At 72.1% G+C, this 112,923-nt stretch carries 101 protein-coding genes and 6 pseudogenes (2 of these 107 only partly in view); 49 read left to right on the top strand and 58 right to left on the bottom strand.

Annotation, left to right across the window (positions count from 1 at the left end):
* The 6 genes from BLV72_RS41095 to BLV72_RS41070 all read right to left on the bottom strand — a co-directional run.
* Window positions 1–588, bottom strand: partial view of an AMP-dependent synthetase/ligase gene (locus tag BLV72_RS41095; protein ID WP_093468857.1) — the 5' end (the start) only. Its footprint begins 1,245 nt before the window's first position; 588 of the gene's 1,833 nt are visible here — the first part of the coding sequence; its start codon is at window positions 586–588; the stop codon falls past the left edge of the window.
* Between the two features lie 407 nt (window positions 589–995).
* Entirely contained in the window at window positions 996–1,241 is a 246-nt protein-coding gene (locus tag BLV72_RS41090; RefSeq protein WP_086708648.1) for a DUF397 domain-containing protein, read from the bottom strand.
* Window positions 1,242–1,334: 93 nt separating this feature from the next.
* Window positions 1,335–2,501: a thiolase domain-containing protein gene (locus tag BLV72_RS41085; RefSeq protein WP_093468855.1), complete on the bottom strand. Its 1,167-nt coding sequence runs from the start codon at window positions 2,499–2,501 to the stop codon at window positions 1,335–1,337.
* On the bottom strand, window positions 2,498–3,565 hold the full coding sequence (locus BLV72_RS41080) for a thiolase domain-containing protein (RefSeq protein ID WP_093468854.1): 1,068 nt from the start codon (window positions 3,563–3,565) through the stop codon (window positions 2,498–2,500). The genes BLV72_RS41085 and BLV72_RS41080 overlap by 4 nt, the downstream gene beginning before the upstream one ends.
* On the bottom strand, window positions 3,566–4,525 hold the full coding sequence (locus tag BLV72_RS41075; protein ID WP_093468852.1) for a Zn-ribbon domain-containing OB-fold protein: 960 nt from the start codon (window positions 4,523–4,525) through the stop codon (window positions 3,566–3,568). It lies immediately after the preceding gene.
* Window positions 4,526–4,584: 59 nt separating this feature from the next.
* Window positions 4,585–5,391, bottom strand: a complete 807-nt coding sequence (locus tag BLV72_RS41070; protein WP_093468851.1) for a crotonase/enoyl-CoA hydratase family protein — start codon at window positions 5,389–5,391, stop codon at window positions 4,585–4,587.
* A gap of 165 nt (window positions 5,392–5,556) precedes the next feature.
* Between BLV72_RS41070 and BLV72_RS41065 the strand changes: the two genes are divergently transcribed.
* Together BLV72_RS41065 and BLV72_RS41060 are read left to right on the top strand one after the other, a co-directional pair.
* On the top strand, window positions 5,557–7,203 hold the full coding sequence (locus BLV72_RS41065) for an acyl-CoA synthetase (protein WP_093468849.1): 1,647 nt from the start codon (window positions 5,557–5,559) through the stop codon (window positions 7,201–7,203).
* Between the two features lie 9 nt (window positions 7,204–7,212).
* Window positions 7,213–7,770 carry a GNAT family N-acetyltransferase gene (locus BLV72_RS41060; protein WP_425288483.1) on the top strand — a complete coding sequence of 186 codons (558 nt, stop codon included), beginning with the start codon at window positions 7,213–7,215 and terminating at the stop codon, window positions 7,768–7,770.
* Between the two features lie 8 nt (window positions 7,771–7,778).
* Here the strand turns inward: BLV72_RS41060 and BLV72_RS41055 are convergent, their stop codons facing one another.
* The 8 genes from BLV72_RS41055 to BLV72_RS41020 form a co-directional block, all read right to left on the bottom strand.
* Window positions 7,779–8,381: a chorismate mutase gene (locus BLV72_RS41055; RefSeq protein ID WP_093468846.1), complete on the bottom strand. Its 603-nt coding sequence runs from the start codon at window positions 8,379–8,381 to the stop codon at window positions 7,779–7,781.
* A 217-nt stretch (window positions 8,382–8,598) separates the two neighbouring features.
* On the bottom strand, window positions 8,599–10,155 hold the full coding sequence (locus tag BLV72_RS41050) for an acyl-CoA synthetase (protein ID WP_093468845.1): 1,557 nt from the start codon (window positions 10,153–10,155) through the stop codon (window positions 8,599–8,601).
* A gap of 90 nt (window positions 10,156–10,245) precedes the next feature.
* Entirely contained in the window at window positions 10,246–11,349 is a 1,104-nt protein-coding gene (locus tag BLV72_RS41045) for an NAD(P)H-dependent flavin oxidoreductase (protein ID WP_093468843.1), read from the bottom strand.
* 120 nt (window positions 11,350–11,469) lie between these two features.
* Window positions 11,470–13,026, bottom strand: a complete 1,557-nt coding sequence (locus tag BLV72_RS41040) for a phytoene desaturase family protein (protein ID WP_093468842.1) — start codon at window positions 13,024–13,026, stop codon at window positions 11,470–11,472.
* A gap of 318 nt (window positions 13,027–13,344) precedes the next feature.
* Window positions 13,345–15,519, bottom strand: coding sequence for a serine/threonine-protein kinase (locus BLV72_RS41035; protein WP_093468841.1), 2,175 nt, complete (start codon window positions 15,517–15,519; stop codon window positions 13,345–13,347).
* A gap of 22 nt (window positions 15,520–15,541) precedes the next feature.
* A complete protein-coding gene (locus BLV72_RS41030; RefSeq protein ID WP_093468840.1) occupies window positions 15,542–16,513 on the bottom strand; it encodes an oxygenase MpaB family protein in 972 nt (323 codons plus the stop codon).
* Window positions 16,514–16,575: 62 nt separating this feature from the next.
* Complete coding sequence (locus tag BLV72_RS41025; protein WP_059145481.1) at window positions 16,576–16,992, bottom strand: VOC family protein; 417 nt, start codon at window positions 16,990–16,992, stop codon at window positions 16,576–16,578.
* Window positions 16,993–17,001: 9 nt separating this feature from the next.
* Entirely contained in the window at window positions 17,002–17,430 is a 429-nt protein-coding gene (locus BLV72_RS41020; protein ID WP_093468839.1) for a helix-turn-helix transcriptional regulator, read from the bottom strand.
* A gap of 121 nt (window positions 17,431–17,551) precedes the next feature.
* Here BLV72_RS41020 and BLV72_RS41015 point away from each other — a divergent pair, with 121 nt between their 5' ends.
* Together BLV72_RS41015 and BLV72_RS41010 are read left to right on the top strand one after the other, a co-directional pair.
* Window positions 17,552–17,962 carry a VOC family protein gene (locus BLV72_RS41015; RefSeq protein ID WP_093468838.1) on the top strand — a complete coding sequence of 137 codons (411 nt, stop codon included), beginning with the start codon at window positions 17,552–17,554 and terminating at the stop codon, window positions 17,960–17,962.
* Window positions 17,963–18,084: 122 nt separating this feature from the next.
* The gene (locus tag BLV72_RS41010; RefSeq protein ID WP_093468837.1) at window positions 18,085–20,487 is read left to right on the top strand and encodes an ATP-binding cassette domain-containing protein; all 2,403 of its coding nucleotides are present in this window, start codon (window positions 18,085–18,087) and stop codon (window positions 20,485–20,487) included.
* Window positions 20,488–20,572: 85 nt separating this feature from the next.
* Here the strand turns inward: BLV72_RS41010 and BLV72_RS41005 are convergent, their stop codons facing one another.
* Together BLV72_RS41005 and BLV72_RS41000 are read right to left on the bottom strand one after the other, a co-directional pair.
* Window positions 20,573–25,003 carry a caspase, EACC1-associated type gene (locus tag BLV72_RS41005; protein WP_093468835.1) on the bottom strand — a complete coding sequence of 1,477 codons (4,431 nt, stop codon included), beginning with the start codon at window positions 25,001–25,003 and terminating at the stop codon, window positions 20,573–20,575.
* Window positions 25,000–25,401, bottom strand: a complete 402-nt coding sequence (locus BLV72_RS41000) for an effector-associated constant component EACC1 (protein ID WP_167746504.1) — start codon at window positions 25,399–25,401, stop codon at window positions 25,000–25,002. Before BLV72_RS41000 ends, BLV72_RS41005 begins: the two co-directional genes overlap by 4 nt.
* A 405-nt stretch (window positions 25,402–25,806) precedes the next feature.
* On the opposite strand from BLV72_RS41000, the gene BLV72_RS40995 reads away from it, so the two are divergent.
* Entirely contained in the window at window positions 25,807–26,928 is a 1,122-nt protein-coding gene (locus BLV72_RS40995) for an FAD-dependent oxidoreductase (protein ID WP_093468832.1), read from the top strand.
* Between the two features lie 356 nt (window positions 26,929–27,284).
* Here BLV72_RS40995 and BLV72_RS40990 read toward each other — a convergent pair.
* Window positions 27,285–28,462: pseudogene (locus tag BLV72_RS40990) on the bottom strand (acyl-CoA dehydrogenase family protein).
* A 135-nt stretch (window positions 28,463–28,597) separates the two neighbouring features.
* The gene (locus BLV72_RS40985) at window positions 28,598–30,703 is read right to left on the bottom strand and encodes a pyridoxamine 5'-phosphate oxidase family protein (RefSeq protein WP_093468831.1); all 2,106 of its coding nucleotides are present in this window, start codon (window positions 30,701–30,703) and stop codon (window positions 28,598–28,600) included.
* A gap of 142 nt (window positions 30,704–30,845) precedes the next feature.
* Between BLV72_RS40985 and dhaK the strand changes: the two genes are divergently transcribed.
* From dhaK to BLV72_RS40945, 9 genes are all read left to right on the top strand, one after another.
* Complete coding sequence (dhaK, locus tag BLV72_RS40980) at window positions 30,846–31,838, top strand: dihydroxyacetone kinase subunit DhaK (protein ID WP_093468829.1); 993 nt, start codon at window positions 30,846–30,848, stop codon at window positions 31,836–31,838.
* A 58-nt stretch (window positions 31,839–31,896) separates the two neighbouring features.
* The gene (gene dhaL, locus BLV72_RS40975) at window positions 31,897–32,532 is read left to right on the top strand and encodes a dihydroxyacetone kinase subunit DhaL (protein ID WP_093468828.1); all 636 of its coding nucleotides are present in this window, start codon (window positions 31,897–31,899) and stop codon (window positions 32,530–32,532) included.
* Window positions 32,529–32,945: a PTS-dependent dihydroxyacetone kinase phosphotransferase subunit DhaM gene (locus BLV72_RS40970; protein WP_093468826.1), complete on the top strand. Its 417-nt coding sequence runs from the start codon at window positions 32,529–32,531 to the stop codon at window positions 32,943–32,945. Before dhaL ends, BLV72_RS40970 begins: the two co-directional genes overlap by 4 nt.
* A gap of 695 nt (window positions 32,946–33,640) precedes the next feature.
* Window positions 33,641–34,720, top strand: a complete 1,080-nt coding sequence (locus tag BLV72_RS40965) for a polyprenyl synthetase family protein (protein ID WP_093468825.1) — start codon at window positions 33,641–33,643, stop codon at window positions 34,718–34,720.
* Window positions 34,717–35,640 carry a terpene synthase family protein gene (locus BLV72_RS40960; protein WP_093468823.1) on the top strand — a complete coding sequence of 308 codons (924 nt, stop codon included), beginning with the start codon at window positions 34,717–34,719 and terminating at the stop codon, window positions 35,638–35,640. The genes BLV72_RS40965 and BLV72_RS40960 overlap by 4 nt, the downstream gene beginning before the upstream one ends.
* A gap of 14 nt (window positions 35,641–35,654) precedes the next feature.
* Window positions 35,655–36,317, top strand: a complete 663-nt coding sequence (locus BLV72_RS51270) for a cytochrome P450 (protein WP_280143040.1) — start codon at window positions 35,655–35,657, stop codon at window positions 36,315–36,317.
* A complete protein-coding gene (locus tag BLV72_RS51265) occupies window positions 36,314–37,015 on the top strand; it encodes a cytochrome P450 (protein WP_280143063.1) in 702 nt (233 codons plus the stop codon). Before BLV72_RS51270 ends, BLV72_RS51265 begins: the two co-directional genes overlap by 4 nt.
* 82 nt (window positions 37,016–37,097) lie before the next feature.
* Window positions 37,098–38,459 (top strand): cytochrome P450, encoded by a 1,362-nt coding sequence (locus tag BLV72_RS40950; RefSeq protein ID WP_093468822.1) that lies wholly within the window; start codon window positions 37,098–37,100, stop codon window positions 38,457–38,459.
* A gap of 265 nt (window positions 38,460–38,724) precedes the next feature.
* The gene (locus BLV72_RS40945) at window positions 38,725–39,405 is read left to right on the top strand and encodes a TetR/AcrR family transcriptional regulator (protein WP_093468820.1); all 681 of its coding nucleotides are present in this window, start codon (window positions 38,725–38,727) and stop codon (window positions 39,403–39,405) included.
* 161 nt (window positions 39,406–39,566) lie between these two features.
* On the opposite strand, the gene BLV72_RS40940 is transcribed toward BLV72_RS40945, so the two are convergent.
* Together BLV72_RS40940 and BLV72_RS40935 are read right to left on the bottom strand one after the other, a co-directional pair.
* A complete protein-coding gene (locus BLV72_RS40940) occupies window positions 39,567–40,529 on the bottom strand; it encodes a quinone oxidoreductase family protein (protein WP_093468819.1) in 963 nt (320 codons plus the stop codon).
* A 57-nt stretch (window positions 40,530–40,586) separates the two neighbouring features.
* Complete coding sequence (locus tag BLV72_RS40935; protein ID WP_093468817.1) at window positions 40,587–41,351, bottom strand: SDR family NAD(P)-dependent oxidoreductase; 765 nt, start codon at window positions 41,349–41,351, stop codon at window positions 40,587–40,589.
* A gap of 253 nt (window positions 41,352–41,604) precedes the next feature.
* Between BLV72_RS40935 and BLV72_RS40930 the strand changes: the two genes are divergently transcribed.
* Window positions 41,605–42,201, top strand: a complete 597-nt coding sequence (locus BLV72_RS40930) for a TetR/AcrR family transcriptional regulator (protein WP_093468816.1) — start codon at window positions 41,605–41,607, stop codon at window positions 42,199–42,201.
* 195 nt (window positions 42,202–42,396) lie between these two features.
* Window positions 42,397–43,806: an MFS transporter gene (locus BLV72_RS40925; protein WP_093468814.1), complete on the top strand. Its 1,410-nt coding sequence runs from the start codon at window positions 42,397–42,399 to the stop codon at window positions 43,804–43,806.
* Here the strand turns inward: BLV72_RS40925 and BLV72_RS40920 are convergent.
* The 3 genes and pseudogenes from BLV72_RS40920 to BLV72_RS40910 all read right to left on the bottom strand — a co-directional run bounded on the left by BLV72_RS40920 (window position 43,800) and on the right by BLV72_RS40910 (window position 47,416).
* A pseudogene (locus BLV72_RS40920) lies at window positions 43,800–45,829 on the bottom strand (helix-turn-helix domain-containing protein). The gene BLV72_RS40925 and the pseudogene BLV72_RS40920 overlap by 7 nt on opposite strands.
* Window positions 45,830–46,074: 245 nt before the next feature.
* Window positions 46,075–46,881 (bottom strand): 3-hydroxybutyrate dehydrogenase, encoded by an 807-nt coding sequence (locus BLV72_RS40915; RefSeq protein WP_093468813.1) that lies wholly within the window; start codon window positions 46,879–46,881, stop codon window positions 46,075–46,077.
* A 55-nt stretch (window positions 46,882–46,936) separates the two neighbouring features.
* Window positions 46,937–47,416 carry an NUDIX hydrolase gene (locus BLV72_RS40910; RefSeq protein WP_093468811.1) on the bottom strand — a complete coding sequence of 160 codons (480 nt, stop codon included), beginning with the start codon at window positions 47,414–47,416 and terminating at the stop codon, window positions 46,937–46,939.
* 231 nt (window positions 47,417–47,647) lie between these two features.
* On the opposite strand from BLV72_RS40910, the gene BLV72_RS40905 reads away from it, so the two are divergent.
* Both BLV72_RS40905 and BLV72_RS51665 read left to right on the top strand, forming a co-directional pair.
* Window positions 47,648–48,424 carry an O-antigen ligase family protein gene (locus tag BLV72_RS40905; protein WP_342030708.1) on the top strand — a complete coding sequence of 259 codons (777 nt, stop codon included), beginning with the start codon at window positions 47,648–47,650 and terminating at the stop codon, window positions 48,422–48,424.
* Window positions 48,421–48,645: a hypothetical protein gene (locus BLV72_RS51665; protein ID WP_342030707.1), complete on the top strand. Its 225-nt coding sequence runs from the start codon at window positions 48,421–48,423 to the stop codon at window positions 48,643–48,645. Before BLV72_RS40905 ends, BLV72_RS51665 begins: the two co-directional genes overlap by 4 nt.
* 133 nt (window positions 48,646–48,778) lie before the next feature.
* On the opposite strand, the gene BLV72_RS40900 is transcribed toward BLV72_RS51665, so the two are convergent.
* Together BLV72_RS40900 and BLV72_RS40895 are read right to left on the bottom strand one after the other, a co-directional pair.
* Entirely contained in the window at window positions 48,779–49,336 is a 558-nt protein-coding gene (locus tag BLV72_RS40900; protein WP_093468810.1) for a hypothetical protein, read from the bottom strand.
* 98 nt (window positions 49,337–49,434) lie between these two features.
* Complete coding sequence (locus tag BLV72_RS40895) at window positions 49,435–50,229, bottom strand: glutamate racemase (RefSeq protein WP_093468808.1); 795 nt, start codon at window positions 50,227–50,229, stop codon at window positions 49,435–49,437.
* Window positions 50,230–50,309: 80 nt separating this feature from the next.
* Here BLV72_RS40895 and BLV72_RS40890 point away from each other — a divergent pair, with 80 nt between their 5' ends.
* Window positions 50,310–51,551 (top strand): glycosyltransferase, encoded by a 1,242-nt coding sequence (locus tag BLV72_RS40890; protein WP_208906105.1) that lies wholly within the window; start codon window positions 50,310–50,312, stop codon window positions 51,549–51,551.
* A gap of 25 nt (window positions 51,552–51,576) precedes the next feature.
* On the opposite strand, the gene BLV72_RS40885 is transcribed toward BLV72_RS40890, so the two are convergent.
* Window positions 51,577–52,983: a TerD family protein gene (locus BLV72_RS40885; RefSeq protein WP_093468805.1), complete on the bottom strand. Its 1,407-nt coding sequence runs from the start codon at window positions 52,981–52,983 to the stop codon at window positions 51,577–51,579.
* A 239-nt stretch (window positions 52,984–53,222) separates the two neighbouring features.
* Here BLV72_RS40885 and BLV72_RS40880 point away from each other — a divergent pair, with 239 nt between their 5' ends.
* The gene (locus BLV72_RS40880; RefSeq protein ID WP_093468804.1) at window positions 53,223–53,717 is read left to right on the top strand and encodes a DUF6643 family protein; all 495 of its coding nucleotides are present in this window, start codon (window positions 53,223–53,225) and stop codon (window positions 53,715–53,717) included.
* Between the two features lie 414 nt (window positions 53,718–54,131).
* On the opposite strand, the gene BLV72_RS40875 is transcribed toward BLV72_RS40880, so the two are convergent.
* Together BLV72_RS40875 and BLV72_RS40870 are read right to left on the bottom strand one after the other, a co-directional pair.
* On the bottom strand, window positions 54,132–54,824 hold the full coding sequence (locus tag BLV72_RS40875) for a response regulator (protein WP_086711097.1): 693 nt from the start codon (window positions 54,822–54,824) through the stop codon (window positions 54,132–54,134).
* Window positions 54,825–54,947: 123 nt separating this feature from the next.
* Entirely contained in the window at window positions 54,948–55,397 is a 450-nt protein-coding gene (locus tag BLV72_RS40870) for a cyclic nucleotide-binding domain-containing protein (protein WP_043236595.1), read from the bottom strand.
* A gap of 210 nt (window positions 55,398–55,607) precedes the next feature.
* Between BLV72_RS40870 and BLV72_RS40865 the strand changes: the two genes are divergently transcribed.
* From BLV72_RS40865 to BLV72_RS40845, 5 genes are all read left to right on the top strand, one after another.
* Window positions 55,608–56,066 (top strand): ATP-binding protein, encoded by a 459-nt coding sequence (locus BLV72_RS40865; protein WP_093468802.1) that lies wholly within the window; start codon window positions 55,608–55,610, stop codon window positions 56,064–56,066.
* 79 nt (window positions 56,067–56,145) lie between these two features.
* Window positions 56,146–57,105, top strand: a complete 960-nt coding sequence (locus BLV72_RS40860) for a universal stress protein (protein ID WP_093468801.1) — start codon at window positions 56,146–56,148, stop codon at window positions 57,103–57,105.
* 114 nt (window positions 57,106–57,219) lie between these two features.
* Window positions 57,220–58,977 (top strand): GAF domain-containing sensor histidine kinase, encoded by a 1,758-nt coding sequence (locus BLV72_RS40855; RefSeq protein ID WP_093468799.1) that lies wholly within the window; start codon window positions 57,220–57,222, stop codon window positions 58,975–58,977.
* An 80-nt stretch (window positions 58,978–59,057) separates the two neighbouring features.
* Window positions 59,058–59,660 (top strand): Rv1733c family protein, encoded by a 603-nt coding sequence (locus BLV72_RS40850; protein ID WP_093468798.1) that lies wholly within the window; start codon window positions 59,058–59,060, stop codon window positions 59,658–59,660.
* A gap of 212 nt (window positions 59,661–59,872) precedes the next feature.
* Window positions 59,873–62,311: a right-handed parallel beta-helix repeat-containing protein gene (locus BLV72_RS40845; protein WP_093468796.1), complete on the top strand. Its 2,439-nt coding sequence runs from the start codon at window positions 59,873–59,875 to the stop codon at window positions 62,309–62,311.
* On the opposite strand, the gene BLV72_RS40840 is transcribed toward BLV72_RS40845, so the two are convergent.
* Window positions 62,281–64,665 (bottom strand): hypothetical protein, encoded by a 2,385-nt coding sequence (locus tag BLV72_RS40840; RefSeq protein ID WP_425288482.1) that lies wholly within the window; start codon window positions 64,663–64,665, stop codon window positions 62,281–62,283. The genes BLV72_RS40845 and BLV72_RS40840 overlap by 31 nt on opposite strands.
* Window positions 64,666–64,868: 203 nt before the next feature.
* Between BLV72_RS40840 and BLV72_RS40835 the strand changes: the two genes are divergently transcribed.
* Both BLV72_RS40835 and BLV72_RS40830 read left to right on the top strand, forming a co-directional pair.
* Window positions 64,869–65,714 carry a DeoR/GlpR family DNA-binding transcription regulator gene (locus tag BLV72_RS40835; RefSeq protein ID WP_086711399.1) on the top strand — a complete coding sequence of 282 codons (846 nt, stop codon included), beginning with the start codon at window positions 64,869–64,871 and terminating at the stop codon, window positions 65,712–65,714.
* 24 nt (window positions 65,715–65,738) lie between these two features.
* Window positions 65,739–66,212 (top strand): SRPBCC family protein, encoded by a 474-nt coding sequence (locus BLV72_RS40830; RefSeq protein WP_093468795.1) that lies wholly within the window; start codon window positions 65,739–65,741, stop codon window positions 66,210–66,212.
* A 43-nt stretch (window positions 66,213–66,255) separates the two neighbouring features.
* Here BLV72_RS40830 and BLV72_RS40825 read toward each other — a convergent pair whose 3' ends face one another.
* Window positions 66,256–67,377 carry a PLP-dependent cysteine synthase family protein gene (locus BLV72_RS40825; protein WP_093468793.1) on the bottom strand — a complete coding sequence of 374 codons (1,122 nt, stop codon included), beginning with the start codon at window positions 67,375–67,377 and terminating at the stop codon, window positions 66,256–66,258.
* Window positions 67,378–67,556: 179 nt separating this feature from the next.
* On the opposite strand from BLV72_RS40825, the gene BLV72_RS40820 reads away from it, so the two are divergent.
* Entirely contained in the window at window positions 67,557–67,892 is a 336-nt protein-coding gene (locus tag BLV72_RS40820) for a hypothetical protein (protein ID WP_059145517.1), read from the top strand.
* A gap of 185 nt (window positions 67,893–68,077) precedes the next feature.
* The gene (locus tag BLV72_RS52260; RefSeq protein WP_425288481.1) at window positions 68,078–68,782 is read left to right on the top strand and encodes an ATP-binding protein; all 705 of its coding nucleotides are present in this window, start codon (window positions 68,078–68,080) and stop codon (window positions 68,780–68,782) included.
* Between the two features lie 174 nt (window positions 68,783–68,956).
* On the opposite strand, the gene BLV72_RS40810 is transcribed toward BLV72_RS52260, so the two are convergent.
* Complete coding sequence (locus BLV72_RS40810; RefSeq protein WP_093468790.1) at window positions 68,957–69,250, bottom strand: SHOCT domain-containing protein; 294 nt, start codon at window positions 69,248–69,250, stop codon at window positions 68,957–68,959.
* A gap of 239 nt (window positions 69,251–69,489) precedes the next feature.
* Here BLV72_RS40810 and BLV72_RS40805 point away from each other — a divergent pair, with 239 nt between their 5' ends.
* On the top strand, window positions 69,490–70,077 hold the full coding sequence (locus tag BLV72_RS40805; RefSeq protein ID WP_093468789.1) for a DUF4865 family protein: 588 nt from the start codon (window positions 69,490–69,492) through the stop codon (window positions 70,075–70,077).
* A gap of 21 nt (window positions 70,078–70,098) precedes the next feature.
* Here BLV72_RS40805 and BLV72_RS40800 read toward each other — a convergent pair whose 3' ends face one another.
* Window positions 70,099–71,328 carry an ROK family protein gene (locus BLV72_RS40800; protein WP_093468787.1) on the bottom strand — a complete coding sequence of 410 codons (1,230 nt, stop codon included), beginning with the start codon at window positions 71,326–71,328 and terminating at the stop codon, window positions 70,099–70,101.
* Window positions 71,329–71,345: 17 nt separating this feature from the next.
* Between BLV72_RS40800 and BLV72_RS40795 the strand changes: the two genes are divergently transcribed.
* The 5 genes from BLV72_RS40795 to BLV72_RS40775 are packed head-to-tail and all read left to right on the top strand — an operon-like array spanning window position 71,346 to window position 75,122.
* Window positions 71,346–72,599 carry an MFS transporter gene (locus tag BLV72_RS40795; protein ID WP_093468786.1) on the top strand — a complete coding sequence of 418 codons (1,254 nt, stop codon included), beginning with the start codon at window positions 71,346–71,348 and terminating at the stop codon, window positions 72,597–72,599.
* Between the two features lie 53 nt (window positions 72,600–72,652).
* Entirely contained in the window at window positions 72,653–73,390 is a 738-nt protein-coding gene (locus BLV72_RS40790) for a maleylpyruvate isomerase family mycothiol-dependent enzyme (protein ID WP_093468784.1), read from the top strand.
* Between the two features lie 53 nt (window positions 73,391–73,443).
* Window positions 73,444–73,968: a DUF4442 domain-containing protein gene (locus BLV72_RS40785; RefSeq protein WP_244321262.1), complete on the top strand. Its 525-nt coding sequence runs from the start codon at window positions 73,444–73,446 to the stop codon at window positions 73,966–73,968.
* 6 nt (window positions 73,969–73,974) lie between these two features.
* The gene (locus tag BLV72_RS40780) at window positions 73,975–74,217 is read left to right on the top strand and encodes a DUF6332 family protein (RefSeq protein ID WP_093468781.1); all 243 of its coding nucleotides are present in this window, start codon (window positions 73,975–73,977) and stop codon (window positions 74,215–74,217) included.
* Window positions 74,217–75,122 (top strand): DUF2797 domain-containing protein, encoded by a 906-nt coding sequence (locus BLV72_RS40775; protein ID WP_093468780.1) that lies wholly within the window; start codon window positions 74,217–74,219, stop codon window positions 75,120–75,122. The genes BLV72_RS40780 and BLV72_RS40775 overlap by 1 nt, the downstream gene beginning before the upstream one ends.
* A gap of 70 nt (window positions 75,123–75,192) precedes the next feature.
* Here BLV72_RS40775 and BLV72_RS40770 read toward each other — a convergent pair whose 3' ends face one another.
* From BLV72_RS40770 to BLV72_RS40760, 3 genes and pseudogenes are all read right to left on the bottom strand, one after another.
* Entirely contained in the window at window positions 75,193–75,858 is a 666-nt protein-coding gene (locus tag BLV72_RS40770; protein WP_093470833.1) for a response regulator transcription factor, read from the bottom strand.
* A 23-nt stretch (window positions 75,859–75,881) separates the two neighbouring features.
* Window positions 75,882–77,111 (bottom strand): sensor histidine kinase, encoded by a 1,230-nt coding sequence (locus BLV72_RS40765; protein ID WP_093468778.1) that lies wholly within the window; start codon window positions 77,109–77,111, stop codon window positions 75,882–75,884.
* Between the two features lie 267 nt (window positions 77,112–77,378).
* Window positions 77,379–78,583: pseudogene (locus tag BLV72_RS40760) on the bottom strand (geranylgeranyl reductase family protein).
* Window positions 78,584–78,751: 168 nt separating this feature from the next.
* Here BLV72_RS40760 and BLV72_RS40755 point away from each other — a divergent pair.
* Window positions 78,752–80,113, top strand: coding sequence for a dipeptidase (locus BLV72_RS40755; protein WP_093468777.1), 1,362 nt, complete (start codon window positions 78,752–78,754; stop codon window positions 80,111–80,113).
* A gap of 63 nt (window positions 80,114–80,176) precedes the next feature.
* Here BLV72_RS40755 and BLV72_RS40750 read toward each other — a convergent pair whose 3' ends face one another.
* The 4 genes and pseudogenes from BLV72_RS40750 to BLV72_RS40735 all read right to left on the bottom strand — a co-directional run bounded on the left by BLV72_RS40750 (window position 80,177) and on the right by BLV72_RS40735 (window position 84,541).
* Complete coding sequence (locus tag BLV72_RS40750) at window positions 80,177–81,211, bottom strand: NUDIX hydrolase (protein WP_093468775.1); 1,035 nt, start codon at window positions 81,209–81,211, stop codon at window positions 80,177–80,179.
* Between the two features lie 206 nt (window positions 81,212–81,417).
* Entirely contained in the window at window positions 81,418–82,335 is a 918-nt protein-coding gene (locus BLV72_RS40745) for a carbohydrate ABC transporter permease (protein WP_093468774.1), read from the bottom strand.
* Window positions 82,332–83,246: a carbohydrate ABC transporter permease gene (locus tag BLV72_RS40740; protein WP_093468772.1), complete on the bottom strand. Its 915-nt coding sequence runs from the start codon at window positions 83,244–83,246 to the stop codon at window positions 82,332–82,334. The genes BLV72_RS40745 and BLV72_RS40740 overlap by 4 nt, the downstream gene beginning before the upstream one ends.
* A gap of 12 nt (window positions 83,247–83,258) precedes the next feature.
* A pseudogene (locus BLV72_RS40735) lies at window positions 83,259–84,541 on the bottom strand (ABC transporter substrate-binding protein).
* Between the two features lie 171 nt (window positions 84,542–84,712).
* Between BLV72_RS40735 and BLV72_RS40730 the strand changes: the two are divergent.
* Window positions 84,713–86,812 (top strand): NPCBM/NEW2 domain-containing protein, encoded by a 2,100-nt coding sequence (locus tag BLV72_RS40730; protein WP_244321261.1) that lies wholly within the window; start codon window positions 84,713–84,715, stop codon window positions 86,810–86,812.
* Window positions 86,813–86,922: 110 nt separating this feature from the next.
* On the opposite strand, the gene BLV72_RS40725 is transcribed toward BLV72_RS40730, so the two are convergent.
* A complete protein-coding gene (locus BLV72_RS40725; RefSeq protein WP_143059854.1) occupies window positions 86,923–87,795 on the bottom strand; it encodes a hypothetical protein in 873 nt (290 codons plus the stop codon).
* Between the two features lie 140 nt (window positions 87,796–87,935).
* Entirely contained in the window at window positions 87,936–88,913 is a 978-nt protein-coding gene (locus BLV72_RS40720; protein ID WP_093468768.1) for an ROK family protein, read from the bottom strand.
* Between the two features lie 145 nt (window positions 88,914–89,058).
* Between BLV72_RS40720 and BLV72_RS40715 the strand changes: the two genes are divergently transcribed.
* Window positions 89,059–90,120, top strand: a complete 1,062-nt coding sequence (locus BLV72_RS40715) for a LacI family DNA-binding transcriptional regulator (protein WP_093468766.1) — start codon at window positions 89,059–89,061, stop codon at window positions 90,118–90,120.
* Between the two features lie 152 nt (window positions 90,121–90,272).
* The gene (locus BLV72_RS48440; protein WP_167746279.1) at window positions 90,273–90,725 is read left to right on the top strand and encodes a hypothetical protein; all 453 of its coding nucleotides are present in this window, start codon (window positions 90,273–90,275) and stop codon (window positions 90,723–90,725) included.
* A 71-nt stretch (window positions 90,726–90,796) separates the two neighbouring features.
* Here the strand turns inward: BLV72_RS48440 and BLV72_RS50665 are convergent.
* Window positions 90,797–90,871 (bottom strand): annotated as a pseudogene (locus tag BLV72_RS50665) (SHOCT domain-containing protein); the annotation flags it as partial.
* 246 nt (window positions 90,872–91,117) lie between these two features.
* Here BLV72_RS50665 and BLV72_RS40705 point away from each other — a divergent pair.
* Complete coding sequence (locus tag BLV72_RS40705; protein WP_244321260.1) at window positions 91,118–91,372, top strand: hypothetical protein; 255 nt, start codon at window positions 91,118–91,120, stop codon at window positions 91,370–91,372.
* Between the two features lie 13 nt (window positions 91,373–91,385).
* Here BLV72_RS40705 and BLV72_RS40700 read toward each other — a convergent pair whose 3' ends face one another.
* From BLV72_RS40700 to BLV72_RS40675, 6 genes are all read right to left on the bottom strand, one after another.
* Window positions 91,386–92,597: a hypothetical protein gene (locus BLV72_RS40700; protein ID WP_093468765.1), complete on the bottom strand. Its 1,212-nt coding sequence runs from the start codon at window positions 92,595–92,597 to the stop codon at window positions 91,386–91,388.
* A 312-nt stretch (window positions 92,598–92,909) separates the two neighbouring features.
* Window positions 92,910–94,199 carry a DUF6986 family protein gene (locus BLV72_RS40695; protein ID WP_093468763.1) on the bottom strand — a complete coding sequence of 430 codons (1,290 nt, stop codon included), beginning with the start codon at window positions 94,197–94,199 and terminating at the stop codon, window positions 92,910–92,912.
* Window positions 94,200–94,380: 181 nt separating this feature from the next.
* Window positions 94,381–95,343 carry an electron transfer flavoprotein subunit alpha/FixB family protein gene (locus tag BLV72_RS40690; protein WP_093468762.1) on the bottom strand — a complete coding sequence of 321 codons (963 nt, stop codon included), beginning with the start codon at window positions 95,341–95,343 and terminating at the stop codon, window positions 94,381–94,383.
* A gap of 84 nt (window positions 95,344–95,427) precedes the next feature.
* A complete protein-coding gene (locus BLV72_RS40685; protein WP_093466541.1) occupies window positions 95,428–96,213 on the bottom strand; it encodes an electron transfer flavoprotein subunit beta/FixA family protein in 786 nt (261 codons plus the stop codon).
* A 239-nt stretch (window positions 96,214–96,452) separates the two neighbouring features.
* On the bottom strand, window positions 96,453–96,959 hold the full coding sequence (locus tag BLV72_RS40680; protein ID WP_093468760.1) for a flavin reductase family protein: 507 nt from the start codon (window positions 96,957–96,959) through the stop codon (window positions 96,453–96,455).
* Window positions 96,960–97,153: 194 nt separating this feature from the next.
* Window positions 97,154–97,519, bottom strand: coding sequence for a TlpA family protein disulfide reductase (locus BLV72_RS40675; protein ID WP_425288480.1), 366 nt, complete (start codon window positions 97,517–97,519; stop codon window positions 97,154–97,156).
* A gap of 175 nt (window positions 97,520–97,694) precedes the next feature.
* On the opposite strand from BLV72_RS40675, the gene BLV72_RS40670 reads away from it, so the two are divergent.
* Entirely contained in the window at window positions 97,695–98,426 is a 732-nt protein-coding gene (locus BLV72_RS40670) for a lysophospholipid acyltransferase family protein (RefSeq protein WP_059149404.1), read from the top strand.
* A gap of 55 nt (window positions 98,427–98,481) precedes the next feature.
* Here the strand turns inward: BLV72_RS40670 and BLV72_RS40665 are convergent, their stop codons facing one another.
* The 3 genes from BLV72_RS40665 to BLV72_RS40655 are packed head-to-tail and all read right to left on the bottom strand — an operon-like array spanning window position 98,482 to window position 101,773.
* Window positions 98,482–99,543, bottom strand: coding sequence for a threonine aldolase family protein (locus BLV72_RS40665; RefSeq protein WP_208906103.1), 1,062 nt, complete (start codon window positions 99,541–99,543; stop codon window positions 98,482–98,484).
* A complete protein-coding gene (locus BLV72_RS40660; RefSeq protein ID WP_093468756.1) occupies window positions 99,540–100,322 on the bottom strand; it encodes an SDR family NAD(P)-dependent oxidoreductase in 783 nt (260 codons plus the stop codon). The genes BLV72_RS40665 and BLV72_RS40660 overlap by 4 nt, the downstream gene beginning before the upstream one ends.
* A gap of 53 nt (window positions 100,323–100,375) precedes the next feature.
* Window positions 100,376–101,773, bottom strand: coding sequence for a DUF6421 family protein (locus BLV72_RS40655; RefSeq protein WP_093468754.1), 1,398 nt, complete (start codon window positions 101,771–101,773; stop codon window positions 100,376–100,378).
* Between the two features lie 308 nt (window positions 101,774–102,081).
* On the opposite strand from BLV72_RS40655, the gene BLV72_RS40650 reads away from it, so the two are divergent.
* Window positions 102,082–102,765 carry a glycerophosphodiester phosphodiesterase gene (locus tag BLV72_RS40650; RefSeq protein WP_093468753.1) on the top strand — a complete coding sequence of 228 codons (684 nt, stop codon included), beginning with the start codon at window positions 102,082–102,084 and terminating at the stop codon, window positions 102,763–102,765.
* A 42-nt stretch (window positions 102,766–102,807) separates the two neighbouring features.
* Here BLV72_RS40650 and BLV72_RS40645 read toward each other — a convergent pair whose 3' ends face one another.
* The gene (locus tag BLV72_RS40645) at window positions 102,808–103,368 is read right to left on the bottom strand and encodes a GNAT family N-acetyltransferase (RefSeq protein WP_093468751.1); all 561 of its coding nucleotides are present in this window, start codon (window positions 103,366–103,368) and stop codon (window positions 102,808–102,810) included.
* A gap of 107 nt (window positions 103,369–103,475) precedes the next feature.
* On the opposite strand from BLV72_RS40645, the gene BLV72_RS40640 reads away from it, so the two are divergent.
* On the top strand, window positions 103,476–103,868 hold the full coding sequence (locus BLV72_RS40640; protein WP_093468750.1) for a VOC family protein: 393 nt from the start codon (window positions 103,476–103,478) through the stop codon (window positions 103,866–103,868).
* Between the two features lie 110 nt (window positions 103,869–103,978).
* On the opposite strand, the gene BLV72_RS40635 is transcribed toward BLV72_RS40640, so the two are convergent.
* On the bottom strand, window positions 103,979–104,398 hold the full coding sequence (locus BLV72_RS40635) for a PPOX class F420-dependent oxidoreductase (RefSeq protein ID WP_093468748.1): 420 nt from the start codon (window positions 104,396–104,398) through the stop codon (window positions 103,979–103,981).
* Between the two features lie 215 nt (window positions 104,399–104,613).
* Between BLV72_RS40635 and BLV72_RS40630 the strand changes: the two genes are divergently transcribed.
* The 5 genes from BLV72_RS40630 to BLV72_RS40610 all read left to right on the top strand — a co-directional run bounded on the left by BLV72_RS40630 (window position 104,614) and on the right by BLV72_RS40610 (window position 108,864).
* Window positions 104,614–105,276, top strand: coding sequence for a DUF5134 domain-containing protein (locus BLV72_RS40630; RefSeq protein ID WP_093468747.1), 663 nt, complete (start codon window positions 104,614–104,616; stop codon window positions 105,274–105,276).
* Window positions 105,277–105,385: 109 nt separating this feature from the next.
* Window positions 105,386–106,336, top strand: a complete 951-nt coding sequence (locus BLV72_RS40625; protein ID WP_093468745.1) for a M56 family metallopeptidase — start codon at window positions 105,386–105,388, stop codon at window positions 106,334–106,336.
* Between the two features lie 131 nt (window positions 106,337–106,467).
* The gene (locus BLV72_RS40620) at window positions 106,468–107,157 is read left to right on the top strand and encodes a phosphatase PAP2 family protein (RefSeq protein WP_093468744.1); all 690 of its coding nucleotides are present in this window, start codon (window positions 106,468–106,470) and stop codon (window positions 107,155–107,157) included.
* Window positions 107,154–108,122: a pirin family protein gene (locus tag BLV72_RS40615; protein WP_093468742.1), complete on the top strand. Its 969-nt coding sequence runs from the start codon at window positions 107,154–107,156 to the stop codon at window positions 108,120–108,122. The genes BLV72_RS40620 and BLV72_RS40615 overlap by 4 nt, the downstream gene beginning before the upstream one ends.
* A gap of 25 nt (window positions 108,123–108,147) precedes the next feature.
* Window positions 108,148–108,864: a GNAT family N-acetyltransferase gene (locus BLV72_RS40610; RefSeq protein ID WP_093468741.1), complete on the top strand. Its 717-nt coding sequence runs from the start codon at window positions 108,148–108,150 to the stop codon at window positions 108,862–108,864.
* 104 nt (window positions 108,865–108,968) lie between these two features.
* On the opposite strand, the pseudogene BLV72_RS50660 reads toward BLV72_RS40610, so the two are convergent.
* Window positions 108,969–109,070, bottom strand: a pseudogene (locus BLV72_RS50660) (hypothetical protein); the annotation flags it as partial.
* A gap of 101 nt (window positions 109,071–109,171) precedes the next feature.
* Between BLV72_RS50660 and BLV72_RS40600 the strand changes: the two are divergent.
* Entirely contained in the window at window positions 109,172–109,387 is a 216-nt protein-coding gene (locus tag BLV72_RS40600) for a hypothetical protein (protein ID WP_143059853.1), read from the top strand.
* On the opposite strand, the gene BLV72_RS40595 is transcribed toward BLV72_RS40600, so the two are convergent.
* The 4 genes from BLV72_RS40595 to BLV72_RS40580 form a co-directional block, all read right to left on the bottom strand.
* Window positions 109,388–109,900: a copper chaperone PCu(A)C gene (locus BLV72_RS40595; protein WP_093468738.1), complete on the bottom strand. Its 513-nt coding sequence runs from the start codon at window positions 109,898–109,900 to the stop codon at window positions 109,388–109,390.
* Window positions 109,901–109,970: 70 nt separating this feature from the next.
* Window positions 109,971–112,259, bottom strand: coding sequence for a heavy metal translocating P-type ATPase (locus BLV72_RS40590; RefSeq protein WP_093468736.1), 2,289 nt, complete (start codon window positions 112,257–112,259; stop codon window positions 109,971–109,973).
* Window positions 112,259–112,510: a hypothetical protein gene (locus BLV72_RS40585; RefSeq protein WP_093468735.1), complete on the bottom strand. Its 252-nt coding sequence runs from the start codon at window positions 112,508–112,510 to the stop codon at window positions 112,259–112,261. The genes BLV72_RS40590 and BLV72_RS40585 overlap by 1 nt, the downstream gene beginning before the upstream one ends.
* A gap of 145 nt (window positions 112,511–112,655) precedes the next feature.
* On the bottom strand, window positions 112,656–112,923 hold the 3' end of the coding sequence (locus BLV72_RS40580; RefSeq protein ID WP_093468733.1) for an L-tyrosine/L-tryptophan isonitrile synthase family protein. The gene runs 668 nt beyond the window's last position; the window shows 268 of its 936 coding nt (coding positions 669–936); the start codon falls outside the window, past its right edge — the gene reads right to left on this strand; its stop codon occupies window positions 112,656–112,658.

Raw genomic sequence — 112,923 nt, 5'->3', positions numbered from 1 at the left:
GGGCTGTCCGGTGGTGCCCGAGGTGTAGCAGATGACCGCGGTGCAGCGCGGTTCCACGAGCCAGCGCCGCTCGGTGACCAGTTCCTCGTGGACGTCGGCGCCCCGCCGCCACAGCTCCGCCACGCACCCCTGGTCCATCTGCCAGATGGAGCGCAGCCAGGGAAGGGCGTCGCAGACGGCGCCGACCGTCATGGCGTGGTCCTCGCCCTCGACCACCACGGCCACGGCCCGGGTCTGGGCCAGGATCCAGCGCACCTGCTCCGCCGAGGAGGTGGGGTAGACGGTCACCACCTGGGCCCCGACCGACCACAGGGCATAGCTGAACAGCGTCCACTCGTACCGCGTCCGCGCCATCAGGGCCACCCGGTCCCCGAACCGCACGCCCTCGGCCAGCAGGCCCTTCGCCAGCGCCAGCACCTCGTCCCGGAAGGTCCCGGCGGTCACCGGAGTCCACCGGCCGCGGTCGGTGGCGTCGCGCCGGGCGAGCTGGGCCCTGTCCGGTTCGCGGTCCGCCAGTTCGTAGACCGAGTCCGCGAGCCCGCCCGCGCGCAGAGGTTCCACCATGTGAGGGAGACTGAATTCGCGCACGACACCCCCTGTTTTCGGCCGACTTGCCGCCCGCGCAACGGGGAAGTGGGAGGGAAAACTACCCGCCGGGGCCGGGGCTGCATAGAGCGGTGGACGATTCTGTTCCGGCTCGCGGAGACCTACCGCGACCTGCCGCTGTTACCGTGAGTCACCCTCACGTTTCACCACGGGACGTGAAGGAGCCGTGAACCTCCGGTGAACACACGGAAAAACGGGCCTCACGGTCGTGCCCGGCGAGGCATGGATCCATCAGGGCGTTCCGCGTCCCGATTCTGGCCGATAACGCACACCCCGCCGTGGCGCCGGGCGCCGCGGGGCCGGGGCCGCGGCGTGCTCTTCCGAGGGGCGACATGCCAGGGGCGGGCGGGTCCGGCCGGACCCGCCCGCCCCTGATCGGCGGTCCCGGTTCAGGTGAGGTCGAACTCGCCCTCACGCGCGCCCAGGACGAAGGCGCGCCACTCGGCCGGGGTGAAGATCAGTGCCGGACCCTCGGGACGACGGCCGTGGCGCATCGCGATGAAGCCCTCGACGAAGGCGATCTCCACATCGCCCACACCCTGGCTACTCGACTGCCACTGGGCGCCCGAGAGGTCGAGATCGGGCTTCTCTGCGCTTCCTGTCAGTGGCTGTGCGGTGGTGGTGGTGTCGGCCACGTCAGCTCATCCTCCCGGATCGTCGTCCGCGCCCCACCCTAGCGATCGTGACCGGTGCCGCACAGGCCACGAAAGAAGGACTGAGGAGGAGACTCAATTGGCGGGCGGCGTGTCCGCGACCACCCACATCGAGAAGAACTGTGAGCCCCCGCCATAGGCGTGGCCGAGCGCCTTACGGGCGCCGTCGACCTGGTGTTCGCCCGCCCGTCCGCGCACCTGGAGCGCGGCCTCGGCGAACCGCAGCATCCCGGACGCGCCGATGGGGTTGGTGGACAGCACCCCGCCCGAGGGGTTGACCGGAAGCTCGCCGTCGATCTCGGTCACCCCCGACTCGGTGAGCTTCCAGCCCTCGCCCTCGTCCGCGAAACCCAGGTTCTCCAGCCACATGGGTTCGTACCAGCTGAAGGGCACATACATCTCCACCGCGTCGATCTCCCGGCGCGGATCGGTGATCCCGGCCTGGCGGTAGACGTCGGCCGCGCAGTCCCGGCCGGCCTTCGGCGAGACGCAGTCCTTCCCCGCGAAGAGCGTCGGCTCGCTGCGCATGGCGCCGCCGTGCATCCAGGCCGGCGGATACGGGGCACGGTCCGCGCCGGCCCGGTCGGTGAGCACCATGGCGCAGGCGCCGTCCGAGGAGGGGCAGGTCTCCGAGTAGCGGATGGGGTCCCACAGCATCGGGGAGGACCGCACCTTCTCCAGTGTCAGATCGTGCTCGTGCAGATGCGCGTAGGGGTTGCGCAGGGCGTTACGGCGGTCCTTGTAGGCCACGAGGGCGCCGATACCGTCGGGCGCGCCGGTGCGCCGCATGTACGCCCGTACGTGCGGGGCGAAGAAACCGCCCGCTCCGGCCAGCAGTGGCTGCTGGAAGGGGATGGGCAGGGACAACCCCCACATGGCGTTCGACTCCGACTGCTTCTCGAAGGCGAGGGTGAGCACGGTCCGGTGGACACGGGAGGCAACCAGGCCCGAGGCCACCAACGCGGTGGAGCCGCCGACCGAACCGGCGGTGTGCACGCGCAGCATCGGCTTGCCGACCGCGCCGAGCGCGTCGGCGAGGTACAGCTCGGGCATCATGACGCCCTCGAAGAAGTCGGGGGCCTTGCCGATGACGACCGCGTCGATGTCCGCCCAGGTCAGCTCGGCGTCGTCCAGGGCCCGTACGGCGGCCTCCCGGACCAGCCCGGCGATGGAGACGTCCCGGCGTGCGGCGGTGTGCTTGGTCTGGCCGATCCCGACGACGGCCACCGGCTCCTTAATCACAGGACATCCCCTTCCAGGACCGCCACCAGGTTCTGCTGCAGACACGGGCCCGAGGTGGCATGGGCCAGAGCCCGGTCGGCGGCGCCGCGGTGGATGGCGGCGGCCGCCTCGCCGAGGCGGATCAGCCCGGCGGCCATCATGGGGTTGGCGGCCAGCGCCCCGCCGGACGGATTGACGCGTACGCCCTCCCCCAGCCCCAGCTCCCGGCGGAGGATCAGCTCCTGCGAGGTGAACGGCGCATGCAGCTCTGCCAGGTCGGCGGGGGCCTCGAAGGCGCCCGCGCGCTCGGCGGCGAGCCGGGTGGACGGGGAGCGGGTGAGGTCCCGTACGCCGAGGCTGTGCGCCTCCGTCCGGTGGTCCATGCCACGGATCCAGGCCGGGCGGCGGCAGAGCCGGCGCGCGGTGTCCCCGGCGGCGAGCACGACGGCGGCCGCGCCGTCGCCGACCGGCGGGCAGTCGTGGCGGCGCAGCGGCCGCACCAGATACGGGTCGTCCAGCAGGGCCTCGGGCGGCGGTGAACCGGTCACCTGGGCATGCGGGTTGTCCTCGGCCGCGGTCCGGCTGCGCGCGGCGACCGCGGCCAGCGCCCGCTCGTCGGCGCCGCTGTCCTCCGCGTCGAGCAGCGCCTGGGCCTGGAGGGCGGCGAGGGAGACCGAGTCCGGCCACAGGGGCGCCACATAGTACGGGTCGAGCTGGCGGGTCAGGACCTCCCGCAGATCGCCGGGTGAGGACTTGCCGTAGGAGTAGACGAGGGCGGTGTCCGCCTCGCCCGTCAGCAGCCTCGTCCACGCCTCGTACAGCGCCCAGGCGCCGTCCATCTCCACATGGGACTCCGAGATCGGCGGCCAGGCGCCGACGCCGTCGAGGGCCATGGTGAAGGAGAAGGCCCGGCCGGCCAGATAGTCGGAGGAGCCGGAGCAGGTGAAGTCGATCTCGCCCGCCCGGAGTCCGACGGCGTCGAGCACCTGGTGGAGGACGGGCATCAGCATCTCGACCTCGGAGACCTCCGCGCTGTCGCGCCGGTGGTCGCTCTGGCCGAAGGCGACGATGGCAACCTCTCGCATCTACAACAGCTCCTTGTAGGTGTCGTAGTCGGCGTCGGGTTCGCCGGTGGGGCGGTAGTGGTCGGGGTAGCGGCTGCCCTCGCTCCATACGGGCTCCACGCGCAGCCCCATGCGCACCTGGTCGTAGGGGATGCCGCCGACGCGCCCGTGGAGGGCCAGACCGGCGCCGTCCAGGGCGATATGGGCGTAGACGTAGGGCACTTCGATATCGAGATTGCGGGCCTTGATGTTCACGATGCAGAAGGTGGTGACCGTGCCGCGCGGGCCGACCTCCACCTGCTCGTCGGTGGCGACCCCGCAGGTGGGGCAGGCGCCCCGGGGCGGGACGTACACCTTGCGGCAGGACGGGCAGCGCTCCCCTTGGGTGGTGCGGTCACCGAGGGCCCTCAGATAGCGCGACTGGGCGCGGCCGGGTGCGTAGGTGTAGTCGAGGCGGGCGGGGGCCACGATGCCGGTGACGGGGTCGGTGAACTCCCCGCTGTGCGGCACGGCTTCGCCGCCCTCGGCGCCGTCGTACGGCTCGAAGCAGGCGATGTCGGTGATGGCGCCCACGCGCTCCCCGGCCCAGCGGACCCGCACCCGCATACCGGTGCGCACCGCGTCGGGGCCGGGCGCGTCGAGGGCGTGGAGGAGGGCGGTGTCCGCGCCGTCCAGCCGCACCAGCACCCAGGCGAAGGGGGTATCCAGGGGCTGGCCGCGGCGCGGCGCGGGGTTCCAGGCCCAGGTGGTGACGGTGCCGGTGGGGGCGACCTCGACGAGGTCGGACAACTCGTCGGCGGTGACCGGGTCGTATTCGACGGGCGGCACCAGCACCCGGCCGTCGGTGGTGCGCACGCCGAGCACGGTGCGTGTCCGCAGTCCGGTGAGGAAGGCGCTCTGCACCGGGCCGAGGGAGCGGGTGAAGGGGAACTCGACGACCAGAGGCGCTTGGAGCACCTCGGGTGAGGGAGCCGGGGTCATGGGGGGTGCGTCTCCTTCCGCGCGGCCGGCGTGGGGCGGCGGCCTGAGGTGTTGGGGGATCACGCCCGGCGGTAGACCGGCGGCCGTTTCTCCGCGAAGGCTTTCGAACCCTCTTTGGCGTCGGCTGTGTCGAAGACCGGCCAGCCGCGTTCGAGTTCGGACTTCAGACCGTCGGACTCGGTCATCTCGGCGGTCTCGTAGACCGACGCCTTGACCGCCTCGACGGCGAGCGGACCGTTGGCGTTGATCAGCTCGGCGATCTCCAGGGCCTTCTCCAGCGCCGTGCCGTCCGGGACGACATGGCCGATCAGCCCGATCCGCTCCGCCTCCTCGGCCGGGTAGGGGCGCCCGGTGAGCAGCATCTCCAGGGCGTGGGTGCGGGGCAGCTGGCGGGCCAGCCGTACGGTGGAGCCGCCGATGGGGAACAGCCCGCGCCGGACCTCGAAGAGCCCGAAGGTGGCGCCGCGGCCCGCGACCCGGATGTCGGTGCCCTGGAGGATCTCGGTGCCGCCCGCGACACAGGGGCCCTCGACGGCGGCGATCACCGGCTTGCGCGGCCGATGGTGGCGGAGCATCGCCTTCCAGTGCAGATCGGGGTCGGCCGCGAGGCGGTCGCGGACCTGCTGCCCGTCCATCCGGCCGCCGGCCGCGAGCGCCTTGAGGTCCATTCCCGCGCAGAAGGCCCCACCGGCGCCGGTGAGCACCACGGAGCGCACGGCATCGTCCTCGTCGGCCTCGGTCCAGCCGTCGTACAGCCCGACCAGCATCGGCAGCGAGAGCGCGTTCCTGGCCTCGGGCCGGTTCAAGGTGAGCACCAGGGTCGCGCCGACGCGCTCGACGATGAGGTGTTCGGTCCCGCTTGTCACGACGTCCTCCCGTCTCGAGACCTAGAACAGGTTGCAGCAGGGGAAGGCCGACTTCAAGAGAAATCTGATGCTCAGTCAGATTTCTTCGACCGGGGGCCTTCCCACCTCACCCCGGCGCGGCTCTAATGAGCGCCGAGCCGCCGGATCGAGGGGTCAGGAGGAGTCATGGAGTACAACCTTGCCGACCTGTTCGAGTCGATCGTCGACACGGCGCCAGGCAGAGAGGCGCTGGTGTACCTGGACCACCCCGGCACCGGGGCCGAGCGGCGGCTCACCTACGCCCAGCTCGACGCCGCCGCCAACCGGCTCGCCCACCATCTGCGGGACAGCGGTATCGCTGCGGGCGAGCATGTCGGGCTGCATCTGTGCAACGGCGTCGAGTACCTCCAGACCGCTCTGGCCTGCGTGAAGATCCGGGCGGTGCCGGTGAACGTCAACTACCGCTACGTGGAAGAGGAGTTGGTCTACCTCTACCGCGACGCGGACCTGGCCGCGCTGGTCTACGACGCCGAGTTCGGCGAGCGGGTGGCCGCCGCGCTGCCGCACACCGACAGCCTGCGCCATCTGGTGCGGGTCGGCACCGGGGACGGCCCCCGTACGTCCGTGGCGTTCGCCGACGCCGAGGCGTCCGGATCGCCCGAGCGCGGCTTCCCGGCGCGGTCCGCCGACGACCGCTTCATCATTTACACCGGCGGCACCACCGGTATGCCCAAGGGCGTGATGTGGCGGCAGGAGGACCTCTTCTTCTCCGGGCTGGGCGGCGGCGCCCCGACCGGCCGGCCCGTCGGGCGCCCGGAGGAGCTGGCCGAGCGGGTGGCCGCGGGCGGCGAGGGGCTGGTCTTCTTCCCCACTCCGCCGCTGATGCACGGCACCTCCACCCTTACGGCCTTCATCGCGTTCAACTTCGGTCAGAAGGTGGTGCTGCACCGAAAGTTCGTGCCCCAGGATGTCCTGAGGACGGTCCAGAGGGAGAAGGTCACCACCGTCTCGCTGGTCGGCGACGCGATGCTGCGGCCCTTGGTGGACGCCCTGACCGGCCCCCTCAAGGGCACCGACCTCTCCTCGCTGCTCAGCGTCAGCAGCTCCGGCGCGATCCTGTCGGAGACCGTACGCGCCCAGTTCGCCGAGCTCGCCCCGCACACCCTGCTGCTGAACAACTTCGGCTCCTCGGAATCCGGGTTCAACGGCACGGCCACCGACGACTCCGGCCCCGAGAAGGGCTTCCGGCTGCACGTCAACGCCCGTACGACGGTGGTGGACCCGGCGACCCTCGCCCCGGTGGCACCCGGTGAGCCCGGCCGGATCGCCCAGCGCGGCCATGTGCCGCTCGGCTACTACAACGACGCGAAGAAGACCGCCGAGACGTTCTTCGAGGCGGACGGCGAGCGCTGGGTGCTGCTCGGCGACATGGCCACCGTCGACGAGCAGGGCGTGATCACCGTCCTCGGACGCGGTTCGCAGTGCATCAACACCGGGGGCGAGAAGGTCTATCCCGAAGAGGTCGAACAGGCTCTGAAGGCCCATCCGGACGTGTACGACGCGCTGGTGGCGGGCGTCCCCGACCCCCGCTGGGGCCATCGCGTCGCGGCCGTCGTCCAGCCCCGGACACAGACCTCCGGGCTCACCGCCGACGCTGTCCGCGACCACTGCCGGGAGCGGCTCGCGGGCTACAAGATCCCGCGTACGGTCGTCTTCACCGACCGCATCCAGCGCTCCCCCAGCGGCAAGGCGGACTACCGCTGGGCGCGGGCGGTCGCGCAGGAGGCGGACCGGGACACCGCACACCACGGAGGAACCGCCGGCGCCGACTAGGCTGACCGGGTGAACCTTCCTGCTGTGCCCCTCGCCGACGGGATCACTATGCGGATCCCCGTCCCGGATGACGCCGAGGCGCTCGCTGACGCGTACACGCGCAACCGTGAGCATCTGCACCCCACCAGCCCACGGCGGGAGGAGAGCTTCTTCACCGCCGACGGCCAGGCCGCCCGGCTGCGGGACCAGCTGGAGCAGTGGGAGTTGGGCCGGATGGTCCCCTGGGTGCTGGCCGGTGCCGAGCGGATCCTGGGCACGGTCACGCTGTCGCATATCGTCCTCGGGCCCTGGCGCAACGCCCATCTCGCCTACTGGCTCGACACCGGGCACCTCGGCCGCGGGCTGACCACCCTGGCCGTGCGGTCCGCGTGCCGGGTGGCCGACGAGCAGCTCGGGCTGCACCGGATCGAGGCCAGCACACTGGTGGAGAACGTCCCGTCCCAGCGCGTCCTGCTGCGCTGTGAGTTCACCCGGATCGGCATGGCGCCGGACTATCTGCACATCGCCGGCGCCTGGCGGGACCATCTGCTCTTCCAGCGCGTCCTCAACGACCGCCCCTCGGCCTGACGGGCACCTTACGGCGCCGTCCGCGCGCACACCGACGGCAGCGACCGCCCCAGCGCCACACTGTGCAGCGCGTCCAGCTGCCGCCCATGGATCACGGCCGCGGCCCCGGCCGTGAGCCGCCCCACGCAGGAGGGAGCCTCCCGCACGGCCGCCGAGTCCGCGATGGCGCGCACGAGTTCGCCGTTGATCCGGTTGATCTCCAGCCGGATCCGCCCGAGGTCGGGACGTTCGGTGGGCGCCTGCGAGGGGTCGGCGTCCCAGCGGCGGTAGAGGCCGCGCTGGACGACCTTGCTGGCCTCGATCTGGTCGCGGAAGATCCTCGACGTCGCCACGGGGTCGGCGCCCAGCTCCTCGGCCTGCCGCGCCACCGCGTCCAGCACCTCCCGCTCCCGCGCCGGGTCGTCGATCGGGCTGTCCGTGCCCCACTTCGCGGCGGCGACCTCGTCGGCCACCAGCACCCGTTGCGCGGACAGATCGACCAGCGGCCGCAGGGTGCCGTGGACACGGGCCGGACCCGCCGGAGCGGCGAAGGCGGCGGTGGCCCCCGTGGCCAGCACGGCGGTGGTCAGCGCGGCGATCAGCGCATGACGCGGGGAGGGATGCGGTCGCATGGGCGGGGGTTCCTCTCTCGCGGGACGGGCGGCCCGAGGCGTCGCCCCGGTGGCCCGAGGAGCGCCCGACGGGTTCTGGAACGATAGGACGCCGCACCGCCGGCACGCCACGGGGCCGGTCCCGCGGGACAGCGGAACCGGCCCCATGGCGCATTGGCCTGATGCGCCGACACCACTTGGCGCTACTGGCGTTCAGCAGTCCGCCCCCACACCCTCACTACTGCGCCCCTGCACCCTCCCAGTACGGCGCGCGCAGCCGCCGCTTGTAGAGCTTGCCGTTGGGGTCACGCGGCATCTCGGCGATGAACTCCACCGACTTGGGGCATTTGTAGCCCGCCAGCCGGGTCGTGCAGTGGGCGAGGATCTCGGCGGCCAGCTCGGGCCCCGGAGCATGCCCCTCGGCGGGTTCCACGACCGCGATGACCTGCTCGCCCCAGTCCTCGTGGGGGATTCCGAAGGCGGCGGCGTCGGCGACGGCCGGGTGGGTGAGCAGCGCGGCCTCGATCTCGGCGGGGTAGATGTTGACCCCGCCCGAGATGATCAGGTCGATCTTGCGGTCGCGGAGGTAGAGATAGCCGTCCTCGTCCAGGAGGCCGAGGTCGCCGACGGTGAAGAAGTCGCCGATGCGGTTCTTCTCGGTCTTGCTCTTGTCCTTGTGGTAGGCGAAGCCCCCGGTGCTCATCTTCATGTAGACGGTGCCGAGTTCACCGGCCGGGAGCCGGGTGCCCTCGTCGTCGAAGACGGCGAGCTCGCTGATGGGCCAGGGACGGCCGACGGTCCCCGGCTTCTTCAGCCAGTCCTCGGCGGTGGCGAAGGCGCCGCCGCCCTCGCTGGCCGCGTAGTACTCCTCCACACAGCCGCCCCACCACTCGATCATCGCGCGTTTCACATGGTCGGGGCAGGGTGCGGCGCCGTGGATGGCGTGGCGCATCGAGGAGACGTCGTAGGACCGCTTGACCTCGTCGGGGAGGGCGAGCAGCCGGTGGAACTGGGTCGGCACCATATGGGTGTGCGTACAGCGGTAGGTGTCGATGAGGCGCAGCATCTCCTGGGGCGTCCACTTGTCCATGAGCACCAGGGGATGGCCGATGTGCAGCGACGAGCTCGCGAACTGCAGTACGGCGGTGTGGTAGAGCGGTGAGCACACCAGATGGACGTGGTCGGGCTCCTCGGAGCGCGGGGTGATGCCGAAGAAGCGCAGAAAGCCGCCGAGGTGGCTCTCCTCGGGGAGCTTTCCGGTCAGCGCACGGCGGATGCCGCGCGGACGGCCCGTGGTGCCGGAGGTGTAGTTCATGACCCAGCCCAGCTCGCGGTCGGCGGGCGGCTCCTCCGGCTGGCCCTCGATGAGCTCGGCGTACGGGCGGAAGCCGTCGATGGCGCCGACCGCGTAGCGGTGGGTCGCCGGCAGCCCCGCCTCGTCGGCGGCCGCCGCCGCCTGCTCGCCGAAGCGCTCATGGGCGATCAGCACCTTGGCGCCGGAGTCGGAGACGATCCAGGCGATCTCGGGGCCGACCAGATGGTGGTTGACCGGCACCAGATACAGCCCGGCCTGGGTGGCGGCGAGGGCGGCGACGAAGAACTCCACCCCGTTGGGCAGGACGACCGCAAGTGCGTCGCCGCGCCGCAGCCCGGCGGCGCGCAGCCCGGCGACGAGCCGGTTGCACGCGCTGTGCAGCCGTCCGGCGGTCCACTCCTCACCGTCCGGGGCGATGAGCACGGTGCGGTCGGGCTCGAGCGCGGCCTGGGCCCAGAAGCCGTTGGGTGTAGGGGACATGGCGGTCCGGTCCTCCTTCTGACGGCGGTGTCAGGCGGTGTGGGACGAGATCAGGCGGGTTTTGACTGGCGGGAGCGCGGGCGGGCCCGGTCAGGCGCGCTTGGCGATGCGGATGACGCGGTCGATGGCGCGCTCGAAGCCCCGGGTCAGATCGTCGAAGACGGCCTGGACCGGGCGGACCTCGTCCATCCGGCCGACGATCTGGCCGACCGGCGTGCCGAGCAGCGGTTCCACCTCGTGCTTCTGGATGCGGGAGACGGCCTCGGCGACCAGCAGCCCCTGGAGCGGCATGGGCAGCGGGCCCGGGCCGTCCGGGTCCTCCCAGGCGTCGGTCCACTCGGTGCGCAGCTGACGGGCGGGTTTGCCGGTGAGGGCGCGGGAGCGCACGGTGTCCCCGGATCCGGCCGCCAGCAGTTTGCGGATGAGGACCGGCGAATGCAGTTCGGCCTCCTCGGTGGTGAGCCAGAGGGAGCCGATCCAGACGCCCTGGGCGCCCAGCGCAAGCCCGGCGGCGATCTGCTCACCGCTGCCGATGCCGCCCGCGGCGAGCACGGGCAGCGGGTCCACGGCCCGCACCACCTCGGGGGTGAGCACCATGGAGGCGATCTCGCCGGTGTGGCCGCCCGCCTCGTACCCCTGGGCGACGATGACATCGAGCCCCGCCTCCTTGTGGTGGAGGGCGTGGCGGGCGCTGCCCGCGAGGGCGGCCACGAGGATGCCGTGGTCATGAGCGCGGGCGACGACATCGGCCGGGGGTGAGCCCAGGGCGTTGGCCAGGAGTTTCACGGGATAGTCGAAGGCGACGTCGAGCTGGCCGCGGGCCACCTCCTCGAGCCAGCCGGTGATCCGCCAGCCGGACGCCTCGCCCTCGGCGAGCTCGGGGACGCCGTGCTTGGCGAGGGTGTCCCGGACGAACGCGCGGTGGCCTTCGGGGATCATCGCCTCGATATCGGCCTCGGTGACCCCCTCCACCTTCTTCGCGGGCATCACCACGTCCAGGCCGTAGGGCTTGCCGTCGGCGTGCTCCTCCATCCAGTCGAGGTCGCGGGCCAGCTCCTCGCCCGCGCCGTAGCGGACCGCGCCGAGCACACCGAAGCCGCCGGCCCGACTGATCGCCGCGGCCACGGCGGGGAACGGCGTGAATCCGAAGACGGCGTGCTCGACACCCAGCCTTGCGCTCAGCTCCGTCTGCATGGTCGGCAGGATGCCGCAGGGGGGCGGACGAGGGAAGAGTTTTTCTGACGCTACGTCAGATTGGGTGGAAGAAAAGCGCCCCCAGGGCCGTCGGGAGGACTCGCCGAGGGCTTTCGGACGTCACTTCCCCAGCACTGCCATGGCCGCGTTGTGCCCGGGGATTCCGCTCACCCCGCCGCCGCGCACCGCCCCCGCGCCGCACAGCAGCACATTGGCGTGGTGCGTCTCCACGCCCCAGCGGCCGGTGCCCTCCTGGGCGTACGGGAAGGCCAGGTCCCGATGGAAGATGTTGCCGCCGGGCAGCCGCAGCTCGGCGTCCAGGTCCAGCGGGGTCTTGGCCTCGATGCACGGCCGGCCGTCGGCGTCATGGGCGAGACAGTCGGTGATCGGCTCGGCGAGATGCGCGTCCAGCTCCGCGAGGGTGGCGCGCAGCAGGGCGGTGCGCGCCGCGTCGTTGTCCTCGGTGAACAGCCGGGCGGGGGTGTGCAGTCCGAACAGGGTCAGGGTCTGATAGCCCTCGCGGGCCAGCTCAGGACCGAGGATCGACGGATCGGTCAGCGAGTGGCAGTAGATCTCCGACGGCGGCCGATGCGGCAGCTCCCCCGCGGCCGCCTGGCGGTACGCGTCCTCCAGGGCGCCGTACCCCTCGGCGATGTGGAACGTCCCGGAGAACGCCTCGCGCGGGTCCACCTCGCGGTCGCGCAGCGCGGGCAGCCTGCGCAGCAGCATGTTCACCTTGAGCTGCGCCCCTTCGGCGGGCGGGGCGGGCGGCTCCTCGCCCAGCAGCCGGGCCAGCTCGCGCGGCGCGGCCCCGACGAGCACATACCGGGCGGCCGCGGTGGACTCCCCCGCCTCGCCCTCGTACCGCACCTCGGCCGAGGTGCCGTCGGCGGCGATCGCGGTGACCTCGCACCCGGTCGCGATCCGCGCGCCCGCCGCACGGGCGGCGTCGGCCAGGGCATCGGTGAGCGCGCCCATGCCGCCGACGGGGACGTCCCAGTCGCCCGTACCGCCGCCGACCACGTGGTAGAGGAAGCAGCGGTTCTGACGCAGCGACGGGTCGTGGGCCCGCGCGAAGGTGCCGATGAGCGCGTCGGTGAGGACCACGCCCCGGACGAGGTCGTCGTCGAACGCCGCCTCGACCGCCTCCCCCAGCGGCCGCTCGAACAGCGCCTGCCACGCCGCGTCGTCCCCGATCCGCGCCCGCAGCTCCTCCCGGGTGGGCAACGGCTCGGTCAGCGTGGGGAAGACGCGCTCGGCGACGCGCTGGGTCATGCCGTAGAAGCGCTGCCAGGACTCGTACTCCCGCTCCGAGCCGGTCAGCCGCGCGAACGCGGCGCGCGTCCGGGCGGAGGAGCCGGCATCCACCAGCAGCCCGGTGTGGCGCCCGCCCCGGACCTCGGGCGTGTACGAGGACACCGCGCGCTTGCGCACCGCGAAGCGCAGTCCGAGGTCGTCGACGATCCGCCGTGGCAACAGGCTGACCAGGTAGGAGTAGCGCGAGAGCCGTGCGTCCACGCCGGGATAGGGCCGTGTGGAGACGGCGGCGCCACCGGTGTGGCCGAGGCGCTCGAGCACCAGCACGCTCCGCCCGGCGCGGGCGAGATACGCGGCGGCGACCAGACCGTTGTGACCGCCGCCGACGATGACGACGTCATACGCATCGCTGTGAGACATGCCCTCTGGTTAGCACGCGCTGATCGCCGGGGCCAGGGCGCCGCAGGTCACCCCTGCCGCGCCCGCCGCACCCGCCGTCCCGGCGCTTGGGCCATAGCCGCCGCCTGGGCCGTCCCGGCCGCCTGGGCCCGCTCGGCCGCCTCGGCCGTCCCGCCCGGCCCCGCCGCCTGAGCCGTGGCCGCCGCCCAGGCCCGCTCGGCCGCCTCGGCCGTCCCGCCCGGCCCCGCCGCCTCGGGCGTGGCCGCCGCCCAGGCCCGCTCGGCCGTCTCGGCCGCCTGGGCGCTCGGCCCGCTCGGCCGCCCAAGCCCGCTCGGCCGCCTAGGCCGTCTCCGTCGTCTCGGCGCGCCGGCCCAACCGCTCCAGGCAGTGGGCCTCGTCGCCGCGGCTGACGAGGGTGTCGGGATGGTCGGGACCGAGGACGCGGGCGCGGGCTCGGGTCACCCGGCGGTAGCCGTCCAGCGCGTCGGACCAGCGGCCGAGCCAGCCCAGGGCGACGGCCACCTCGCGGCGGCTGACCAGGGTGTCCGGATGGTCGGGGCCCAGGGCGCGCTCGCGGACGTCGCAGACCTCCCGCGCCTCGGCGAGCGCCTCCTCCCAGCGGCCCAGCCGGCCGAGGCTGACGCCGAGGCCGTGCCGGGCCCGGAGGGTCTCCGGATCGGCCGGGCCGTGGGCGCGGATGCGGTCCTCGACGAGGGCGCGGTAGACCGCGAGGGCCTCCGCGCCCCGGTCCAGCCGCCCCAGGCCGACGCCGATCTCGTAGCGGGCGGCGAGGGTGTCGGGATGGTCGGGGCCGAGGGTGCGGGCGCGGTCGGCGGCCACCTCGCGGAAGATGTCCAGGGCCGCCCGCCAGCGGTCGAGGCGGCCGAGGGCGTACGCCACCTCGTAGCGGGTGACCAGCGTATCGGGGTGGTCGGGGCCCAGCACCCGGGCGCGGTCGGCGGCCACCCCCTCCGCCATGCGGTACGCCTCCTCCAGGCGCCCCAGGCAGCCCAGGTTGAAGGCGAGATTGTGGCGGCAGCGCAGGGTGTCGGGGTGGTCGGCGCCCATGGCGCGCTCGCGGGCGGCGAGCACGGCCACATAGAGGTGCTGGGCCTCGGGGTAGCGGCCGAGGCGGCCCAGGGTGTACGCGGTCTCCTGGCGGGCGGCGAGGGTGTCCGCGTGGTCGGGGCCCAGGGCGCGCTCGCGGCCCGCCGCGACCCGCTCGTACTCGCGCAGCGCGTCGCCGGGGCGGCCCAGGATCCCGAGGGCGAAGGCGGCCTCATAGCGGCTGGCGAGGGTGTCGGGGTGGTCGGCGCCCAGTGCGCGCTCGCGCTCGGCGGCCACCGCGCGGTGGGTTGCCACGGCCTCCTCCCAGCGGCCCAGCCGCCCCAGGTCCAGCGCGGCGCGGTGCCGGTCGGCGAGCCGGGCCCGGACCTCGGGCGGCGGCGGTGCGGGCAGCGCGCTGACGCGGCGTCCGGTCCAGGCGCCGGTGAGCGCGGCCGTCGCGTCGGGCGGGGTCGCCGACAGCAGTCCCACGCCGCCGGTGTGCGCCTTGGACCCGGTGGTCATGTCCTGGGCCCAGGCCGGAAGTCGGGGGGCCGGGGGTCCGGCGGCCGGTAGCGCGCCGCGGGGCCCGGGGAGCGGCGGCGCCGTCGGCCACCGGGGCGCGCGCTCCGGGGCGATCCGCTGGGCGAGCTCGGCGGCGTCGCGTGGCCGCCCCTCCGGGGTCTTGGCCAGCAGATCGAGGACGGCGCGCTCGAACCGCTCGGGGAGTTCGGGCCGGTGGCCGCGCGGCGGGGCGGGCTGGGTGTGGCGGTGGCCGACGAGGACCGCCCATGCGTCGTCGAGGGCGAACGGCGGTGCTCCGGTGGCCAGTTCGTAGAGCACACAGCCCAGGGAGTACAGATCGCTGCGGTGGTCGACCGGGCCGCCCGCGATCTGCTCGGGCGACATGTAGTGCGGGGTGCCCATGGCGACGCCGGTGCCGGTGAGCCGGGAGGTGAAGCCGACGTCATGGCCGAGGCGGGCGATGCCGAAGTCGCAGAGCTTCACGGTGCCGTCGGTGAGCCGCATGATGTTGGCCGGCTTCAGGTCGCGGTGCACCACGCCCTGGTCATGGGTGTAGGCGAGGGCCGCGGCGACCTGCTCCGCGATGTCCAGCACCTCGGGGACCGGCAGCGGGCGGCGCTCGTTGTCCTTCAGCAGCTGGCTGAGGTTACGGCCCTCCAGCAGCTCCATGACCAGGTACAGCGCGCCCTCGTACTCGCCGAAGTCATGCACCACCGTGACCCCGCGGTGCTGCAGCGCGGCGGCCACCCGCGCCTCCCGGCGGAAGCGCTCGCGCACCACACCGGTGAACGAGGGGTCGTGGCGCGACCCCAGCGGTTTGAGGCATTTGACGGCGACGCGCCGGCCGAGCGACTCGTCGCGCGCCCGCCACACCTCGCCCATTCCCCCGCGCCCGATCCGGTCCAGCAGCCGGTACCGGCCCTGGATCAGCCTGGTGTCCGCCATGCTCCCCCTGCCTTGGCGGAAGTCAGCTTCCGCCGCCCCCGTGGAGACCGGCCGCGTGCGGCCGAACCCCCGTCGCATCCCCGCTGTCCAGTATGGCCGCGTTTCTGCGCAGTTTGTAGGGCGAGGGGCGGCTGCCCGGTCCGAGCCGCTCGACCGCGCGCATGATGTGCTTCGGCGGGAGCTGCCAGCGGGCCGTGGGCGGGATGCAGCGCAGCGCCCTGCCCATCGCCCGCAATCGGCGGGTGACCACGGCGGGCGGGGGCGCGGGGCGCCCGTACAGTTCGTGGGCGTACGGGGGCAGGGACCCGTAGGCGAGCGCGGCGAAGCGCCCCCAGATCGCCTCACGCGCCGGGACGAGCAGGACATGGACCGGGGGCCGCCGCAGAAAGGCGTCCACCTCGCGGGCCTCGGGGGTGTTGGCGAGTTGGGGGCGCACCCTCGCGAAGTACGCGGCGAGCGCCGCCGTATCGGCCGGTACGGCGGCGGGGTCGAGGCCGACCAGCCGGGCGGACACCACGTTCTCGGCGACATAGGCGTCCGCCTGGGCGTCGGTGAGCGGATAGCCGGAGCGGCGCATCACATGGAGGTACGAGTCGATCTCGGCGCAGTGCACCCACAGCAGCAGCTCGGGCTCGTCGACGCCGTGCCGGACACCGGTGACGGGGTCGGTCAGGGAGAGCCTGCGGTGAATGCCCCGGACCTTGGCGCCCGCCCGCTCGGCGGCCTCGGTGGTGCCGTAGGTGATGGTGGCGACGAACCGCGCGGTGCGCAGCAGCCTTCCCCAGGCGTCCTTGCGGAAGTCGGAGTTCTGGGTGACGCCGCGCACCGCGAGTGGATGCAGGGCCTGGAGGTACAGGGCGCGCACCCCCGCGATCCACATCACCGGGTCGCCGTGCATCTGCCAGGTGACCGACCGGGGCCCGTAGAGCCCCGGGTCGGCGTCCGATCCGCCCCGCCGTATGGCCGATCCGCCCTGCCGTATGGCCGCCGCCATGGCCACCACCTCCCGACGGCCAGCCTAGGCGGCGACGGCCCCCTGGGCGGGCCCCGAAGGGCTCACTTCTTCAGGGGCTGGGTGAAGCGCAGCATGTTGCCGGAGGGGTCGCGGAAGGCGCAGTCGCGGACGCCGTAAGGCTGGTCCATGGGTTCCTGCAGCACCTCGCCGCCCGCGGCGCTGACGCGCTCGAAGGTGGCGTCGCAGTCGTCCGTCGCGAAGATGACACCGCGCAACAGGCCCTTGGCCATCAGCTCCGCCATGACCTGTCTGTCGGCGGGCGAGGCGTTGGGGTCGGCCAGCGGCGGCTCCAGGACGATGTTCACGTCCGGCTGCGAGGGCGCCCCCACGGTCACCCAGCGCATTCCCTCGAACCCGACGTCGTTGCGGACCTCGAGACCGAGGGCATCGCGGTAGAAGGCGAGCGCCTTGTCGTGGTCGTCGACGGCGATGAAGCAACTGGAGAGTGTGATGTCCATGCGCTCACGCTACGGCCGGTCGGCGGGGCTCGCTTCTCCGTTCCTGACCGGTCGCGTGTGGATCTTGGCCATGCAGGCCGGGATGGCGGCGCCATGGTCATGACTCCGGGCCCGGTAGCTGCTCGGGCTCTCGCCGACCAGCTCGGTGAAGCGCGAGCTGAACGACCCGAGCGAGGTACAACCGACCGCCATGCAGACCTCGGTCACCGTAAGGTCGCCGCGCCGCAGCAGCGCCTTGGCCCGCTCGATGCGGCGGGTCATCAGATAGCTGTACGGCGTCTCGCCGAAGGCGGCCCGGAAGCTGCGGGAGAAGTGGCCCGGCGACATCAGGGCGCCACGCGCCAACGCCGGGACGTCGAGCGGCTCGGCGTAGTCGCGGTCCATCCGGTCGCGGGCCCGCCGCAGCCGGACCAGGTCATCGAGATCCTGCCGTTTCACCGGCTCAGTTTCCCACAGCACCGGGGGCCGGGGAGGAGGAGCGACCGGCCGGGAGGACAGCCGGCGGACCGGTCAGGAATGGAGAAGCCCCGGTCACTCGGGCGCGGCTAGCGTCATCGCCATGGACCTCACCATTCACTGGACCTTCCTCCCGCATGACGACCCGGACGCCTCGCTGGCCTTCTACCGCGACACCCTCGGCTTCGAGGTCCGCAAGGACGTCGGATACGACGGGATGCGCTGGCTCACGGTCGGCCCCGCCGGGCAGCCCGGAACCTCCATCGTCCTGGAGCCCCCGGCCCTCGGCCCCGGCATCACCGACGACGAGCGCCGCACGGTCACCGAGATGATGGCCAAGGGCAGCTACGCCCGCGTCACCCTGGCCACCGCCGACCTCGACGGCGTCTTCGCACGGGTGCGGACCAGCGGCGCCGAGGTCGTCCAGGAGCCGACCGAGCAGCCGTACGGCATTCGCGACTGCGCCTTCCGCGATCCCGCGGGCAACATGATCCGCATCAACGAGCTGCGTTGAGCCGTCCGGCCCCGGCAGCCACGACCTGCGAACCGGACGTATTGTTCGAAGCTGGTCAGATCGAGCCAGGCGACACCGCTGGAGATCACGAAGGCGGCCCCGCCCGAACAGATGGAGACACGATGAGCATGGCCACGGACACGGACCAGCGGTCACCTGTGCCCCACATCGCCGACAGCCACGATCTGATCCGGGTGCACGGCGCGCGCGAGAACAACCTCAAGGACGTCAGCATCGAGATCCCGAAGCGCCGGCTGACGGTGTTCACCGGCGTCTCCGGCTCGGGCAAGAGCTCGCTGGTGTTCACCACCATCGCCGCGGAGTCGCAGCGGCTGATCAACGAGACCTACAGCACCTTCGTACAGGGCTTCATGCCGACACTGGCGCGGCCCGAGGTCGATGTACTCGACGGGCTGACCAGCGCGATCATCGTCGACCAGCAGCGGATGGGATCCGACCCCCGCTCCACCGTCGGCACCGCCACCGACGCCAACGCGATGCTGCGCATCCTCTTCAGCCGGCTCGGCGAGCCGCACATCGGCCCGCCCGGCGCGTACTCCTTCAACGTCGCCTCGGTCTCGGCGCGGGGTGGGTTCACGGTCGACCGCGGTACCGAGAAGACCAAGACCGAGACGGTGAGCTTCAGCCGCACCGGCGGCATGTGCACGCACTGCGAGGGCCGGGGCTCGGTCTCCGACATCGACCTCACCCAGCTGTACGACGACTCCAAGTCGCTCGCCGAGGACCCGTTCACCATCCCCACCTACACCGGTGGCGGCTGGGTCGTGCGGGTCATCGCCGAGTCGGGCTTCTTCGACAAGGACAAGCCGATCCGGGAGTACACCAAGAAGGAGCGGCACGACTTCCTCTACCGCGAGCCCACCAAGGTGAAGATCAACGGTGTCAACCTCACCTACGAAGGGCTGATCCCGAAGATCCAGAAGTCGTTCCTCGCCAAGGACCGCGAGTCGATGCAGCCGCACATCCGGGCGTTCGTGGACCGGGCGGTCACCTTCGCCGAGTGTGCCGAGTGCGGCGGCAGCCGGCTCAGCGAGTCGGCCCGCTCCTCCCGGATCGGCAAGGTCAACATCGCCGACGCCTGCGCGATGGAGATCCGCGACCTGGCCGAATGGGTCCGCGGACTGGACGAGCCGTCGGTGGCGCCGCTGCTCGCCAAGGTGCGGCACACCCTCGACTCGTTCGTGGAGATCGGCCTCGGCTACCTCTCCCTCGACCGGGCCTCGGGCACGCTCTCCGGCGGAGAGGCGCAGCGCATCAAGATGATCCGCCACCTCGGCTCCTCGCTCACCGATGTCACCTACGTCTTCGACGAGCCCACCATCGGCCTGCACCCGCATGACATCCAGCGGATGAACGATCTGCTGCTGCGGCTGCGGGACAAGGGCAACACGGTGCTGGTGGTGGAGCACAAGCCGGAGACGATCGCCATCGCCGACCACGTCGTGGACCTCGGCCCGGGCGCCGGCACGGCGGGCGGCACCGTCTGCTTCGAGGGCAGCGTCGAGGGGCTGCGGGCGAGCCAGACCATCACCGGCCGCCATCTCGACGACCGGGCCGGGCTCAAGGAGACGGTCCGCAAGGCCACCGGCGCCCTGGAGATCCGGGGCGCGACAGCCAACAACCTGCGGAACGTCGACGTCGACATCCCGCTCGGCGTGCTCTGCGTCGTCACCGGCGTCGCCGGCTCCGGCAAGAGCTCGCTCCTCCACGGTTCCATTCCGGCCCCGGAGGGTGTGGTCTCGGTGGACCAGACCCCGATCCGCGGCTCGCGCCGGAGCAACCCGGCGACGTACACCGGGCTGCTCGACCCGATCCGCAAGGCGTTCGCGAAGGTCAACGGCGTCAAGCCGGCGATGTTCAGCGCCAACTCCGAGGGCGCCTGCCCCACCTGCAACGGCGCCGGAGTGATCTACACCGACCTGTCGATCATGCAGAGCACCGCCACCACCTGCGAGGAGTGCGAGGGCAAGCGGTTCGAGGCATCGGTGCTGGAGTACCACCTCGGCGGCCGTGACATCAGCAAGGTGCTCGCCATGTCGGTGGCCGAGGCCGAGGAGTTCTTCGGCAGCGGCGAGGCGCGCACACCGGCGGCCCACAAGATCCTCCAGCGGATGTCGGACGTCGGACTCGGCTACCTCACCCTCGGCCAGCCGCTCACCACGCTCTCCGGCGGCGAGCGGCAGCGGCTCAAGCTGGCAGTCCACATGGCAGACAAGGGCGGCGACCGCCAGGTCTTCGTACTCGACGAGCCGACCACCGGTCTGCACCTCGCCGACGTCGAGCAACTGCTCGGCCTGCTCGACCGGCTCGTCGACTCCGGCAAGTCGGTCATCGTCATCGAGCACCACCAGGCGGTCATGGCACACGCCGACTGGATCATCGACCTCGGCCCCGGTGCCGGTCACGACGGCGGCCGCATCGTCTTCGAGGGCACCCCCGCCGACCTCGTCGCCGAGCGCTCCACCCTCACCGGCCGGCACCTCGCGGAGTACATCGGCGCCTGACCGAGGTGGCCCGCGCGTGCACCTGGCCGAGGCGCTGCCGGCACGACATCAGCTCCGGGCCGGCGGCGCCTCTCATATGGCGCCGTCATCCCCGTGACTTCGGACAGGTCTCCACGAACTCCGCGGCCGGTACGTGGTCTGCCCACTGTTCACGGGTGAGGCCGCCGCCCGCGACCCGGCAGGCCATGCCGACGGTGTCGGCCGCGATCTCTGGGTAGTCGCCGATGTCCACGACGTAGGCGAAGCCCGCACTCGATGTGATCATGGTCCGCCCGTGTGGTCCGCCCAGCACCACGTCGTCGACGCCCTCGCTATGGCCGCCGAAGGTGAGCGCGAGATGTGGCCGCTCGGGGTCGGCGACGCTCCACAGGCGTACGGCGCCGTCCTCCCCCGCACCGGCCAGCAGATTGCCCTCGGGGTGAAAGGCGAGCCGGTTGGTCTTCGCGGCGTCCCCTCCCATCGGTTCGGTCTCGCCCCGCATGCGTGCGCTTCCCGCGTGCTTCGCGTCCCACAGGTGCACACCGACGTCCGGGCCCGTGGTCGGGGGCAGCTGAGCGACGGCCGCCACGGTGTTCCCCCGGGGAGCGAACGCGGCCCAGGAGCCTGCCAGGTAGAAGTGGTCGCCGGACAGCAAGGTCATCTTCCCGGAGGAGAGGTCCCAGAGGTGGACCCTCACCCCCGCCAGCAAGAGCCGGCGGCCGTCCGGGCTGAAGGCGACCTCCCTCAGCCCGCCAAGGCTGCGGGATCGGGTCACGGCGGGCCGGGCGGGGTCGGACACGTCCCAGACGCGGACCTGTTCCAGGTCGTTGACGGCGAGCAGCGGCGCGTCGGGGGCGAAGGCCAGCGAGGGTCCGACGGCCCCTTGGTTGTCGCTGCTCAGGGAGCCGGCAATCCGTGGACGGGCCGGGTCGGAGACATCCCAGAGGGTGACCCTCCGGTCGTGGTTCAGTGTCGCGAGCAGGGCGCCGTCGGAGCTGAAGGCGACGTCGGAGATGACATCACCGGTGCCGATGACGGTAGTGCCGCCGACGCCGTCGTGCGCGTTCTCCACAGGGTTGTCCAACTCGGCCAGCCGCCGTGGTTCGGCGGGGTCGGACAGGTCCCACAGGCCGATCCGCGCACCCCGGGTGGCGGCGAGTGTCGTGCCGTCCGGCGCCAGGGCCAGGTCATTCCCGCCCGGTATCACGTCCAGAACCTCCGACTGGTCGACGTCGGCCATGTCCCAGTGGACGACCTCACCGAAGCTCACTGAGACCAGCGAGCGGCCGTCCGCACCGAACCTCGTCGCATCGACGAACGACGAGTGCCCGGCCAACCGGGACTGTCTGGTCACATCCCGCGGATCGCCGACATTCCACAGGGCAACGCTTTTGTCCCATCCTCCGCTGGCCAGACGCCGGCCGTCCGGGGAGAAGTCGAGGGAGCCGACGTCATTCGCATGGGCCGTCCATTCGTCGAGAACCTTCGGGTCCCGGGGCGAGCGGATGTCGACCATTTTGACCACGCGGTCGTCGCTCACCGCCAGCAGGTCGCCGTCCGGACTGAACGCCAACACGTCGCCGGCCTCTTCCACCTTTCCACCGGGCCGGGGCTCGCGGGGGTTCGAGAGATCCCACAGACGCAGGTCCCCGTTGCTGTCCGCGGTGGCGAGCAGGTGGCCGTCCGGGCTGAACGCCACCCGGTCGCTCTGCAGGTTCAGACGCGACGTGTCCTTGACGACGGAGAGCCGTCGCGAGCTCCTCGGATCTCGGACGTCCCATAGGGTGAGCATGCCGGGACCGCCGTGCCGGGACCAACCGATGGCCGCCACCATGCTTCCGTCCGGGCTCACGGCAACCCCGGCCGGTCTGTCGGTCTCGTCCGTCACGTCCTCCGCCCGCAGCGTCGCCACATGACGCGATCCCCCGCCCCGCCTCGGGCCGGCGAGGTTCCACAGCCGCACCTCGTCTTCACCGCACGTGGCCGCGAGCATCCGGTCGTCGGGCCCGCCGAAGGCCAAGCTCGAGCCCGCGCCGTCCTTCGAGGGACACGCCAGTCGTGCCAGCGGGGTGCGGGGAACCGAGTGGCGGCTGGTGTCCCACAGTGCCAGATCCTCACCGCTCACCGTGGCCAGCCTCCGCCCACCGGCGCCGAGCACCCCATCGGTCTCCGACGCGGGCAGCCTGGAGGCGCCACGGAACGCGTTCTGGGCCAGGGTGTCGAAGAGCGCACGGCGGGCGTCGGCACTGGGACGCAGAGCGTACGCGGCGAGGCCGAGCCGCAGTGCGGTGCGAGGGTCGGTCGTATCGAGGTTGCCGGCCTCGGCCAACAGCGAGCGGGCGGTGGCCAGCCGTTGCTGCGCTTCCGCGTTCCGCTGCTGTCGCACCGCGACGACGGCGGCGACGAGCGCGAGACACAGGGCGACGGCGACAGCGGCCAGTGCTCGTTTCAGCATCCTGGTCCGGCGCTGCTCGCGATGCAGTTCGCTCGTGGCCGCAGCCTGTCCGGCCGCGAGGAACTCCGCTTCCCCGGCCGGCAGTTCGGACTGCTCCGCGAGTTCAACAGCCGCCTGGAGCCGACTTCCCCGGTAGAGGAAGGCGGCGTCACGCCCCGCGGTGTCCCACTCCTCGGCAGCGGTTCCCAGCTGTTGCCGCAGCAGCAGGGTCGCGGCATCTTCCTCGATCCACCGCCGAAGCTGGGGCCAGGCTCGCAACAGTGCCTCGTGCGCGATCTGCACCGTGTCCTTGTCCGCCGTCAAGAGACGTGCGTCGGCCAGCCGTTCGCGGATGTCTTCCGACCCGGCCGGCACGGCGGCGAGCGGAACCCGATGCCGTACGACCGGGGCTCCGCCGTCCGGGGGGAGATGGACCAGACGCAGCAGCAGCTCCCGCATCATCGCGCGTCCCACACCGTCCAGTGAGTCGTAGAAGCGCTGGGTCGTGGTGGCCACCGAATGCCAGATGCCCTTCGTGGCCTGATAGCCGGAGAGGGTGAGCCGGCTTCCGCTGCGGCGACGCCATGTCTCCCGCAACACGTGGGCCAGGAACGGCAGTGCGGCCGCCGCGTCGTGGGCTGAGCGCCCCGACCGCAGATCGTGCAGCAGCCGGTCGGTCAGCCCCGGCTCGACAGTCAGTCCCACGGCCGCCGCCGGGCCCTCGACGGCGGCACGCAGCTCCCGCTCGCGCAGCGGGGGAACGGTGAGCTGGGCCCGGGCCAGAGCCCTTTCGAGCCCGGGCTCCTCCAGGCAGCTTCCGTAGTGGTCGGCACGCAGGGCGAGGACGACGCGGGGTGTGGGGCGGGGCCCGTTCCCGGTGAGCAGGGAGACGAACGCGGCGCGCTCATCCGGCGTGTGGCACCGTGTGAAGATCTCCTCGAACTGATCGATCACCAGCAGTCGGCAGGCGGGCTGCTCGTGCGGCGGCGGTGGGAAGCTCCCACGTTCCAGTTCGGTCCGTACCTCTCGCGCGTCACGCCCGGTGGCTCGCGCCCACGCCTCGGCCAGGGTGCGCATCGGGTGCGGCCCAGGGGCCGGAACCAGCAGCGCGGGGGCGAGCGAGGCGGCACGGGCCTCGAGACCGGCGAGCAGGCCGGCGCGCAGCACGGACGACTTGCCCGCTCCGGAGGCGCCCACCAGCACCACCGGGCCGTCGTCCGGCGCGTCCTTGACCATCTCGAAGAGCCGCGAGGTGAGTTCCTCGCGTCCGAAGAAGTGCGCACTGTCCTCCGCGCGGTACGGCTGCAGCCCTGGGTACGGGCAGGGCAGGTCCGCCGGCCGGTCGGCCTCCTCGGTTCGACCGGTCGGGTAGGCGCGGTTGCGCGCGAGCACGAGCGATCCCAGCGTGCCCTCACTCTGCCGGGCCGGATTGACGCGCCCGTCGTCCGCGAACTCCTCGTCGAGCGCGGCATGCAGCCGGTCGGCGGTCAGCCACAGTGGTCCGGCCGGGTCTCCCGCGTTGAGCAGTTCGAGCAGCCGCCCGCTGAACAGGGTGTGCCGTTCGCCTTCGGGGGCGAACGAGAGCGCGTAGTGCGAGGCCGATGTGAGCAGGAAGCTGCCCCGGGGCCGCGAGGAGGCGAAGGCCCGACGCGCCCCGCCCTGCGCGGGCGGAGCACCCGCACGGCCGGAGAAGCAGCAGTCGAGGACGACGAGGCTGCCACTCGGCGCCTCGCCCAGCAGGTCACGGATCGTGCGGTACGAGACGGACTGTGCGACGTGCCGGGCGGATCGGCTGGCCCGGGTGGCGAGGTACAGGTCGTCGCGCGGACCGAGCAGACCGTGCCCGGCGTAGTAGAACAGCACGGGTCCGCCGTCGGTGGCTGTCGCCTCCTCGACCGCACCGACCACCTCGGTGGCATGGGCGTGAGCCGGGACGCGCACGACGTGCCCCGGCGCCATGCCGCACACGTCGAGCAGAGTGTCCTGAAGATCGTCGAGTGTGGTGTCCACGGACGGCAAATCGTCCAGTTTCGACCCGCGGATGTGGCCCCCGGTGCCGAACAGCACGGCTCGCGCGCCGGGTGCCGCGAGACCGCCGGTCATGTCGTCGGGGAGTCCGGCGAGTCCTCCCCGTCCTGCGCGGGGCGTGCCAGGCGTTCGGCGAGGTCGGCCGCCTCCTGCGGGCTCAGCGCGCGGGCCTGGCGGGAGGAGATGGTGATCCGGGTGCCATCGGGCCGGGTCACACTGATCGTATGGCTGCTGCGACGGGTCTGCACCCAGGCCACCAGTGCCCCCGCGAAGGCCGCGGCGACCCCGCCGGGCTCCAGTACCGCCACCAACGCGTCGGCGGCCGGTCCCATCGCCCCCGCCGGAACACCGTCCCGTTCCACCCGGTCGACGCGCCCTCTCAGCTGCGGTACGTCCGTCAGCCACGTTCCGAGTTCCGCGAGGCCGCCCTCCGCGCCGTCCTCATCGCCACGTACCGTCACTACAAGCCGCATGGTCCCCCCGGGGTCGGACGTTTTCTCCGGGCAAGGCGACGCGCCCGGCTGAGCCGCCCCTCCTCGCCCTTCCGACAGCATGCCGCACGGGAACCACGCACGACACGCTTTTCCTCGGCAGGGTCGCCGACTCCACACCGTCCCGGGGGTTTTCGCCGGTAGTCGGCGCCGGCGCACCGCGCCGGCGCCTGGGCTGGCGCCTGGGCTGTGCCAACGAGACATCGCACCGCAGCGCGTGCCACGAGAGCCGCCGGGACCGCGGTGTCGGTGGTATCTCGGGGCTGTCGGTCCGATGCCGGTGGCTTGTCGCCGGAAGGCCGGTGGTTTGTCGGCGGAGGGCCGGAGCCTTGCCGGAGAGCCTGCCGGGTGCCCATCCGGCGGGCATGCGACAGGCGAGGAATCCGCATGACCACTCACGTCACGATCATCGGCGCCGGACTCGGCGGGCTCACGCTCGCCCGCGTCCTGCATGTCCACGGCATCCCGGCCACCGTCTACGAGGCGGAGCCCTCGCCGACGGCGCGTTCGCAGGGCGGGATGCTCGACATCCACGACTACAACGGCCAACTGGCCCTGCGGGCGGCCGGTTTGATGGACGAGTTCCGTGGCATCGTCCTGGAGGGCCGCCAAGCGGTGCGGGGCCTCGACCGGGAGGGGAACGTCCTGCTCGACGAGCCCGACGACGGTACGGGCGGACGCCCCGAGGTGCAGCGCGGCGAGTTGCGGCAGCTGCTGCTCGACTCGCTCCCGGCGGGCACCGTCCGGTGGGGACACAAGGTCAGTGGTGTTCGTGCCCTCGGCGAGGGCCGCCATGAGGTGACCTTCGCCGACGGCGGCACCGTCGCCACAAGTCTGCTGGTCGGCGCGGATGGCGCGTGGTCACGGGTCCGGCCGGTGCTTTCCGGCGCGAACCCCGTGTACGCCGGCACATCGTTCGTCGAGACCTACCTGTTCGACGCCGACACCCGGCACCCCGCTGCCGCGAAGGCGGTCGGTGGCGGGTCGATGTTCGCGGGCGATCAGGGCACGCGGCAGATCGGGGCCCAACGGGAGAAGGGTGGGACCCTTCACGTCTACGCGATGCTGACCGAACCGCTGGACTGGTTCGGCGGTATCGACTTCGCCGATCCCACCGCGGCCACCGAACGGATCGTGCGGGCGTTCGACGGCTGGGCACCGGAACTCACCGCCCTGATCAGCGAAAGCGATACCGCACCGGTGCTGCGCCCCCTCTACTCGCTGCCGGTCGGCCACCGGTGGGACCGGGTGCCGGGGGTGACCCTGGTCGGCGACGCCGCCCACCTCATCCCCCCGAACGGCGAGGGCGCCAACCTGGCCATGCTGGACGGCGCCGACCTCGGTGAGGCCCTCGCCGCGCACCCGGGCGACATCGAGACCGCGCTCTTCGCATACGAGCACCTGATGTTCCCTCGCAGTGCCGAGCAGCTCGCGACAGCCGAAGACCCTGACCACCCCACCCTCCAGGACGTGATCAACATTTTCACCCGGGACGAGCAGCCCTCATGAGCCGCCGGCTGAGACCACCACGGTGACGGTCGCTCCCGCTCAGGTGCCCGACCGCTCCCGTGATCGCCGTTCGTGGAACGGTCACTGTGGCCGTTCCACGAACACTCTCCGCTACGCCGCCCGCCTGGCGGTCACCTGCGAGCAGGAGCCCGACTCGGCGGGTGCGGCGATGCGCAGGGACGTCGACGTGGGACCTGGCCCCAAGCTCGGCCTGAAGACCCACCACGACATCGTCGGCGCCACCCGGAAGAAGCCGCGCGCCCCGTGGAGGAGGACCGGCGTGGACGACCCCCCCGGCCGGTCTACAAGAACTTCCGCATCATCGGGGGCTACAACTTCCAGAGCCCCTCACCTTCTCAGCGACGCACCCGTGGCATCCCCAGGCCGATCCAGGAGATGATCTCCCGCTGGATCTCGTTGTTGCCGCCGCCGAAGGTGAAGACGACGCTGCTGCGGTAGCCGCGCTCCAGCTCTCCGTGGAGGACCTCGCCCGCCGAGCCCTCCTTGAGGGGACCGGCGGCGCCGACGATCTCCATCAGCCAGGCGTAGGCGTCGCGGCGCGCCTCGGAGCCGTACACCTTGACGGCGGAGGCGTCCTGTGGGGTCAGGGTGTCGCGCTGGAGGGCGTCCACCATCTGCCAGTTGAGCACCTTCATGGCGTCCAGCCGGGCATGCGTACGGGCCAGCCGGCCGCGCACCCAGGCCAGGTCGATCACCCGGCGGCCGTCGGGGAGCTTGGTGTCGGCGGCCCACTGGCGGACGCCGCGCAGGGCGCGGATGGCCATGGTGCCGTGGGCGGCGAGGGTGACCCGCTCGTAGTTGAGCTGGGTGGTGATCATGCGCCAGCCCTCGTTCTCGGGCCGACCCGGCGGGTGGCGGGGACGCGGATGTTCTCGTAGTAGCTGGCGGTGGTGTCGTGGGAGGCGAGGGTCTTGATGAGGGTGGCGGAGTAGCCGGGGTCGGCGGTCGGGACCAGCAGGATGCTGATGCCCTTGTGGGGTTTGGCGTCGGGGTCGGTGCGGACCGCGAGCCAGACCCAGTCGGCGGTGTCGCCGTTGGTCGTCCAGGTCTTCTGGCCGTTGACGATGTAGTCGTCGCCGTCGCGCACCGCGCGGGTCTTGAGGGAGGCGAGGTCGGTACCGGCGTCGGGCTCGCTGTAGCCGATCGCGAAGTCGATCTCGCCGGAGAGGACCTTGGGCAGGAAGTAGGCCTTCTGCTCCTCGGTGCCGAACCGCATGATCGTGGGCCCGACCGTGTTGAGCGCCATCAGCGGCAGCGGCACGCCGGCCTGGGCCGCCTCGTCGAAGAAGATGAACTGCTCGACCGGGCCGAGCCCGCGCCCGCCGTACTCCTGGGGCCAGCCGACCCCCAGCCAGCCGTCGGTGCCGAGCCGGCGGATGGTCTCGCGGTAGAACCGCTTCTGCCCGGTGGAGTCGGCATAGCGGGCGTAGGCGTCGTCGGGGACCAGTTGGGCGAAGTACGCGCGCAGCTCATCGCGCAACCGCCGCTGATCAGGGGTGTATTCGAGGTCCACGGCCCCTCCTGGAGTCTCGCGTGCGCCGTACGGCGGTCTGGGAGCGTCCTGGGATCGAGGGGCACGGTAGAACGTGTTCCAACAATACGGAAGGGCCGTGGACCGGGCCCGTCGACCCGGTCCACGGCCCGGGCCTCAGCCCTCCACCCGGGGGCTGTCGTCGGTGCCGCGCCGTACGACCTGTACCGGCCGGCCCGGACGCCAGGTGCGCAGCACCATCTGCCCGTTCTCCAGGGCGGTGTGCACCACCTCGGTCAGCTCGGCGCGGTAGAGGTGGAAGGGCTCGGGCGGCCGGACCTCCTCGGCGAAGCGGGCGACCGTCTCGGGGTCGGTCACCTCGACCGCCCGGCCGCTCACCCGCACATCGCCCTCGGTCAGCCCCTCGCCGGGGCCCGGGTTGGCCTGCACCGAGAACCGCGGATCGCGGCGCAGGTCCAGCGCCTTGCGCGAGTCGGGCATCATGCCCAGCCACAACTCACCGGAGAGGAAGGTGACTTCGAGCGGTGTCACCCGCGGGGAGCCGTCCTGGCGCAGGGTGGCCAGCACATGGTGGCGGTAGCGGCCGAAGCGGTCCTGGGCGTAGTCGGCGAAGGCGGGCTCGGCGGCCGCGAATCCGGCCCAGCTGGTGGTCGGGTAGGTCATCGTCATGGCGCCCATGCTCGGACCGTTTCCGGACGTCTCCTGTCGGGATTTTGCGGCTTCCGACTCCCGCGCCTGATCCGGCGGCAGATACGCGTTCCACTCGGTGCCCGGCAGCGGATAGGCGACCCAGGTCCGGGCGTAGGACGGCGGCCGGGTCTGGCCGCGCCGCAGCAGCAGCGCTGTGGGTTCACGGGCGGCGCGGCGCAGCAGCGTGGGCAGAGTGGTGGACCGGTTGTTGCCGCTGGTCTGCGCGGAGGAGCAGCCCGCGTGGTACGCGATGGGCAGGGCGCGGTCGCCGGTCACCAGACAGGGCGGGCGCAGCCCCAGCCGCTGCAGCCCCTGTGCGGCGGTGCGATAGCGCCCGGTGGTGTTGTCGGACTGCTTGGCGGTGTGATTGAGGATGACGAACTGGCTGGCCAGATGGAGGGTGATGACCACCCCGAGGGCGACCGCCAGGTGCTGCGGTGAGCGCGCGGCCCGCACCGCGCGGAACACCAGCCCGGCGATCGGCAGTGCCAGCAGCGCGTAGGAGGGCATCAGGAAGCGCGGTGCGGAGTAGCCGATGAGCAGCAGATACGGCAGGGCGAGGGTGGCCGCGCAGACGATGGGCAGCACGGTCAGCGGTAGGGCGGGGAGCCGGGCGGCCGGTCTGCCCAGCCCCACCCGCACCCGGCGCGCCTCTTGGCGGTCGCGCAGCGCGGCATGGACGCACAGGAGGGTCAGCACGGGCAGCGCCAGCCACCATACGGTCAGCTCCGGGTGGCGCAGCGGCACCTCGCAGGGGCGGCAGAGCTGAGGTCCGTTGAGGCTGCGCAGTGCGGCCCCCACGCTGAAGTGGAGGCCCATGCCGCCCTCGACGTCGCTGGAGATGTTCAGCCGCTCGCCGATGCCGCCGAAGCGGTCGTACGCCTCGCCGATCCACTGGGCGGCGCCGAGCAGCGGCCCGCCGATCAGCGCGGGCAGGGCCGGCCGCCAGGTGCGCACCCCGATCGCGCCGATCAGCAGCGGCAGGGTGAGCCATCCCCCGTCGGGGGTGCGCACCAGGGTGACGCCCGCGAGGACGGCGGCCAGCCACCAGCGGGCGTTGGTCTCGTGCGGCGCGCGGAGGAACCAGCCGACGGCGGCGACGGCGCCGATCGCCACCCAGAGGTTGGGCATCACCGCGGGCCCGCTGATCTGGGTGATCCACAGTCCGGAGAAGAGCAGCGCGGCCAGGGCGACCTGGGCCGGGGGCAGCAGCCGGGTCCAGACCCGGAAGGCGCCGTAGAGCGCGCCCGCGGAGGCCAGCATGAGCAGGATCCGCAGTGCCGGAATGGAGTCGGTCGCCGCCACGACGGGCGCGACCAGGAGACTGACGCCGCGCGAGCGGGGTGCGCTGAAGTACGCGGGCGGGGTGCGCGGATCGACCTGGGAGACGTACACGGACTCGTCCCAGCCCAGCGCGTGGCCGGTGTGCGGAATCACCATGGTGAGCTGGACCACGGCGTATCCGATGGCCACCAGCCCGAGCCAGGGGGCCGGGCGACGGTACCGCCGCGGCTGGCGTGGCTGGGGGCGCGGGGGCAGGACGGCGGCCGCCGGTGCGGCAGTATTCTCCATGCGCGCACCATATGATGTCTATGTACCTTTTTCGTCCTATTAGGCCATCCGGCTCAGTGTCCAAGGGGTGCCATGGAGGCGACGGATCCGTAGGCTGTTGCAGCGGTGCACAGCCCCCATCCGGCGGAGGACGGACACACCCATGAAGATGCTCATCAACGTCCCCGAGACGGTGGTCGCCGACGCGCTGCGCGGAATGGCCGCCTGCCACCCCGAACTGATCGTCGACGTCGAGAACCGGGTGATCGTCCGGCGGGACGCGCCGGTCGAGGGCAAGGTGGGACTGGTCTCCGGCGGCGGATCGGGACATGAGCCGCTGCACGGCGGTTTCGTGGGGAGCGGCATGCTCGACGCCGCCTGCCCCGGCGAGGTGTTCACCTCCCCCGTACCGGATCAGATGGTGCGCGCCGCGGCGGCGGTGGACAGCGGCAAGGGCGTGCTGTTCATCATCAAGAACTACACGGGCGATGTGCTCAACTTCGACATGGCCGCCGAGCTCGCCGAGGACGAGGGCATCCAGGTCGCGAAGGTCCTGGTCAACGACGATGTGGCAGTGACCGACAGCCTCTACACGGCAGGCCGTCGCGGCACCGGGGCCACCCTGTTCGTGGAGAAGATCGCGGGCGCGGCGGCCGCCGAGGGCGCGCCGCTGGAGCGGGTGGAGTCGATCGCCCGGCGGGTGAACGAGCTCTCGCGGAGCTTCGGCGTCGCGCTCAGCCCCTGTTCCACCCCGTCCAAGGGCGGCCCCACCTTCGAACTGCCCGCCGGGGAGCTTGAGTTGGGCGTGGGCATCCACGGCGAGCCGGGGCGTGAACGGCGGGCGATGATGACCTCCCACGAGATCGCCGACTACGCGGTGCAGGTGGTGGTCGAGGACCTGCGCCCGGAGAGCCCGGTGCTGCTCCTGGTCAACGGCATGGGCGCGACCCCGCAGCTCGAGCTGTACGGCTTCGCCGCCGAGGTGCACCGGGCGCTCGGCGAGCGGCAGGTGGCGGTGGCGCGTACGCTCGTCGGCAACTACGTCACGTCACTCGACATGGCGGGCGCCTCGATCACGCTGTGCCAGGTCGACGAGGACCTCCTGCGGCTGTGGGACGCGCCCGTGCGGACCGCCGGGCTGCGCTGGGGTGCCTGAGGCCGGCCGGCCCCCGATACGTACGCTGTCGCCGTTGGCTACGACCGAGGAGGCGCCTGTGTCCAGCAGTGAACCCGCCGTCGATGACACGCTCGACACCCCTTTCTTCCTCCGATGGCTCACCGCCGCGGCCACGTCCGTGAGCCATGAGGCGGCCCGTCTCACCGATCTTGACTCCGCGATCGGCGACGCCGACCACGGCACCAATATGCAGCGCGGCTTCGCCGCCGTGGCCGAGGCGCTGGAGAAGGAGCCGCCGGGCTCGCCCGGGGCCACGCTCATCCTGGCCGGGCGCCAGCTGATCTCCAAGGTGGGCGGGGCCTCCGGACCGCTGTACGGAACGCTGCTGCGGCGGGCCGGCAAGGCGCTCGGCGACGCCGAGCAGATCACCCCGCAGCAGCTGGCGGACGCGCTGCGGGCCGGGGTGGACGCGGTGGCGCAGCTCGGCGGCGCCGCGCCCGGCGACAAGACGATGCTGGACGCTCTGCTCCCCGCCGTCGAGGCGCTGGGCGGGGCCACCGGGTCGTTCGCGGCCGCGGGCGAGGCCGCCGAGAAGGGCGCGCTGGCCACCGTGCCCATGCTGGCGCGCAAGGGCAGGGCCAGCTATCTGGGTGAGCGCAGCGTCGGCCACCAGGACCCGGGCGCCACCTCGTCCGCGCTGCTCATCGCGGCACTGGCGGAGGCGGCCCGATGACCGACGAGGGTGAGAAGAAGCTGGTCGGCATAGTGCTGGTGTCGCACAGCGCGGCGGTGGCGGACTCGGTGGCCGAGATGGCGAAGGGGCTGTCCGGCGGCGGCGCGGCACCGGTCCGCGCCGCGGGCGGCACCGCGGACGGCGGGTTCGGCACCAGTCCGGAGCTCATAGCGGAGGCGGCCCAGGCGGTCGACCAGGGCGCCGGAGTGGCGGTCCTGGTGGACCTGGGCAGCGCGGTTCTGGCCGTCAAGGCGCTGCTGGCCGAGGGCGATGAACTGCCGGAGGGCACCCGATTGGTGGACGCGCCGCTCGTGGAGGGGGCGGTCGCGGCGCTCGTCACCGCCTCTACCGGGGCGGATGTGGACGGGGTGCTCCAGGCGGCCTCGGAGGCGTACGACTACCGCAAGGTCTGACACGGCTACGCCTGACACCGCGAGGTCCGGCACCACAAGATCGGACAGCGCACGGCTTCGGACAGCGCACAGCTATTGAACGGGGCTCCGCCGGCGAAGGCGAGGCCCCGTTCAGTCTTCAACGAACCCTCCGTCGCAATATTGCGGGCCGTTTATTCCCCTGATGCTCGCCGCGTACGGGGCGAGTTGCCCGTTTCGGACCGCCTCGCGCACGGCGAGACCTCACCGGCTCCCGGCCGTCAAGTGATAGGCGCGATACCAGAACGGGCTTCCGAATCCGTCGATCTTGCGTCTAGACTGCTGATGTCCGAGTGGGGGGACCGGCGGCACTCAGGGGGAATAAATGGGCGTAATTGAGTGTGCCCGCGCACACCTGGCATCCATCGAACCGATGATGCCGACGCGGGCGTCCCACCGGCCAGGGCCCCGTTGCGGGCTGGCTCGCATTCCACGTGCGGAAATGACCCGACCGCGCCGATCTCATGGTTCCTTGAGCGTCTGATCTTCGCGCCCGTCGCGGCGCGTTCGACACATCGACCATGAGGCAGCGGTTGCACCGCCGCTTCTGCCTTCATGGTGCCGCACACAGCGCGGACGGCAATCCATCTTTTCCGGAGAAGCAAGGGTTTCCGCGTGCCTGTTTTCTTCTCCTTAATCAACGGATATCGACATTTCGACGTGGAGGAGTCAGTCGCATGACCACACCCACGCTCAGCCCCGGCCGCTTGGACGCGGATACCGTCCGCGAGTCGGTGGACGTCGTACTCGAAGACTTTCTGACGGCCAAGGCCCGTACCACTCCGCAACACCATCTGCCGTATCTCTCCGGACTGCTCAAGGATTTCCTGTCCGGCGGAAAACGCATACGGCCCCTGTTGTGTGTCACCGGCTGGCAGGCCGTCGGCGGCGGCGAGGACACCGACGCGGTGTTCCGGGTGGCCGCCTGCCTGGAGATGTTCCACGCCTTCGCGCTGATCCACGACGACGTCATGGACGACAGCGACACCCGCCGCGGCCGCCCCACCATCCATCGCACCCTGGCCGCGCTGTGCGCCACCGACCGCAGGCCGGATCAGATCGAGCGGTTCGGGGTCAGCGGGGCGGTATTGCTCGGCGACCTCGCGCTCACCTGGTCGGACGAACTCCTGCACTCGGCCGGCCTCACCCCCGCACAGTTCGAGGCCGTGCTGCCGCTGCTGTCGGAGATGCGCACCGAGGTGATGCTGGGCCAGTACCTCGATCTGCAGGCCACCGGGGAGCTGACGGACGACGTCGAGGCCACCCTCACCGTCAACCGGTACAAGACCGCCAAGTACACCATCGAGCGTCCGCTGCACGTCGGAGCCGCCGTCGCGGGCGCCGGCCCGGAGGCCATGGAGGCGTTCACCGCCTACGCGCTGCCGCTCGGCGAGGCGTTCCAGCTCCGCGACGATCTGCTGGGCGTGTACGGCGATCCGGATTCGACCGGCAAGTCCCAGCTGGACGACCTGCGGGCCGGGAAGAACACCACCCTGATCGCGCTCGCCCTGCGCGGCTCCGACAGCGCCCAGGCGGCGCGGTTGCGCAGCCTCATCGGCAATCCGCTGCTGGACGAGCGGGACGCCGTGACCATCCAGGAGATCTTCGCCGCCACCACCGCCCGGGAGGCCGTCGAGCAGATGATCGACGACCGCCGGACACAGGCCCTGCGGGCCCTCGACGACGCCCCATTCACCGCGGACGCGGTCAACGCGCTGAAGCTGATCGCCCGCATGGCCACTGTGAGGAACTCATGACGACAGGACTTTCCACGGCCGGGGCCCAGGACATCAACCGGAGCAGCGTCCGCCCGTACCTGGAGGAATGCACCGGCCGCTTCCAGGAGATGTTCGACCGCTATGTCGTCACCCGGCCCACCAAGGTCGAATTGACCGACGCCGAACTGCGCGAGGTCATAGACGACTGCAACGCGGCGGTGGCCCCCCTCGGTAAATCGGTTTCCGATGAGCGCTGGATCTCCTATATGGGGGTGGTGCTGTGGTCCCAGAGTCCCCGCCATATCAAGGACATGGAGGCGTTCAAGGCCGTCTGCGTCCTGAACTGCGTGACATTCGTGTGGGACGACATGGATCCCGCACTGCATGACTTCGACCTCTTCCTGCCGCGACTGCGCGCGATCTGCGAGAAGTACTACAGCCCCGAGGACGCGCAGGTCGCGTACGAGGCCGCGCGCGCCTTCGTCACCAGCGACCATATGTTCCGCAACTCGCCCATCAAGGCGGCGCTGTGCACCACGTCCCCGGAGCAGTATTTCCGATTCCGGGTCACGGACATCGGTGTCGACTTCTGGATGAAGATGTCGTACCCGATCTACCGGCATCCGGAGTTCACCGAACACGCCAAGACAAGCCTGGCCGCGCGGATGACCACCCGCGGACTCACCATCGTCAACGACTTCTACTCCTATGACCGCGAGGTCTCGCTGGGCCAGATCACCAACTGTTTCCGGCTCTGCGATGTGAGCGACGAGACCGCGTTCAAGGAGTTCTTCCAGGCCCGGCTCGATGACATGATCGAGGACATCGAGTGCATCAAGGTGTTCGACCGGCTGACACAGGACGTCTTCCTCGATCTGATCTACGGCAACTTCGTCTGGACCATCAGCAACAAGCGCTACAAAACGGCCGTCAACGACGTCAACTCTCGTATCCAGTAAGGGAACGGGGAACCGTGACTCCCGCGACGAGCTCCGCACAGCCGGAGCGCTCCTGGACCACCGGCACGGCGCCCGGCTCGGTGCCGCTGCTGGGGCACACCGTGGCGCTCTGGCGCCGTCCGCTGCAGTTCCTGGCCTCCCTGCCCGCCCACGGCGATCTGGTGGAGGTCAGGCTGGGGCCCAGCCGCGCCTATCTGGCCTGTCATCCCGAGCTGGTCCGCCATGTGCTGCTCAATCCCCGTGTGTTCGACAAGGGCGGGGTCTTCGACAAGGCGCGCCAGCTGCTCGGCAACAGCCTCTCGGTCTCCCGGGGCGAGGACCACCGCACGCAGCGGCGGATGATCCAGCCCGCGTTCCACACCCCGAAGATCGCCGACTACACCGCCGCGGTCGCCGATGACACCCGCGCCGCGATCGGCTCCTGGGAGCCGGGGCGGACGCTGGACATCAGCGACACCATGCACGGCCTGCTGATGCGGGTCGCCGCGCGGACGCTGTTCTCCACCGGTATCGACGAGGCGACGATCGACGAGGCCCGCCACTGTCTGCGCATCGTCTCGCACGGCATCTACAAGCGCACCATGGCGCCTTTGGGCATCATGGAGAAGCTCCCCACCCGGGCAACCGCCGCTATGACCGGGCCAATGCCCGGCTGCGGAGAATCGTGGACGAGATGATCCGCGACCGCCGGCGCTCCGGCGCCGACCACGGCGATCTGCTCTCCACGCTGCTGCGCGCCGAACACCCCGAGACCGGCGAGGGGCTGGACGACGGCGAGGTCCTCGACCAGGTGGTCACCTTCCTGGTCGCCGGGAGCGAGACCACCGCCTCGACGCTCGCCTTCGTCTTCCATCTCCTGGGCGCCCACCCGGAGGTGGAGAAGCGGGTGCACGCCGAGATCGACGAGGTCCTCGAGGGACGTTCGCCCACCTTCGAGGACCTGCCGTCCCTGGAGTACACCCGCGGGGTCATCACCGAGTCGCTGCGGCTGTATCCGCCGTCCTGGATGGCGATGCGGGTCACGGCGGCCGAGACCGACCTCGGTGGGCGGACCATCCCGGCGGGCACGATGATCCTGTACAGCGCCCAGGCGCTGCACCACAACCCCGAACTGTTCCCCGAACCCGAGCGGTTCGACCCGGAGCGCTGGCTTCCCGACCGGGCCAAGGACGTGCCGCGCGGGGCGCTGCTCCCGTTCGGCGCGGGCAGCCACAAGTGCATCGGGGACGTCCTGGCGCTGACCGAGACCGCCCTGATCGTGGCGACGATCGCGAGTCGGTGGCGTCTTCGCCCGGTGCCCGGGACGACGTTGCGCCCCGAGCCGAAGGCGACGCTCGAACCCGGCCCGCTGCCCATGGTGTGCGAGCCGCGCTGACGACGTCCGGTCCGGGGCCCACCCCGGACCGGACGCCCCGTACGTTCCGTACTCCACCTCGCGAGCGAAGGACATCTTCCGCATGAGGACCGCGCAGCACCCGGCGACGCGCCACTGGCGGCACGCCCTCGCCCCCGGCGGGCTTCCGCTGGCCGGCCATGCCCTGCTGATGGGCCGCAAGCCGCTTCAGTTCCTGGCCTCCCTGCCCGCCTACGGCGATCTGGTCGAGCTCCGGCTGGGGCCCCGGCCGGTCTTTCTGCCCTGTCATCCGGAGCTGGTCCAGCAGGTGCTGGTGAACGCGCGGATCTACGACACCGGCGGGCCGGTCAAGGAGAAGGCGAAGCCCATCCTGGGCAACGGCCTGATCACCTCCGACTGGGCGGACCACCGACGGCAGCGCCGGCTGGTGCAGCCCGCCTTCCAGGCCGCCCGGATCGCCACGTACGCCGAGGTGATGGAGGAGGAGTGCGAGGCCGAGTCGACGGCGTGGACGGCGGGCCGGCCCCTCGACGTCAGCCATGAGATGCTCGCGCTCACCGCGCGGGTGACGGCCCGTGCGCTCTTCTCGACCGATATGGCGCCGCATGCCGTGGCCGAGATCCAGCGCTGTCTGCCCATCGTCGTGGAGGGCGCCTACCGGCAGGCGATCGACCCCACCGGGCTGCTGGCCAAGCTCCCGCTCGCGGCGAACCGGCGCTTCGACGACGCGCTCGCCCGGCTCAACCAGCTCATCGACCGCATGATCGACGGCTACAAGCGGGCGGACGACGGCGACCGCGGCGATGTGCTGTCCGCGCTCTTCGCCGCACAGGACGACGAGACCGGCGGCACGATGTCGGACCAGGAGATCCACGACCAGGTCATGACCCTGCTGCTGGCCGGGATCGAGACCACTGCCTCCGCGCTGACCTGGGCCTGGTTCCTGCTCGGCCGCAATCCCCGGGCCGAGGCCGCGCTGCACGCCGAGGTCGACGAGGTGCTGGGCGGGCGGGCCCCGCGCTACGCCGACGTCCTCCGGCTCGCCTACACCCAGCGGGTGTTCAGCGAGGCGCTGCGGCTCTTCCCGCCCGCATGGCTGTTCACCCGGACCACCACCGAGGCCACCGAGCTCGGCGGGCGGCGACTGCCCCCGGCGTCGGACGTGCTGATCAGCCCGTATGTGCTGCACCGCGATCCGGCCCTCTTCCCCGACCCGGAGTCCTTCGACCCCGACCGCTGGCTCCCCGAGCGGGCCAAGGACGTGGCCCGCGGCGCGTATCTGCCGTTCGGCGGTGGCAGCCGGAAGTGCATCGGCGACGTCTTCGGCATGACGGAGGCGACACTCGCCCTGGCCGCGATCGCGGGCCGCTGGCGGATGCGACCGATTCCGCGGACGAAGATCCGGCCGAGGCCCCAGATGAGCCTCACCGCCGGTCCGCTGCGCATGATTCCGGAACCACGCTGAACGCCCTCCCCCTCGGACCGCGGTGAACACCCTGCCGCTCGGATTGCGGTGGGCGCCCACCGCGGTCCGCCGAGCGGGGCGGGCCGGGGCGGGGCGGGGGGCGGGCCGTCGAGCGTCCCCGGCCGGGGCGGCCGTCGATCACGCCCTCCGGCAGGCGCCGATTGCGGCTTCCCCGAAGCCGGAATCGGGGATGGTTCCCCGTTCCTTCGATGATCTGAACACCTAACCGGAGAGATTCCCCCGGTTAGTGTTAGGGTTGCGGGCCATGGGCAGCCGTGTGGAGAAAGAGACACCGTTGCGCCGAGACGCACGGCGCAACCGCGAGATGCTGATAGCTGCCGCCCGGGAGATCTACACGGATCAGGGCGTGGACGCCCCGCTCGACGACATCGCCCGTCGGGCCGGAGTCGGCAGCGCCACTCTCTACCGGCGGTTCGCCGGCCGGGCGGAACTCATCGAGGCGGTATTCGGCGATTCCCTGCGGGACATCCTGCGGGCCGCCGAGGAGGCCCGCTCGGCGCCGGACGCCTGGGTCGGCCTGACGGCCTATCTGGAGCGCATATTCGGGCTGCTCGCCGCCGACCGGGGCACCAACGACCTGATGACCACCAACATCCAGGGCGTCCCCTCGCTCGACGCGCTCCGTAAGGAGAACCACAAGACGCTCGACGTCCTTCTGCGCCGCGCCCAGCAGCAGGGCGCGGCCCGTGAGGACGCCACCGCGGAGGACCTGCTGTTCCTGCTGGCCGCGCTCGGCCGCGCGGTCCCCGGCTCGACCGTCGCCGCGCCGCTGGCCTGGCGCCGCTATCTGGCCCTGCTGCTCGACGGGCTGCGCCCCGAGGGGTCCCACCCGCTCCCGGCCCCCTCGCTCACCGGGGACCAGCTCGGCGCCGCCATGCTCCAGCTCGGCAAGGTGCGACGGCCGCGTATCGGACGGGCCGACTAGGGGGCGACCGGCCCTTGACGCGCAAGGGGCCGGACCACGGCACCCGGCCGGGCACCGGATGCCGCTCCGTACGACGCCCCGGACCGAAGCCCGCACGGGCCGGGGCCGCCGCACCTACGAGTCCCGGCCGCGTCACCTCCGACTTCAGCGGGCCTCGGCGGTCAGAACCTCAGGACGAGCCTGCCCCGCACGCCGCCCGCCTCGAAACGACGATGAGCATCGGCTGCCTGGTCGGCGGGGTACTCAGCGGCGACGCGCAAGGTGATGCGGCCCTCCTCCGCGAGCACGCGCAGGGAATCCAGCTTCCCGTGCGCGTAGCGGTAGTCGGGCACGAAGACGTTCCGGACTGCCACCTTGCCCGTGTCACCGAGGGGTGAGGTACCGGGTTCTCCCTCGCTGCGCGCCAGGGCGATCTGTCCCCCGGGCCGGACGGCGGCAAGCGCCTCGGGCCCCAGGACGGCGGCGTCCATGACGGCCTCGACACCGCCGGGAACGACCTCGCGGATGCGCTCGGCCACGCCCGGCCCCCTGCCCACAACCCGGTCAGCACCCAGCGAGCGGACCAATTCCTCATCGGCAGGGGCCGCATCCGCCACTACACGCAGCCCGTCCGCCTTGGCCAGTTGCACGGTGTACCCGCCGAGAGCGCCTGCCGCGCCGGTCACGGCGATCCAGTCGCCGGGGGCCAGGTCGAGTACGTCGAGGGCGCGTCGCGCTGTCAGCCCGTTCATCGGAAGAGTGGCCGCCTCGGCGTGCGTCGTTCCGGCGGGCGCTCTCACGACCTGGCGCGCGTCGAGGACGAGGTACTCGGCATAGGCACCCCCGGAAGGATCGACGGGGATGACGATTGCCATCACACGGTCCCCCACGTGCAGATCGGTGACCGTGTCCCGGCCGATCTCGTCAACCACGCCCGCCGCGTCCATGCCGGGCCGGTACGGCGGGGTCAGGCGCCCTGCGAGCATGGGGTCGGTGAACCCCCTGCGCAGCAGGACATCCGACGGGTTCACCGACACCGCGTGCACACGGACGCGGATCTGTCCGGGTCCGACCTCCGGGAGTGGGATGTCGACGACCTCGAGCACCTCGGGGTCGCCGTAGCCGAACACTCCTACAGCCTTCATTTCGCCGCTTCCTCTCTCGGGGGCGCAATCGCAGTCATACGCTTCTTCGCGCGGGCCTCAGTAACCGGCCGTCAGGCCACCGTCGATGGCGAGAGCCGCACCGTTGATGAATCCGCTCTCGTCGCTCAGCAGGAAGGTCGTGAACGCGGCGATCTCGCTCACGTCGGCGGACCGACCGATCGGCTGCTGCTCGAGGATGCTGTTCGCGGCGCCCGGATTGCTCTCGGTGAAACCTCGCCACAGCGGGGTGTTCACCAAGCCGGTCAGCAGGGCATTGACCCTCACGCCCTCCTTGGCCGCGTCGAGCGCCGCGGAGCGAGTGAGACCCACGACGCCATGCTTGGCGGCCGAATAGGCCACGGCCGAAGGGTCACCTGCCGCGCCGACCACGGACGCGTTGTTGACGATGGAGCCGCCTCCGCTGGCGATGATCGCCGGGATCTCGTGCTTGAGGCTGTAGAAGACGCTGGTGAGGTTGAGAGCGACGACACTGTCCCAGAAGGACGCCTCCACCTCACGGATCGTCCCGTGGCTGTTGCCACCGCCCGCGTTGTTGAAGGCGCCGTTCAGGCCGCCGAACTCGTTGACCGTGACGTCGACCAAGTGGGCAACCTGCTCCTCAGCGGTGACGTCGGTCGGGACGAAGAGTGCCGTGCCGCCGTCGGCGGTGATCTCCGCAGCGACCGCTTCCCCCCGCGCCTTGTCGCGGGCGCCGATGACCACCGTCGCACCTTCCGAGGCGACCCTCTTGGCGGTGGCCGCGCCCATGCCGGAGCTACCCCCGGTAACGATGATCACCTTTGACTGCAGGCGGTTGGACATCTGTGCTCCATTCATTGACCGGCAGGGCCCACGCCACGTGTGCCGGGAGTTTCTGAGATCACGGGCGCGCGGATCAGCACCCCTCACGGCGAGCGGGAGCCGCTCGCTCCCGTGCCGCCGCTTGCACGTTATCAGGAATGACCGGTCGATAAAGATATGACGTGGGCCACGCGCCGCGAGGCTCGCACCTGACCGGACGGCCCTTGTTCGCGAATTCTGTACCGTTCGTTCTGACGTGCGTATACTTGCGCGCATGGCACGCATCAGGGAGTTCGACACCGAGAGCGCCGTAGAGGCTGCGATGAACACCTTCCGCCTCAACGGCTACGACGGCACGTCAATCCAGGACCTGGTAGAGGCCACCGGCGTGGGGCGCGGCTCGCTCTACGCGGCCTTCGGCAGCAAGGAAGGCTTGTACCTGGCAGCCATGGACCGCTACCGGGAGCGGTACGCGCTCCCTCTCGTCGAGCTCCTGCGCGACGGCGCACCGGGCCGCGAACTCCTGCGTGAGGTCCTGGTCGCGGCCGTGGACGAGATCGTCCTCGACGGGAGCCGACGAGCCTGCCTGATGGTCGGTGCGGCGGTCGGCCGGACAGGCCATGACCCGCAGGTATCCGCCCACGTGCAGTCCACCTCGGACATGCTGGAGGACGCGCTGGGCCACGTCGTCAAAGAGGCGCAGGCCGACGGGCAACTGTCCGCCAAGTACGATGCGCGCGTTCTGGCCCGGTATCTCGTCATGACGATGCACGGTCTGCGGGTCATGGGCGCGATCAGTCCCGATCGCGAGTCGCTCATGGCGGTGGCCGAGGTCGCCCTGGACACTCTCGACCGCCCCTCACTCTCCTGAGGGCGGCGTCCCTCGGAGCCTGCGCCGTCGCTACGCGTGTCCGCCTGACACTCACCTTCCCGAGCACCGGCATGGGGGCCACGCGCACCCCTGTCCATGGAACTATGTTGTCCCATCACATGTGCCCCTGACCTGCCACTTCCTACCGTGTCCCCACACGTACCCGTCCCCACCGCACACGAGGAAGTGGCGCACATGTCCTCCGCAGCTCCCGCTCCACCGACGCCCGGCAGCCTCAAGCGCATCGTCGCCGCGAGCCTCATCGGCACCACCATCGAGTGGTACGACTTCTTCCTCTACGGCTCGGCGGCCGCGCTGGTCTTCAACAAGCTCTTCTTCCCGGATTCCGATCCGCTCGTCGGCACGCTGCTGTCGTTCCTGACCTACGCGGTCGGCTTCGCCGCCCGGCCGGTCGGCGCCCTGGTCTTCGGCCATTACGGCGACCGGCTCGGCCGTAAGAAGCTGCTGATCCTGAGTCTGCTGCTGATGGGCGGCGCGACCTGCGCCATCGGGCTGCTGCCCACCCACGCCACGGTCGGTTCGGCGGCGCCCGTACTGCTCACCGCGCTGCGCCTGATCCAGGGATTCGCGCTCGGCGGCGAATGGGGCGGGGCAGTGCTGCTGGTGTCGGAGCACGGGGACGCGCGGCGGCGCGGGTTCTGGGCGTCCTGGCCGCAGACCGGCGCCCCGGCCGGGCAGTTGCTGGCCACGGGGGTGCTCTCCGCGCTCACCGCCCTGCTCTCCGACGACGCCTTCGAGGCGTGGGGGTGGCGGGTGCCGTTCCTGCTCTCCGGTGTGCTGGTACTGGTCGGCCTGTGGATTCGTCTCTCTGTCGATGAATCGCCGGTGTTCAAGGCGGCGCAGGCCCGCGCCGAGGCCCGTAAGGTGACCGCGGGTGAGGCGGCCACCGAGAAGATGCCGCTGGTGGCGGTCCTGCGCCACCACTGGCGGGATGTGCTGATCGCCATGGGCGCGCGAATGGCCGAGAACATCAGCTACTACGTCATCACCGCCTTCGTCCTGGTCTACGCGACCTCCGACCATGTGGGCCTCGGCAAGCAGACCGCGCTCAACGCCGTACTGATCGCCTCGGCCGTGCACTTCGCGGTCATCCCGGCATGGGGCGCGCTGTCGGACCGGATCGGGCGCCGCCCGGTGTATCTGCTGGGCGCGGTGGGCGTGGGCGCGTGGGCCTTCCCGTTCTTCCTGCTCATCGACACCAAGGGCTTCCCGGCCCTCTTGCTCGCCGTGACGGTCGGGCTGGTCTTCCACGGGGCGATGTACGCCCCCCAGGCGGCCTTCTTCTCCGAGATGTTCGCGACCCGGATGCGGTACTCGGGGGCGTCCATCGGGGCGCAGTTCGCGTCCGTCGCGGCCGGTGCGCCCGCCCCGCTGATCGCCACCGCGCTCCTGGCCGACTACGGCAGCGCGACCCCGATCGCCCTCTATGTGATCGCGGCGGCCCTGCTCACCCTGGTGGCCGTGGGCGTCGCCAAGGAGACCCGGGACCGCGATCTGGCCGCCGTCGAACCGACCTCGGCCCCGTCCCCGCGGCCGGCATCGGAGGCGGCGGAGCACACGGCCCGTTCGGCCTCGGCTCAGTAGCCCACGGCCGAGGCCAGGCGGTGCAGCCGCAGGGCGAGCTGGATCTCCAGGGAGCGGGCGGGCGACTGCCAGTCGGGGCCGAGCAGCCGCCCGACCCGCTCCAGCCGCTGCGCCACCGTGTTGACGTGCACGTGGAGGGCGTCCTTGGTACGGGCCGGGCTCATGCCGCCCGCGAAGTACGCGTCGAGGGTGCGGATCAGCTCGGTGCCGCGCCGCTCGTCGTAGTCGATGACCGCGCCCACGGTGCGGGTCACGAAGTCCTGGACGCCGGTGCCGTCCGGGGCGCCCTCGCGGGTACCGGCCAGCAGCAGGCCGAGAAAGCCGAAGTCCTCGGCGGCGGCTCCCTGTCCGGCCCGGCCCAGCACCCGCAGGGCGGCCAGACAACGCCGCGCCTCGGCATAGCCCGCGGCGACCTCCCCGGGCCGTGCGGCGGGCGCGGGGACGGGTGCGGAGGCGCCGACGGTGACCGCGGCGTGTACGGCGGTGCCCAGCTGCCGGGCGGTGCGGCGGGCGAGGGCGTCGGCGGTGTCGCCGTCGGCCAGCGGCAGCAGCAGCACGGTGCCGCCGTCGCGGGTGGCGGCCAGGCCGTGCCGGGTGACCGCCAGATGGGACGCGGCGGACCACAGCCGCCGACGGCCCTCGGCGTCCTCGGCGGGCGCGCCACCGGATCCGCCGCCATGTACGCCGCCTGATCTGCTTCCGGGTGTGGCGCCGGGGCCGCTTCCGGGTGCGCCGCCGGGACCGGTGGTGGGGTTGCCGGTGTCCGGGGCCTCGATACCCGCGGCAAGCACCACATGGGGCGTGTCCAGGTCCGCCCGGAGCCGCGCGGCCCGCTCGCGCAGCAGCCGGGGCTCGCGGTCGGGGGTGTCGAGCAGGTCGTCCAGGAGCTCGCCGCGCACCCGCTGTTCGGCCTCACCCGCCGAGCGGCGGGCGAGCTGCAGCAGCGAGGTGACCATCGCGGCGCGCTCCAGGGTGCGCTGGTCCACGGGGTCGAGCCGGGGGTGGCCGCGCAGCACGAGCGCGCCGAGCAGTTCGCCACCCGCCGAGACGGCGGCGACCCAGTCCTCCTCGCCGTCGCGCACCGCGTGGCCGTCGGCCCGGGACCGATCGACGGCCGCCGCGGGCGCCTCGTCGACCTCGAGGAACTCCACGGAACCGCTGAGCACCTCGGCCACGGCGTCGGCCACGTCGTGCACCCCGCCACCGCGCAGCACCAGCTCGGTGAGCCGGTCGTGGACCTCGGAGGCGCGCTCGATGACCCGGCTGCGGTCCCGGATGATCTCGTTGGCGGCCTCCAGCTCGGCGAGCGCCGTACGGGTCTCGGCGAGCAGATGGGCGGTGTCGATGGCCACGGCCGCGTGGGCGGCGAACGAACCGAGCAGGGCCGTCTGCTCGCGTTCGAACACCCGGGCCCGGCGGTCGGCCGCGAACAGCACACCGATGACACCGCTGCCGAGCAGCAGCGGCACCCCGAGGATGGCGACGAGCCCCTCGTCCCTGACGCCCGCGTCGATGGTGTGGGTGTGCTGGAACCGCGGATCGTGGAAGTAGCTCTCGGTGACATACGGGCGGGCGGTCTGGGCCACCAGACCGCCGAGCCCCTCCCCATGCCGAGCCGCAGCTGCTGGAAGCGGGCCGAGACCGAACCGTCGGTGACCCTCATATAGGTGTCACCGGCCGTCGGGTCGTTCAGCGTCAGATAGGCGACCTCGGTGCCCAGCAGGGAGCGGGCGCGCTGCACGATGGCCTGGAGCACGGCGTCCAGATCGCGCAGCCCCGCCAGGTCGTGGGCGGTCTCGTAGAGGGCGGACAGCTCGGCCTCACGGCGCCGTCGCCCCTCCAGCTCGCCGCGCACCCGCAGGGCGAGCAGCTTGGCGTGCTCCAGGGCCGCCAGCCGGTCGGCCGGGGCCTTGTCGGCGCGGGCACGCAGCACCGGGCGCTCGTACGCCTCGGCGGGCGCGCCGCGTACGAGCAGTTCCAGGTAGGGGGCCTCCGGCCGGTCGTCGGGCATGGTCACAGGCATACTCCCGCCGGGCCCGGCGGCGCCAGCCGTAAGGCGGCCCGGTACCCCTTCTATAGGGCGGCCGGGCAATACGCGGCCCGGTGGCTGAGCCAATGGGCCACCGTCCGCCGATGGCTGAGCCAATTCGTCCGCCAGTGGCTGAACCAATCGGCCGCTGTCCGCCAATGGCTGAGCCAATCCGTTGTCGTGGCCCGGTGGCTGAGCCAATCGGCCTTCGTCGTCCGGCGACCGATCCGATGGGCCGCTCAGTGGGCGGTCCATCCGCCGTCCATGCTGAGCGAGGCACCGGTGACAAAGGACGTGTGCGGACCGCAGAGATACGCGACGGCCTCGGCGACCTCCTCTGGTTCGACCAACCGCTTGACCGCCGTATCGGCCAGCATCACCTCGGCGACGACCCGCTCCGGTGAGATCCCGTGGGCCTCGGCCTGGTCGGCGATCTGCCGCTCGACGAGCGGGGTCCGCACATAGCCGGGGTTGACGCAGTTGGAGGTCACTCCGTGCGCCGCGCCTTCCAGGGCGGCGACCTTGGAGAGCCCCTCCAGACCGTGTTTGGCGGCCACATAGGCGGACTTGTACGGGGAGGCGCGCAGCCCGTGCACCGAGGAGATGTTGACGATCCGGCCCCAGCCCTGCGTGTACATATGCGGCAGCGCGCCGCGCACCAGCCGGAACGGGGCCTCGAGCATCACGGTGAGCACCCGGGAGAAGACCTCGGGCGGAAAGTCCTCGATGGGCCGGACGAGTTGGAGCCCGGCGTTGTTGACCAGGATGTCGACGCCGGCGGCGGCCCGTTCGGCGGCGTCGAGGTCGGTGAGGTCGAGGGCGTGGGCCTCGACCGGGCCGGGCAGATTGGAGGCCGCGGCGACCAGCTCGGTGAGGCCCTCGGCGTCCAGGTCGACGGCCCGCACCCGCGCCCCGGCGGTGGCCAGCCGCAGCGTACAGGCCCGGCCGATGCCCCCGGCGGCGCCCGTGACGAGTGCGGTACGGCGGGACAGATCGAGGCCGTCGGACGGCCGGGGGCCCGGGCCTGGTGTGGTGGACGCGCTCATGAGGGGCACATTAGGCAGCGCTGGGGCCCGGTCCGATGTGGGGGCGGCACATACTTCACTCCGCGACGGTGGGCTCGAACCATGTCGGGCCGTCCTCGAGCGCCTGCTTGATCCGGGACAGGGAGAAGTCCTCCATCTCGGGGAGCGCGTCGAGCGGGAACCAGCCGACGTCCACCGACTCGTCGTCGTTCACCCGCGCCTCGCCGCCGACCGCGCGGCAGCGGAAGCAGACGTCCACGAACTGGCACCGGTCGTCGTTGGGGTAGGTCACCGGCGCCAGGGTCCGTACGAGCACGATGCGTTCGGGGACACAGTGCACCGCGGTCTCCTCCGCCACCTCGCGGACCACCGCCGTGGCCGGCTGCTCACCGGGTTCGGGGATACCGCAGATGATGGTCCAGCGGCCGTTGTCGGCCCGGCGGCCCAGCAGCACCCGCCCCTGGTCGTCGAAGACCACGGCGCTCACGCCCGGCAGATACAGCAGTTGGTGACCGATGGAGGCCCTGAGGTCACGAATGAAGTCGGGGGTCGGCATGGGCCGAGAGTATCGGGCGGAAAAGGGGGCGCGCACGGCGGCCGAACGGCGCCCTCCACGACGGGCGTTTCACGACCGACTCATCGTTTCTGCGCACCATATACACATTCCTTACGACAAGCGCTACGGTTTCGGGTGTCATGGCTCGCACGACGGCCGTAAGGCGTGTCGATGCGATGCCCGTCACGACGGGGGGTCGACGGGATGACGTCATCAGTGGTGGAGCCTGTCGTGCAGGACCACGGCAGACCGGCTGACGGATGTGCCGGCGCATCCGATATCGCGGGGGTTCTGATCCTGGCCGGCTGCGCCGTCTGGGCCCTGATCGCGGCCATGGGGCGGCCGGCCCGCCCCGAGGGGGTGCTGCTGGCGGTGCTGGCGGTGGCCGCCGGTTACGCCTGCGGCCGGATGGCCGGATCGCTGCTGCCGGTCGCCTCGACGGCGGCCGCCGGGCTCGCGGGGTTCGGCCTGGCCTGCGCCTCGCCATACGGGCTCACCGGCCATGAGGGGGCGGGCGCGGGCCAGCTCACCCTGGCCACGGGCGCGGTCTGCTGTGCGGCCTGGGCCGCCCCACGGGCCCTCCGCCCGGCGCTGTGGCTGCTGGCCACGGCGATCACGCTGACGGCCGTGGTGGCCGGCTCGACGGCGGGCGCGGTCGCGAGCGGCGCCGTCCTGGTGTGCTCGCTCACCGCCGCCCGGCGCCGGCACCGGCTGCCGGCGCTCGCCGCGTGCGTCCTGATCGCGGCGGTCGCGGTCGGCGGCACCTGGGCGGTGGCCAAGGACGCGGTCCCGGGCGGCCTCCCGCCCGCCCTGCGCGCCCATCTCACCGAGCACCGGATCCGGCTGTGGCAGGACGCGGCCCGTATCGAGGAGACGGACCCGCTGCGCGGTGCGGGCCCGGACCGCTTCGGCGAACTGAGCCCCGCGGCGGCCCAGCCGCAGGGCCCGGAGGCCAAGCCCCATTCGGCGCCGCTGCAGCAGGCGGCCGGTCAGGGCTGCCGGGGGTGATCCTGCTGGGCGCCGCCTTCGGCTGGATGCTCCACGCCCTGTGGCGCTCTCCGCGCCCGACTCCGGTGGTCCTTACGGCGGCCGCGACGCTCACGGCCCTGGCCGTCGTGTCCTGTCTGGGCAACGCCCTGAGCTTCTCCCAGATCACCGCGGGAGCGGGCCTCCTCGCCGGACTGGCGACCGCCCGCCTGAACGACGACCCGACGGGAGCGGTGCCATGAGACTCGGCACGGCGGGAGAGAAGGCGCCCTCGGACGCGTCCGACGGCAGAGAATGCGGGCCGCCAATGGCCGCGACGGACAGCGCCTCCCCGAAAGACATCCCCGTCCCCCTAAAGAGGGGAACGGGGACCGGCTAGATCTGGGAGGTACGCGCCGCGATCAGCCGCAGCCGGTCGCGGATGACCCGGACCGCCGCCTCCGCGTCGTCCACCGTGACCGTGAAGACGCGCCCGTCCCCGAGGCGGACCACCACGCCCTCGCCCCGGCGCACGACTACCGCGGTGCCCTTGTCGGGGCGCCAGCGGTAGCCCCAGCCGCCCCACTGGCAGGGGGTGACCTTACGGGCCACATCGGCGTGGACCACGTCGGTGAGCGGGATGCGGCGGCGCGGGAGCCCCATATGGCCGCAGCGGATCTCCAGCACTTCGTCGTCGACCCGCACCGCCACATGGACGAAGGCCAGGGTGCCGAAGAGCATCAGCAGCCCGGCGGCGACACAGCCGATGACGGACATCAGCAGCGGAGCGAGGCCCGAGCCCCATGGTGAGTCGACGGCGAGGTCGACACCGAGCGCCAGGCACGCGGCGCCCGCCACGGCCAGCACCCACTGCCCGCGGTTGTGGGCTCGTCCGGTCCAGACCGCGGGCGGCTGCCCGGGGGCGCTCGGCGTTCCGTGGTCGTGGTGCCTCATGGTTGGCAGCGTACTCAGGTTCCGGCCACACGGCAGGGGGAAGAGTCATTCCGCTGGTGAAGAGCGTTGCGGTCAGCTCACCGCACGAGGTGCCGCTGTCAACCGCGCGCCGGGGCGACGGGTGCCAGCAGCACTCCTTCGGCGTAGGTCAGGGCGACCTCCGGCAAGGCGGCCTCGCGGCCGCCGAGGATGACGGTCAGCCCCCCGGGGGCGACCGCGCCGTCCGGCGGGAAGGGGTCGGCGCCGATCCGGCGCAGGGCCTGGGCGGCGACGGCCCCGGCCGAGCCATGGAGGGCGATCGGCGGCGCGTCCGGCTGCTGCACGGCGGCCCGGATGCGGTCGGCGACCAGTTCGTAATGGGTGCAGCCCAGGACGACGGTCGTTACCTCGCGCGGGGTGCGGGCCGCCGCGGCGGCCACCGCGGCGTCGATCCCCTCGGTGTCGGCGTGCTGCACCGCGTCCGCGAGCCCCGGGCACGGCACCTCGGTCACCTCGACGCCGTCCGCGAAGTCGCGGATCAGTGCGCGCTGGTACGGGCTGCCGGTGGTGGCCGGGGTGGCCCAGATCGCGATCGGCCCTCCCCCGGCCGCCGCGGGCTTGATGGCGGGCACGGTCCCGACGACCGGCAGTACGGGCTCCAGCTCGGCGCGCAGCGCGGGCAGCGCGTGGACGGAGGCGGTGTTGCAGGCGACGATCAGCGCGTCGGGGCGGTGCGCGGCGGCGGCCCGGGCGCAGCCCAGGGCGAGTTCGGTGACGTCCTCGGGCGTGCGCGGACCCCACGGCATGGTGGCGGGGTCGGAGGAGAGAACGAGATCGGCGTCCGGCCGCAGTCGGCGCATCGCGGCGGCGGTGGGCAAGAGCCCGATTCCGGAGTCCATAAGCGCGATCTTCACCCGGTCACTTTAATGGATCGGTCCGGTGCGCCCGACGGCCGGGCACACCTTCGGGCAGACTTCGGCGGGTGAGCGCGCTGATGTGGATCGCCGCCGGGTCGTTGGCCGCATGGCTGTGGCTGCTGCTGGGCCAGGGCTTCTTCTGGCGTACGGACGTCCGGCTGCCCCGGAGGGGCCCGGACGACTCCGGGCCGCCGGAGCCCGCGGCATGGCCCTCGGTGGCCGTCGTGGTGCCCGCCCGGGACGAGTCCGTCGTGCTTCCGGCCAGCCTGCCCTCGCTGCTCGCCCAGGACTATCCGGGGCCGGCGGAGATCTTCCTGATCGACGACGGCAGCTCGGACGGCACCGGAAAGCTCGCCCGTGAACTGGCCGAGGAGTACGGCGGGCTGCCGCTGACCGTCGACTCCCCCGGCGATCCGGGCCCCGGCTGGACCGGCAAGCTGTGGGCGGTGCGGCATGGCATGGCGCTCGCGACGACCCGTATCGCCGCGGACCGTAAGGACGACGGCGGCGACCATAGGGACGACGGCGGCCGTAAGGACGACGTTGGCGTCGACTACCTGTTGCTGACGGACGCGGATATCGCGCATGAACCGGACTCCCTGCGGGAGTTGGTGCGCGCGGCCGAGGCGAACGGACTGGATCTGGTCTCCCAGATGGCGCGGCTGCGGGTGGCGACCGGCTGGGAGCGGCTGATCGTCCCCGCCTTCGTCTACTTCTTCGCCCAGCTGTACCCCTTTCGGTGGGTCAACCGGCCCCGGGGGCGCACCGCGGCGGCCGCGGGCGGCTGCGTGCTGCTGCGCCGGGAGGCAGCCGAGCGGGCCGGGATCCCGGAGTCGATCCGGCAGTCGGTCATCGACGATGTGGCGCTGGCCCGTACGGTGAAACGGTCCGGCGGGCGGATCTGGCTGGGGCTGGCCGACCGGGTGGACAGCGTGCGGCCGTATCCGCGGCTGGGCGAGCTGTGGCGGATGGTCTCGCGCAGCGCGTACACCCAGCTGCGCCACAATCCGCTGCTGTTGCTGATGACGGTCGTGGGGCTGGCCGTGGTGTATCTCGTGCCGCCCGCGGCCGTGGTCGCCGGGGTGCTGACGGGGCGTCCCACGCTCCTGTCGCTGGGCGCCGCCGCCTGGGTCCTGATGGCGGGCAGCTACATCCCGATGCTGCGCTACTACCGGCAGACCCTGTGGCTGGCACCCCTGCTGCCCCTGACGGCCCTTCTCTACCTCCTGATGACCGTGGACTCGGCGGTGCGGCACCACCTCGGACAGGGCGCGGCCTGGAAGGGGCGCACCTACGCCCGCCCCAGCGCCGCACCCTGACGGCCGCGCCCCGTGCACCGGGTCGTCACTTGCGGCCGGGTGTCCAGTTCATGCCCCAGCCGTAGGCCTGGTCGAGGGTGCGCTGCGGGCTGACGCCGCGCTGCGGCACCAGATAGCGGGCCTCGCGCTGTACGACGAGATCGTTGCCCGTGTTGGTGATGAGCGCGAGCGCGCAGACCGGGGACGGGACCGTGCACTCGTCGAGCGAGAAGTCGATCGGGGCGCCGAACTGCGGCTGCAGGGTGACCGTGGCGTGGAGGTTGGCAAAGCTGCGGGCGCCCTCGTAGATGGTCACGAAGACCAGGATCCGGCGGAACGACCGCAGGTGGTCGAGGTTGATGGTGAGGTTCTCACCGGCCGCCCGGGCACCGGTCCGGTCGTCGGCGTCCAGGTGGATGAAGGGCGGCTGGTGCAGCGAGCCGAACGAGTTGCCGAGCGCCTGGACCACGCCCTTGCTGCCGTCGGAGAGTTCGAACAGCGCCCCCAGGTCGAGATCGAGCTCGTTGTGCATGGCCATGGCCTTGCCCAGCTTGGAGGCCCAGCCCGAGAACTGCTTGTGCACCTGCCAGTTGAGGTTGACCCGCATGGTGCCGGAGGTGCCGCCCTGCTTGGTGAGCGAGACCGCGGGCGCCTCCTTCGTCAGGGTGACCTTGCTGAGGCTCACCGGCGCCGTGGCGGGCGCGGGGGCCGGGGCGGCCGGTGCGGTGGGCGGGGGCGGCGGAAGGGGCGTGGCGGCGGCGGTGGGCGGCGGAGGCGGGTACGCCCCGGCCGGAGGGCCGGACGGCGGCGCGGGGGCGGCGTACGGGTTCTGCGCGGCCGCGTGCGGGGTCTGTGCCGCGTACGGGTTCTGCCCGGCGTTCGGCGGCGCGGCGGGGGCGGGAACGGGGGCGGCGGGCTGAGCCGGCGTCTGCTGCGGTTCGTCGACACTGATGCCGAAGTCCGTGGCGAGCCCCGCCAGCCCGCTCTCGTACCCCTGGCCCACCGCGCGGAACTTCCAGGCGCCCTGCCTGCGGTACAGCTCGCCGAGGACGAAGGCGGTCTCGACGGAGGCGTCCTCGCTGTCGAAGCGGGCGAGCTCCGCGCCGCCCGCCGCGTCCAGCACCCGGATGTGCAGACCGGGGACCTGACCGAACGTTCCGCCATCGGCCGAGGCCGCCAGGACCACGGTGTCGATGGCGGACTCCACGCGGGCGAGGTCCACCGAAAGGGTGTCGGTGACGGTGTCACCCGTGGTCCGCTTCCCCTCGTGGCGCACCGCGCCGGAGGAGTGCGCCGCCTGGTTGTAGAAGACGAAGTCCCCGTCGGACCTGACCTTCCCGGACATCAGCAGCAACGCCGAGGCGTCCACGTCCGGCGCCCCCGGTCCGGCGCGCCAGCCGAGCTCGATCCGCACCGCGCTTGCCGGTACTGGCGTGTTACCGCCCTTGCGCATCGCCATTTCCGTCCCCCTGCCTCTCTGTTCGCTCGGCCACCGGGCCGCTCGGCCGCCGCATACCGCGGACGGCCGGTGGCTACCCGCTGAAAACGCGCTCTTTACACGATCTCAACGTACCCTGACGACCGATTTTCCCTGGTTCGCTCGGATTGGGGATCCACGGCCACTCCGAACACTGAAAACAACCCTCCTACCGGACTCCCCAATCAGCACATGGTGGGCTTAACTTATGGTCTATGACCTCCCCCCGCAGCACTTACGGTGGCGGCTACTACTCCTCGCCGTCCTTCCCGGACACCCCCATCTACGACAGCCTTGTCGCCGAGCGGGGCACACCACAGATCGCGCCCATCAGGGTGCCGTCCGCCTACGACACCGGAAGTCATCTTCCGGCCCTGCCCTCAGCGCTTCCCGCGCTGCCGGCCGCGCCCTCGCCGCAGCCCATGTACCAGGGCTACCAGCAGCAGCCGCAGCCCACCGGGCTGCAGCAGGCGCACGCGCCCTACATCCCGCCGCAGCCGACCGGCCCGCGGGGCTACCCGGGCGCTCAGCAGCCGCAGATGCAGCGCCCCGGCCCGGCCGCGCCGATGGGGTACGAGGCGATGCGCCCGGCCATGACGCGTCCGGCCGCGCCGCGTCCGGCGGCCCCCGCGCCGTCTCCCTACGACGACCCGTACGGGCGTCAGCAGTACCCGGGCGGCCGGGCGCCGCAGCCTGGAGGCGGCTACTGACACGTGTCGGGAGGTGATGCGACCGGGCCGGTGCCCGGTCGCGGGAAGGATCGGGCCGGATGGGGCATCCCCGTCCGGCCCCTGACTTTTTTGCGGGCCGGCCGGCCCCTGGATGTCCGGGGGCCGGGACGGTGCCGACTCTCGAGGGGGCCGTTCGGCCCCTCCCCCGCGGTGGAACGCCTCGCGATGCTGGACCGAGCAATTCCGTGAGCCACCTCCACGGGGGCGGACCGGGCTCTCACTCCACTGCGGTGAAGGGCGACTCGGCCGGTCCGTCTCGTTCGGTGTGGGGCGCGGGGCCGGCAGGGGAGCCGGTCCCGCGCTCCATGCGAACCGCGCCCCGGGCCGACCGTAAGGACGTCACCCGGCCCACCGTGGGGACGTCATCGACTCCTGGCCGTACCGCTCACGGGCTCACTGACCCGTTTCGCGCTCCTTGATCCGCTCGGCGATCACGGCGGCCTGAATGCGCCGCCCCACGCCCAGCTTGGACAGGATCGAGGAGATGCGGTTCTTGACGGTCTTCTCGGCCAGGAACAGCCGCTCGGCGATCTGCCGGTTGGTCAGCCCGTCGCCGATGAGCTGGAGGATCTCCCGCTCCCGCGGTGACAGGTTCTCCAGTTCCACGGGCCCGCTCGGCGCGGGGCCGCGCAGCCGGGCCATCACCCGGGCGGTGGCGCCGGGGTCGAGCATGGAGCGGCCGTCGGCCACCGTACGCACCGCCGACACCAGATCGGACCCGTTGATCTGCTTGAGCACATAGCCCGCGGCCCCGGCCATGATGGCGTCGAACAGCGCCTCGTCGTCGTCGAAGGACGTCAGCATCAGACACGCGAGATCGGGGAGCCGGGCCCGCAACTCCCGGCAGACCTCGATCCCTTCGTGGTCCCCGCCGTCGCCCGAGGAGCCGAGCCGTACGTCGAGCACCGCGACCCGTGGCCGTACGGCGGGGGCGCGGGCGATGGCCTCGCGGGCGTTGGCCGCCTCGCCGACCACCTCCAGATCGGACTCGGCGTCGAGCAGGTCACGCAGTCCGCGCCGCACCACCTCGTGGTCGTCGAGCAGAAAGACCCTGATGGGGCCGTCGGGGTCGGCGGTCTGGGGCACGGCCTCTCCTCCATGGCGCACGGGTCGCCGGTCGCGGTCCGGCTGCCCAGCTTTACGTTCTGCCGCAGGGCAGCGTAAGGGGCCATTCGGCCCCCGGGCCGCTCTCCGCGCCCTCCGGTCCGGTCATGGCGAGATCCCGCCCGCGTACGGCCCGTACAGATCCAGCAGCCGGGTGCGGGCGCTCTGCAGCCGGCCCCCGATCACCTGGGCGCAGGCCAGCGCGAGGGCATAGCCCAGCTCCGGGTCCTCGTCGCACAGCCGGCGCACCGCCTCCGCGTTGAATTCGTGCGCGCGCACCGGGCTGAGCGCCTCCGCGCCCAGATGCCAGGTGTCCGGCGGGAAGAGCCAGGACCAGCCGATGAGCTCTCCGGGGCCGAGGGTCTCGATCACCGCGGGCCGACGCCCCGGAACATGCAGATCGAGGGTGACCGCCCCGGTGCGGATGATCCAGAAACGGTCGGCCTTACGGCCCTCCTCGAAGATGCGGCCGCCCGCGGGGAAGGACACATCGTGGGCAAGCGCCATCACCCGTTCACGATGTTCGGTCTTCAGCGCGCTCAGAAGTCCCATCATGACCTCACCTTGCCGTCTCCTCTCCCCCCTCGCCCCTCGGCGGTCACTGTGCGTACGAGAGGCAGCGATCCAAAGCGATACACCGACGATCGGGTATCGCTTCACCCTTACCCATTTCCGGTCACGTTTCCGATATGACACGTCATTCGTGCTCGTGATGACCGATGAGACCCCACTCCCCGTACCCTCGGCTGCTTCACCGACCCTGCGATGTCGCTCGTACTCGTCACCAAACGGGAGGCACTGGTGCTAGCCGACCCTCGTCGGTCCGCCGATCGAGCCGGAGAACACCTGCTCCACCGCCATTTCACCGCCGACGAGCTGCCCCGGCTGCGGGTGCAGATCGAGGAGTGCGCGGCCTGGGCCGGGCTCAGCGAGGCCCGCCGCGGGGACTTCGTGCTGGCCGTCGACGAGATCGCCAACAACGCCATCGAGCATGCGGGCGGCACCGGCTCCCTGCTGCTGCGGCGGATCGGCGACGAGTTGGAGTGCCGGATCAGCGACTCCGGCCCCGGCTTCTCCGAGGACGTCATCCCCCGGATCCTGCCGGGGCTGGACGGCGCCACCAGCGGCCGCGGACTGTGGCTGACCCAGTTGGTCACCGACCGGCTGGTGATCAGCGCGGGGGCGATGGGCGCCGTGGTGACGCTGGCCATGCGGCTGCGCTGAGTGAGCCGCCGGACCCCCTCGGCGACCGCTTCGGCGGGACAATGGGAGGGGACACACCCATGTGCCGGCAGGAGAGGCGGTGGGCACGGTGGAGCTTCCCGTGGTCGTCGGGGTCGACGGTTCGGACGCCGCCTCGGACGCACTGGACTGGGCGGCCGAGCTGGCCGGGCGCCGCGGGCTGCCGCTGCGCGTCGTCCACGCCTCCCTGTGGGAGCGGTACGAGGGCTACGTCGCCGGAACGGCCGCCGACCGCCCCGCCGAGCGGCTCCACAGCGAGGCGGTGCTGGCCACCGCGGCCGAGCGGGCCGGGCGGCGGGTGCCGGCCCTGAAGGTGATGACCGACCTGGCGGCCGACGACGCGGTCACCGCCCTGCTGCGCGCCGGGCAGAGCGCCGAGGCGCTGGTGGTCGGCTCGCGCGGCCGCGGCGAGTTCGCCTCCCTGCTGCTCGGCTCGGTCGGGCTGGGCATCGCGGCCCGCGCCCAGTGCCCGGTGGTCGTGGTGCGCGGCCGCCCGCAGAACGTGCACGGCGGGATGAACCGGGTGGTGGTGGGGATCGCCGAGCGCGAGCGCCCGGGCGAGCGGGAGCCCGCGCCGCCCTCGGCCGCCGTCGCATTCGCCCTGCGCGAGGCGCGACTGCGCGGCGGGGAGCTGGAGGCGGTGCACGCCTGGCGTTGCGCGGGCCCCGAGGACCACGGAGCGCGCGAGAACCACCGAGCACACGAGGACCACAGGGCACACGAGGACCACAGGGCACGCGAGAACCACAGAGCGCGCGAGGACCACGCACGGCGCGCCGCCGAGCTCCTGGACGAGACGCTGGGCGGCGCCACGGCGGCCGGGCTGCCGCCGGTGCCGGTGGCGCACCGCCCGGTCGAGGGCTCGGCGCGCAAGGCGCTGCTGGACGCCTCCGCGCACGCCGATCTGCTGGTGGTGGGGGCCCGGCGGCGGCAGGGGCACTTCGGTATGCAGCTGGGGCTTGTCAACCACGCCGTACTGCATCACGCCAAGTGCCCGGTCGCCGTGGTGCCGGTTTCCTAGGCTCCCGTCCCTCAGCGGCCCCTGACCCTGGCCGAGTTCCTTCCATCGCCGTCACCGCCGGCCCCTGCCCCGGCTACCCTGCTGGTGAGAGGCTCATGGGGGGATGGTGGCCAGGTGTCGGGCAGTGCGGATCAGGGGCGCCATCCGGCCCTTCCCCAACTCCGGCTCGACCAGCTCCTCGATGAGCTCCAGGCGCGGCTGGACGCCGCCCGGTCCACCCAGGACCGGATGCACAACCTCCTGGAGGCCGTGCTCAGCGTGGGCCGCGAGCTGGACCTGGAGCAGGTGCTGCGCCGGATCGTGGAGTCCGCGGTGGTGCTGGCCGACGCGGAGTACGGCGCGCTGGGCGTGATCGACCGGCATCGGCTCTCGCAGTTCCTGCCGGTCGGCATATCCGAGGAACGGGCCCACCGCATCGGCCCGTTGCCCAGTGGTCACGGACTGCTCGGCGAGCTGATCCGCCACCCCCAGTCGCTGCGGCTCACCGATCTGTCGGAGCATCCGGCGAGCTACGGCTTCCCCGAGCACCATCCGCCGATGCGCTCGTTCCTGGGCGTGCCGATCCGGGTCCGTGACGAGGTCTTCGGAAATCTCTATCTGACGGAGAAGCGCGGCGGCGCCCAGTTCGACGCCGATGACGAGGCGGTGCTGACCACCTTGTCGGTCGCCGCCGGGGTGGCCATCGACAACGCCCGGCTGTACCACGAGAGCCGGCGCCGCGAGCAGTGGCTGGAGGCGCTCGGCGTCATCACCCGTACGCTGCTGGCGGGCACCGCGGCGGGCGAGGCGCTGAGCCTGATCGCCCGGCTCGCCCTGCAGGTGGCCCTCGCCGACTCGGCGGCGATCCTGCTGCCGGCCGCGGGCACCGACTCCCTGGTGGTCGAGGTGGCCGAGGGGCATGACGCGGAGGCCATCGGCGGGCTCATGGTGCCGTCCGACGGCTCGCTGGCCGGGCTCGCCGCCCGCACCGGACGCCCCGCGGTCGCCTCGGACGTACGGGTGGACTCCCGGGCCCGGTCCTGGCCGCTGCCGGCTCCGGAGAGCGAGTTCGGCCCGGTGGTGGCCGTACCGCTGGTCGCGGGCGCGCGGGCCTCCGGTGCGCTGCGGCTGTGCCGGCTCGCCGGGCGGCAGCCCTTCGACGACCATGAGGTGGAGCTGCTCTCGGGGTTCGCGGCGCAGGCGGCGCTCGCCCTGGAACTGGCCCGGCACCGCGCCGAATCCGAGCATATGGCGCTGCTCCAGGACCGTGACCGGATCGCCCGGGACCTCCATGATCTGGCCATTCAGCGGCTCTTCGCGACCGGCCTCACCCTGCAGAGCGCGGGCCGGCTGATCGAACGCCCGGAGGCCGCCGAGCGGGTGGGGCGGGCCGTGGACGACCTGGACGAGACCATCAAGATCATCCGCTCCACCATCTTCGCCCTGCGCACGGTCGGGGACGACGGCGGCGAACCCGCCACACTGCGGCGCCGGCTGGTCAAGGCCGTCCGGTCGGCCTCCGACACCCTGGGCTTCGCACCGTCGCTGCTGATGGACGGCCCGGTGGACACCGATGTGCCGGACACGACGGGCGACCATGTGCTGGCGGTGCTCGCCGAGGCGCTCAGCAACACGGTGCGGCACGCCCATGCCCAGCGGGTGGAGGTGCGGCTGACCGTCGGCGCCGACCTCACCTTGGTGGTCGCGGACAACGGGGTGGGCGTCGGGGGCGCCGCCCCCAGCGGAGGGCTGGTGAACATGCGGTCAAGGGCCGAACTCCTGGGCGGCGCACTGGACATCGAGGCGCCCGAGGCGGGCGGCACCCGGCTGGTCTGGTGTGTCCCTCTGAACCGCCGACGGCCCGCCGGAACGGCGAAAGGGCTGGCCCCGTGATATTGCTCTCTCTTCACCGAATCCGCGCATATCCGGCCCGCCATGCGGTACCCACGGATGGGGAAGGGGGTATGTGATCCATGCGAATGATCTGGGGGCTGTGGCGCTGGCGGCGTAATCCGCTGCGCCGTAAGACGGACATCGTGGAGGCGTGCGCGGCGATGATCGCCGCGGCGCTCATCCTGCTCGTCGCCCCCGCCGCCGGCTGGGCATCGGGGTCCATGGCACACGGGGCGCTGGTGAGGGCCGCGCACGAACAGCGGGCCGAGCGCCATCCGCGCTCGGCCACCGTGCTGAAGGTGCTGCCGCATCCACCCATCGACTCCGATCCCGAGACCGCTTCCGCGAGAGACGCGCACCGCCGGGTCCTCGCCCGCTGGACGGGGCCGGACGGCAGCAGACACCAGGGCACGCTGGGGGCCCACCCGGGTGCCGACCCCGGTGAGCGGTTCCGGGTCTGGACCGACGACCACGGCCGCCCGGTGGGCCGCCCGCTGGACGCGGCGACGGCCACCACCCACGCCGTGCTGGCGGGGATCGGCGCGGCCGGGGCGACGGCGGTCCTGGTGGACGGCGCCCGGCGGCTGGTCGTATGGCGGCTCATGCGCCGGCGCTACGCACAGTGGGACATCGCCTGGGAGCGAGCCGGTCAGGACTGGGGCCGGGCGGACGCCGACAGCTAGCCCCTGCCAGTCGGCCGTCGGCCCCTGCGAGTGGGCCGCGCACGGGCGGGAGTTGTCATATGAGCGCCAACTCCGCCCGTGGTCCACAGGCAGGTCATCTCATGGTGCCGTGCGCACGCTACGGTGGGGCATTCCATATGCGCAGCCGCAGTCGGCAGCGGCGGTCAGGCGCGCACACCGGCAAACGCACGAGGTGGGGGCACAGCAGCACCATGGCACAGGGCTCGGTCGTCCAGGTGACGCACAGCGGAACGTCGCGGTGGCGGCGCCGCACCGGAGAGTACGCCTCCCTCACGGCGGCCCTGGAGGCCGCCGGGGACGGTGATGTGCTCTCCATCTCGCCCGGCACCTACCGCGAGAATCTGGTGGTGGGCCGGGCCGTCACACTGCGCGGCCCCGAGGGCTCGGCACGCGGTTCGGTGCGCATCGCGCCGGTGGACGGAGTGGCACTGACGATACGTGCCTCCGCCGTGGTCCAGGATCTGCATGTCGAGGGCCAGGACTCGGCCGCCCCCGCGCTGCTGATCGAGGACGCCACCCCGGAGGTGTCGGACGTACGGGTCGCCACGCGCTCGGCGGTCGGCATCGAGGTGCGCGGCGGCGCCCGTCCCACCGTGCGGCGCTGCACCGTGGACAATCCCGCGGGCGTCGGGCTCAGCGTGCTGGACGGCGCGGGCGGGGTGTTCGAGGAGTGCGAGGTGGTGGCCGCCGGGCAGTCCGGGGTGGCGGTGCGCGGCGGCGCCCGTCCGCGCCTGGACCGCTGCCGGGTCCACCACGCGTCCGGGGCGGGCTTCTCGCTGACCGGCGAGGGCTCCTCGCTGGAGGCCGTCGGCTGCGAGGTGTACGAGATCCGGGGCGCCGGGGTGCAGGTCTCCGGGCGCGCGACCGGGCATCTCACCGACTGCCGGGTGCACCGTACGACATCCGACGGGGTCAACCTGGACACGGACGCGGTGCTCACGCTCGCCGACTGCGAGATCCATGACATCCCGGAGAACGCGATCGACCTGAGGTCGCGTTCGGTACTGACGCTGACCCGCTCCACGGTGCGCCGGTTCGGGCGCAACGGCCTGTCGGTGTGGGACCCGGGCACCCGGGTGGACGCCAACCAGTGCGAGCTGCACGAGAGCACCGGCGACTATCCGGCGGTGTGGGTGAGCGACGGGGCGACCGCCGTGCTCGACTCGTGCCGGGTGCGCGAGGTGCCGGACGCGCTGTTCGTCCTGGACCGCGGATCGCGGGTCGATGTGGTCGACAGCGATCTGTCCCAGGTGCGCTCCACCGCGGTCTCGGTCAGCGACGGGGCCATCGTCCAGCTGGACGACTGCCGCATCCGGGAGGCGGCCACCGGGGCATGGTTCCGCGACCACGGCAGCGGCGGCACGCTCGCCAACTGCACGATAGACGGGGCCTCCACCGGAGTGATCGTCACCAAGGGCGCCGATCCGACGGTCGAGCGCACCACGGTCTCCGGGCCGACGGAGGCCGGGTTCTATGTGTCCGCCGAGGGCCGCGGCACGTTCACGAGCTGCCGGGTGACCGGCAGCGGGGGCTACGGCTTCCACATCATCGACGGCTGCCGCACCACCTTGACCCGGTGCCGCACGGAGCGGTGTGCGCGCGGCGGGTACGAGTTCTCCGAGGCGGGTCCGCTCGTCGAGGACTGCACCAGCGACGAGAGCGCCACCACGGCGCTGGGCTCCCCGACCACGCCCGGCCAGCCCCCGCTCACCGCGCCCGCCGTGGAGACCGCCGCCTCGACGGGCGGGCTGCTGGGCGGCGTCCCGTCGCAGCGGTCCGTCCAGACCTCCGCGCCCGCCGTCGAGCCCCCGGTCTCCGTCCGCCCGTCCTCGGCGGTGCTGGGCGAACTCGACACACTGGTCGGGCTGGAGAGCGTCAAGCGCGAGGTGCGCGCTCTCACCGACATGATCGAGGTGGGCCGGCGGCGCCAGGAGGCCGGGCTCAAGGCCGCCTCCGTCCGCCGTCATCTGGTCTTCACCGGCTCCCCGGGCACCGGCAAGACGACGGTCGCCCGGCTCTACGGGGAGATCCTGGCCTCCCTCGGCGTGCTGGAGCGCGGCCATCTGGTGGAGGTCTCCCGGGTGGACCTGGTGGGTGAGCACATCGGCTCCACGGCCATACGCACCCAGGAGGCGTTCGACCGGGCGCGCGGCGGGGTGCTGTTCATCGACGAGGCGTACGCCCTCTCGCCGGAGGACTCCGGCCGGGACTTCGGCCGGGAGGCGATAGACACCCTGGTCAAGCTGATGGAGGACCACCGGGAAGCGGTCGTGGTCATCGTCGCGGGGTACACCGCCGAGATGGAGCGCTTTTTGTCCGTCAACCCCGGTGTGGCCTCCCGCTTCTCGCGCACCATCACCTTCGGCGACTACGCGCCGGAGGAACTGCTGCGGATCGTGGAGCAGCAGGCCGAGGAGCATGAGTACCGGATCGGCGAGGGGGCGGCGGAGGCGCTGCTCAAGTACTTCACGGCGCTTCCCAAGGGCCCGGCGTTCGGCAACGGGCGCACCGCCCGGCAGACCTTCGAGGCGATGGTGGAGCGGCATGCGGGTCGGGTCGCCCAGCTGAGCGACCCGACCACGGACGACCTCACGCTGCTCTATCCCGAGGATCTGCCCGAGCTCATCTGACCGGCGGCCCCCTCCTGCGGAGGTGGCGGCGTCTGCTCCGGGAGCCGGGCCAGCAGCCCGGCCCGCTCCCGGTCGAAGACGGGGTCGGCCTGGTAGTCCCCATGCCCCAGGATCGGCGCGGGCAGCGGGTGTTCGGGCGTACGGCCGTAGACCAGCGGGTCCTTGAGCGCGCCGCAGTCGACCTCGGGCCCGCTGCCGTCGGGCAGCCGGATGGGGCCGCCGATCGGGTCGGTGAAGCGCCACAGATTGCGCCAGCAGCGCACCTCGCCGTGGAGCGAGAGGAGCTGGGTGGGCCCGAAGTAGGCGGGGAACCAGCGCCCGTACAGCCGCTCCAGCGGTGAGCCGTAGGTGAGCAGCGCGACCTGGCCGCGGGTGCGGTGGTCCAGCTGCCAGACCGCCGCGGCGGCCAGCACACTGCCCTGGGAATGGCCGGAGATGACCAGTCGGCCGCCGTGCCGGCGGGTCCAGGTCTCCATCCGCCAGGTCAGATCGGGCACCGCCCGCTCCGCGTAGCACGGGGGCGCGAAGGGGTGGGCGGCGCGCGGCCAGAAGGTGCCCACGTCCCACAGGATGCCGATGGTGCGGCGGGCGGCGGGGCTGCGGTAGGCGCGGCGGGCCCAGGTGACCAGCATCAGGAAGGCCAGCCCCATCAGCCAGGAGCCCAGCGCCTGGGCGGTCTGGGCGGCGGCGTCCACGGCCCCCGGCGCGTCGTCGGCGGCCCGCCCCGGCACCTGGTCCGTGACCCAGGCCCCGGTGACGGCGGCGGCGCCGAACAACAGGGTCAGCAGCGCGACGGGGCCGACGATCCACGGGGCGGAGTCGGTGAGGCCGGCGCGGGCGATCGTGCGCGCGATCCGCCGGGTGCGCACCGGGTCGGGCCGCTCCCCCGGATAGCCGTCCATGATGGTCGGCAGCAGCCGGTTGCGCACCCGCCACACCCTTACGGTGAAGATCAGCAGCAGGGCGACCAGGGCGAGCAGCAGCGCGGGGATGGCCGTGGCCAGCCAGGTCAGCAGAACCGGCGGGGCGATGCCCGGCCCCTCACCGGGGGTGGCGCCGCCGTCCAGCCAGTCGGCGAAGCGCTGGGCGACACCGCCCGCGAGCACCGCGCCGAGCCCGCAGGCGAGCACGGCCACGGCGGGCCCGGCGAGCCCGTACAGCGGGGTGCGGCCGGGAGCAGACCGGTGGAGGACCAGGGCGCACACCGCCATGGTCACGATCAGCGCGCCCTCCCCTATGGCGATGGCACAGAACGCCTGGTTGCCCGGCAGCTTGCCGGTGGAGGCCCAGCCGGGGCGGGACCACCCGGCGTACAGCACGGAGAGCGCCAGCACCGCGAGGGCCGCGCCGGGCAACGCGGTGATGGTGATGCGGTCCAGCTCCCCGTCGACCTTGGTCTCGCTGCGGCCGCGGTAGCACACCACGGCCACCACCGCGACCGCGCCCGCGGCGAGCAGCGTCAGCAGCGCCCAGCCCGCGGCGTCCTGCAGCCCGCCGCCGCCCGGCTCGCGGTCGTAGGTGGTGGTGGGCAGGGTCAGGCCCGCCGCGATGGTGAGGAAGCCGGCAGCGGTGTGGGCGGCGCGCAGCCGGGCGACGATCCTGCGGCCGTACCAGAAGCCGGGCAGGCACAGCGCGGGGCGGTTGCCCGCCTCGGGGGCGGACTCGTCGACCGGGCGCTCCAGCGGCGGGGAGGACTCGTACGCGCTCCAGGTGCGGTTGGACAGGTACCACAGCAGTCCGGTGAGCGCGCCGGGCAGCACCGCGGCGAGCGCGAGCCTGCGGCCGGGCTGGCTCCACCAGCCGTGGTTCTCCGGGGACAGGAAGCCGAGCCAGGACTTGCCCCCGGCGCAGTCGGCCGAACCGGCACACTGCCAGGCGATCAGGTCCAGGGCCACCTCGCAGGCCCCGGCGATCAGCAGCACGGTCAAGGTGAGCGCCACCAGCCGTACGAACAGGCCGTAGGTGCGCACGGTCCGCTCGCGCCGGTCGGCCGGGGGCCGCATCCAGTGGGCGAGGTTGGCGACCATGAACGGCAGTAAAAGCAGCCACAGGGCGCGGGAGCTGTTGCCCGAGGTGAGGTTGCACCATACGTACGCCTCGCGGATCGGGCCCTCACGGTCCGGGCCCTCCCGGTCCTCCGGCGGGCGCTGCTCGGCGTCGACCTCGTCCGCCCTGCGGTAGACCGCCGCGGTCTCGTCGCCGGTGACCCGGCAGGTGCGCGGATCGCGCAGCATCTCCTCGGGGGTGGTGCCGCCCACTCCGTGGACGAGGAGTTCGAGATCGGACGGCGGTGCTCCGCCCTTACGGGCTGCCGTCGCCCGTTGCGCCCCGTCGGCCGGCGTGTCCGTAGGCATGGTCGCTGGCACCGTGTTCCCCCGATTCCGGTGTGGTGCGGTCGTTCTGCTCCAGGATTGTGCCCATCGGCCACCTCCCCCGACCCTGACAGGCCGGGCGTGGCGAAATCGTAACCCCGGGTGCTGTGGCGACCGGCTGTCCTCGCCTCATGCGAAGATGAACGCGCGGGCGACGAGGGCCGACCGGAGGGAGACGAGGCAGGGTGAGCGACAACCAGAACCTCCTCGCGGAGCAGCGCCGCGCCCTGATCCTCGACGAGGTCAGGCGGCGCGGCGGGGTGCGGGTCAACGAGTTGACGCGCAAGCTCAATGTCTCGGACATGACGGTTCGTCGCGATCTGGACGCGCTGGCCCGGCTGGGCGTGGTGGAGAAGGTGCACGGCGGGGCCGTGCCGGTGGCCGAGGCGAGCACGTACGAGCCCGGGTTCGAGGCCAAATCTGGCCTCGAGCTGAGCGCCAAGGAGGACATCGCGAAGGCGGCGGCCGCGATGGCCACGCCGGGCACCGCGATCGGTCTGGCCGGGGGCACCACGGCCTTCGCACTGGCCCAGCAGCTGCTGGAGGTGCCGGATCTGACCGTGGTGACGAACTCGGTCCGGGTGGCCGATGTGTTCTACAACGCCCAGCGGTCGGCGGCGCTCGGCGGGGTGGGCCCGCGCCCCGGTGCGGCCACCGTCGTGCTCACCGGCGGGGTGCGCACGCCGTCGGACACTTTGGTGGGGCCGGTCGCGGACGCGGCGGTGCGCTCGCTCCACTTCGATGTGCTCTTCCTCGGAGTGCACGGCATATCGGTGGAGGCGGGTCTGTCGACGCCGAATCTCGCGGAGGCGGAGACCAACCGCCACTTCGTCAGGGCCGCGCGGCGGGTCGTGGTGGTCGCGGACCACACCAAGTGGGGCACCGTGGGGCTGAGTTCCTTCGCCACGCTGGACCAGGTGAACGCGCTGGTCACGGACCCGGGGCTGCCGGAGGAGGCACGGGCGGAGATCTCCGAGTATCTGCCGGAGCTGGTGGTGGCGGGCGAGCCGTCCCGCACCGCAGACATCTGACACCCCGACAGTTATCGTGTGTCCATGACACACCGGTTGCGTGCCGTCGGACTGGAGTACGTCGAGACCGCACCGTTGCGGCTCGTCTTCGTCGCCGAGATCTCGGCCTCTCCCGAGGCGGTGTTCGAGGCGTTCACCGATGTCGAGGGCTGGCCGCGGTGGTTCCGGTCGGTGAAGGAGGCCCGCTCCACGGACGGCGGCAAGGGCAGGGCCATCCGCCTCGTGGGCGGCGGCCGCTTCCGGGAGACGGTCATGGCGGCCGATCCGCACGAGCGCTATGCCTACCGCGTCGACGAGACCAACGCACCGGGGCTGCGGGCCCTGCTGGAGGAGTGGACGCTGCGGCCCACGGCCGGCGGCGGGACCGTGGTGCGCTATGTGTTCGCGGTGGACGGCACGGCACTGCTGCGCGGTGTCGTACGGGCCATGCGGCCGGGTCTGCGGCGCGCCTTCCACCAGGCGGTGCGGAATTTGGACCGGATGGTGGCGGCGGCCTGACGGCCGTACGGGCCCAGGCCGGCCGGTCCGGCCGGGTGCGCCGTCAGTCGGTCCAGTTGCCCGTGGTGAGGAAGATGTCGAGCGTCTTCACATACGGCTCGATGTCCAGCCCCTGCTCCTCGAGCCAGGCATCCGAGTAGTACTTGTCCAGATACCGCTCCCCCGGGTCGCACAGCAGCGTCACCACGCTCCCGGTCCGCCCCGCGGTGACCATCTCCGCGACGATCCGCAGCGCGCTCCACAGCCCCGTCCCGGTGGAGCCGCCCGCCTTACGGCCGATGGCCCGCTCCAGGGCGCGCACCGCCGCGACGCTCGCCGCGTCCGGGACCTTCATCATCCGGTCGATCGCGCCCGGTACGAAGCTGGGCTCCATCCGGGGGCGGCCGATGCCCTCGATGCGTGAACCGTGGTCGCTGGAGGCGTCGTCGTCATGGCGAACCCAGCCGTCGAAGAAGCAGGAGTTCTCCGGGTCGGCGACGCACACCCGGGTGTCGTACTGCATGTAGTGGACATAGCGGGCGAGGGTCGCCGAAGTGCCTCCGGTGCCCGCCGTGGCGACGACCCATGCCGGTTCGGGATACCGCTCCAGACGCATCTGCTGATAGATCGACTCGGCGATGTTGTTGTTGCCGCGCCAGTCCGTGGCCCGCTCGGCGTAGGTGAACTGGTCCATGTAGTGACCCCCGGACTCGGCCGCGAGGGCGGCGGACTCCTCGTACATCGTCCGCGGGTCGTCCACGAAATGGCACTGGCCACCATGGAATTCGATCAGGCGGCACTTCTCCCGGCTGGTCGTGCGGGGCATCACCGCGATGAAGGGCACCCCGATCAGCTTGGCGAAGTACGCCTCGGATACGGCGGTCGAGCCGCTGGACGCCTCGATCACGGGCTTGCCCGGCCGGATCCAGCCGTTGCACAGCCCATAGAGGAAGAGCGAGCGTGCCAGACGGTGCTTGAGACTCCCTGTGGGGTGGGTGGACTCGTCCTTGAGGTAGAGGTCGATCCCCCAGCGCTCGGGCAGCGGGAAGCTCAGCAGATGGGTGTCCGCGGACCGCTGGGCGTCCGCCTGCACCTTTCGGACGGCCTCCTTCAGCCACTCGCGATAGCCGTGGTCGCTGCGGTCCACGTCGATCGTCTTGATGATCCCGCGCGCCGTGCCGTCCAACGCCCACTCCTCCTGCTTGTGCCCACGCCCAGCCCAGGTGGCATACTCGTGCCGTTTCGATCCTCATTGTCCCCCAGTGCGCCCTGGTGCCCGGGGCCGGTCCCGGGCACACTGCGCAGCAGGGAAAATGAGAGACGGCGACAGAAGCGCCAGTCGGAGCCATCGGGGAGGCGGTTGTGATGGCCGATAACGAGTTCAACGCCAGGGGAGTGCGGATCGAGCGGTTCCTGCGCTCGGTCACCCGCGCCGGACAGGTCTTGATCAAGGACGGCAGGCTGGAGTTGCTCACCAGCTACGGCCGCGAGATCGACAGCGCGCCGGTGCAGTCGGTGCGCGCCAGCAAGCCCTGGTTCGTGGACGGGGACCAGGCCATGGCCACCGTGAACGGCACCCGTTACCGTCTCACCCTCGGCTCGCAGGACACCAAGTCCACCTCGGCCAAGTCCGGCTCCGGGGCCGCCAGCCGCTTCCTCGACGCCGTCCGGTCCGCTCGGGGGCACTCCCAGAAGCGGTGAAGTGGCCGAGTTGCGCATGCGCGCGGTGGGACCGACCCTGGACGAGTATCGGTATCACTGAGGGTCAACAAGCGGTGACGCAGAGAACCGTCCCACCGGTCGCGCCCAGCAGCCACCACTGCTGAACGTGTTCGTCGCCCGCATCTGAATCAGGCTAGCCCCAACTTCTTCAGGGAGTCGCAGCCGTGATCAGTCGTCCTAGCAGGCAGTGCACGGTGGAGCTGCAGGCCCTGCCGTCGCGGATCGGACAGGTCCGCAGAATCGTGTCGGCGCAGTTGCGCTACTGGCATCTGGATCCGCTCATCGACCCGGCGGCGCTCGCCGTCACCGAACTGCTCACCAATGTGCATCGGCATGCCGAGCCGGACAAGCAGTGCACGGTGGAGATCGTTCTCATGCTGGACCGGCTGACCGTTTCGGTCCGCGACCAGGATCCGCGGCTGCCCCGCCTTCGGGCCTGCGATCCCGTGGCCACGCATGGCAGGGGGCTCGCGCTGGTCGCGGCCGTCAGCCAGAGCTGGGGGATGCATGCGCGGGACGACGGCAGCGGGAAGGTCGTCTGGTTCACGCTGGCCGTGCCGCGGCCCACCGCCACCGCCAAGTCGCCCCTCACGGCGCATGGAGCGGGCCGTACCGCACCGCCCCATCGCACGGACGCCTCCCGCCCGGCGCCGGCGCCCACCACGCCCATGACCGGCCCCGCGCCCACACCCGGACCCGCTACCGCCCCGGCACCGGCGCCCCTCGCACCGGCACCCACCCCCGCACCCGTCGCCCCCGCGCCCGTCGCCCCGGCGCCGGCGCCGGCCCCCGCGCCCGTCGCCGCGGCCCCGGCGTCTGCGGTGCGCGAGCGGGCTCCCGCGGCCGCCCGGTCGGCAGCCTCCCGCTGAGCACGCAGGCGTCCCGCCTCCCGCGAGGCGGGACGGTCCGGACAGCCCCGACGGCCCCGACGGCCCCGACGGCCCCGGCAGCATGGACAACCCCAACCGCCCTGACAACCCTGACAGCCCTGACAGCCCGGTCGGCCTGAGCGCCCCGCGTCAGCGCCCCACCGTCAGCAACGGTCAGAGGGCCCCGCCCTTCGCATGGCGTCCGAACTGCTCGTCCAGGACGGACAGTCGGCGCCAGTACTCGTCCTCATCGATCTCACCGGCCGCGAAGCGACGGCCCAGCACCGCGATCGGCGATCGCTCGCCGAAGCCCACGGGCCCCTGCCGCCAGGCTGCGCGTCCGCGCCACCCGGCGCGCCTCAACAGGAAGACCGCACCGCCGACGACCAGCGCCCACATCAGCGGGAAGAGCAGAATCCACGGTCCGGGGCCGTCGCCGTCGGCGAAGCCGTGCGCCAGGGTGTTCATGATGATCGCGCTCCTCGGGAGTGGTTGTCTCATGGCCCGTTCTCATGGCCCGTTCTCATGGCCACTTCGAGGATCACTCCCTTACGGCGCCCGGTCGTCGTACGGCCGACGACACTCCCGGTACCTCCTGGGGAGTACACACAGCGAGTGCGACCCGTTCTGTACCTACTAGTGTGTACGATCGCATCGAACGCAGAGGAACGGCCGCGAACGCACGCCCCGCCGACAGGAGTTCACCGATGCTCGCCATGCAGTACCGGATCACCCTGCCCGCCGACTACGACATGAGGATCATCCGGGACCGGGTCGAGACGAAGGGGCCGCTGCTCGACGACTTCTCGGGGCTGGGGCTCAAGGCGTACGGCATCCGGGAGCGCGGTGTGGACGGCTCGCCGGTCCACCAGTACGCCCCGTTCTATCTGTGGACCGCGCCCGAGGCCATGAACCGCTTCCTATGGGGCCCCGGATTCCAGGGCATCGTCCGGGACTTCGGCAGGCCCACGGTCGAGCACTGGCAGGGGCTCGCCTTCGAACGGGGCCCGGCGGCCGGCACCGTGCCGCGCGTCGCCACCCGCCACGCCGCGCCGGTCCCGGCCGCCGCCGATCCCGCCTCCGTCGTCGAGGACGCGCTGGCGCGGCTGACCGAGCGCGCCCGTACGGACGGCGTCCACGCGACGGCCCTCGGCATCGACCCGCGCGGCTGGGAGCTGATCCACTTCACGCTCTGGGAGGACTCCGCACCGCCCTCGGAGCCCGGCGACCGCTACCAGGTGCTCCATCTGTCGGCCCCGGACCTGGACGGGCTCCCCCGGGGCCGCCAGTGGTGATGGCCGTAAGGCGCGCGACGGTCAGCCCACGCCCAGGGCCGCCAAGGGGTCGTCCAGCACCGGCTGCCACGCCAACTCCGCGGCACCCACCAGGCTGTTGTGGTCCAGCGTGCACGGCAGAATCGGCACGCCCCCGCTCCGGCCCCACAGGCTCCGCTCCGCCACCACCGCGCGCAGCCGCTCCGGGTCGGCCTCCAGGAGTTCGCGGTGCAGCCCGCCGAGGATGATGCGGTCCGGGTTGAGGATGTTGACCAGACCGGCGAGCCCGAGGCCGAGGCGATCGATGAGCCGGCTGGCGGCGGCCCGTACGGACGGCTCGGTGGCGTACTCCTCGCGCAGCAGATCGCGGGCCTGCTGCAGCAAGGACACCTCCGGGCCGGGGTCGCGCCCGGCCGCCGTGAGGAAGGCGAGCGGATCGGCCTCGATGTCCAGACAGCCGCGGCTGCCGCAGTGGCAGGGCGGGCCCTCGGGGTTGACGGTCAGATGGCCCACCTCGAGGGCGAGCCCCGCGCTGCCCGTGTGCAGCCGCCCGTCGAGCACCAGCGCGCCACCGACGCCCCGGTGCCCGGTGGCGACACAGAGCAGATGCTGGGCGCCGCCGCCCGCGCCATGGCGGTGCTCGGCGAGCGCGGCCAGGTTGACGTCATTGCCCGCGAAGCCGGTGACCGGCTCCCCGTCGTCGCCGCGGATACCGGCCGCGGCCAGGCTGCGGTTGAACAGCTCGCGCACCGGAGCGCCCGCGGGCCAGGCGACGTGCAGCGGGTTCAGGGCGGTGCCCTCCGGTTCGGCGACCGCGGACGGGACGGCGAGCCCCGCGCCCACACAGCGGCGGCCGGTCTCCCGCAGCAGCCGGGCCCCGGCCTCCACGACCGCGTCGATGACATGCGCCGGGTCGGCGGGCACGGTCATGCAGCCCGGGGCCGTGGCCACGGTCCGTCCGCCGAGCCCGACGAGCGCCGCGCGGAAGCCGTCGACGTGCACCTGGGCGGCGAGCGCGACCGGCCCTCGGGGGGCGATCGACAGCCGGTGCGAGGGACGGCCCTGCGCCCCGGCGGCCCCGAGCGGCCGTGAGTCGACCTGGATCAGGCCGAGCGCCTCCAGCTCGGCGGCGACGGCGCCCGCGGTCGCACGGGTCACCCCGAGCTCGGCCGTGAGCACCGCGCGGGTGGGCGCGCGGCCGGTGTGGACGAGTGCCAGTGCCGGGCCAAGAGCGCTTCGGCCGCGCTCGAGCCTTGTCCGTGTCTGGGTCACGCCCCTATTCTCACTTTGTGCCGACTCCAAACAAAACACGGACGGCCATCCTGGCCGCGCGCGGCTCCGTCACCGCGGATCGCGACCTCGCCCGACTCCGCGCCGCCATCACCGCGTTCTTCTTCCTCGACGGCTTCGTGTTCGCCGGATGGGTCGCCCGGATCCCCGCGATCAAGGACCAGACGAGCGCCTCGGAGGGCGCGCTGGGGCTGGCCCTGCTCGGCGTGTCCGCGGGCGGGACGGCCACGATGATGGCCACCGGACGCCTGTGCCGCCGCTTCGGCAACCACCCGACGACGGTGGCCGCCGGTGTGCTGTTCGCCGGCTCCGTGGCGCTGCCGCCGCTGACCCACTCCGCGCTCGCCCTCGGCCTGGTGCTGCTGGTCTTCGGCACCGGGTTCGGCGCGCTCAACGTGGCCATGAACAGCGCGGCGGTCGACCTCATCGCCGCCCTGCGCCGCCCGGTCATGCCCAGCTTCCACGCCGCCTTCAGCCTGGGCGGGATGGCCGGGGCCGGGCTCGGCGGGCTGCTCGCCGACCACCTCTCCCCCACCCGCCATCTGTCACTGCTCGCGGTCTTCGGGCTGCTGCTCGCGGCGGCCGCCGGCCGGACGCTGATCTCGCTGCCGGTGCCCGCGCCGCGGGACGGTGCCGGGCCCGCGGCCGAGTCCGGGAACGCCGCCGCCGAACCGTCCCCCGGCGCACAGCGGCCGGGCCGCGCCCGGTGGCTCGTCGCCGTCTTCGGCCTGATCGCGCTCTGCACGGCGTACGGCGAGGGCGCGATGGCCGACTGGGCGGCCCTCCATCTGCACCAGGACCTCGACGCGTCCGCCGGACTCGCCGCCGCGGGCTACTCCGTCTTCGCGCTGATGATGGCCGTCGGCCGGCTGACCGGCACCGCGCTGCTCGAACGGCTCGGCCAGACCAGGGCGTTGATCGTGGGCGGCACCACGGCCGCGGCCGGCATGCTGCTGGGCTCGCTCGCGCCCACGGTCTGGCTCGCCCTCCTGGGCTTCGCGGTCACCGGGCTGGGGCTGGCCAACCTCTTCCCCGTCGCCATCGCGCGGGCGGGCGCGCTGACGGGGCCGGGCGGGGTCGCCGCGGCCTCCACGCTCGGCTACGGCGGGATGCTGCTGGGCCCGCCCACGATCGGCTTCCTCGCCGGCTGGTACTCGCTGCCGATCGCGCTCACCACGGTCGCGGCGCTGGCGGCCGTGGCGGCGATGGTCGCGTACGGCACACGGAACGTTGTGCGCCCGGCCGGAAACTGACGCTCGCCGTCCGGGCCCCGGCGGATGTCCGAGGCGGCTGGCATGATTCCGCCATGGATACTGCCGAGTTGATCGAAATCGTGGACCGCGAGGGTCGGCTGCTGGCCGACGCCGCGGCCGAGGCCGGAGTGGACGCCGCGGTGCCCACCTGCCCCGACTGGCGCGTCCGCGACCTGCTGTCCCACCTGGGCCAGGTGCACGGTTGGGCCGCCCGGATCGTCGGCGAGGGCCTGACGGACCCGGTCCGGCCGACGCTCCAGCCGGCGCCGGCGGCCGACGCCGAGCTCGTGTCCTGGTACCGCGAGGTCCATGGCCGGCTGGTCGGCACCCTCAGGGATGCCGACCCCGAGCTGAAGTGCTTCACCTTCCTGCCCACGGAGTTCCCGCTGGGCTTCTGGGCCCGGCGCCAGGCCCATGAGACGGCCATCCACCGGATCGACGCGGAGTCGGCGCGGGGCGGGGCCCTCTCCCCGTTCACCCCGGAGTTCGCTGCCGACGGGGTCGATGAGCTGCTGGTCGGTTTCCACGGCCTGGACCGGTCCCGGGTGCGCACGGACGCCCCGCGCACGCTCCGGGTGAGGGCCACGGACCATGACGCGGTGTGGACGATGCGGCTGTCACAGGAGGTTCCGCGCACCGAGCGCGACGGCGAGGGGGCGGCCGACTGCGAGCTGAGCGGCTCGGCCGCCGACCTCTATCTCGCGCTCTGGAACCGGCAGCCGATCACCGCGCTGACCACGGAGGGAGACGAGAAGCTGGCCGAGCTGTGGCGGGAGCGCTCGGGCATCTGATACGCCGGGCCATTGGGTTACCGACGGGTAATGTCACGTGCTAGCTTCCTGACATGTCACGTCGATCGATGTCCGCGCGCCGCCTGCGCCGCGCGATGAACTGGTGGCCGCCCTATCTCTTCGCCGGGGTGCGGGTGGTCCACCTCGCGGAGGACTGGAGCAGTGTCCGGGTCAGGCTGCGGCTGCACCGCTTCAACTCCAACTACGTGGGGACCCATTTCGGCGGTTCGCTGTTCGCGATGAGCGACCCGTTCTGGATGCTGCTGGTGATGAACCGGCTCGGCCGGGACTACATCGTCTGGGACAAGGCCGGCGAGATCGACTTCGTCTCGCCCGGCCGCGGCGACGTGTTCGCCGACTTCAAGCTCACCGAGGAGCGGCTGGAGGAGATCCGCGAGGCCACGGCGGACGGCGGCAAGGCACTGCCGTGGTTCGAGAACGACGTGGTCGCCCCGGACGGTACGGTCGTGGCACGCGTACGGAAGCAGCTGTATGTGCGCAGGAAGCAGCGTGACGGGCAGCGCGAGCCGGTGAGGACCGACTCGGCGGCAGCCACTGGACAGCAGGCGGAGGGCTGATGCGAGATGACCGGACCCCGTTCCCAGGACGAGCGCGACACGCTCACCGTCGAGATGGTGTTCGCCCTGGTCACGGCCGGTCTGCTGGCGGCCGTGCTCTATGTCGCGGTCGGGAGCCCCGCGCTCTTCGGTGATCTGGGCCGGGCCCAGGAGAGTGCCTGGAAGGCAGCCGCCTTCGCGGTGGCCACCGTCGGATTCGCCGTCCGCCTGGTGCGGGCGCTGTGGCTCTTCTCCCGGCAGCGGCGCTGATGGCCGAGAGCCCGCGGGCGGCGCGGTGGCAGTGCGCGGGATCGCGCTGGGGCCACCGCGGGCCCGCGCTCGTCTGGCGCCGTCCGGCCCACGGCGAACGGCTCTCCCCGTTGACGCCGGACCGCCCGCTCTCCTTCACCACCGGGCCCCGGCGCGACTGCGTCGGCGTGCGCAGGGGCGCCCGGCACACCCCGTGCCCGGCCGGGGCCGAGGTCCCGGCCGCCGCCGTATCGGCACAGTGCCCGGACTGCGCCCGGCTGGACCGCTCGTACTCCGTGGCCGCCGACACCCGTACGGACGACCCGCGCCCTTACGACGTCTATCTCGCCTGGTTCGGCCCGGATCTGGTCAAGGTCGGGATCACCGCGGCCGAGCGGGAGGGGGCACGGCTGCTGGAGCAGGCCGCGCTCTCGTACTGCCTGCTGGGCCGTGGCCCGCTGATGGCCGCGCGCCGCGCCGAGGCCGTGCTGGGCACCGCGCTCGGCGTCCCGGACCGCTTCCCCTACGCCGCCAAGCGCACCGCCCGCGAGGCCGCGCCGCCCCCGGAGCGGCGGGCCGCCGACCTCGCCGCGCTCCACCAGCGGGCGCGCGCCCTGGGCGCGCTGCCGGAGTCGCTCGCCCTGGCGCCGTTCGAGCCGGTGCACCAAGACGCGGCGTTCCATCTGGACCGGGTGCGCCCCGCGCTGGGGCTGATCCGGCTCGTCCCCGAGGCCACCGTGGCCGGTCGGATCGACGCCGTGGCGGGCCCGGACATCCACCTGACCTCGACGGACGGCCGGATCCTGCTGCTGGACACCCGTCAACTGGCGGGCTGGCCGCTGACGGCGGCCGCGGCGGACGCCCCGACGACGGCGCCGGTGGCGGTGCGGGAGCGGGAGGCGGAGGCCCCGGAGGGGCTGTTCTGAGCGGGCCCCGAAGCGCCGGGCACCGAGCACGGGGCACCCTCGCCACCGCTCCCCGGGCCCAGGACCTTCCTCAGCCCAGCCAGCCGGGCCGGACCAGGCCCGACTCATAGGCGAGCACGACGAGTTGGGCGCGGTCCCGGACGCCCAGTTTGACCATCGTGCGGCTCACATGGGTCTTGGCGGTGAGCGGGCTGACCACAAGCCGCCGGGCGATCTCCTGGTTCGACAGCCCCATGCCGACCAGGGCCATCACCTCCCGCTCCCGGTCGGTCAACTCGGCCAGCGCGGCCGCGGGCGCGGGTTCCCTGGAACGGGCCGCGAACTCGGCGATGAGGCGGCGGGTCACCCCGGGCGACAGCAGCGCGTCGCCGCCGACGACCGCGCGCACCGCCCGCAGCAGCTCCGCCGGTTCGGTGTCCTTGACCAGGAAGCCGGAGGCGCCGGAGCGGATCGCCTCGAAGACGTACTCATCGAGCTCGAAGGTGGTCAGCATGACCACCTTCACCTCACCCAGGGCCGGGTCCTCGGTGATCCGGTGGGTGGCGGCGAGGCCGTCGAGCACCGGCATGCGGATGTCCATGAGGACGACATCGGGGTGTTGCTCCCGCACGAGCGCCAGCGCCTGCTCCCCGTCGGCCGCCTCGCCGACCACCTCGATATCCGGCTGAGCGGCCAGCAAGGCGCGGAAACCGGCGCGGACGAGGATCTGGTCATCGGCGAGCGCGACACGGATCACGGCGTCTTCCCTGTCCCCCTCACTCATGGTGTCTCCCTCGTGCTCCTGAACGGGATCCGGGCCCGGACGCGGAAGCCGCCGTCCGGGCGGGGGCCCGCCTCCACCGTGCCGCCGAGCGCGGCGGCCCGCTCCCGCATGCCCACCAGTCCGTTGCCACCGCCCGTCACCTCGCCCCCGGCCGCCGGACCGTCGTCGTCCACCCGCAGCTCCAACTCACCGGGGGCGTAGCGCAACAGGACGTGGGCGTTCCGGGAGCTGGAGTGGCGGACGATATTGGTCAGGGCCTCCTGCACGATACGGAACGCCGCGAGGTCGGCGCCGGGCGGCAGGGCCGTCCGTACGCCCTCGACCTCCACCCGCACCGCGAGCCCCGCGTCCGCCGCCTGCCCGGTCAGCTCCTCCAGCCGGTCCAGGCCGGGCGCGGGCGAGCGCGGCGCGGCGCCGGACGCACCGGAGGTCCGCAGGGTGTCGAGGACCTGGCGGACCTCGCCCAGCGCCTCCTTGCTGGCCGCCTTGATGGTGGTCAGCGCGGTGCGGGCCTGCTCGGGGTCCTGGTCGAGGAGGGCGAGGCCGACGCCCGCCTGGACGTTGATGACCGAGATGCTGTGGGCGAGGACGTCATGCAGTTCGCGGGCGATCCGCAGCCGCTCCTCATCCGCCCGGCGCCGGGCCGCCGCCTCGCGTTCGGCCCGTTCGCGGACCCACCGCTCACGCCGCACGCGGACGAGCTCGGACGCGGCGACGATCGCCATCGCCCAGGCGGTGATCCCCAGCTCCTGCCCCCATCCGACGGGCCCGTCACCGCCCGGCGGCAGCCGGCGGTAGAGCCAGTGGCCGATGAGCAGATGGCTCCCCCACAGCAGCCCGAGCGCGCTCCACGCGGCGATCCGCCGCCCGGCGGCGACGGCCGCCACACAGGCGACGACGACGCTGAGGAAGACGGGCCCGTACGGATATCCGGCGGCGATGTAGACCACGGTCACCGCCGCGGTGCCGACCACGACGGTCCCGGGGTGGCGATGGCGCAGGAGCAGCAGCGCGGGCCCGGCGAGCAGCAGCGCACCGGCCCCGGGCCCGAGGCCCACCCGGGCGGGCTGGTCATGCGCGGCGAACCCCGTGCCCATCAGCTGGACGACGGCGATGGCGAGCGAGGAGGGCCAGGGTACGGCCGAGCGCGGTGGGCCGAAGGGCATCTCGCGCCGGCGTCCGCCCGGCCGGTGCCAGGGGCCGGGCTCCCCCGTGAATCCGTGCATACGGGCAACGCTAAACCGGCCGGGCGGGCCCGGCGTCCCCCTTGCGTGGTGCCCGCACGTACTCCCGGCGGAGTACGTCGCGCCGGCCGGGCCCGGAGCGCCGGGACGCACCCGATCTTCCGCGTCACCGGCGAGGCCGCGCGACGCGTCACCGGCGAAGACCCGAGACCGCCACGCGACCCACTACCGGCGAGGCCTCGGGGCCGCCGCGCGACGCATCACCGTCGTATGCCGCATGATCGCCGCGCGACGCCCGGGCGCAGGCGGCTAGCCCCGGTCCATCGCCGCCAGGGCCCGGCGGGCGGCCGGGTGGGTGCGGACGAGGTCGCCCAGGGTGGTGGTGCCCCGGGTGATCTTCGTAAAGACGCGCCAGGCCGGGCGGAAGCCGGTGAGCGCCGCGTGGAACATCCCGGGGCGGCGGGCGAAGACCGTGTACAGACGGCGGCCGACGCCCATCTCCACACCGAGCCCCGCTTTGATCGCGAAGGCGTAGTTCAGGGCCTGACGGCGGGCGTCCACCGCGTCATGCGCCTCGGCGACGCGCACCGCCCACTCCCCCGCGAGCCGGCCGAGCGCAGCGCGTAGGAGATGCCCTCGCGCGTCCACGGCTCCAGCAGCCCGGCCGCGTCCCCGCACACCAGGACCCGGCCGCGGGAGAGCGGCGAGTCGTCGGCGCGGCAGCGGGTCAGATGGCCGGAGGAGATGCTCGGCTCGAATCCGGCGAGGCCGAGCCGGGCGATGAAGTCCTCCAGATAGCGCTTGGTCCCGGCGCCCTCGCCGCGCGCCGAGATGACGCCGACGGTCAGGGTGTCGCCCTTGGGGAAGACCCAGCCGTAACTCCCCGGCATCGGGCCCCAGTCGATGAGCACCCGGCCCGCCCAGTCCTCCGCGACGGTCTGCGGCACGGGGATCTCCGCCTCCAGGCCGAGATCCACCTGGTCCAGCTTCACGCCGACATGCGCGCCTATGCGGCTCGCGCTGCCGTCCGCGCCGACCACGGCCCGCGCCAGCACCGTCTCACCGTCGGCGAGCACCACGGCGACCGTGCGCCGGTCGGGCACGGCCGGGCCGTGCTGTTCGACGCGGGTCACCGCGACGCCCGTACGGATCTCGGCGCCCGCGTCCTTGGCGGCCTCGACCAGGGCCGCGTCGAACTCCGGCCGGTTGATCAGCCCGAAGAGCGCGTGCTTGGAGCGGCGGGTGCGGGCCAGCTTGCCGTTGAGCGAGAAGGTCACCGCGTGCACCCGCTCCCGCAGCGGCAGTTCGAAGCCCGGCGGGAGCGCGTCGCGCGAGGGACCGATGATGCCGCCGCCGCACGTCTTGTAGCGCGGCAGTTCGGCCTTCTCCAACAACAGCACCCGGCGTCCGGCGCACGCGGCGGCATGGGCCGCGGAGGCACCTGCGGGGCCCGCGCCCACCACGACGACGTCCCATACCGTCTCATTGTCCGGGGCTGCGTTGTCGCTGCTCACGTGTGGATCCGCTCCCAATCGACCGACCTGATGCGCCTTCCCGGCATCCTACGGCTCCCCGACGGATGACCCCGCTGTGGGATGATCGGCCACGCGGCATCAAGCCGTACATACGTGCCCATCGCAGCGTATCCCGCCGCCTACCCGTCGCACCCAGGAGTGACCCCCATGGAGAAGGCACCTCTCGCCGCCACCGTAGCCGCCCTGCAGCCGCGTGCCAGGGCCGAGCTGGCCGAGCTGGTGGCCTTCAAGTCGGTCGCGGACCCGGCGCAGTTCCCGCGCGAGGAATGCGAGGCCGCTGCCCGCTGGGTCGCCGACGCCCTGCGCGCCGAGGGATTCGAGGACGTGGCGCTGCTGGACACCCCCGACGGCACCCAGTCCGTCTACGGCTTTCTGCCCGGCCCGGCCGGTGCCCCGACCGTGCTGCTCTACGCCCATTACGACGTGCAGCCCCCGTTGGACGAGGCCGCCTGGCACACCCCGCCCTTCGAGCTGACCGAGCGCGACGGCCGCTGGTACGGTCGCGGCGCCGCGGACTGCAAGGGTGGCGTGATCATGCATCTCACCGCCCTGCGGGCGCTCAAGGAGCAGGGCGGGGTCCCGGTCAACGTCAAGATGATCGTGGAGGGTTCGGAGGAGCAGGGCACGGGCGGCCTGGAGCGCTATGCCGAGGCCCATCCCGAGCTGCTGACCGCCGACACGATCGTGATCGGCGACGCGGGCAACTTCCGGGTCGGGCTGCCGACGGTCACGGCCACGCTGCGCGGAATGACGCTGCTGCGGGTCTCGGTGGAGACCCTGGAGGGCAATCTGCACTCCGGCCAGTTCGGCGGGGCGGCCCCGGACGCGCTCGCCGCGCTGATCCGCGTGCTGGACTCGCTGCGCGCCGAGGACGGCTCGACCACCGTCAAGGGCCTCGATGCGGACGCGGAGTGGGACGGGCTGCAGTATCCGGAAGAGGCGTTCCGCAACGACGCCAAGGTGCTCGACGGGGTCGGGCTGGTCGGCTCCGGTACGGTCGCCGACCGCATCTGGGCGCGCCCCGCGGTCACCGTGATCGGTATCGACTGCCCGCCGGTGGTCGGCGCCACCCCCTCCGTCCAGGCCAGCGCGCGGGCGCTGATCAGCCTGCGGGTGCCGCCGGGCGTGGACGCGGCCGAGGCCAACCGGCTGCTCGCCGAGCACCTCCGGTCCTCGGTGCCGTGGGGCGCGCGGCTCTCGCTGGAGCAGGTCGGCCAGGGCCAGCCGTTCCGCGCGGACACCACGAGCCCGGCGTACGCGGCGATGCGGGAGGCGATGCGCCTGGCGTACGACGGCCAGGAGATGGCGATCGCCGGGCAGGGCGGCTCGATCCCGCTGTGCAACACACTGGCCTCCCTCTACCCGGAGGCGGAGATCCTGCTGATCGGGCTGAGCGAGCCGGAGGCGCAGATCCACGCGGTCAACGAGAGCGTCTCGCCGCAGGAGTTGGAGAAGCTCTCGCTGACCGAGGCGCTGTTCCTGGGGATGTACGCGGCGGGCAAGGGCTGAGCCTCCCCCGCCTGCCGAACGGGGCACGGGGCCGGCCGGTGACGTACGAGACGGGGCGGTGGGTCAGCCGGTGGGGACGCCCGCTTCGAGGTAGAGCGGGCGGCCCTGCTCGCGGGCGCGCAGCGCCCAGCGCAGTCGGCTCAGCCGCACCGGCGGCAGCAGCGCGGCGGCCTCGCTCTCGGTGACGAAGCGCCAGCCGCGCAGTTCGGAGCCGGGCAGCAGCACCTCCCGGGCGGCCGCGCTGGAGAGCTTGCCGCCGTCGAAGAGCAGCCGCAGGCCCCCGTAGCCGGGCGGCTGGGGGCGCTCCCAGTCGGCGACCAGCAGCCGCAGCGGTTCGTCCAGCCGTACGCCCAGCTCCTCGGTGACCTCGCGCACCCCGGCGCACATCGGGGGTTCGCCCGGTTCGACGACGCCGCCGGGGAACTCCCAGCCGGGTTTGTAGGTGGGGTCGACGAGCAGCACGCGGTCCTCCTCGTCGAAGAGCAGCACCCCGGCGGCCAGCGTCTCGGCCGTCGGCTCCGGGGTCTGCACGATGTCGCAGCTCCCGGCGCCCTCGCGGACGGCGTCGGCGATGTGCTGGGCGGTCTGGCGCGGGGTGATGCCGGTGGTGTCCACGACATGGGCATCGGCGGTCAGCCAGGGCAGGGCCGCCCGGTAGGGGGCGAGATGGGCCAGGCACCACTGGCGTACGGACTCGCTCGCGTCCGGGTCCCCGGGTATCGCCTCGCGCCCGGCTATCCGCTCGCGAAGGATCGTTTCATCGGTGTGGAGCAGAACATGCCGCACGGGGATGCGACGGGCCGCGAAACCACCGAAGATCTCATCCCGGTACTCCTGTCTGAGGACCGTCATCGCCACCACGAGCGGACCGCCGACCTCCGCGATCAGCGCCGCTCCGGTGTCCACGACCAGCCGTCGCCAGGAGGGCAGATCCTGGTAGTCGGACACCTGTTCAAGACGTTTACGCGGAAGCATCATCCGCAGACCGTTACCGACCAGCTCCGGGTCGTAGAACGTGCTGCCGGGCATGAAGTCCACCAATTCACGGGCCGTGGCGGTTTTACCCGCACCGAACGCACCGTTCAGCCAGACGATCACATTTCCCCCTATTCCATCGCCTCCTGACAGTTGCCCGCATCACCCTGCCACGGAAACGCCCGAAGACGACCGAGTGACGGATTGCGCCGCTCCGGACCGTATGGGCGCATGACGCGGGGCGGTGCGGTGGGGCTCGGCCGGGGGCGTGGGACCCTTGTGCCACAGGGGTCACCGTGGCCACATGGACCACGGTGACCTCTGGCGTATCAGCCCTTGCTGGCGCCGAGGGTGAGTCCGGCGATGAAGTGGCGCTGCAACAGCAGGAAGACCAGCACCGTGGGCAGCGCCACGATCACCGAACCCGCGGCCAGCAGGTTGTAGTCGGTGAAGAACTGGCCGCGCAGATTGTTGAGCGCGGAGGTGATGGGCAGCTTCTCGCCGTCGGAGATGAAGACGAGTGCCCACAGGAAGTCGTTGTACATCCAGGTGAATTGCAAGGTGGCGAGCGCGGCGAGCGCCGGCCGGCACAGCGGGAGCGTGATGTTCCAGTACTGCGTCCACACCCCCGCGCCGTCCACCCGCGCCGCCTCCACGATCTCCTCGGGAAGGGTGCGCATGAAGTTGGCGAGGACGAAGACGCAGAAACCCACCTGGAAGGCGACCTGGACGGCGAGCACGGCCCAGTAGGAGTCGTACATCGTCATCGAGTCCGACATCCAGTAGGGCAGGTTGATCTTGGTGAAGAGCACATAGAGCGGGGTGACGATGACCTGCTGGGGCAGCAGATTGCCCGCCGTGAACACCATCAGCAGCACGAGCCCGCCGCGCATTCTCAGCCGGGTCACGCAGAAGGCGACGAACGAGGCGAGAAACAGCGTCAGCAGCACTCCGGGCACCGCGATGATGAGCGAGTTGATGAAGTACTTGCCCATTCCGGAATCGTTGAACGCCTGCGCGTAGTAGTCGAACGACAGATGGCGCGGCAGCGAGAAATAGCCGTATTTGGCGGTTTCCTCATAGGGACGCAGCGAGGCGTAGATGGCGAGCAGCAGCGGGGCGAGGAAGGCGAGCGACACGGTCATCAGGAACGCGTGCAGCCCGAGCCGTCCACGGCTCACCCGGCGCTTGCCGGGGCCGGTCACCGGCGCCACGGTCCGTACGGGGGCGGTCCGGGTGGTGGTCATCCCTTCTTCCCCCCTCGTAGCTCCTGCACCAGATAGGTCACGATGAATCCCATGGACACGGTCAGCAGGACGACGGCGATCGCGGAGCCGAAGCCGATCCGGCTGGCCTCGCCGATGATGTTGTCGGTGACCAGCACCGAGAGCAGTTCGAGCCCATTACGGCCATGGTTGATGGCGTAGACGATGTCGAACGCGCGCAAAGCCTCGATCACGGTGATGACGCCGACGATGACATTGACCGGCCGCAGGGTGGGCAGCACGACCCGGAAGAAGGTCTGGGTCTCGCTGGCGCCGTCGATCGCGGCCGCTTCCTTGAGCGAGGGATCGACGGATTTCAGCCCGGCCAGATAGAGGATCATCACATACCCGGTATGTCGCCAGGCGGCCGCCAGCAGCACCATCCAGATATTGAGCTCCGGGTCTCCCAGCCAGTCCACCGGATTGTCCTTGTTGGCCAAAATCGCGTTCAGCGCGCCCTGGTCACGGGAGAAGATCAGCTGCGCGATGAAGCCGACGATGGCGAGGGAGAGCACCACCGGCATATAGAGGGTGGACTGGTAGAACCGGCTGAACCGGACGCCCTTGTCCAGCAGTACGGCCAGCAGCAGCCCGAAGGGGGTCGCGACACAGCCGAGGAAGGCCACCCAGAGCAGATTGTTGCGGACGGCGGGCCAGAACGGCGGATAGTCGCTGAAGAGGGTCTTGTAGTTGTCGATGCCGACCCAGTGGATATCGCCGATCCCGTCCCAGTTGGTGAAGGACAGACCGATGGAGGCGAGGGTCGGGCCCCAGATCAGGGCCAGGTCGAGCAGGATGGGTATGCCCAGCAGCACGCCGATAACGGCGAGGTCGCGGGAGGTGAACCTCCGGGGACCTCGCCGTTTGGCACGCCGCGCGTTGATGAGCGGCACGGCGCGAATCTCCTAGCTGGCGGCGAAGATGGTCTTCTTCTGGGACTCGATGTCCTTGGTCAGGGAGTCGATGTCGTCCGGCTTGTTGATGAACTGCTGAATGGCCCGGATCATCACCTGGGACGCGAAGTCCGGCCGGGTGTCGCGGTCCATGAACTGAGATATCTGCTTGGCGTTCGAGACGAGGTCGACGGCCTTCTTCTGCAGCGCGTTGTACGAGGAGGTGGACGCGCCGTCGTTGACGGCGATGTTGTTCGGGTCCCGCTTCAGGTAGATCTCCTCGGCGGCAGGTGTGGCGAGGTACTTCAGCAGTTCCTTGCCCTCCTTCTGCCGCTTGGACTTCTTCGCCAGCAAAAAGCCGTCGATCGGCGCCTCGACCGCGTCCTGGCCATAGGCGGAGTCGATCTCGGGGAAGGCGAAGAAGTCCAGATCGTCGCGGTCGGCTTCGGAGAACTGCTGTCCGGGGTGGGGCAGTCCGAAGACCGCCATACCGGACTTCTTCTGCGCCAGGCTCTGGGCGGCCTCCTGCCAGGTCCGTCCGTTGCCGCCCTTCTGGTGGTACGGCATCAGCCCGCGCCACAGATCGAAGACGTTCTTGACCCGGGGATCGGTCCAGGACTCCTTGCCGCCCATCAGGGAGATATGGAAGTCGTAGCCGTTGGCCCGCATATTGAGATAGTCGAAGGTCCCCATGGCGGGCCAGCCGTCCTTGTCGCCGAAGGCGATGGCGTCGAGGCCGTCCTTGTCCATGCGCTTGGCGAGGGCCCGGAACTCGTCGAAGGTCTTCGGGACCTCATAGCCGCGCTGGGCGAAGACGCTCTTCCGGTAGAAGACCGCCCAGGGGTAGTAGTAGTACGGCACGAGGTACTGCTTGCCGTCCTTGCCGCTGGACTGCGCCTTGAGCGCGTCGGAAAAGCCGTCGAAGCCCTTCCACAGATCGCTGATCTCGGCGAGCTGCCCCTGCTCGGCGAAGAACTGCATGCGGTACCCGGCGAACCACATGAAGACGTCGTCGGGGGTGCCCTTCAGATAGCGGTTGATGCCTTCCTGAAAGGCTTCGTGGTTGACGGTGTTGACCTTGACCTTCTTGTCCGACTTCTTCTCGTACGCGTTGAAGACCTCGGCGAACGCCTTCCGGGCACGGCGTCGGAGGCGTTGGAGCCGATCTTCACTTCGTTGCCCGGACCACCGCAGGCGGTCAGCAACGTCGGCAGGGCGACCGCGCCGGCTCCGGCCGCGGTACCTCGTAGCAGCGCACGGCGGGAGATCCGATGTCCTGACAATGACGGTGCCATGTGCCCCTCCACAGAGGTCCAATCAAACACAATCGAACGCGAGTGAGGGGATCTCACCCGGCACCCAGCCAAATCGTCAAGGGTTTTGACGAGATATCGAACAACTGTTATCGCATCTCTTCCAACAGACTCCAACAGGGTCTACCGTAAACGCTCGCATGTGACGCAGCCATGACACTGCGTCACCCCCGTTGGGAACGGAGGACCCGCATCGTGCGCCACCGCTGTTTTCGACCCTCGAAGCGAAGAGTCATCGGAGCACTGAGCGCCGGCCTGCTGGCCACGGCCGGCCTGGCCCTCCCGGCCGTGGCCCAGCCGTCGCACCCCGCCGAGGTCACCACACCGGCCTCCGCGCCAAGCGCCGCGCCCGGTGACGGGCTCGCCCTCACCCCTCCGATGGGCTTCAACAACTGGAACTCCACCCATTGCCGCGCCGAGTTCAATGAGGCGATGGTCAAGGGCATCGCCGATATCTTCGTGGCGAAGGGACTGAAGGACGCCGGATACCAGTACGTCAACCTCGACGACTGCTGGGCGCTGCCGCAGCGCGACGCGGACGGCAAGCTGGTCCCCGACCCGGTCCGCTTTCCGAACGGCATCAAGGCCGTCGCCGACTACGTCCACTCCAAGGGTCTGAAGATCGGCATCTACACCAGCGCGGGCACCAAGACCTGCAACACCGCCGGCTTCCCCGGGGCGCTCGGCCATGAGAAGTCCGACGCCCAGCAGTTCGCCGACTGGGGCATCGACTACCTCAAGTACGACAACTGCAATAACCAGGGTGTCGACGCCAAGCAGCGCTACCGCGACATGCGCGACGCGCTGAAGGCCGCGTCCGAGTCCACCGGCCACCCCATCGTCTACAGCATCTGCGAATGGGGCGAGAACAAGCCATGGGAGTGGGCCGGCGAATTCGGCCAGTTGTGGCGGACCACCGGCGACATCAGCGACAGCTGGGGCAGCATGCTGTCGATCGCCAAGCAGAATCTGCCGCTCGCGCAGTACGCCGGACCCGGTCACTGGAACGACCCCGACATGCTGGAGGTCGGCAACGGCGGGATGACGGACACCGAGTACCGCAGCCACTTCTCACTGTGGTCGATCATGGCCGCACCGCTGCTGATCGGCACCGATCTGCGCAAGGCCAGCGCCGAGACCTATGAGATCCTCGGCAATCACGAGGTCATCGGCGTCGATCAGGATCCGCTCGGCAAGCAGGGCACCGTGGTCTCCTCCGAGGGCGGGCGCTGGGTCATCGCCAAGGAGATGGCGGACGGCAGCCGCGCCGTCGCGCTGTTCAACGAGACCGAGCGGCCGCAGCACATCGCCACCACGGCGACCGGGGTCGGGCTGCCCCAGGCGACCGCGTACCGGCTGCGCGACCTGTGGTCGCACAAGGACTACAACACCGCCGGAGCCATTTCGGCCACCGTCCCGGCCCATGGCACCGTGCTCTACCGGGTCTCGGCCGACGCGCGCTGGGCCTCCTACCCGCCCGTCGCCGAACTCGGCATCGACGGCACCGCGCTGACCGAGGCCGGGGCCACCGCCCAGGTCACCACCACGGTCACCGACCTCGGCCGCACCCCGGCCCATCAGGTCTCGGTCCGCCTCACCGGCGCCGACGGCTGGCGGATCAAGGCCACCTCCCCGACCCGGGCCGCCGCGCTGCCCACCGGCTCGAAGCTGGTCACGCGCTGGCAGGTGACCGCGCCCGCCGGGGCCGCGCCCGGTGCCTACGATCTGACGGTCGGCGCCGACTACCGCTCACCGAAGGGCGCCAAGGCCGCCGCGCGGCTGGTCTCGGCGGTCCATGTGGTGGTCGCACCGCCCTCCGGCAGCTCGTACGCGAGCGATCTGCCCTGGCTGAGCGCGCTCAACGGCTGGGGTCCGGTGGAGAAGAACACCAGCGTAGGCGAGAGCTCAGCCGGTGACGGCCATCCGCTCACCCTCGGCGGCACCACGTACGACAAGGGCCTGGGCGTGCACGCACCCAGCGAGGTCACCTACTACACCGGTGGCCGGTGCTCGCGCTTCACCGCACAGGTCGGCGTGGACGACGAGGAGGGCACCGAGGGCACGGTCGCCTTCGAGGTCTGGGCGGACGACACCAAGGTGGCGTCGTCCAAGACGCTGACCAACGCCGATCCGGCCACCGCCCTCGACGCCGCCATCGGCAAGGCGGACACGGTCCGGCTCGTCGTCACCGACGGCGGGGACGGGGTCACCAGCGACCACGGGGACTGGGCCGACGCGTCCTTCACCTGCTGAGACCTCTTCACCTCACGGAAACGCGCCCCTTCCCGCGGCCGCCCGGGCTCAGCAGTCGGGCAGCCCGGGGAGGGGCTCGTCGTTGTTCCCGCCCTTGACGTAGACGACGCTCACATAGACATCGCGATGGCCGTTGTCGTCGTCGGTCCTGGCCCATCACACGTTCGACCACTTGCCGTAGGTCCTCGCGGCGGCCCAGGTTCTCCTGGCAGAAGAACGTGCTCGAGGGTGCCGACCGGCTCACCGCCATGGGTGTACGAGGTCGCGTCCCGCCACACCTCGCAGTCGTACCGCCCGCCGCCGCTGCCGTGGCAGACGGGCGCGGCCCCCGAGGGCGGGGCCGATGAAGCCGCCGGGCCGCCCCCGTCGCCGTTGCCGCCGTCAGGGCTGCGGGACGCGGACGGTGAGTCCGTGTCACCCGGCCGCTCGCCGTCCTGCCCGGCCGTGCCGGGCGCCCTTCGACCACCCGGTGAGGCGGTCTCCCCGGGCCCGGTCGGCTTGCTCGGTGGGTCCTTGGCCGACTCCGCCGCCGGATCCTTCGTCGGCCCCGAGGCCGTGACGTGGTCATCGCCGCCGACCAGCGCGTACGTCACCCCGCCGGCGATGAGCACGACGGTGGCGGCCGCGGCCGCGATGAGTGCTCGGCGGCGCCCGCGTCCCGCACCCTGCGCGCCGTCCCCGTCCCCCGCCCCCGGCTCCCCGCTCACCAGCGGCTCCTCCGGGGGCGGTGGCCCGAAGCCCGGCGGCGCGGCGGCCGGTGCGGCCGGTGCGGCCGGGGGCCGCACGCCCTGCGGCGTCCGCCCGGCGGCCACGTCCGCCGGCATCCGGCGCGCCTCGGCGGCGGACGGCCGCCGCCGCGGATCCATCGCGTCCACGGTCCTGCAGACCACGCCCATGCCGCCCCGGCCGAGCCGGCCCGTCACCCGGTACCGCCCGCCCAGGAGCCTGCCGGACATTTCGCCGCCCATATCCACCGGTGCCACCGCTCCGCTCCCCCTCGGGCCGTTCTCGGCCCAGCCTGGCCGCTGCCGGGCTCAGGGCTTGGGACTTCGGGCTCAGGGCTCAGGGCTCAGGGCTCAGGGCTCAGGGCGAACAGCTTAGGGGGAGACGGTGACAGCGGGGCTCAATCGCCGGTCGGGTGCGTGCCCGCCGCCGGGCCGAACCCCTCCAGCCGCGCCTCCTGCGCCGCCGCCGCGGCCGCGCCCACCAGCCCCGCGTCGGTGCCCATCTGCGCCGGGACGACCTCCAGTCCCTGGACGAACGACAGGGTCGCGTAGTCGCGCAGGGCGCGCCGCAGGGGCGTGAAGAGCACGTCCCCGGCGCCCGCAACCCCGCCGCCGACGACCGCCACCTCGATCTCGACGAGCGCGGCGGTCGCGGCGATCCCGGCGGCCAGGGCCTGGGCGGCCCGTTCGAAGGAGGCCCGCGCGACCGGGTCGCCGTCCCGCGCCGAGGCGGCGACGGCCTGGGCGCTGGTGTCGCCGTCCGGACCCGGGCGCCAGCCGCCGTCCAGGGCGCGGCGGGCGATGTTGGGACCGCTGGCGATCCGCTCCACGCAGCCGCGTCCGCCACAGGGACACAGGTCGCCGTTGAGGTCCACGCTGATGTGGCCGATGTGCCCGGCGTTGCCGGTCGGGCCCGGGTGCAGCAGGCCGCCCAGGACCAGCCCGCCGCCCACGCCGGTGGAGACCACCATGCACAGCGCGCTCTTACGGCCGCGCGCCGCGCCCTGCCAGTGCTCGGCGGCCGTCATCGCCGGCCCGTCGCCGACCAGCGACAGCGGCAGTGCGCCGGTGGTCTCCCGGACCCCGGCGACCAGCGGGAAGTCACGCCAGCCGGGGATGTTGACGGGACTGACGGTGCCCACGGAGGCGTCCACCGGGCCCGCGCTGCCGATGCCGACGGCGGCGACGCGTGACCAGTGCGCGGTGGCCGTGAGCTCCTCGAGCACGGCGGTGACCTGCCGCATGACCGTCGCGCCGTCTTCCTGGGCACGGGTGGCGCGACGGGCCCGTACGACCAGCTTTCCGCTCCCGTCCACCAGAGCGCCCGCGATCTTGGTCCCGCCGATGTCCAGTGCGGCGATGAGGTCACGTGGCATAGGTGTCGACTCTCCTGGTGGGCATGCTGGTGGGCATGGACGTGTTCGCTGTGCGACAACAGTCTTCCCGCCGCTGACAACGTTGTCCAGGGGCTATGCTCGTCACTCCCTCCCCCACGACGACCAGCGACGGGACGAGCGCACTGTGACCGACACCGCCCCGAGCACCGCCACACGCCGTTACGGCACCCGGCCCACTATGAAGGATGTCGCCGCACGGGCCGGGGTCGGCCTCAAAACCGTCTCCAGAGTGGTCAACGGCGAACCGGGCGTCACCCCCGACACCGAGCGCCGCGTCCAGGAGGCCATCACCGCACTCGGCTTCCGCCGCAACGACAGCGCCCGCATTCTGCGCAAGGGCCGTACGGCGAGCATCGGACTGGTCCTGGAGGATCTGGCCGATCCCTTCTACGGTCCGCTGAGCCGCGCCGTCGAGGAGGTCGCCCGGGCCCATGGCGCGCTGCTGATCAACGGGTCCAGCGCGGAGGACCCCGAGCGCGAGCAGGAGCTGGTGCTCGCCCTGTGCGCGCGCCGGGTCGACGGCCTCGTCATCATCCCGGCCGGCCATGACCACCGCTATCTGGCCCCCGAGATGGCGGCCGGGATCGCCACCGTTTTCGTCGACCGGCCCGCGGGCCGTGTCGACGCCGACGCCGTCCTCTCCGACAGCTTCGGCGGTTCCCGCGACGCCGTCGCCCATCTGATCGCCCACGGCCACCGCCGGATCGGCTTCCTCGGCGACCTGCCGGGCATCCACACCGCCGCCGAGCGGCTGCGCGGCTATCACGCGGCGATGAGCGAGGCCGGGCTGCCGGTCCATGACGCCTGGGTCTCGCCCGGCCCCACCGATCCGGGGCGGGTCCGGGCCGCGGCCACCGCGATGCTGAACGCCACCGAGCCGGTCACCGCGCTCTTCGCGGGCAACAACCGGGTCACGGTCACGGTCGTACGGGTCCTGGCCGAGCGCCCCGCGCCCGCCGCGCCGGTGGCCCTCGTCGGCTTCGACGACTTCGAACTCGCCGATCTGCTCTCCCCCGGGATCACCGTCATAGCCCAGGACTCGGCCCAGCTCGGCCGCACCGCCGCCGATCTGCTCTTCCGCCGCCTCGACGGCGCGGGCGGGGACCCCCGGCGGGTCGTCCTGCCGACCCGGCTGATCCCGCGCGGCTCCGGCGAACTGCCCCCGCCCGCGACGTCCACCCCCTGACCGGCCTTCCCCGCGCGCCTGACCGTTCTCCGACCGGCGCGTTTCCCCCCGAACGCCTGAACGGCCCCGCTCCGGTTGCCCCGGCCCCCCACCGCACCGAGGGTGGATGCGGAGGGCCCGGGACCCCCGGCCGGCGGAACGAGGGAGACGCGATGAGCGGGCGCCGAACGCGGACGATCTGCGCGGTGAGCCTCATGGCCGTGCTGGCGCCGGCCGCCGTCGGTTGTTCGGACGACGGGGGCACCCCGTCGTCCGGGGTGTCCCGGGCCTCCGCCGCCATCGCGTCCGCGAGGGCGTCGGCCCAGGCCGAGTTGGACAAGATCAAGGGCGGCTCCCAGGCCAAGCGCGAGGTGAGGGCCGGCCGGGTGACCCGCAACGGCGCGGGACGGGCCGTGGCACCGCTGACCGTCACCAACGGGGGCAAGCACACGGCCAACTACGCCATCGAGGTCAACTTCCGCGACGCGAGCGGGGACTTGGTCGACGCCGTCGTCCTGCACCTGTCCAAAGTGCCCCCGCACCGGCCCACCAAGGCCACCGCCCGCAGCCACCGCAAGCTCACCGGCCGCATCACGGCACAGGTGGGCACCGCGGTGCGGTACTGATCACCGCGGTACCGATGGTGCGTTCGAGCGGCCAGGACCTTGGCCTTGGCCCGCTCGTACTCCTCGGGCGTGAGGTCGCCGTGGTCCTTGAGCTCCACGAGGTGCTCGAGCTCCTCCGCCCGGCCGGTGGTGGCGGTCGTGCGCATGAACTCCCGGAAGTCCTTCTCCGCCCGCTCGGCACGCTTCACCTCGCGCATGCCCATTTCCCCCGCCCCCGCGCCACCAGGTACACGAAGACCCCGAGTCCAATCGTCAGCCTCTCGTCGGCCACGCCCGGCGCGGCCGGTGAGCGCCCCGCCGGGCACCACGTCTTCAGCCTACGGCGCCACGGTCGGCGCAGCGCCGGATGCCGTGGCGGCGGGCCGTGCGTAGAAGGGGGAGTCGGGACGGTGATGGGGCGACGCGGGCTGGAAGGGCAGGCGGCCGTGGATCTCCAGGTTCTCCCCCTGGCCGTCACCATGATGGCCGGCCCTCAGATCGTCGCCGCGGTCATCCTGGTGACCACCGCGCGGCCGGTGCGGGTGTCCCTGGCGTTTCTGCTCGGCGTCACGGTCGCGACCGTGGCGGGGGTCGCTCTCGCCCGGGCGCTGTGCGGGCTGCTGGGGCAGGTGGTCTCGCCGTTCATCGTGCTCATCCTGACCCCCTGACGGCCTGTGGCCCCTAACCGCCCCTGCCGTGCGCCCCCGTGCGGCCCGTGGCGGCCAGGAGGGCGATCACCGCGAGGGCGGCCAGCAGGATCACCACCAGGAGAAGCACCGTCAGCACGGTGGGGTGGTTCCACAGGGCGAACACCGCGACCGGCACCAGCAGGGCCGCCGTCGTCAGTCCCCGCCGGTGGTCCGCGGTCCAGATGCCCGCCCGGCCGGTACGCATCCCGTGGGCGGCGCCCCAGCGGGCCGCGCTGTCGGCGAGGACCTCGGCCGTGCCGCGCACCCTGCTCGGCAGCCGTCCCGGGCCGACCAGATAGGCGCCGAGCGCGACCACGACGCCGAGCACCAGCACGGTGAGCACGGTGACCCGCAGAAAGCGCACCACCGTGTCGAAGAGGGCCGAGGCGGCTTCCCTGGACAGCACGCTCGCCGGCACATGGTCGAGGTAGTAGCGACGGCCCACCGCGAGGGCCAGCGCCAGGGCGAGAGAGGCGAGCGCGGTGCCCAGGGCCGCGCGGGCGAGCGCCCGGCGGCGCCGGTGGGCGAGCAGCACTCCGGTGCCGCCGAGGGTCACCGTCAGCGCGGGCAGCCAGTTGCCCGCCAGGTCGAGGAGGCGTGCCGCCCGTCGGATGGTGTCGAGCCGGTCGGAGTGAAAGAGGACGAGCCGCTGGTGGATGTCGGGGATGCCGGTCACCACGGGGAGCCCGGCGTCCACCAGTTGCTGTCGGACCCGCTCCACGGCGGCGCCGACATTGAGGGTGACGGTGTGGCCCTCGACGCCGACCGGCCCGCCGCCCTTGCCGGTGAGGGCGCCCACGACGGCGGTGTGGGCGGCCCGGTTGGCGCCGGTCCACACGGCGGGGAACTGCTCACTGCGCACGATATGGGCCGCCACCTTCCGCACCGCCTGGTCCAGGGCCGAGTCCAGCTGCGGGGCCAGCCCCTCGATGGTGTCGGCGGCCTGTTCCGGGAGGCCGTGGGCGCGCAGCCAGGAGGCGATGTCGGCGGTGACTTCCCGGCTGTTGTGGCGGATGTCGACGGCCTCGCTGACCTGGTCCACGGCGGTGTCCTGGATCGCCGGGTCCTTCGCCAGCGGGGCGACCGTCGCCACGTAGCGGTCGGTGTCCAGGACGATGTCGTGGACCCACACCGTCAGCACGGACACCGGTACGAGCAGGCAACCGAGCAGGATCAGCAGGGCCGACACGGCGCTTCTGGCCATGAACCCATCTCCCGCCTTCCCCGGCGGTGCCGCATCCCGGGTGACACGTGCGGGTGAGTGGATATGGCCAAGTGGATCAGCGGGCCCGGCGAACCGGGTGGAACTGTGGACTCCGGCGCGGTGGCCCCGGCGGACGGACGGGCTCAGTCGGGTCTACGGGTTCCCACAGATCGACGGCTCCTACCGGTCTGCGGGCTCCAACAGACCCACAGGCTCCGACAGATCAGCAGGCTCCGACAGATCAGCAGGCTCCGGCAGATCAGCAGGCTCCCGCCGAGCCGCGAGCCCCGGCGGACCGGCCGACGGCCGAGGTCAGAACGCGGCCGGGGCCCGCCCCGCCAGCACGTCGAGTTCGGCGCGGCCCAGGCCGGTCAGCCGCTCGACCTCGGCGCCGTCGAGGGCTCCGCAGTCCAGCCCGCGCACCAGATGGCCGCTGAGCGCCTTGGCGGTGGCCGGTTCGTCGGCGATGCCGGTGCCTGTGGCCGTACGGTCCACATACGCGGCGAGCCGTTCCGCCGCGGCCTCCAGGCCCTCGCGGTAGAACGCGTAGACGGCGGCGTAGCGGGTGGGGAGGTGGCCGGGGTGCATGTCCCAGCCCTGGTAGTACGCGCGCGCCAAGGACCGCCGGACCAGGCGGTGGTGGAGCCGCCAGGCGTCGTGGACCCGCTCGGTGGGGCCGATGGGCAGGACGTTGGTCGAGCCGTCGGAGAGCCGTACGCCGGTGCCGGCGGCGGCGACCTGCATCACGGCCTTGGCGTGGTCGGCGACGGGGTGGTCCATGGACTGATGGGCGGCGCCGACCCCGCAGGAGGCGCTGTAGTCGAAGGTGCCGTAGTGCAGTCCGGTGGCGCGCCCCTCGGCGGCGTTGATCATCCGGGCGACGGTGGCCCGGCCGTCGGGGCCGAGGATGGCCTGGGTGGTCTCGATCTGGATCTCGAAGCCGATGCGGCCCGGGGCGAGCCCGCGCGCCTTCTCGAACTCCTCGCACAGCCGGACCATCGCGGTGACCTGCTCGGCGTAGGTCACCTTGGGCAGGGTGAGCACCAAGCCGTCCGGCAGTCCGCCGGCCGCCATCAGCCCGGTGAGGAAGATGTCGAGGGTGCGGATGCCGCGGTCGCGTACGGCGGCCTCCATGCACTTCATGCGGATGCCCGCATAGGGCGGCGCGCTGCCTTCCGCGCAGGCGGCCGCGAGGAGCGAGGCGGCACGGGCGGCCGCGGCGTCCTCCTCGGCGTCGGGGCGCGGGCCGTAGCCGTCCTCGAAGTCGATGCGCAGATCCTCCACGGGCTCGCGCTCCAGCTTGGCCCGCACCCGGGTGTGGACGGGTTCGGCGAGGTCGTCGGGGAGGCCGAGGACGGCGGCGAAGGAGTCGGCGTCGGGGGCGTGCTGGTCGAGGGCCGCCAGCGCCTGGTCGCCCCAGTCGCGCACGGTGGTGGCGGTAAGGAGGTCGGCGGGTACGTAGACGGTGTGGACGGGCTGGCGGGTGCCCGGGTCGCCGGGGTAGCGGCGGGCGAGCTCGGCGTCGACGGCGGCGAGGGAGTCGGCGATGGAGGCCCGTACGGCACCGGGCAGGCTGGTCGGCACGGTCTCCTGAGGCTTCATATCCGCTCCTCCGCCCTTCCCACCGCGCCCAGCTTGTTTCCACGTTACGGAAACGATGATCCGTGGCGCGAAGTTATCCGGGCGCTCGACGGCGGTCAACACCCCCTTCGGCCAGCCGCGAGGCCCCGTACGCGCATCGCGTACGGGGCCTCGCGGAATGCCCTGCGGGGATCGCGGAGGATCAGCCCTTGCGGGTCTTGACCTCCTCGGTCAGCTGCGGGACGACCTCGAAGAGGTCACCGACCACGCCGTAGTCGACCAAGTCGAAGATCGGAGCCTCGGCGTCCTTGTTGACCGCCACGATCGTCTTCGAGGTCTGCATACCGGCCCGGTGCTGAATCGCACCCGAGATACCCGCCGCGATGTACAACTGCGGCGAGACCGTCTTACCGGTCTGACCGACCTGATTGGTGTGCGGATACCAGCCCGCGTCCACCGCCGCACGCGAAGCACCCACCGCCGCACCCAGGGAGTCGGCCAACGCCTCGACGACCGGGAAGTTCTCCGCACCACCCACACCACGGCCACCGGAGACCACGATCGCCGCCTCAGTCAACTCCGGACGCCCCGTCGACTCACGCGGCGTACGCGAAACCACCTTCGTCCCCCTCGCCTGCTCCGAGAACGACACCGACAACCCCTCGACCGCACCCGCGGCCGAAGCGGCCTCCACCGCCGCCGAATTCGGCTTCACCGTGATCACCGGCGTGCCCTTGGACACCCGGGACCTGGTCGTGAAAGCGGCCGCGAACACCGACTGCGTCACCACCGGACCCCCCTCACCCGCCTCCAGATCCACCGCGTCGGTGATGATGCCCGACCCGATACGGACCGCGAGGCGCGCCGCGATCTCCTTGCCCTCCGCGGAGGACGGGAACAACACAGCGGCCGGCGACACCGCCTCATACGCGGCCTGAAGCGCGTCCACCTTCGGGACCACGAGGTAGTCGGCGAACTCGGACGCGTCAGCGGTCAGCACCCTCACCGCACCATGCTCGGCCAGAACGGACGCGGTGTTCTCGGCACCGGCACCCAGCGCGACGGCGACGGGCTCGCCGACACGGCGGGCCAAAGTCAGCAGCTCAAGGGTGGGCTTGCGGACGGCACCGTCCACGTGGTCGACATAGACAAGGACTTCAGCCATGGGAATCGCTCTCCTGCGACATGCGAAAGAAATGGACGGTAAGGACAGCGCGGCTCAGATGAACTTCTGACCCGCCAGGCGGCATCAGATGAATTTGCCCTCCGCGAGAAAGGCGGCCAGCTGCTTGCCGCCCTCGCCCTCGTCCTTGACGATCGTGCCCGCGGTACGGGCCGGACGCTCCGTGGCACCGTCCACCGCGGTCCAGGCACCCTCGAGACCGACCTCGTCCGCCTCGATCTCCAGGTCCTCCAGATCCCAGGACTCCACCGGCTTCTTCTTCGCCGCCATGATGCCCTTGAACGACGGGTAACGCGCCTCACCCGACTGGTCCGTCACCGACACCACCGCCGGAAGCCGCGCCTCCAGCAACTCCGTCGCGGAGTCACCGTCCCGGCGCCCCTTCACCGTGCCGTCCTCGACCGACACCTCCGACAGCAGCGACACCTGCGGCACACCCAGCCGCTCCGCCAGCATCGCCGGAAGCACACCCATCGTGCCGTCCGTCGACGCCATCCCGCAGACCACCAGGTCATACCCGGCCTTCTCGACAGCCTTGGCCAGCACCAGCGAAGTACCCAGCGCGTCCGTGCCGTGCAGATCGTCGTCCTCGACATGCACGGCCTTGTCCGCCCCCATCGACAGCGCCTTGCGCAGCGCGTCCTTGGCATCCTCCGGACCGACCGTCAGCACGGTGATCTCGGCGTCATCGGCCTCGTCGGCGATCTGGAGGGCCTGCTCGACCGCGTACTCGTCCAGCTCCGAGAGCAGGCCGTCCACATCGTCGCGATCGACGGTCAGGTCCTCGGCGAAGTGCCGGTCGCCGGTGGCGTCGGGCACGTACTTCACACAGACAACGATCCTCAAGCTCACGCCGGCTCTCCTACTGCATCGTCTCTACCGAGCTGCCTTGTTGCTGGCAGCATAGGCGCCTTCGGGGGCGGGACCCGGGCGGTACCGCGGGCGGTTTCCTGCCGGGGCGGCCCATGCACCGCAGCAAAATATTACTCGTCAGTACACCCAGCTCATTCCCCGGACGCAAGCCGCGTGAACTGTGACCTTGCCAACGCGGCGATCAGCGGGAGGAGCGCACGCCGGCGGGAGGGCGCGGCTCAGTCGCGCAGCGCGTTGAAGCGCCCCTGGTGGTACAGGAGCGGACGGCCCGCCCCGGCCGCGGTGCCCGTGGTCACCTCGCCGATCACCACCCGGTGGTCCCCGGCGGGTATACGGGCCACCACCCGGCACACCAGCCACGCCAGCACCCCGTCCAGCACCGGTACCCCCTTCGGTCCCGAGCGCCAGTCGGTGGCCGGTCCGAAGCGGTCGGCACCGCTGCGCGCGAAGGTCGCGGCCAGCTCCCGCTGGTGCTCGCCCAGGATGTGGACACCGATGTGCTCGGCCTCGGAGAGCACCGGCCAGCTCGAGGAGCCGCTGCCCACGCCGAAGGAGAGCAGCGGCGGCTCGGCGGCGACGGAGGCGAGGGAGGTGGCGGTGAAGCCGACGGGGCGGGTGCCCTGGGCGGTGATCACGGCGACGCCGGAGGCGTGCCGACGGAAGACGGAGCGGAAGAGGTCGGACGTCGCGAGCGAGGACGTGCCGAGGTCGTGCGTTGCCGTCATGGAGTTGTCCTTACGCCGGAGGTACGGGCGGGGGGCGGTGCTTGTCGTCGTTCGCTCACCCGCCCGGACACCGTGCGCCGGCGGTCCGCACCGGGGTCTCGTGCCCACGTCCGCAGAGAAGGAGTCCAGGCCGCATGATGTTCACCCTGGCCACGGCGGGTGCGGACCGTCAAGTGGGTCCGGGGCGCGGTGGGTCACACGGCATCACCCAGAGCGGCGATGACATCGGCCCGGCGCGGCTGCCCGGAGGCCCGCCGCACGATCCGCCCGGCCGCGTCGAGCACCAGCACGGTGGGGGTACGGGCGATGCCCAGGGCCCTGACGAGCTCCAGCCGCGCCTCGGCGTCGATCTCGACGTGCGCCACCCCGTCCACCATCGCGGCCACCTCGGACAGCGTCCGCCGGGTGGCCCGGCAGGGCTGGCAGAAGGCGCTGGAGAACTGGAGCAGCGTCGCCCGCTCCCCCAGCTCCGCGCCCAGCTCGGCGGCGCCCAGCCGCCGCTCTCCGTCGCCGTCTCGCACCTGTCTCCTCCCGATGGGACCTCCCCGGTGCAGCGCCACGGGCGGCCCGGAGATTCCCCGGAGGCCCCCGACGTGATGAGGATCTCTTGGCCGGGCGGCGCCGTCCGGTAGCACATCGAGACGACATCGGGCACCATCTGCCAGAAGCCGGAAACCTACGGCCGCGTAACTTCGCCGGGAGAACCCTCCCAGGGCATACGACGAAGGGTCCTCAATGGCAGAGCTCGTCTACCCGCCGGTGATCGGCATGGCCCGCACCATGTTCAAGGCGCTCGACCTGCGCTTCGACATCAAGGGCACGGAGAACATCCCGCAGGCGGGCGGCGCGGTTCTGGTGAGCAACCACATCGGCTATCTCGACTTCGTCTTCTGCGGGCTGACCGCCCGTCCGGCGAAGCGGCTGGTGCGGTTCATGGCGAAGGAGTCGGTCTTCCGGCACAAGGTCTCCGGGCCGCTGATGCGCGCGATGAAGCACATTCCGGTGGACCGCGCGGCGGGCATGGACGCGTACAAGCACGCGCTGAAGGCGCTGCGCTCAGGCGAGATCATCGGGGTCTTCCCGGAGGCGACGATCTCGCGGTCGTTCGCCCTCAAGAACTTCAAGTCGGGAGCGGCCCGGCTGGCGCAGGAGGCGGGCGTCCCGCTGCTGCCGATGGCGCTGTGGGGCACGCAGCGGCTGTGGACCAAGGGTCAGAAGCGGGCGCTGGGCCGCCATCACTTCCCGATCACGGTGCGGGTCGGCGAGCCGATGGAGGCCGATCCGACCGAGCCCTCGGACACCCTGACGGAGCGGCTGCGCGGCCGGGTGCAGGAGCTGCTGGAGGCGGCGCAGCGGGCGTATCCGGTGCGGCCCAAGGGCCCGGACGACACCTGGTGGGTCCCGGCCCATCTGGGCGGCACCGCTCCCACCCCGGCCGAGGCGCTGGCCCTGGACCGGGGCCGGTGACGAAACCCGCGCGGGCGGGCCCCGGCGGCCCGCCCGTACCGCACCCGCGGAGGGCCTAGCGGCCCATCTCCTCCTTGACGGCGGTGATGAAGCCGTCCACGTCCTCCTCCGTGGTGTCGAAGGAGCACATCCAGCGCACATCGCCCGCGGCCTCGTCCCAGAAGTAGAAGCGGTAGCGCTTCTGGAGGCGCTCGCTCACCTCGTGCGGGAGGCGGGCGAAGACGGCGTTGGCCTGGACCGGGTGGAGGATCGTCACTCCGTCCACCGAGCGCACGCCGTCGGCCAGCCGCTGGGCCATGGTGTTGGCGTGGCGGGCGTTGCGCAGCCACAGATCGCGGGCGAGCAGGGCCTCCAGCTGGACGGAGATGAACCGCATCTTGGACGCGAGCTGCATGGACAGCTTGCGCAGATGCTTCATGGCGCCCGCCGCGTCCGGATCGAGGACGACGACGGCCTCGCCGAAGAGCATCCCGTTCTTGGTGCCGCCGAAGGACAGGATGTCGACGCCCGCCGCATTGGTGAACGAGCGCATAGGCACGTCCAGGGACGCGGCCGCGTTGGCTATCCGGGCGCCGTCGAGGTGGACCTTCATCCCGCGCTCGTGGGCGTGATCGCAGATGGCGCGGATCTCGTCCACCGTGTAGACGGTGCCGAGCTCGGTGTTCTGGGCGATCGAGACGACCTGCGGCATCGCCCGGTGCTCGTCCTCCCAGCCCCATGCCTGGCGGTCGATGAGCTCGGGGGTGAGCTTCCCGTCCTCGGTGGGGACGGTGAGCAGCTTGAGCCCTCCGACGCGCTCGGGCGCCCCGCACTCGTCGACGTTGATATGGGCGGTGTCGGCGCAGATGACCGCGCCCCATCGGTCGGTGAGCGCCTGCAGGGCGACCACATTGGCGCCGGTCCCGTTGAAGACCGGGAACGCCTGTGCGTGCGGGCCGAAGTGGCTGCGCATGACGAACTGCAGATGCGCGGTGTAGTCGTCCTCGCCGTAGGAGACCTGATGGCCTCCGTTGGCGAGCGCGAGCGCGGCGAGGATCTCCGGGTGGGCGCCGGCGTAATTGTCGCTGGCGAAGCCGCTCACCTCGGGGTCGTGGTGGCGACGGGCGTCGGTCCTCACGGCTTGGGGGTCAGCCACAGGCGGGTTCCGTTCACTTCCTGGGCGGGCTGGTCCCAGAGTCCGGTGATGGCCTCGGCCAGCTCCTTGACGTCCGTGAAGCCCGCGAACTTCGCGTTGGGGCGCTCCGCCCGCATGGCGTCGTGCACCAGCGCCTTGACCACCAGGATGGCAGCGGCCGCCGAGGGGCCGCCCTCGCCCCCCAGTTTGCGGAAGGAGTCGGCGAGCGCGAGCGTCCACGCCTCGGCGGCGGCCTTGGCGGCGGCGTACGCGGCGTTGCCCGCGGTGGGCTTGCTCGCGCCCCCCGCGCTGATCAGCACAAAGCGGCCCTTGCCGCTGCGCAGCAGGGCGTCGTGGAAGGCCAGCGAGGTGTGCTGGGCGGTCCGGATCAGCAGATTGTGCAGGGTGTCCCAGTCGGCGAGCGGGGCGTCGGCGAAGGTCTTGCTGCCGCGCCAGCCGCCGACCAGGTGGATCAGCCCGTCGACCCGGCCGAACTCCTTCTCGGTGCGGTCGGCCCAGGCGCGGGCGGCGTCGAGGTCGAGCAGGTCGACCGTCTCGCCGGTGACGCTGGCGCCGCCGTGGGCGTAGCGCGCCGCGTCCACCGCCTCGGCCAGCCGCGCCGGGTCGGAGTCGGAGGCGACGACGGTGGCACCGGCCTCGGCCAGGCGGAGCAGCGTGGCCCGGCCCGCGGGGCCTGCCGCGCCGGCCACCGCCACCACCGCACCGTCCAGCGGCCGCTCGCCCGGTTCGTTCGGGCTGGGGCTCGACGTCGGTGTGGTCATGCTCGCTGCCTCCTCGTCCTTCCCCGTACGGCGGCCGTCCGCCGTCGCGGGGCTCATGCCGCCGCCGGTAGGTCGCTGCCGGCCGTGATCCCCTTGGTGGAGGCGACCACGTCACGCAGCTTCTTCGCGAGCGCCTCGTAGAACATGCTCAGCGGAAACTCGTCGGGAAGCACGTCATCGACGAGCTTGCGCGGCGGCTGGGTCAGGTCCAGGGCTTCCGGGCCCTTGGCCCAGACCGAGCCGGGGTGAGGTGCGAGATACGTCGACACCAGCTCGTACGCCTTGAACCAGTGGACCAGTTTGGGGCGGTCGATGCCGTCGCGGTAGAGCTTCTCGATCTCGCCGCACAGCTGGTTGGTGACCTGCGAGGCGCGGGACCAGTCGATATGCAGGGTGTTGTCCGTCCAGCGTACGACGTCGTGCTGGTGGAGGTAGGCGAAGAGCAACTGGCCGCCGAGCCCGTCGTAGTTGCGGACCCGCGCGCCGGTGACGGGGAACCGGAACATCCGGTCGAAGATCACGGCGTACTGGACGTCACGGCCCTGGGCGACGCCCTCGGCCTCCAGCTTCACGGCCTCCTTGAAGGCCGTGAGGTCGCAGCGCAGCTCCTCCAGTCCGTACATCCAGAACGGCTGCCGCTGCTTGATCATGAAGGGGTCGAACGGCAGGTCGCCATGGCTGTGGGTGCGGTCGTGGACCATGTCCCACAGGGCGAACGCCTCCTGGCAGCGGCGCTGGTCGGCGAGCATGTCCCGGATGTCCTCGGGGAGTTCGAGCCCCAGAGCCTGGACCGCGGCATCGCTGACCCGGCGGAAGCGGGCCGCCTCGCGGTCGCAGAAGATGCCGCCCCAGGTGAACCGCTCGGGGGCCTCGCGGACGGCGATGGTCTCCGGGAAGAGCACCGCGGAGTTGGTGTCGTAGCCGGAGGTGAAGTCCTCGAAGGCCAGGCCGCAGTAGAGCGGGTTGTCATAGCGGGTGCGCTCCAGCTCGGCCAGCCAGTCCGGCCAGACCATGCGCAGCACCACGGCTTCCAGATTGCGGTCCGGGTTGCCGTTCTGCGTGTACATGGGGAAGACCACCAGGTGCTGGAGGCCGTCGGCACGCGTGCGGGCGGGCTGGAAGGCGAGCAGCGAGTCGAGGAAGTCGGGGACGCCGAAGCCGCTCTCGGCCCAGCGGCGCAGATCCGCGACGACCGCCCGGTGGTAGTCGGCGTCGTGCGGCAGCAGCGGGGCGAGCCCCTCGATGGCCTCGATCACCCGGGCGATGGTCGCCGCGGCGGTCTCGCGGGCGGGTGCGCCCTCGGCGTCGAAGTCGATGGAGCCGTCCTTGGACTGCCACGGGCGAAACGTTTCGACGGCGTCCTTGAGGGTCGGCCAGGCCGGATGTTCGACCACACGCTCTGCAGGCAGAACGCCACCTTCAGCTATCGGGGACGAAAGAATTTCCGTCATGACCACTCCTTCACCGGAGAAACTTGCGTACAGCCACCGTATCCATCGGACACCTCCTGGCTCAAGCGACGGTACGGGAAATCATCCTGTGCCACACCCGCACCACCGCAGTTTTTCCTGCCCCCATCGGCTCGGCTCATGCCACGGCCCCGCTTGAGCAGTCCTGTCATGAGCGGCCGGTATGGTGTGCGCCGGTCCGGCGGCCCGCCCGCCGAGAGCCGACGAATCTGCCTCCCCACTGCCTCCCCCGACCCGACGAAGACGACCCGACGAAGGCCGTCAAGGGCCGTCAGAAGAGCGAGACAGCGTTGACTTTTCTCACCATCGGACACCGCGGAGTGATGGGCGTCGAGCCGGAGAACACCCTCCGATCCTTTGTCCGCGCCGAACACGAGGGCATGGACGTCATCGAACTGGACCTGCACCTCAGCAAGGACGGCGCGCTCGTGGTGATGCACGACGCGGACGTCGACCGCACCACCGACGGCAAGGGCCCGATCAGCGACTTCACCCTCGCGGAGCTGCGTGAGCTGGACGCCGGGGAGGGTGAGCGGATCCCGGTCTTCGAGGAGGTCGTGGACGCCGTCAAGGCGCCGCTCCAGGCCGAGATCAAGGACACGGCGGCCGCCCGGGCGCTGGCGGAGGTGCTGACCGGCCGCGATCTGCTGGACCGGGTGGACGTCCTGTCCTTCCACGACGAGGCGCTCGCCGAGATCCGCAGCCTGCTCCCGACCGCCCGCACCGCCCTCGTGGCCAGCCGCTTCGGCCTCGATGTGATCGACCGGGCGCACGCCGTGGACGCCGGGATGCTGGTGCTCAACATCCGCAGGGTGACCCTGGAGCTGGTGGAGCGGGCGCACGCCGCCGACCTCAGGGTGATCGGCTGGACCGTGAACACCCCCGACCATCTGAAGCTGGTCCGCGGCCTCCGCCTGGACGGCGCCACCACCGACTTCCCGGAGATCCGGCGGGCGGCGCGCTTCACGGCCTGACGCCCTCGCGGGCCACCATCACCCGTACGGCGTAAGCGGCGCTCAGTCGAGGGGCTTGACCAACAGCTCGAACTCGAGGTCGGCACGGCGCGGCACGCCGACCCGCTCATCGCCGTACGGGAACGGGGACCGCTCGCCGGTACGGGCGTAGCCGCGCCGCTCGTACCAGGCGATCAGCTCCTCACGGGCGGTGATCACCGTCATATGCATCTGCGTCGCACCCCACTCCGCCCGCGCGCACCGCTCGGCCTCGGCGAGGATCGCCTTGCCCAGGCCCCCGCCCTGCAGCGTGGGCCGGACCGCGAACATGCCGAAGTACGCGTGGTCGCCGCGGTGCTCGAGCTGGCAGCAGGCGATCAGCTCACCGTCGCGCTCGACGATCACCATGCGGCTGTTCTCGGACCGCACCACGGCCGCGACGCCCTCCGGGTCGGTGCGCCGCCCGGCCAGGAGATCCGCCTCCGTGGTCCATCCGGCGCGGCTGGCGTCCCCGCGGTAGGCCGACTCGATGAGGGGCACCAGCGCCTCCACATCGGCCTCGGTGGCCGGACGGAAGGCGAGCGGGGAGGCGGTGACTCGTACGCTGGCGTCCGCGGTGTCCATGGTGTCGGGGAGTCCCTTCGGCGAGCGGGGGTGGGGGCGGTCGGTGGTGGCGGCGGCAAAGTGACCTTAACCTGCCCCAAGCGGGTCGGGTTGCGTAAGGTCGCGGCATGGTTCACGTACTGAGCAGTCGCATTCTGCTGCGGCCGACGGACCCCGAGCGCTCCCGGGCGTTCTACGGCGAGGCACTGGGCCTCGCGGTCTTCCGGGAGTTCGGGACGGGCCCCGAGCGGGGCACGGTCTACTTCCTCGGCGGGGGCTTCCTGGAGGTCTCCGGCCGCTCCGACACCCCGCCCGCCCCGGGCCCCCAGCTGTGGCTCCAGGTCGCGGACGCCGCGGCGGCGCACAAGGAGCTCACCGCGCAGGGGGTCGAGGTGCTGCGCCCGCCGAAGAAGGAGCCGTGGGGGCTGGTGGAGATGTGGATCGCGGATCCGGACGGACTCAAAATCGTTGTCGTCGAGGTGCCAGAGGATCATCCGATTCGCTACCGGCCAGGGATCTAGCAGCGGAGCGCGGATACGGACGGCGTGCGGCCGCCCCGCCGCCGTCCGCCCGCCGGCCCGGCTCGCGGTGGCCGGGGTGGTGGGGCGGACGGCGAGCGGTACCCGGGGCGTCAGCCGGGCTGGCTGTTCTCCTTGTGCTCGCCCCAGCCGTGCCAGCGGTCGATCTCGATCCAGGCGCTGACCCGGCCGCGGTCCCGCTGGGGGTAGTCCTTGCCGAGGTACTGCCGGGACAGCCGGTCGATTCCGGACAGGTCCTCGTCGTCCTGGAGCTCGACGACCCGGCCGATGAGGCTGATGTGGTTGTACCAGTTCGCCTCGTCGATCACGGTGAGCGTGACCCTGGGGTCGTTGCGGATATGGCTGAGCCGCTTGCGGCCCTCGTCCAGGTTGACCAGGACCCGGCCGTTGTCCCACAGGTACCAGGTGGCCGTGGAGACCGGCTGGCCGTCGGACCGGATCGTCGCGATAACGGCCGGGTTGGGCTTCTCGAGCATGGCGACCGCGGCCTCGGGAAGCGGTGGATTCGACACGGGCTCTCCTCCTCGTAGAACGGCTGTTCACGTCCCGTGGTGCGGCGGGGGCCTGCGTGATCCACGGGCCGCATCTCTCACGGTGCCATACCGCGCCGCGCGCCCCTCACCACTCCGCACGCCTCGCGCTCCCCCACTGCGTCCATGCGCTCCCGTGTGTGGCGCCGCGGCAGGGGATGTCTCCTGGTATTACGTCCCCCTTCGGGAGGTGTGCCGTGCACGGAACTCCGCTCGTCGGCTGGCTGCTGGTCGCGCTGTGCGCGGCCACGGGTGCCTACTGTCTGCTGCAGATGCGCGGTGAGCCGCCCGGGCCGGGGCGGCGGGTAGCGGGCGCCGAGGCAGTGATGGGGTGGGGGATGGCGGCGATGGCGGTGCCCTCCACCGTGCTGGACCCGCGGCCATGGGGTCCGCCCGCGTTCGCGGCGGTCTTCGCCGTGGCCGCCGTAAGGGCTCTGCTGCCGAGGGCGAGCGGCGCGGGCTTTCCGGGGCACCGTCTGCATCACGCCATCGGGGCGCTCGCGATGGTCTACATGGCGCTCGCGATGATGACGGGCACCACGGGCGGCCACCATCACACCGGCCAGATGGCACCGGGCCGGATGGCCGGCGGGGTGCCGCTGCTGACCGGGGTACTGCTCGTGTACTTCGCGGTCTACGTCGTACGGTCCGGGCTGCGGCTCATACCGATGACGGACGGCGCACTGGACGGCGCGGGGGCCAGATCGGTGGACGATGCGGGGGCCGGCGCCGGGGTCGGGTCGGGGGCGGGCGCAGGAGCGGGCTCGTCCGGTATCGGCTGGTCACGACGGCCCGAGCTGCGGCATGCCTGCAGGCTGTCGATGGGGATAGGCATGTTCGCGATGCTGCTCACCGTGTGAACGGGCGGCGGGCCGGGCCATAGCCCCACCCGTAGCCGCACCGTGGTATGCGTCACTTCCCCGCCGTGACCGTACCCGGCCCCAGCTTCGCGATCATAGGGTGACCGCCATGTTGGTCCCGTTCGCGCTGATGGGCCTCGGCGCACTGGCGGCGGCAATGGCGCCGCGCCTGCTGTCCCGCTCCGACTGGATCGACCGCGAACCTGTCCTCGCCCTATGGGTGTGGCAGTGCGTGGTCGTCGGGGTGCTGTTGTGCTGCGCGCTGACCATGGCGCTCACCGCCGCGGCCGCCTGGGAGGCCGTGCGCGGCAATGTCTTCGCCCCCGCGCCCAAGGGCGTGGTGGAGGCGTACGCGCTCTCCGGCTACGGGCCGCTGGCCGCGCCCATCGCCCTGGTGCTCGCCCTCGGGGCCGTCTGGAGCGCGGTGATGCTCACCCGCGAGATCGGCCGCGCCCGCGCCTGGCGCAGGCAGCACCGCGCGGAACTCCTCGTCCGCTCCCCCGTCTTGCCCGGTGAGGAGCCCAGCGGGGAGCGCCTGGTCGTCCTGGAGGGCGACAAGCCGGACGCCTGGTTGCTACCGGGCACCACGCTGCCGGGCACCACGCCCCAGCTCGTCATCACCACGGCGGCACTGCGCCGCCTCAAGGGCCGTCGGCTGGACGCCGTCATCGCCCATGAGCAGGGCCACGCCCGCGCCCGCCACCACTGGCTGCTGCACTGCTCGGGCGCACTGGCCACCGGCTTTCCGCAGGTGACCATGTTCGCGGCGTTCCGCGACGAGGTGCACCGGCTGGTCGAGCTGGCCGCCGACGACTCCGCGTCCCGGCGCTTCGGGCGGACGACCACCGCGCTCGCGCTGGTCGAACTCAACGAGGAGCGCGGGGTGTTCGGCCCCAGCCCCAGCGCGCTCGCCCAGGTCCCGAAGCGGGTGGACCGGCTGCTGGCCCCGGCCTCCCGCCTCTCGGTGGGGCGCCGCTGGCGCCTTACGGCCACCGCGGCGCTCGTCCCGGCCGTCCCGCTCATGGTCACCCTCGTCCCGGCGCTGCGGGTGCTGGGGTAGTCGTTCACGGCACGAGGCTCCCGTTCGCGGTACGAGGCTCCTGGCTCCGGCCGGTCAGAAGAGCCCCCCGGCTCCCGGCCGCCAGAGGGGCCTCCTGGCTCCGAGAGCCGCCCGTCGGCGATCATCGACCCATGCAGCCGGCAACCCTCCTCCGCCGAGCCGCCCGCACCGCGGCCGTGTTCACCGCACTCTTCCTGGTGCTGCTCCCCCTGGTGGCCGCCCATTGGGGGCCCCTGGGGAGCGTCGACCGGGAGATCGTCGTCGCCCTGCACCGCTCCGCCGTGGAGCACCACGGCTGGACCCGGACCAACAGAGTGCTCTCGGACTGGATCTGGGACCCCTGGGCGATGCGTGCGCTGCTGGCGGTGGCCGTGGGGTGGCTGCTGTGGCGCCGGGAGCGGCGGCTCGCCCTCTGGGTCGCCGTCACGGCGGCGGTGGGCACGGCGCTGCAACAGGCGGTGAAGGCCGCCGTCGGCCGGGGGCGCCCCCGGTGGCCGGATCCCGTGGACTCGGCGCACTACGCGGCGTTCCCCTCCGGTCACGCCCTGACCGCGATCGTCGCCTTCGGGCTGCTGCTGTGGCTGATGACACTGCACGGTGCCCCGGCGAGGTGGCTGCGGCTCATGATCGCCGTGGCCGCGGTGTCCGTGCTGGGCGTCGGCTTCACCCGCCTGTATCTGGGCGTCCACTGGCCCAGCGATGTGCTGGGCGGCTGGCTGTTGGGCGCGGCGCTGGTGTACGGGGCGATCGCCTCGTACGGCTACGCCCAGAGCCATACGGGTGAGCGCGAGTCGTCCCCTGATGGGAGAGTGCGGTCATGAGCAATCTCGATGTGAGGCCCGCGGCGACCGTATGCGGCGGCCGCGATGACGTCACCGCCCAGCCGGTTCGCGAGCTGCTGGCCGCCAAACAGGTCCCGCTGGGCGAATCCACGATGGTGCGCCGGCTGCTGCCCAACCTCGGGCGGCGCATGGTCGGCGCCTGGTGCTTCATCGATCACTACGGCCCGGACGACATCGCCCAGGAGCCGGGCATGCAGGTCCCTCCGCATCCGCACATGGGGCTGCAGACGGTCAGCTGGCTGCACGACGGCGAGGTGCTGCACCGCGACAGCGTCGGCAGTCTGCAGACGGTGCGCCCCGGCGAGCTGGGGCTGATGACCTCGGGCCGGGCCATCGCGCACTCCGAGGAGTCCCCGCGCGAGCACGCCCGCCTGCTGCACGGGGCCCAGCTGTGGGTCGCACTGCCCGACGGCGACCGCCATATCGCCCCCAGGTGGGAGCACCACGCCGAGCTGCCCCGGGTGACCGGCGGCGGAGGGCTGCGGGCGACGGTCATCCTCGGCGAACTGGACGGCGCGGCCTCGCCCGGCACCACGTTCACTCCGCTGATGGGCGCGGACATCGCCCTCGCGGCCGGCACCGACGCCCGGCTGCCGGTGCGTCCCGACTTCGAGTACGCGGCGCTCACCATGTCCGGCGAGGCCGAGGTGGACGGGGTCCGCCTCGCCCCCGGCTCCCTCCTCTACCTCGGCTGCGGGCGCACCGAACTGCCGCTGCGCGCGGATGTGGACAGCGCGTTCATGCTGCTGGGCGGGGAGCCCTTCGAGGAGAAGATCGTGATGTGGTGGAACTTCATCGGCCGCTCCCACGATGAGATCACCCAGGCGCGCGAGGACTGGGCGGCAGGCACCCGCTTCGGTACGGTGCACGGCTACGACGGCGCCCCGCTCCCCGCCCCGGAGCTCCCCCCGGTGCCCCTCAAGGCCCGCGGCCGCACCCGCTGACCCGCAACCCGAAAGGCACCGCACCATGGCGGACGGCAACGCTGTCGTACTCGACGATCCGGTGGGCGCGTCGCTCCGGGGGCACCACGCGCATCTCGCCCGCGGACGCGGTGGGGCCGTCAGCTATCTGCCGGGCGTGGCGACGTTCTCCGCGGTGCCCGTCGAGGCGTGCTCGGCGGAGTGGGCCGACCTGGCCCGGCTGCTGGGGCCAGGTGGGTTCGCGGACATGTTCGACTGCCCGTCGATCCCGCCGTCGCAGTGGGAGCCCGTCTTCGTCCTCGAAGGGCGTCAGATGGTCCGGGCGGGCGCCGGCAGCTCGCAAATCCCTTCCCAGGCCGAGGCCCGTACTGGCGTGGTCGAACTGGGCCCGGGCGATGTGCCCGAGATGCTCGATCTGGCGGGGCGGACGCAGCCAGGGCCGTTCTGGGCGCGCACCCTCGAACTCGGCACCTATCTCGGCATCCGCGACAACGGCACGCTGGTGGCGATGGCGGGGGAACGGCTGCGGCCGCCGGGATGGACCGAGATCAGCGCGGCCTGCACCGCCCCCGAAGCGCGCGGGCGAGGCTACGCCGCCCGCCTGGTCAGCGCGCTCGCCGCGCGCATCGTGTCCCGGGACGAGCGGCCCTTCCTGCATGTGGCCGACACCAACACGGGCGCCATCGCGCTGTACGAACGGCTGGGCTTCGAGGCCCGCAAGCCGGTGACGTTTCGCGGGTTCCGCACCCCGGTCAGCTCGTAGCGCTCACGCTGCGGCGGGCGGCCGGTGGTGCCCGGCGGCGCGGCCAGGACGTCGTGGGCCGCGCGTTCCGCGGAGGCGAGGGCGCCTTCGATGTGTCCGGTGTGCGCGGTCGCCGTCTCGGTCGACGCCCAGTGCAGCCGGCCGTCGAGGGCGGGCTGCTGATAGAGCGGGTGGCCGAAGAGCGAGTGGTCGGCACGGCGCCGCACCGTGGACGGGGCGGTCCGTCGGCATCACCATCAGCGGCCATCTGCTCGGAATGTACGCGTTCTCACCGGTCGTCGGCCGGCTCGCCGACAGGTTCGGGCCGATGCCGATCGCCGTCGCCGGCCAGGCGATACACCTCGCGTCCGCGCTTCTGTCGGGTCTGGGCCACGCCTCGATCGCCCTGGTACCCCTGATGAACGCGATCGGCTTCGGCGGACTCAATGCCTTCGCCGCGACGCTCGTGCTCCCGGTCATCATCTTCAGCGTCGTCCTGGCCAGGACTCAACGGCGTGCCGAACCGGGTGCCGCCCGGGCGTGATCACCGATCGCCGGGGCGCACGACGACGGCGTTGGTCTCGACACGTCCGCTGTGTTCGAAGCGGAGGGTGAAGGGCACCAGGTCTCCGGGCCGCCAGCGGGCCGTGGCCGGGACGGTCACATCGCTGGTGAACGGTGACATGTCGAGCGTGCCGCCCGCCGGAACGGGCAGGGAGTCCGCGAGTTGCCGGGAGGCGGCACCCCGCCCGGTCATCCGGTGACGGCTGAGCGAGATCCCCTCGGCAACCGCGGAGGAGGTCACCTCGACCAACCGGTCCCGCACCCCGCCCGTGTTGGTGACGCGGAAGAACGCGGCGGTCCGGGGCACTCCCGGGGCGGGGAGGAAGAGCTGTGCGTCGGTGACGCCGATGCGCGGGGGCCTGCCCGCGTTGCCCGAGGCGGTCCAGGTGGCGAGGCCGCCCAGTGCGAGGACACAGGCGCAGAACGGAGCGGCCGCGGCCCGCAGGGAGTCCGTGAGGCGACGGCGGGTGGGCGTCCAGGAAGGGGTCGTCATCGGGCGGGTCTCCACCTCGGTATCGGGTCGCAGCCGCGGCCGGGCAGTCCACCGGCGGCGTATATGGGCGTCACAGTGGCTTCCGGGCGGCAGGCGCGGCGGGCCGGGAGGGGCGTGGGCCGGTCGGCGACGGCTGCCAGGCACGCAGCCGCAGGCTGTTGCCGACCACGAGCAGCGAGCTGACCGACATCGCGGCCGCCGCGAGCATGGGGTTGAGCAGACCGACCATGGCCAGGGGGACGGTCACGACGTTGTAGCCGAACGCCCAGAGCAGATTGGCGCGGATCGTGCCCAGCGCACTGCGGGCGAGGCGGACCGCGTCCGCCAGGGTCTCGATGTCACCGCGTACCAGCGTCACGTCGGCCGCCCCGATCGCCACATCCGTGCCCGTGCCCATGGCGATGCCGAGGTCGGCCCCGGCCAGGGCGGCCGCGTCGTTGACACCGTCACCGACGACGGCGACCCGGTAGCCCTGCTCCCGCAGCTCGCGGACGAGGGCGGCCTTGTCCTCCGGGGCGCAACGGGCGTGCACCTCCTCGATGCGGAGGTCGGCGGCGACGGCGCGGGCGGGCGCCTCGCGGTCGCCGGTGGCGAGCACCGGTCGCACGCCCAGGCGGCGGAGCCGCTCCACGGCCCGGTAGCTTCCCGGTCGCTGCACATCCCCGACCTCGATCAGTGCCTCGGGCTCGCCGTCGACGCGGACCACGACCGGTGTGCGGGCGGCGGTCTCGGAGGCCGACAGTGCTCGAGCCAGTGTCGGGGGCAACGCGTCGTTTGGAGCCAGGACCTCGATCAGCCGTCCTTCCACCCGCCCGCGCGCACCCTTCCCCGGCAGCGCGGCGAAGTCGGCCACGGCCGGGAGCGGCTCTCCGGGATCGGTGCGCCGGGCATGGGCGGCGATGGCACGCCCCAGCGGGTGTTCCGATCCCTGTTCGACGGCGCCTGAAAGCCGGACCAGTTCCTCCTCACCGAGTCCGCCCGGCACGGCGGTGACCCGGGCGACGCTCATCTGCCCGGAGGTGAGGGTGCCGGTCTTGTCCAGGACGACGGCGTCGAGGTGCCGCAGCCCCTCCAGCGCCTGCGGTCCGCTGACCAGGACGCCCAGTTGGGCGCCCCGGCCGGTCGCCGCCATCAGCGCGGTGGGGGTCGCCAGGCCCAGCGCGCAAGGGCACGCCACGACCAGGACGGCCACGCTCGCGGTGATCGCGGCCTGCGGCTCGGCGCCGGCCCCGAGCCAGAATCCGAGGACGGTGACGGCCAGGGTGAGCACGACCGGGACGAAGACGCCCGCGGCCTTGTCGGCGAGCCGCTGCGCCCGTGCCTTGCCCGCCTGGGCCTCGGTCACCAGCCGGGTGATCCGGGACAGTTGGGTATCGGCGCCCACCGCGGTGGCCCGTACCAGGAGCAGCCCTCCGGCGTTGACGGCACCGCCGATCACGGGCGTGCCGGGGCCGACTTCCACCGGCTCGCTCTCCCCGGTGACCAGGGAGAGATCGACGGCCGAGCTGCCCTCCACCACCGTGCCGTCGGTGGCCAGGCGCTCCCCGGGCCGGGCGACGAAGACCTGACCGACCCGCAGTTCCTCGATCGGGACCAGGCGCTCGCCGTCGCCGTCGCGTACCGACACCTCCTTGGCGGCCAGCCGGGCCAGGGCGCGCAGCGCCGCGCCGGTCCCCCGCCGGGCCCGTGTTTCCAGGAAGCGGCCGGCGAGGACGAACAGCGGTACGCCGACGGCGCCTTCCAGATAGATATGGGCGACGCCGTCCGAGGCGGTGGGCACCAGGCTGAAGGGCATCCGCATACCGGGACCGCCGGCCCCGCCGAAGAACAGCGCGTAGGAGGACCAGGCGAAGGAGGCCGCGACACCCAGCGAGACCAGGGTGTCCATGGTGGCCGCCGAATGGCGCAGGCCGCGCGCCGCCCGCAGGTGGAAGGGCCAGGCTCCCCAGACGGCGACGGGGGCGGCGAGGACGAAGCACAGCCACTGCCAAGTGCGGAACTGCAGACCGGGAACCATCGACAGGACCAGCACCGGGACCGCGAGCAAGGCCGTGGTCACCAGCCGGTCGCGCTCCTGCCGGGCGTCCTCCGCCTCGTCTCCGTCCTCGCGCCGTTCCTTCTTGGGCGGCTCGGGCAGCGCGGCGGTGTAGCCGGCCTGCTCGACGGTGGCGATCAGCTGGTCCAGGCCGACCTCGGGCGGGTGGTTCACCCGTGCCCGGCCGGTGGCGAGGTTCACACCGGCCGTGACCCCGTCCAGCCCGGCCAGCTTCTTCTCGACACGCTTCACACAGGCGGCGCAGGTCATGCCGCCGATGGCGAGGTCGGTCACGACGGCCACCGCTGCCGGTTCGCCGGCCATCAGCGCCCACTCCCCTGGTCCATGTCACTCATGTCCATGCCGCCACCGCCCTGCCCGTCTCCTGAGCCGCCGTCTGTCGTGCTGGTGCCGTGCATACCGGGGGCGACGGGCCCGGCGCCCGCGCCGACGGTGTAGGAAACGGCGAACACCATCACCAGCAGCAGAAGAAATCCGCACAGCGCCGGCGGGGGCAGTGCCCTGGACAGGAACACACCCGGCGTCCGGCGGGCAGAGGGGCGGGGCTGCGTCATATGAGGAAACTCCCGATCACTCCGTACGGCTTCAGCGGGTCCGGCCGTACCGGTAGAGGAGTCGGGACGCCCGGCAACCGAGTTCCGGCGCCTCGCGGTGATGCGCGTCACGACACCAGGCTCGCCCAGCGAGCGGGTGACCTGCTCAGCCCTGTTCATAGTGGCTCGGTCGGCGGTCGCGGTGGACGAGACGGCCGAGCTGTTCCGCGCGGGCGCGGGGCATGAGCGTCCAGGTGCCGTCGGTGCGGTGCAGGGCGGCCGAGTGCCAGGGGGTGGTCCAGACGTCGGCCGCGTCGAGGAGGCGGAGGCCGAATTTGGGGGCGCCGATGGGCTGGGGGTGGATGGACAGCCGTACGGAGCCCGGGTGGTGCTCGGCGATCAGGTCGCCCCAGGCTCGGCTGCGCTGGATGACG

Source organism: Streptomyces melanosporofaciens, assembly GCF_900105695.1.
In the GTDB taxonomy this organism is placed as follows: Bacteria; Actinomycetota; Actinomycetes; order Streptomycetales; family Streptomycetaceae; genus Streptomyces; species Streptomyces antimycoticus.
The sequence above is the reverse complement of the archived record's forward strand: the minus strand, read 5'-3'. Positions and strand labels throughout refer to the sequence as shown.

Bases quoted from the DNA above. Each gene is read 5' to 3' on its own strand.
- BLV72_RS41080 (WP_093468854.1), bottom strand. From the start codon at position 3,565: ATGCGAGAGGTTGCCATCGTCGCCTTCGGCCAGAGCGACCACCGGCGC.
- BLV72_RS41075 (WP_093468852.1), bottom strand. From the start codon at position 4,525: ATGACCCCGGCTCCCTCACCCGAGGTGCTCCAAGCGCCTCTGGTCGTC.
- BLV72_RS41065 (WP_093468849.1), top strand. From the start codon at position 5,557: ATGGAGTACAACCTTGCCGACCTGTTCGAGTCGATCGTCGACACGGCG.
- BLV72_RS41055 (WP_093468846.1), bottom strand. From the start codon at position 8,381: ATGCGACCGCATCCCTCCCCGCGTCATGCGCTGATCGCCGCGCTGACC.
- BLV72_RS41050 (WP_093468845.1), bottom strand. From the start codon at position 10,155: ATGTCCCCTACACCCAACGGCTTCTGGGCCCAGGCCGCGCTCGAGCCC.
- BLV72_RS41045 (WP_093468843.1), bottom strand. From the start codon at position 11,349: ATGCAGACGGAGCTGAGCGCAAGGCTGGGTGTCGAGCACGCCGTCTTC.
- BLV72_RS41040 (WP_093468842.1), bottom strand. From the start codon at position 13,026: ATGTCTCACAGCGATGCGTATGACGTCGTCATCGTCGGCGGCGGTCAC.
- BLV72_RS41035 (WP_093468841.1), bottom strand. From the start codon at position 15,519: ATGGCGGACACCAGGCTGATCCAGGGCCGGTACCGGCTGCTGGACCGG.
- BLV72_RS41030 (WP_093468840.1), bottom strand. From the start codon at position 16,513: ATGGCGGCGGCCATACGGCAGGGCGGATCGGCCATACGGCGGGGCGGA.
- BLV72_RS41025 (WP_059145481.1), bottom strand. From the start codon at position 16,992: ATGGACATCACACTCTCCAGTTGCTTCATCGCCGTCGACGACCACGAC.
- BLV72_RS41015 (WP_093468838.1), top strand. From the start codon at position 17,552: ATGGACCTCACCATTCACTGGACCTTCCTCCCGCATGACGACCCGGAC.
- BLV72_RS41010 (WP_093468837.1), top strand. From the start codon at position 18,085: ATGAGCATGGCCACGGACACGGACCAGCGGTCACCTGTGCCCCACATC.
- BLV72_RS41005 (WP_093468835.1), bottom strand. From the start codon at position 25,003: ATGACCGGCGGTCTCGCGGCACCCGGCGCGCGAGCCGTGCTGTTCGGC.
- BLV72_RS41000 (WP_167746504.1), bottom strand. From the start codon at position 25,401: ATGCGGCTTGTAGTGACGGTACGTGGCGATGAGGACGGCGCGGAGGGC.
- BLV72_RS40995 (WP_093468832.1), top strand. From the start codon at position 25,807: ATGACCACTCACGTCACGATCATCGGCGCCGGACTCGGCGGGCTCACG.
- BLV72_RS40985 (WP_093468831.1), bottom strand. From the start codon at position 30,703: ATGGAGAATACTGCCGCACCGGCGGCCGCCGTCCTGCCCCCGCGCCCC.
- dhaK (WP_093468829.1), top strand. From the start codon at position 30,846: ATGAAGATGCTCATCAACGTCCCCGAGACGGTGGTCGCCGACGCGCTG.
- BLV72_RS40970 (WP_093468826.1), top strand. From the start codon at position 32,529: ATGACCGACGAGGGTGAGAAGAAGCTGGTCGGCATAGTGCTGGTGTCG.
- BLV72_RS40965 (WP_093468825.1), top strand. From the start codon at position 33,641: ATGACCACACCCACGCTCAGCCCCGGCCGCTTGGACGCGGATACCGTC.
- BLV72_RS40960 (WP_093468823.1), top strand. From the start codon at position 34,717: ATGACGACAGGACTTTCCACGGCCGGGGCCCAGGACATCAACCGGAGC.
- BLV72_RS51265 (WP_280143063.1), top strand. From the start codon at position 36,314: ATGATCCGCGACCGCCGGCGCTCCGGCGCCGACCACGGCGATCTGCTC.
- BLV72_RS40950 (WP_093468822.1), top strand. From the start codon at position 37,098: ATGAGGACCGCGCAGCACCCGGCGACGCGCCACTGGCGGCACGCCCTC.
- BLV72_RS40945 (WP_093468820.1), top strand. From the start codon at position 38,725: ATGGGCAGCCGTGTGGAGAAAGAGACACCGTTGCGCCGAGACGCACGG.
- BLV72_RS40940 (WP_093468819.1), bottom strand. From the start codon at position 40,529: ATGAAGGCTGTAGGAGTGTTCGGCTACGGCGACCCCGAGGTGCTCGAG.
- BLV72_RS40935 (WP_093468817.1), bottom strand. From the start codon at position 41,351: ATGTCCAACCGCCTGCAGTCAAAGGTGATCATCGTTACCGGGGGTAGC.
- BLV72_RS40930 (WP_093468816.1), top strand. From the start codon at position 41,605: ATGGCACGCATCAGGGAGTTCGACACCGAGAGCGCCGTAGAGGCTGCG.
- BLV72_RS40925 (WP_093468814.1), top strand. From the start codon at position 42,397: ATGTCCTCCGCAGCTCCCGCTCCACCGACGCCCGGCAGCCTCAAGCGC.
- BLV72_RS40915 (WP_093468813.1), bottom strand. From the start codon at position 46,881: ATGAGCGCGTCCACCACACCAGGCCCGGGCCCCCGGCCGTCCGACGGC.
- BLV72_RS40910 (WP_093468811.1), bottom strand. From the start codon at position 47,416: ATGCCGACCCCCGACTTCATTCGTGACCTCAGGGCCTCCATCGGTCAC.
- BLV72_RS40900 (WP_093468810.1), bottom strand. From the start codon at position 49,336: ATGAGGCACCACGACCACGGAACGCCGAGCGCCCCCGGGCAGCCGCCC.
- BLV72_RS40890 (WP_208906105.1), top strand. From the start codon at position 50,310: ATGTGGATCGCCGCCGGGTCGTTGGCCGCATGGCTGTGGCTGCTGCTG.
- BLV72_RS40885 (WP_093468805.1), bottom strand. From the start codon at position 52,983: ATGCGCAAGGGCGGTAACACGCCAGTACCGGCAAGCGCGGTGCGGATC.
- BLV72_RS40880 (WP_093468804.1), top strand. From the start codon at position 53,223: ATGACCTCCCCCCGCAGCACTTACGGTGGCGGCTACTACTCCTCGCCG.
- BLV72_RS40870 (WP_043236595.1), bottom strand. From the start codon at position 55,397: ATGATGGGACTTCTGAGCGCGCTGAAGACCGAACATCGTGAACGGGTG.
- BLV72_RS40865 (WP_093468802.1), top strand. From the start codon at position 55,608: ATGTCGCTCGTACTCGTCACCAAACGGGAGGCACTGGTGCTAGCCGAC.
- BLV72_RS40850 (WP_093468798.1), top strand. From the start codon at position 59,058: ATGCGAATGATCTGGGGGCTGTGGCGCTGGCGGCGTAATCCGCTGCGC.
- BLV72_RS40845 (WP_093468796.1), top strand. From the start codon at position 59,873: ATGGCACAGGGCTCGGTCGTCCAGGTGACGCACAGCGGAACGTCGCGG.
- BLV72_RS40840 (WP_425288482.1), bottom strand. From the start codon at position 64,665: ATGCCTACGGACACGCCGGCCGACGGGGCGCAACGGGCGACGGCAGCC.
- BLV72_RS40830 (WP_093468795.1), top strand. From the start codon at position 65,739: ATGACACACCGGTTGCGTGCCGTCGGACTGGAGTACGTCGAGACCGCA.
- BLV72_RS40820 (WP_059145517.1), top strand. From the start codon at position 67,557: ATGGCCGATAACGAGTTCAACGCCAGGGGAGTGCGGATCGAGCGGTTC.
- BLV72_RS40810 (WP_093468790.1), bottom strand. From the start codon at position 69,250: ATGAACACCCTGGCGCACGGCTTCGCCGACGGCGACGGCCCCGGACCG.
- BLV72_RS40805 (WP_093468789.1), top strand. From the start codon at position 69,490: ATGCTCGCCATGCAGTACCGGATCACCCTGCCCGCCGACTACGACATG.
- BLV72_RS40790 (WP_093468784.1), top strand. From the start codon at position 72,653: ATGGATACTGCCGAGTTGATCGAAATCGTGGACCGCGAGGGTCGGCTG.
- BLV72_RS40785 (WP_244321262.1), top strand. From the start codon at position 73,444: ATGTCACGTCGATCGATGTCCGCGCGCCGCCTGCGCCGCGCGATGAAC.
- BLV72_RS40780 (WP_093468781.1), top strand. From the start codon at position 73,975: ATGACCGGACCCCGTTCCCAGGACGAGCGCGACACGCTCACCGTCGAG.
- BLV72_RS40775 (WP_093468780.1), top strand. From the start codon at position 74,217: ATGGCCGAGAGCCCGCGGGCGGCGCGGTGGCAGTGCGCGGGATCGCGC.
- BLV72_RS40765 (WP_093468778.1), bottom strand. From the start codon at position 77,111: ATGCACGGATTCACGGGGGAGCCCGGCCCCTGGCACCGGCCGGGCGGA.
- BLV72_RS40755 (WP_093468777.1), top strand. From the start codon at position 78,752: ATGGAGAAGGCACCTCTCGCCGCCACCGTAGCCGCCCTGCAGCCGCGT.
- BLV72_RS40745 (WP_093468774.1), bottom strand. From the start codon at position 82,335: ATGACCACCACCCGGACCGCCCCCGTACGGACCGTGGCGCCGGTGACC.
- BLV72_RS40730 (WP_244321261.1), top strand. From the start codon at position 84,713: ATGACACTGCGTCACCCCCGTTGGGAACGGAGGACCCGCATCGTGCGC.
- BLV72_RS40720 (WP_093468768.1), bottom strand. From the start codon at position 88,913: ATGCCACGTGACCTCATCGCCGCACTGGACATCGGCGGGACCAAGATC.
- BLV72_RS48440 (WP_167746279.1), top strand. From the start codon at position 90,273: ATGAGCGGGCGCCGAACGCGGACGATCTGCGCGGTGAGCCTCATGGCC.
- BLV72_RS40705 (WP_244321260.1), top strand. From the start codon at position 91,118: ATGGGGCGACGCGGGCTGGAAGGGCAGGCGGCCGTGGATCTCCAGGTT.
- BLV72_RS40700 (WP_093468765.1), bottom strand. From the start codon at position 92,597: ATGGCCAGAAGCGCCGTGTCGGCCCTGCTGATCCTGCTCGGTTGCCTG.
- BLV72_RS40695 (WP_093468763.1), bottom strand. From the start codon at position 94,199: ATGAAGCCTCAGGAGACCGTGCCGACCAGCCTGCCCGGTGCCGTACGG.
- BLV72_RS40690 (WP_093468762.1), bottom strand. From the start codon at position 95,343: ATGGCTGAAGTCCTTGTCTATGTCGACCACGTGGACGGTGCCGTCCGC.
- BLV72_RS40680 (WP_093468760.1), bottom strand. From the start codon at position 96,959: ATGACGGCAACGCACGACCTCGGCACGTCCTCGCTCGCGACGTCCGAC.
- BLV72_RS40670 (WP_059149404.1), top strand. From the start codon at position 97,695: ATGGCAGAGCTCGTCTACCCGCCGGTGATCGGCATGGCCCGCACCATG.
- BLV72_RS40660 (WP_093468756.1), bottom strand. From the start codon at position 100,322: ATGACCACACCGACGTCGAGCCCCAGCCCGAACGAACCGGGCGAGCGG.
- BLV72_RS40655 (WP_093468754.1), bottom strand. From the start codon at position 101,773: ATGACGGAAATTCTTTCGTCCCCGATAGCTGAAGGTGGCGTTCTGCCT.
- BLV72_RS40645 (WP_093468751.1), bottom strand. From the start codon at position 103,368: ATGGACACCGCGGACGCCAGCGTACGAGTCACCGCCTCCCCGCTCGCC.
- BLV72_RS40640 (WP_093468750.1), top strand. From the start codon at position 103,476: ATGGTTCACGTACTGAGCAGTCGCATTCTGCTGCGGCCGACGGACCCC.
- BLV72_RS40625 (WP_093468745.1), top strand. From the start codon at position 105,386: ATGTTGGTCCCGTTCGCGCTGATGGGCCTCGGCGCACTGGCGGCGGCA.
- BLV72_RS40620 (WP_093468744.1), top strand. From the start codon at position 106,468: ATGCAGCCGGCAACCCTCCTCCGCCGAGCCGCCCGCACCGCGGCCGTG.
- BLV72_RS40615 (WP_093468742.1), top strand. From the start codon at position 107,154: ATGAGCAATCTCGATGTGAGGCCCGCGGCGACCGTATGCGGCGGCCGC.
- BLV72_RS40610 (WP_093468741.1), top strand. From the start codon at position 108,148: ATGGCGGACGGCAACGCTGTCGTACTCGACGATCCGGTGGGCGCGTCG.
- BLV72_RS40600 (WP_143059853.1), top strand. From the start codon at position 109,172: ATGCCGATCGCCGTCGCCGGCCAGGCGATACACCTCGCGTCCGCGCTT.
- BLV72_RS40595 (WP_093468738.1), bottom strand. From the start codon at position 109,900: ATGACGACCCCTTCCTGGACGCCCACCCGCCGTCGCCTCACGGACTCC.
- BLV72_RS40590 (WP_093468736.1), bottom strand. From the start codon at position 112,259: ATGGCCGGCGAACCGGCAGCGGTGGCCGTCGTGACCGACCTCGCCATC.
- BLV72_RS40585 (WP_093468735.1), bottom strand. From the start codon at position 112,510: ATGACGCAGCCCCGCCCCTCTGCCCGCCGGACGCCGGGTGTGTTCCTG.